Annotated in this window: 86 protein-coding genes (1 of these 86 cut by a window edge); 69 read left to right on the top strand and 17 right to left on the bottom strand. The window is 47.6% G+C overall.

The window, feature by feature from the left end:
- The 15 genes from ACJJI4_RS15085 to ACJJI4_RS15015 all read left to right on the top strand — a co-directional run.
- Positions 1 to 1,066, top strand: the 3' portion of a protein-coding gene (locus ACJJI4_RS15085) for an efflux RND transporter periplasmic adaptor subunit (protein ID WP_444901108.1). 284 nt of this gene lie to the left of the window's left edge; only the last 1,066 of its 1,350 coding nucleotides appear in the window; the start codon falls outside the window, past its left edge; the stop codon is at positions 1,064 to 1,066.
- 13 nt (positions 1,067 to 1,079) lie between these two features.
- Complete coding sequence (locus tag ACJJI4_RS15080; protein ID WP_444925674.1) at positions 1,080 to 4,217, top strand: efflux RND transporter permease subunit; 3,138 nt, start codon at positions 1,080 to 1,082, stop codon at positions 4,215 to 4,217.
- Positions 4,218 to 4,674: 457 nt separating this feature from the next.
- The gene (locus ACJJI4_RS15075; RefSeq protein WP_444902624.1) at positions 4,675 to 5,286 is read left to right on the top strand and encodes a cation efflux transmembrane domain-containing protein; all 612 of its coding nucleotides are present in this window, start codon (positions 4,675 to 4,677) and stop codon (positions 5,284 to 5,286) included.
- A gap of 2,449 nt (positions 5,287 to 7,735) precedes the next feature.
- Positions 7,736 to 8,923 carry a LuxE/PaaK family acyltransferase gene (locus ACJJI4_RS15070; protein WP_152454489.1) on the top strand — a complete coding sequence of 396 codons (1,188 nt, stop codon included), beginning with the start codon at positions 7,736 to 7,738 and terminating at the stop codon, positions 8,921 to 8,923.
- Positions 8,924 to 8,951: 28 nt separating this feature from the next.
- Positions 8,952 to 9,332 (top strand): iron-sulfur cluster assembly scaffold protein, encoded by a 381-nt coding sequence (locus ACJJI4_RS15065; RefSeq protein WP_152454488.1) that lies wholly within the window; start codon positions 8,952 to 8,954, stop codon positions 9,330 to 9,332.
- A complete protein-coding gene (locus tag ACJJI4_RS15060; protein ID WP_152454487.1) occupies positions 9,329 to 10,510 on the top strand; it encodes a cysteine desulfurase family protein in 1,182 nt (393 codons plus the stop codon). Before ACJJI4_RS15065 ends, ACJJI4_RS15060 begins: the two co-directional genes overlap by 4 nt.
- Before the next feature lie 12 nt (positions 10,511 to 10,522).
- On the top strand, positions 10,523 to 12,232 hold the full coding sequence (locus tag ACJJI4_RS15055) for a fatty acyl-AMP ligase (protein WP_444925673.1): 1,710 nt from the start codon (positions 10,523 to 10,525) through the stop codon (positions 12,230 to 12,232).
- A gap of 21 nt (positions 12,233 to 12,253) precedes the next feature.
- Positions 12,254 to 12,526 carry an acyl carrier protein gene (locus tag ACJJI4_RS15050; protein ID WP_216646255.1) on the top strand — a complete coding sequence of 91 codons (273 nt, stop codon included), beginning with the start codon at positions 12,254 to 12,256 and terminating at the stop codon, positions 12,524 to 12,526.
- A complete protein-coding gene (locus ACJJI4_RS15045) occupies positions 12,526 to 13,593 on the top strand; it encodes a flavin-containing monooxygenase (RefSeq protein WP_152454485.1) in 1,068 nt (355 codons plus the stop codon). The genes ACJJI4_RS15050 and ACJJI4_RS15045 overlap by 1 nt, the downstream gene beginning before the upstream one ends.
- Positions 13,590 to 15,935, top strand: coding sequence for an efflux RND transporter permease subunit (locus tag ACJJI4_RS15040; RefSeq protein ID WP_444925672.1), 2,346 nt, complete (start codon positions 13,590 to 13,592; stop codon positions 15,933 to 15,935). Before ACJJI4_RS15045 ends, ACJJI4_RS15040 begins: the two co-directional genes overlap by 4 nt.
- Positions 15,925 to 16,722, top strand: a complete 798-nt coding sequence (locus ACJJI4_RS15035; RefSeq protein WP_152454483.1) for an outer membrane lipoprotein-sorting protein — start codon at positions 15,925 to 15,927, stop codon at positions 16,720 to 16,722. Before ACJJI4_RS15040 ends, ACJJI4_RS15035 begins: the two co-directional genes overlap by 11 nt.
- Before the next feature lie 4 nt (positions 16,723 to 16,726).
- Positions 16,727 to 17,914 carry a hypothetical protein gene (locus ACJJI4_RS15030; RefSeq protein ID WP_444901113.1) on the top strand — a complete coding sequence of 396 codons (1,188 nt, stop codon included), beginning with the start codon at positions 16,727 to 16,729 and terminating at the stop codon, positions 17,912 to 17,914.
- Between the two features lie 9 nt (positions 17,915 to 17,923).
- Positions 17,924 to 18,682, top strand: coding sequence for a 4'-phosphopantetheinyl transferase family protein (locus ACJJI4_RS15025; protein WP_444925671.1), 759 nt, complete (start codon positions 17,924 to 17,926; stop codon positions 18,680 to 18,682).
- Between the two features lie 67 nt (positions 18,683 to 18,749).
- A complete protein-coding gene (locus ACJJI4_RS15020; RefSeq protein WP_444901115.1) occupies positions 18,750 to 19,442 on the top strand; it encodes a MaoC family dehydratase in 693 nt (230 codons plus the stop codon).
- Between the two features lie 660 nt (positions 19,443 to 20,102).
- The gene (locus ACJJI4_RS15015; RefSeq protein WP_444896388.1) at positions 20,103 to 20,288 is read left to right on the top strand and encodes a hypothetical protein; all 186 of its coding nucleotides are present in this window, start codon (positions 20,103 to 20,105) and stop codon (positions 20,286 to 20,288) included.
- Positions 20,289 to 20,609: 321 nt separating this feature from the next.
- On the opposite strand, the gene ACJJI4_RS15010 is transcribed toward ACJJI4_RS15015, so the two are convergent.
- Together ACJJI4_RS15010 and ACJJI4_RS15005 are read right to left on the bottom strand one after the other, a co-directional pair.
- Complete coding sequence (locus tag ACJJI4_RS15010; protein ID WP_444925670.1) at positions 20,610 to 20,966, bottom strand: hypothetical protein; 357 nt, start codon at positions 20,964 to 20,966, stop codon at positions 20,610 to 20,612.
- Between the two features lie 5 nt (positions 20,967 to 20,971).
- Positions 20,972 to 21,541, bottom strand: coding sequence for a tetratricopeptide repeat protein (locus ACJJI4_RS15005; protein WP_444925669.1), 570 nt, complete (start codon positions 21,539 to 21,541; stop codon positions 20,972 to 20,974).
- A gap of 325 nt (positions 21,542 to 21,866) precedes the next feature.
- Between ACJJI4_RS15005 and ACJJI4_RS15000 the strand changes: the two genes are divergently transcribed.
- The 27 genes from ACJJI4_RS15000 (at position 21,867) to ACJJI4_RS14870 (ending at position 64,699) form a co-directional block, all read left to right on the top strand.
- Positions 21,867 to 43,688: a hypothetical protein gene (locus tag ACJJI4_RS15000; protein ID WP_444925668.1), complete on the top strand. Its 21,822-nt coding sequence runs from the start codon at positions 21,867 to 21,869 to the stop codon at positions 43,686 to 43,688.
- A 651-nt stretch (positions 43,689 to 44,339) separates the two neighbouring features.
- Positions 44,340 to 45,464 carry a tetratricopeptide repeat protein gene (locus ACJJI4_RS14995; RefSeq protein WP_444925667.1) on the top strand — a complete coding sequence of 375 codons (1,125 nt, stop codon included), beginning with the start codon at positions 44,340 to 44,342 and terminating at the stop codon, positions 45,462 to 45,464.
- Between the two features lie 56 nt (positions 45,465 to 45,520).
- Positions 45,521 to 45,787: a flagellar biosynthesis protein FliQ gene (fliQ, locus tag ACJJI4_RS14990; RefSeq protein WP_444925666.1), complete on the top strand. Its 267-nt coding sequence runs from the start codon at positions 45,521 to 45,523 to the stop codon at positions 45,785 to 45,787.
- Positions 45,787 to 46,548: a flagellar biosynthetic protein FliR gene (locus tag ACJJI4_RS14985; protein WP_444925665.1), complete on the top strand. Its 762-nt coding sequence runs from the start codon at positions 45,787 to 45,789 to the stop codon at positions 46,546 to 46,548. The genes fliQ and ACJJI4_RS14985 overlap by 1 nt, the downstream gene beginning before the upstream one ends.
- Entirely contained in the window at positions 46,548 to 47,618 is a 1,071-nt protein-coding gene (locus ACJJI4_RS14980; protein WP_444925664.1) for an EscU/YscU/HrcU family type III secretion system export apparatus switch protein, read from the top strand. Before ACJJI4_RS14985 ends, ACJJI4_RS14980 begins: the two co-directional genes overlap by 1 nt.
- A 14-nt stretch (positions 47,619 to 47,632) precedes the next feature.
- Positions 47,633 to 49,717 (top strand): flagellar biosynthesis protein FlhA, encoded by a 2,085-nt coding sequence (locus ACJJI4_RS14975; RefSeq protein WP_444925663.1) that lies wholly within the window; start codon positions 47,633 to 47,635, stop codon positions 49,715 to 49,717.
- Positions 49,714 to 50,421 (top strand): flagellar hook-basal body complex protein, encoded by a 708-nt coding sequence (locus ACJJI4_RS14970; protein ID WP_444925662.1) that lies wholly within the window; start codon positions 49,714 to 49,716, stop codon positions 50,419 to 50,421. The genes ACJJI4_RS14975 and ACJJI4_RS14970 overlap by 4 nt, the downstream gene beginning before the upstream one ends.
- A gap of 27 nt (positions 50,422 to 50,448) precedes the next feature.
- Positions 50,449 to 51,207, top strand: coding sequence for a flagellar hook-basal body protein (locus ACJJI4_RS14965; protein WP_444925661.1), 759 nt, complete (start codon positions 50,449 to 50,451; stop codon positions 51,205 to 51,207).
- 3 nt (positions 51,208 to 51,210) lie between these two features.
- Positions 51,211 to 52,167, top strand: coding sequence for a flagellar basal body P-ring formation chaperone FlgA (gene flgA / locus ACJJI4_RS14960; RefSeq protein ID WP_444925660.1), 957 nt, complete (start codon positions 51,211 to 51,213; stop codon positions 52,165 to 52,167).
- Positions 52,164 to 52,841 carry a flagellar basal body L-ring protein FlgH gene (locus tag ACJJI4_RS14955; RefSeq protein ID WP_444925659.1) on the top strand — a complete coding sequence of 226 codons (678 nt, stop codon included), beginning with the start codon at positions 52,164 to 52,166 and terminating at the stop codon, positions 52,839 to 52,841. Before flgA ends, ACJJI4_RS14955 begins: the two co-directional genes overlap by 4 nt.
- Before the next feature lie 21 nt (positions 52,842 to 52,862).
- Complete coding sequence (locus tag ACJJI4_RS14950; RefSeq protein ID WP_444925658.1) at positions 52,863 to 54,011, top strand: flagellar basal body P-ring protein FlgI; 1,149 nt, start codon at positions 52,863 to 52,865, stop codon at positions 54,009 to 54,011.
- 11 nt (positions 54,012 to 54,022) lie between these two features.
- The gene (locus ACJJI4_RS14945) at positions 54,023 to 54,391 is read left to right on the top strand and encodes a hypothetical protein (protein ID WP_444925657.1); all 369 of its coding nucleotides are present in this window, start codon (positions 54,023 to 54,025) and stop codon (positions 54,389 to 54,391) included.
- Complete coding sequence (gene flgC, locus ACJJI4_RS14940; protein ID WP_444925656.1) at positions 54,391 to 54,789, top strand: flagellar basal body rod protein FlgC; 399 nt, start codon at positions 54,391 to 54,393, stop codon at positions 54,787 to 54,789. The genes ACJJI4_RS14945 and flgC overlap by 1 nt, the downstream gene beginning before the upstream one ends.
- A complete protein-coding gene (gene fliE / locus ACJJI4_RS14935; protein WP_444925655.1) occupies positions 54,789 to 55,088 on the top strand; it encodes a flagellar hook-basal body complex protein FliE in 300 nt (99 codons plus the stop codon). Before flgC ends, fliE begins: the two co-directional genes overlap by 1 nt.
- Positions 55,089 to 55,100: 12 nt before the next feature.
- A complete protein-coding gene (gene fliF, locus ACJJI4_RS14930) occupies positions 55,101 to 56,534 on the top strand; it encodes a flagellar basal-body MS-ring/collar protein FliF (RefSeq protein WP_444925654.1) in 1,434 nt (477 codons plus the stop codon).
- A complete protein-coding gene (locus ACJJI4_RS14925) occupies positions 56,524 to 56,901 on the top strand; it encodes a hypothetical protein (protein ID WP_444925653.1) in 378 nt (125 codons plus the stop codon). Before fliF ends, ACJJI4_RS14925 begins: the two co-directional genes overlap by 11 nt.
- Complete coding sequence (locus ACJJI4_RS14920) at positions 56,894 to 57,685, top strand: FliH/SctL family protein (RefSeq protein ID WP_444925652.1); 792 nt, start codon at positions 56,894 to 56,896, stop codon at positions 57,683 to 57,685. The genes ACJJI4_RS14925 and ACJJI4_RS14920 overlap by 8 nt, the downstream gene beginning before the upstream one ends.
- A complete protein-coding gene (locus ACJJI4_RS14915) occupies positions 57,685 to 59,004 on the top strand; it encodes a FliI/YscN family ATPase (RefSeq protein ID WP_444896408.1) in 1,320 nt (439 codons plus the stop codon). Before ACJJI4_RS14920 ends, ACJJI4_RS14915 begins: the two co-directional genes overlap by 1 nt.
- A 25-nt stretch (positions 59,005 to 59,029) precedes the next feature.
- On the top strand, positions 59,030 to 59,497 hold the full coding sequence (locus tag ACJJI4_RS14910) for a hypothetical protein (protein ID WP_444896409.1): 468 nt from the start codon (positions 59,030 to 59,032) through the stop codon (positions 59,495 to 59,497).
- 1 nt (position 59,498) lies between these two features.
- The gene (locus tag ACJJI4_RS14905; protein ID WP_444925651.1) at positions 59,499 to 60,122 is read left to right on the top strand and encodes a hypothetical protein; all 624 of its coding nucleotides are present in this window, start codon (positions 59,499 to 59,501) and stop codon (positions 60,120 to 60,122) included.
- A gap of 3 nt (positions 60,123 to 60,125) precedes the next feature.
- Complete coding sequence (locus ACJJI4_RS14900) at positions 60,126 to 60,536, top strand: flagellar hook assembly protein FlgD (RefSeq protein ID WP_444896411.1); 411 nt, start codon at positions 60,126 to 60,128, stop codon at positions 60,534 to 60,536.
- Between the two features lie 4 nt (positions 60,537 to 60,540).
- The gene (locus ACJJI4_RS14895) at positions 60,541 to 61,719 is read left to right on the top strand and encodes a flagellar hook-basal body complex protein (protein WP_444925650.1); all 1,179 of its coding nucleotides are present in this window, start codon (positions 60,541 to 60,543) and stop codon (positions 61,717 to 61,719) included.
- Positions 61,720 to 62,469: a FliM/FliN family flagellar motor C-terminal domain-containing protein gene (locus tag ACJJI4_RS14890; RefSeq protein WP_444896413.1), complete on the top strand. Its 750-nt coding sequence runs from the start codon at positions 61,720 to 61,722 to the stop codon at positions 62,467 to 62,469.
- Positions 62,470 to 62,485: 16 nt separating this feature from the next.
- The gene (locus tag ACJJI4_RS14885) at positions 62,486 to 62,797 is read left to right on the top strand and encodes a FliM/FliN family flagellar motor switch protein (RefSeq protein WP_444896414.1); all 312 of its coding nucleotides are present in this window, start codon (positions 62,486 to 62,488) and stop codon (positions 62,795 to 62,797) included.
- 118 nt (positions 62,798 to 62,915) lie between these two features.
- Positions 62,916 to 63,209, top strand: coding sequence for a hypothetical protein (locus ACJJI4_RS14880; RefSeq protein ID WP_444896415.1), 294 nt, complete (start codon positions 62,916 to 62,918; stop codon positions 63,207 to 63,209).
- Positions 63,193 to 63,972, top strand: coding sequence for a flagellar type III secretion system pore protein FliP (gene fliP, locus ACJJI4_RS14875; RefSeq protein WP_444896416.1), 780 nt, complete (start codon positions 63,193 to 63,195; stop codon positions 63,970 to 63,972). The genes ACJJI4_RS14880 and fliP overlap by 17 nt, the downstream gene beginning before the upstream one ends.
- A 22-nt stretch (positions 63,973 to 63,994) precedes the next feature.
- Positions 63,995 to 64,699 (top strand): sigma-70 family RNA polymerase sigma factor, encoded by a 705-nt coding sequence (locus ACJJI4_RS14870; RefSeq protein WP_444925649.1) that lies wholly within the window; start codon positions 63,995 to 63,997, stop codon positions 64,697 to 64,699.
- Between the two features lie 91 nt (positions 64,700 to 64,790).
- On the opposite strand, the gene ACJJI4_RS14865 is transcribed toward ACJJI4_RS14870, so the two are convergent.
- Positions 64,791 to 65,060, bottom strand: a complete 270-nt coding sequence (locus tag ACJJI4_RS14865) for a YMGG-like glycine zipper-containing protein (protein WP_108734168.1) — start codon at positions 65,058 to 65,060, stop codon at positions 64,791 to 64,793.
- Positions 65,061 to 65,208: 148 nt separating this feature from the next.
- Here ACJJI4_RS14865 and ACJJI4_RS14860 point away from each other — a divergent pair, with 148 nt between their 5' ends.
- Positions 65,209 to 65,418, top strand: coding sequence for a DUF3820 family protein (locus ACJJI4_RS14860; RefSeq protein WP_282933831.1), 210 nt, complete (start codon positions 65,209 to 65,211; stop codon positions 65,416 to 65,418).
- Between the two features lie 368 nt (positions 65,419 to 65,786).
- Here ACJJI4_RS14860 and ACJJI4_RS14855 read toward each other — a convergent pair whose 3' ends face one another.
- The 5 genes from ACJJI4_RS14855 to gltA all read right to left on the bottom strand — a co-directional run bounded on the left by ACJJI4_RS14855 (position 65,787) and on the right by gltA (position 72,357).
- The gene (locus ACJJI4_RS14855; RefSeq protein ID WP_282933830.1) at positions 65,787 to 66,335 is read right to left on the bottom strand and encodes a Tll0287-like domain-containing protein; all 549 of its coding nucleotides are present in this window, start codon (positions 66,333 to 66,335) and stop codon (positions 65,787 to 65,789) included.
- A gap of 11 nt (positions 66,336 to 66,346) precedes the next feature.
- On the bottom strand, positions 66,347 to 67,699 hold the full coding sequence (locus tag ACJJI4_RS14850; RefSeq protein ID WP_444925648.1) for a cytochrome c3 family protein: 1,353 nt from the start codon (positions 67,697 to 67,699) through the stop codon (positions 66,347 to 66,349).
- Positions 67,700 to 69,727 carry an FAD-dependent oxidoreductase gene (locus ACJJI4_RS14845; protein WP_444925647.1) on the bottom strand — a complete coding sequence of 676 codons (2,028 nt, stop codon included), beginning with the start codon at positions 69,725 to 69,727 and terminating at the stop codon, positions 67,700 to 67,702.
- 487 nt (positions 69,728 to 70,214) lie between these two features.
- On the bottom strand, positions 70,215 to 70,751 hold the full coding sequence (locus ACJJI4_RS14840) for a hemerythrin domain-containing protein (RefSeq protein WP_444896420.1): 537 nt from the start codon (positions 70,749 to 70,751) through the stop codon (positions 70,215 to 70,217).
- Between the two features lie 316 nt (positions 70,752 to 71,067).
- Positions 71,068 to 72,357 (bottom strand): citrate synthase, encoded by a 1,290-nt coding sequence (gene gltA, locus ACJJI4_RS14835; RefSeq protein WP_413662987.1) that lies wholly within the window; start codon positions 72,355 to 72,357, stop codon positions 71,068 to 71,070.
- A gap of 439 nt (positions 72,358 to 72,796) precedes the next feature.
- Between gltA and sdhC the strand changes: the two genes are divergently transcribed.
- The 16 genes from sdhC to ACJJI4_RS14755 all read left to right on the top strand — a co-directional run bounded on the left by sdhC (position 72,797) and on the right by ACJJI4_RS14755 (position 91,040).
- Positions 72,797 to 73,171, top strand: a complete 375-nt coding sequence (gene sdhC, locus ACJJI4_RS14830; RefSeq protein ID WP_282933825.1) for a succinate dehydrogenase, cytochrome b556 subunit — start codon at positions 72,797 to 72,799, stop codon at positions 73,169 to 73,171.
- Positions 73,165 to 73,533 (top strand): succinate dehydrogenase, hydrophobic membrane anchor protein, encoded by a 369-nt coding sequence (gene sdhD, locus ACJJI4_RS14825; protein ID WP_282933824.1) that lies wholly within the window; start codon positions 73,165 to 73,167, stop codon positions 73,531 to 73,533. The genes sdhC and sdhD overlap by 7 nt, the downstream gene beginning before the upstream one ends.
- A 3-nt stretch (positions 73,534 to 73,536) precedes the next feature.
- A complete protein-coding gene (sdhA, locus tag ACJJI4_RS14820; protein WP_444925646.1) occupies positions 73,537 to 75,309 on the top strand; it encodes a succinate dehydrogenase flavoprotein subunit in 1,773 nt (590 codons plus the stop codon).
- A gap of 19 nt (positions 75,310 to 75,328) precedes the next feature.
- Complete coding sequence (locus ACJJI4_RS14815; RefSeq protein WP_282933822.1) at positions 75,329 to 76,033, top strand: succinate dehydrogenase iron-sulfur subunit; 705 nt, start codon at positions 75,329 to 75,331, stop codon at positions 76,031 to 76,033.
- Between the two features lie 211 nt (positions 76,034 to 76,244).
- Positions 76,245 to 79,076 carry a 2-oxoglutarate dehydrogenase E1 component gene (locus tag ACJJI4_RS14810; RefSeq protein WP_282933821.1) on the top strand — a complete coding sequence of 944 codons (2,832 nt, stop codon included), beginning with the start codon at positions 76,245 to 76,247 and terminating at the stop codon, positions 79,074 to 79,076.
- 46 nt (positions 79,077 to 79,122) lie between these two features.
- A complete protein-coding gene (odhB, locus tag ACJJI4_RS14805) occupies positions 79,123 to 80,322 on the top strand; it encodes a 2-oxoglutarate dehydrogenase complex dihydrolipoyllysine-residue succinyltransferase (RefSeq protein ID WP_282933820.1) in 1,200 nt (399 codons plus the stop codon).
- 65 nt (positions 80,323 to 80,387) lie between these two features.
- The gene (gene lpdA / locus ACJJI4_RS14800) at positions 80,388 to 81,830 is read left to right on the top strand and encodes a dihydrolipoyl dehydrogenase (protein WP_444925645.1); all 1,443 of its coding nucleotides are present in this window, start codon (positions 80,388 to 80,390) and stop codon (positions 81,828 to 81,830) included.
- A 161-nt stretch (positions 81,831 to 81,991) separates the two neighbouring features.
- On the top strand, positions 81,992 to 83,158 hold the full coding sequence (sucC, locus tag ACJJI4_RS14795) for an ADP-forming succinate--CoA ligase subunit beta (RefSeq protein WP_282933818.1): 1,167 nt from the start codon (positions 81,992 to 81,994) through the stop codon (positions 83,156 to 83,158).
- Between the two features lie 2 nt (positions 83,159 to 83,160).
- Positions 83,161 to 84,033, top strand: coding sequence for a succinate--CoA ligase subunit alpha (gene sucD / locus ACJJI4_RS14790; protein ID WP_108734154.1), 873 nt, complete (start codon positions 83,161 to 83,163; stop codon positions 84,031 to 84,033).
- A gap of 479 nt (positions 84,034 to 84,512) precedes the next feature.
- A complete protein-coding gene (locus tag ACJJI4_RS14785; RefSeq protein WP_444917962.1) occupies positions 84,513 to 85,232 on the top strand; it encodes a M12 family metallopeptidase in 720 nt (239 codons plus the stop codon).
- Between the two features lie 436 nt (positions 85,233 to 85,668).
- The gene (mtnP, locus tag ACJJI4_RS14780) at positions 85,669 to 86,568 is read left to right on the top strand and encodes an S-methyl-5'-thioadenosine phosphorylase (RefSeq protein ID WP_444925644.1); all 900 of its coding nucleotides are present in this window, start codon (positions 85,669 to 85,671) and stop codon (positions 86,566 to 86,568) included.
- A 5-nt stretch (positions 86,569 to 86,573) separates the two neighbouring features.
- Entirely contained in the window at positions 86,574 to 87,521 is a 948-nt protein-coding gene (gene arsS, locus ACJJI4_RS14775; RefSeq protein WP_444925643.1) for an arsenosugar biosynthesis radical SAM (seleno)protein ArsS, read from the top strand.
- 32 nt (positions 87,522 to 87,553) lie between these two features.
- On the top strand, positions 87,554 to 88,237 hold the full coding sequence (locus tag ACJJI4_RS14770; RefSeq protein WP_413662980.1) for a TVP38/TMEM64 family protein: 684 nt from the start codon (positions 87,554 to 87,556) through the stop codon (positions 88,235 to 88,237).
- Positions 88,238 to 88,244: 7 nt separating this feature from the next.
- Positions 88,245 to 89,720: a dihydrolipoyl dehydrogenase family protein gene (locus ACJJI4_RS14765; protein WP_444925642.1), complete on the top strand. Its 1,476-nt coding sequence runs from the start codon at positions 88,245 to 88,247 to the stop codon at positions 89,718 to 89,720.
- Positions 89,720 to 90,394: a TIGR04283 family arsenosugar biosynthesis glycosyltransferase gene (locus tag ACJJI4_RS14760; protein WP_444925641.1), complete on the top strand. Its 675-nt coding sequence runs from the start codon at positions 89,720 to 89,722 to the stop codon at positions 90,392 to 90,394. The genes ACJJI4_RS14765 and ACJJI4_RS14760 overlap by 1 nt, the downstream gene beginning before the upstream one ends.
- A complete protein-coding gene (locus ACJJI4_RS14755) occupies positions 90,387 to 91,040 on the top strand; it encodes a TIGR04282 family arsenosugar biosynthesis glycosyltransferase (protein ID WP_444925640.1) in 654 nt (217 codons plus the stop codon). The genes ACJJI4_RS14760 and ACJJI4_RS14755 overlap by 8 nt, the downstream gene beginning before the upstream one ends.
- Positions 91,041 to 91,065: 25 nt before the next feature.
- On the opposite strand, the gene ACJJI4_RS14750 is transcribed toward ACJJI4_RS14755, so the two are convergent.
- Complete coding sequence (locus ACJJI4_RS14750) at positions 91,066 to 91,470, bottom strand: hypothetical protein (RefSeq protein WP_444925639.1); 405 nt, start codon at positions 91,468 to 91,470, stop codon at positions 91,066 to 91,068.
- 94 nt (positions 91,471 to 91,564) lie between these two features.
- Positions 91,565 to 93,043 (bottom strand): membrane-bound lytic murein transglycosylase MltF, encoded by a 1,479-nt coding sequence (gene mltF, locus ACJJI4_RS14745; RefSeq protein ID WP_444911352.1) that lies wholly within the window; start codon positions 93,041 to 93,043, stop codon positions 91,565 to 91,567.
- A 413-nt stretch (positions 93,044 to 93,456) separates the two neighbouring features.
- Here mltF and purL point away from each other — a divergent pair, with 413 nt between their 5' ends.
- The 3 genes from purL to ACJJI4_RS14730 all read left to right on the top strand — a co-directional run bounded on the left by purL (position 93,457) and on the right by ACJJI4_RS14730 (position 99,129).
- Complete coding sequence (purL, locus tag ACJJI4_RS14740; RefSeq protein ID WP_444925638.1) at positions 93,457 to 97,323, top strand: phosphoribosylformylglycinamidine synthase; 3,867 nt, start codon at positions 93,457 to 93,459, stop codon at positions 97,321 to 97,323.
- Between the two features lie 394 nt (positions 97,324 to 97,717).
- A complete protein-coding gene (locus tag ACJJI4_RS14735; protein WP_282933807.1) occupies positions 97,718 to 98,041 on the top strand; it encodes a TfoX/Sxy family protein in 324 nt (107 codons plus the stop codon).
- Between the two features lie 203 nt (positions 98,042 to 98,244).
- Complete coding sequence (locus ACJJI4_RS14730; RefSeq protein WP_282933806.1) at positions 98,245 to 99,129, top strand: aldo/keto reductase; 885 nt, start codon at positions 98,245 to 98,247, stop codon at positions 99,127 to 99,129.
- On the opposite strand, the gene ACJJI4_RS14725 is transcribed toward ACJJI4_RS14730, so the two are convergent.
- The 3 genes from ACJJI4_RS14725 to ACJJI4_RS14715 form a co-directional block, all read right to left on the bottom strand.
- Positions 99,126 to 99,626, bottom strand: a complete 501-nt coding sequence (locus ACJJI4_RS14725) for a TrmH family RNA methyltransferase (RefSeq protein ID WP_444893068.1) — start codon at positions 99,624 to 99,626, stop codon at positions 99,126 to 99,128. The genes ACJJI4_RS14730 and ACJJI4_RS14725 overlap by 4 nt on opposite strands.
- Before the next feature lie 74 nt (positions 99,627 to 99,700).
- Positions 99,701 to 100,297 (bottom strand): SLATT domain-containing protein, encoded by a 597-nt coding sequence (locus ACJJI4_RS14720; protein WP_444925637.1) that lies wholly within the window; start codon positions 100,295 to 100,297, stop codon positions 99,701 to 99,703.
- A gap of 191 nt (positions 100,298 to 100,488) precedes the next feature.
- Positions 100,489 to 101,205 carry an outer membrane beta-barrel protein gene (locus tag ACJJI4_RS14715; RefSeq protein WP_444925636.1) on the bottom strand — a complete coding sequence of 239 codons (717 nt, stop codon included), beginning with the start codon at positions 101,203 to 101,205 and terminating at the stop codon, positions 100,489 to 100,491.
- Positions 101,206 to 101,628: 423 nt separating this feature from the next.
- On the opposite strand from ACJJI4_RS14715, the gene ACJJI4_RS14710 reads away from it, so the two are divergent.
- From ACJJI4_RS14710 to ACJJI4_RS14700, 3 genes are all read left to right on the top strand, one after another.
- Entirely contained in the window at positions 101,629 to 103,008 is a 1,380-nt protein-coding gene (locus ACJJI4_RS14710) for an SLC13 family permease (protein WP_413662969.1), read from the top strand.
- Positions 103,009 to 103,092: 84 nt separating this feature from the next.
- Positions 103,093 to 105,276, top strand: coding sequence for a S9 family peptidase (locus ACJJI4_RS14705; RefSeq protein WP_444925635.1), 2,184 nt, complete (start codon positions 103,093 to 103,095; stop codon positions 105,274 to 105,276).
- Positions 105,277 to 105,581: 305 nt separating this feature from the next.
- A complete protein-coding gene (locus ACJJI4_RS14700; protein WP_444925634.1) occupies positions 105,582 to 106,250 on the top strand; it encodes a DNA-3-methyladenine glycosylase I in 669 nt (222 codons plus the stop codon).
- A 68-nt stretch (positions 106,251 to 106,318) separates the two neighbouring features.
- On the opposite strand, the gene ACJJI4_RS14695 is transcribed toward ACJJI4_RS14700, so the two are convergent.
- A complete protein-coding gene (locus ACJJI4_RS14695) occupies positions 106,319 to 107,107 on the bottom strand; it encodes an SIMPL domain-containing protein (RefSeq protein WP_444925633.1) in 789 nt (262 codons plus the stop codon).
- A 373-nt stretch (positions 107,108 to 107,480) separates the two neighbouring features.
- Between ACJJI4_RS14695 and ACJJI4_RS14690 the strand changes: the two genes are divergently transcribed.
- A complete protein-coding gene (locus ACJJI4_RS14690; RefSeq protein WP_444925632.1) occupies positions 107,481 to 109,685 on the top strand; it encodes a hypothetical protein in 2,205 nt (734 codons plus the stop codon).
- A 138-nt stretch (positions 109,686 to 109,823) separates the two neighbouring features.
- Here ACJJI4_RS14690 and ACJJI4_RS14685 read toward each other — a convergent pair whose 3' ends face one another.
- Positions 109,824 to 110,432 carry a class I SAM-dependent methyltransferase gene (locus ACJJI4_RS14685; RefSeq protein ID WP_444925631.1) on the bottom strand — a complete coding sequence of 203 codons (609 nt, stop codon included), beginning with the start codon at positions 110,430 to 110,432 and terminating at the stop codon, positions 109,824 to 109,826.
- 640 nt (positions 110,433 to 111,072) lie between these two features.
- On the opposite strand from ACJJI4_RS14685, the gene ACJJI4_RS14680 reads away from it, so the two are divergent.
- The gene (locus tag ACJJI4_RS14680) at positions 111,073 to 112,290 is read left to right on the top strand and encodes a hypothetical protein (protein WP_444907544.1); all 1,218 of its coding nucleotides are present in this window, start codon (positions 111,073 to 111,075) and stop codon (positions 112,288 to 112,290) included.
- An 86-nt stretch (positions 112,291 to 112,376) separates the two neighbouring features.
- Here ACJJI4_RS14680 and ACJJI4_RS14675 read toward each other — a convergent pair whose 3' ends face one another.
- The gene (locus ACJJI4_RS14675) at positions 112,377 to 113,321 is read right to left on the bottom strand and encodes an alpha/beta hydrolase (protein WP_444925630.1); all 945 of its coding nucleotides are present in this window, start codon (positions 113,319 to 113,321) and stop codon (positions 112,377 to 112,379) included.
- Between the two features lie 72 nt (positions 113,322 to 113,393).
- On the opposite strand from ACJJI4_RS14675, the gene ACJJI4_RS14670 reads away from it, so the two are divergent.
- Both ACJJI4_RS14670 and ACJJI4_RS14665 read left to right on the top strand, forming a co-directional pair.
- The gene (locus ACJJI4_RS14670; RefSeq protein ID WP_444925629.1) at positions 113,394 to 113,924 is read left to right on the top strand and encodes a redoxin domain-containing protein; all 531 of its coding nucleotides are present in this window, start codon (positions 113,394 to 113,396) and stop codon (positions 113,922 to 113,924) included.
- A gap of 93 nt (positions 113,925 to 114,017) precedes the next feature.
- Positions 114,018 to 114,464 carry a hypothetical protein gene (locus ACJJI4_RS14665; RefSeq protein ID WP_444925628.1) on the top strand — a complete coding sequence of 149 codons (447 nt, stop codon included), beginning with the start codon at positions 114,018 to 114,020 and terminating at the stop codon, positions 114,462 to 114,464.
- A gap of 148 nt (positions 114,465 to 114,612) precedes the next feature.
- Here the strand turns inward: ACJJI4_RS14665 and ACJJI4_RS14660 are convergent, their stop codons facing one another.
- Positions 114,613 to 114,999, bottom strand: a complete 387-nt coding sequence (locus ACJJI4_RS14660) for a DUF2750 domain-containing protein (protein WP_444925627.1) — start codon at positions 114,997 to 114,999, stop codon at positions 114,613 to 114,615.
- Positions 115,000 to 115,343 lie beyond the last annotated feature (344 nt).

Here is a 115,343-nt window from a genome sequence, read left to right as displayed (position 1 = left end):
TGAGTTGCTTATTTATGAAAGTGGTGTAAAGCCAGAGTTTCGAGCCTGGATTTCTCTGAATGGTAAACCTTTAGAGAATGCTCGTGTTTCCGTAGAGCTTGAAAGACTTGGCGGAAAAGTGGATCAAATACCCTTTGCCTGGGAGGATAGTGTTGGGTATTACCGCGGTGAAGGCGTAGTAAAGGAACCTCACTCCTTTGATGTTGCCGTTTCTGTTTTTTACAACGGGGAGCGCACAAGTTGGGATTATGAGTCCCATGAAGGTCGAGTGCAGATCTCTGAACAAATGGCAAAAAAGGCAGGCATTAAAACTGCAATTGCTGCTCCAGGTATAATTAAAGAAAGCGTTACCTTATATGGTAAAACTGCGATAGATCATCGTAACCTCAGTCATGTGCGTGCACGTTACCCAGGAACCGTAATCACTGTTAATAAAACGCTTGGCGATTTGGTAGCGAAAGGGGAAGAGCTTGCTACTATCGAATCCAATGACAGCTTGCAAATTTATCCACTGGTCGCTCCTATTAGCGGTCAGATAATTGATAAGCAAGCCAGCCAAGGTGAATTCAGTGGCGAACGGGTACTGTTTACCATAGCTAACTACGACCAGCTGTGGGCTGAGTTGCAAGTATTTCCGATGCGTCGCGATCAGATCAAATTAGGCCAACAGGTTTCAATTACAGCTGGTGACCGTTCTTTTGACTCAACTATCACCAGCCTTGCTCCGAGCAGTAATGGTCAGCCCTTCGCGATTGCAAGAGCGGTGATTGAAAACCCCAATGAACTCTGGACTACCGATCTAATGGTCCAAGGCCAAGTAGTAACCAATGAAAAATCTGTGCCTTTAGTGGTCGAGAATCGTGCGCTACAACCTTTCCGCGATTGGACGGTGGTATTTATCAAAGTGGGAGAAACCTATGAAATTCGTCCACTTAAACTGGGCCGTAGCGACGGCACTGTTACCGAAGTGTTGAGTGGTCTCAATGTGGGTGATCGCTATGTCACCGAGAACAGCTACCTGATCAAAGCGGATATTGAAAAGTCCGGCGCTGAACATAGCCATTAAATGAGGCCAGAAGATGATTGAAAGTATACTGCGCTTTTCAATTGAGCGGCGCTACTTTGTACTGTCCCTGATCTTTGTATTGGTGGGCCTGGGGGTTTGGAGTTATCAGAGACTTCCAATTGATGCGGTTCCAGATATCACCAATGTTCAGGTACAGATTAATACCGAGGCTCCTGGTTATTCACCTTTAGAGGCGGAGCAGCGGATTACTTACATTGTGGAGGCGGCACTCGCGGGCTTGCCTAATTTAGAATATACCCGTTCGCTCTCTCGCTACGGTTTGTCCCAAGTCACTGTTGTTTTTAAAGAGGGTACAGATCTCTATTTTGCTCGGAACTTAATTAATAGCCGTCTCAGTAGTATTAAAAGTCATTTGCCTCCGGAGTTAGAGCCTGAAATGGGTCCTATTGCTACCGGACTCGGTGAGATTTTTATGTATACCGTGGAGGCTCTGCCTGGCGCCACCCAGCCCAATGGGCAGCCTTACGACGCTACTTCACTGAGGGAAATTCAAGATTGGATTATAAAACCGCAATTATCCTTAGTCCCCGGAGTTACTGAAGTTAATACCATCGGTGGCTATAACAAGCAGTATCACGTAACACCTGAACCCCGGCAGATGCTTAACTTTGGCGTATCCATGGAAGATATCGCCCTAGCGCTGCGTCGCAATAACGAAAGTCGCGGCGCTGGTTATTTGGAGGAGAATGGACGGCAACTTCTAGTGCGCTCACCTGGGCAGTTGCGAAATATTGCCGAAATTGAGGATGTGGTAATTACCAGTCGCGCCGGGGTGCCGGTTAAAATTTCGGATGTGGCCGAAGTGGCTATTGGAAAAGAGCTTCGCACCGGTGCAGCCACTCGCGATGGTGAAGAGACCGTATTGGGTACAGCCATGATGCTGGTCGGGGAAAACTCCCGGGAGGTAGCTCGAAGTGTGGCGGAAGCCTTAGAGCGAATAAAATCAACCGTGCCAGAAGGTATTAAGGTAGAGGCGGTTTACGATCGGACCACTCTGGTAGATAAAGCTATCGCTACAGTGCAAAAAAACCTTGTTGAGGGTGCGCTGCTGGTTATCGTGGTATTGTTCTTGTTGCTGGGAAATATTCGAGCTGCCTTTATTACTGCAGCAGTAATCCCGCTTTCCATGCTTGCGACCATTTTCGGCATGGTGCAAACGGGTGTTTCCGCCAACCTGATGAGTCTCGGAGCTCTTGACTTTGGCCTGATTGTCGATGGGGCCGTGATAATTGTGGAGAACGCGATTCGCCGACTTGCAGAAGCCCAGCATCGCAAGGGAGGCAAGCTGCCCCTACAAGAGCGTTTGGAGCTAGTATTCCAAGCTACCAACGAAGTGATTCGCCCAAGTTTGTTTGGTGTTTTGATCATTACCGTGGTGTATATCCCCCTATTTTCGCTTACAGGTGTGGAAGGGAAGATGTTCCACCCCATGGCTGCCACTGTAGTGATGGCATTACTCGCTGCATTGGTGCTTTCTTTAACCGTTGTGCCTGCAGCAGTTGCCGTTTTCCTGACAGGTAAAATCAGTGAAAAAGAAAACAAAGTTATTGTTGCGACCAAATCTTTATATAAACCATTGTTGATTGCTGCAATGAAAGTGCGGTGGTTAGTACTTTCTGGGGCTCTTGCATTAGTACTGTTCTGCAGCTGGCTTGCAACAACACTGGGCTCTGAATTTATTCCTCAGCTCAATGAGGGTGATATCGCACTACACGCCCTGCGTATTCCTGGTACTGGTTTAGAGCAATCTGTAGAAATGCAAAGCTTGTTGGAGCAGCGTATTAAGGAGTTTCCCCAGGTAGATAAAGTATTCGCAAAAATTGGTACACCAGAAGTAGCAACAGACCCAATGCCGCCAAATGTAGCCGACAACTTTGTGATTCTGAAACCACGTGACCAATGGCCTGATCCGAAATTGCCCCAGGAACAATTGGTTGCTGAAATCGAAAAAGCTGTGCGTCAGTTACCGGGAAATAACTACGAGTTCACCCAACCAATCCAAATGCGTTTTAATGAACTAATTTCCGGTGTACGTGCAGACCTAGGTATTAAAGTATTCGGTGATGATCTGGATCAGCTGGTGGCTTCTTCAAATGAAATTCTCGGTGTGTTAAATGGAATTGAGGGTGTTGCTGATGCTCGTGTAGAACAAGTGGAAGGTCTACCGATTCTATCAATAGTGCCAAAGAGAGTCGCACTCGCCCGCTATGGAATAGATCTGCAAACCTTGCAAAATTTGGTTTCAACGGCTATTGGAGGGGAAGAGGCTGGACTGATTTACGAAGGCGATCGCCGTTTTCATCTGGTAGTGCGTCTGCCGGAAGGCTTACGACGAGACTATGAGAACCTTGGGGATTTACCTGTTCCGTTACCCACTGATAGCCAATTAGGTAGCTATGTGCCCTTGTCAGAAGTTGCTAACTTGGAAATGACCCCTGCCCCCAACCAGATTAGCCGGGAAAATGGTAAGCGCCGTGTTGTGGTAACGGCCAACGTCCGTGACCGTGATTTGGGTTCCTTTGTTGAAGAGGCGAAGGGTCGTATTGATCAGCAGGTCTCTTTGCCTGCAGGTTATTGGCTAGTATACGGCGGCACTTTCGAGCAATTGGAGTCCGCCAGTACTCGCCTCTCGATAGTGGTTCCACTGACACTATTGGTAATTCTGGGGCTTCTGGTGATGGCCTTTGGTTCATTCAAGGATGCCTTAATTATTTTCAGTGGAGTACCCCTCGCGCTTACTGGAGGTGTCTTGTTCCTATGGTTGCGCGATATGCCTTTATCTATTTCTGCCGGAGTAGGATTTATTGCACTATCTGGTGTGGCGGTGTTAAACGGTTTGGTAATGCTCTCCTTCATTCGACAACTTCGACAGCAAGGTGGTGAGTTGCTCACATCTATTATCGATGGCGCTATGATCCGCCTGCGTCCAGTATTGATGACTGCGTTGGTTGCGAGTCTCGGTTTTGTTCCTATGGCTTTGAATGTAGGCACTGGAGCAGAGGTTCAAAGACCACTAGCTACGGTGGTGATTGGAGGCATAATTTCTTCTACTCTCCTAACCTTGTTTGTACTGCCATTGCTTTATCGGATAGTGCATGGAAGAGAGGGTATATCAAAAATAAAAACATAATTTACGATGCTCACCTTTGCCTATATTTAGGTAGGGGTGGGCAAAATTTTAATAAAAATATTTAAGTGTGCGCTGGTTCATTTTTGAGTATGAAAGAGATGGATACGTTTGATATTTACATTAGATAAGTAGAAAATAATAGATGTTTCTATTGTCTCAATAGAGTGACGGGGTTTTAGTGTGTAGGTTTAGTATGGGTTTACTGCTTGCAGATTTTTATTCTGGTTCAAAGGCAGCCTTTATAGATCCTAAATAGAGTGGACAGAAGTGCTGGTGCCCTTGATTTCTGATTTTAGTGAATTATAATTTTACTTCTCATGAAGTTGACTTATAAATATGATCTGAGTTTTTTAAAAAAGACAGGAACTAGCCTTGAGCGAGACTTTGAAGTAAGTAATTGTTGATATTTAAAGCATAAATATCCCTAAGTGGAGTTCTGTTTAGAGAGGGCGTGAATATGTCTGAATGTGGTTGCGGTTTAGAGCAAGCAGATAAATTAGAGAGAAGCACTTTAATGGTGCTGCTAGTGATCAACGCAATTATGTTTGTGCTTGAATTAACTCTTGGATGGTTTGCTCAGTCAACAGGATTGATTGCAGACTCTCTGGATATGTTAGCTGATGCTGCTGTGTATGGGATTTCTTTATTTGTTGTAGGTAGAGGGGTTATATATCAAGCAAAGGCAGCTAATGTCAGTGGAATAATTCAAATTATATTGGGGTTGTGGGTGTTGTATGAGATTTGTAGGAGATCGCTTTTTGGCAGTGAGCCAGAAAGTATACTGATGATATCAATAGGGGCCTCTGCCTTGTTAGCAAATGTTGTTTGCCTCCTAATAATATCTAAGTATAGGGAAGGAGGGGTACATATGAGAGCTGCTTGGATTTTTTCAGCCAATGATGTTGTAGCAAATTTAGGAGTGATTATGTCAGGTCTACTAGTCGCGGTAATCGATAGTCGTTTCCCTGATCTTGCTATAGGCTTAATAATTTCAGCTGTTGTTATTCGAGGTGGTTTTTTGATTCTTAAAGAGGCGAGAGAGTCCACTCGAAAAGCCAAAATATCCTAAGTGACCTTAAGGTTTTAATAGTAATGAGTGATATCAGCTTCTTAGTGGCTTGTCTAAAATAGTTTGTAGATCAATGGAAGTCTTACCTGAAGATGCTTGTCACTAATTTATGAGAGCAAAAGATGCAGTGATCCCTTAAGGCTTGAGTTGGCGAACTTATGAGTGCTTTTCTCTCATAGAGCAGTTTTGTGTATCCATTTTAGTGCGTTATGACATGACGCACTTTTTTCACTTTTGACCTAGATGGTCTAGGCAGAAATTTTATTATTATATACTGCCGAATATTCCCTTACAGCCTCCAAAGGACCTAGTCAAAGTATTGTTGGTGTTGAATATCTTTCATTTGGGTATAGAAGCCTAAGAAATCCTCAAGTGTTTTTTCATAGCTCTAAATCTTTAGTCGACTATAACTAAAAATTGATACGTACCTTCTGTTGAAAAGAATATTGAGCCGCGGCATTAATGTCTACTAAGTGAGCTTCCTCGCAAAGTATGGTGCAATGCTTTAGATCGGTGATTTGATCTATATCTCTTCAGTCTTAAAGCAGTATGACAAATAGTTGTCGAGCAGCTGTTTCATCGAGTTAGATGTTTCAGAAAGTTCTCTGTCGCTCATATTCTATAGGTAATATTGGTAATGATAACGATTTTCAATTAAGTGTGTGGTTCTGTGCCTGTAAAAATTTATACTCTTCATAACTTCCGGCCTAGTGGATACTTTTGGTGGGAAAGTTGAGTTTAATAATTTAACCCTAAGTTAGGGCGAAGTATGGGGCTTAAATGGGGGGCTCGGAGCTGCTAGAAAGGTGCTCTGTTTCTATAGATACTAAATATCGCCATTGTTAGATGAAATAAGAGAATGTTACGTAGGTTGCGTGTGCCGTATGCTCTCTCATTTTGCAAAGTGCTCCTAAAGTTAGCTAGAAATCAGCTCTTATCCTCAGTCATATCTGCGAGATTTGGTATGCGCTTTATATGTGAAGCCGATTTTGTAGTGCTTCTGTAAACTGGCCAGCAAAGATAATGCTTTTCAGTTCATCTACGAATGTAGATAAATCTATCCCCGGTGCTCAGCTTTCAGCATTTTTAGTTTGGTGGATGCTTCTAAAGTGCCAGCTAAATAGCTATTTCCCTACGGTAATAAAATGTGTAAGCACGATTGGGTATTTCTGAGGGATGTCTAAAGCGGTATTCTGGTTTTTTGTGTGTTGAAAATGGCCATTGCTTCTGTGGTTTTAATTGTGCAATAGGGAATCTCGCAATGATAATGCGGATGATTTTTTGTTAATAGTTAAAAAATAAAGAGTAATAAATAGATTATCATGGACGAATTTCATAAATTAGACTGAGTTTTGTATTTTAGTCATGAGAATTAATGGCGTTTAGTTGGTGCAGGTAAAAGAAAAGGAGGTGGAAGTACAGTTGCGCCTTACTTGGTACTATTCTCCTTAAAGTGGATTGTTGTAATAAAAAAATATCCAATAAATTACTTTGGGTTGCGGGGCGTATTGTTAATTGTGGTGTGGTTTATGTGAATGTGATGTGTCAATCTTTACTTAAAAATACGAATTTTCTGCTGAAAAATAGCAGGGAGATTAAAGATTGAGGAAAAACGACAGTGTACGCTTGAATGTTTGTGCGAATTTACGCTACCCCTAAGATGGAATTAATTCCAGTAAGCTTGTCATCAAATAGTTTATATTTGTTAATTGACTGGTCACAATATGTTACCAAAATATAAGCTGTGATTTGCTGTAATTGGCGGCAAGGAGCTTTCTTGGGTTTCCCGTTGGGAGTCGGAGTTAGGTGTGAGTGCAAGCTTCAATAGTAAAAAAAATACGCATAAAACCTGTTCGTTTTGTTGTGAGCTCATGATCGCAGGATGATTTTCATGTGATTGGCGGACCGATTGTTCTGGCTAATTTTTAGAGGTAATTTGAAGGGGTAAGATTGTAAGCGGGTGTAAGTGAGATGGGCTGGTCATGTAGCAAAAAAAAACCATACTGCGCGGCAAGAAAAATAAAAAAATAAAGAAAATTACTTTGAAGTGATTGTTAAAATTTCTAATGTGTTTAATATTTCTCTCGGAAAATAATAAATAGAATCGATGAGTAGAGACTCTTGATGGTGGTCAAAGATTTACCCGGCAGATTTACCCGGCAGATTTACCCGGCAGGTTTACTCGGCAGGTTTACCCGGCAGGTTTACCCGGCAGGTTTACCCGGCAGGTTTACCCGGCAGGTTTACCCGGCATGATTCCCGGACGGGTGGTCTTTCAGTCGAGTTCTAAATTCTCTGATGTTTAAACCATTCTTAATTCAAGCTTTGAGGTTTTTGTTAAGTTTTTTGATATATATCAGCTTGATTAAAACAGTAAAAAAATAGCCTAAATGCCTCCGCATAGACGATTGAGGCCGTGTCTTATTTGACTTTAAAAACGGAGATTGAAATGTCGATACAGTTACAAAACATACTCAAGGAAAACGGGTTAGACCCTTTAAAGGTGGCACTGTCATCTGTGGCGGAACTCTATTCGATGACAGAGGATAACTTACTGGATTTCAAGACAGGCTTGATCCATGAGGCATTCGCTTATCACTATGAGAACAATGCTTTTTTCCGCTCCGCTTGCGATAGCAAAGGAGTGACACCGGATATGATCTCAACTCCAGCTGACCTGATCAAAATACCTCTGATTCCCATTGAGCTTTTTAAATCAAACGATAGCCATAAGTTACTTTCAGTCAGCCTACGTGATGTAGAGCTAGAAATGCGAAGCACAGGTACCTCTGGTATTCCCAGCGTTTCGCGCCGCTGCGCAGACACCGTTGACAATGCGGTGCTGGGGATTTACTCGATGTATCGCGAATTCCTAAAGATCTCCAAAGGTGCCGGCCTTTATCTTTGCCCCTCAACCGAGGAAATTCCTGAAATGGGCATGATCAAGGCGCTCAATATGCTCGCAGGTCTGCTGGACACTCATAGATTCATGGTTCGGCAAGAATCTTTTAAGCCCGAAGAGGCCTTAGAACAGCTTGAGGATTGGAATGATAAATTCAGTCGCCATTTGATTGGTCCTCCATTCCTGATCAATCGTTTTATCAGCTACCTCAAAGCTACCAACACCCGAATTAAACTCGATAAGAGTAGTTACATCATCACTCTTGGGGGGTGGAAGCGCTTCTCAGGCCAGATGTTGTCACGTGCAGAATTCAACAGTGAATGTATCGAGTACTTGGGCGTTGAAGAGAGCCAGATCCGTGATATCTACGCCTTGGTTGAATCCAATGTCATTGCTATTGACGATGAGTATGGAATCAAGCATGTCTCCCCCTTCGTTCATTTCTCGGTAAGAGACCCCAAACAACTAGATCGAGAGGTCGAACCGGGCCAGACCGGCCAATTGGCAATTCTTGACCCTCTCGCACGTTCGACGCCTGGTTTCATGCTTACTGAGGACTTGGTGCGACTGTTGCCTGAAGCGAGTCGTTCGGGAAGAAGTGGTCAACGCATGCAGTATGTAATGCGCCTACCTGAGTCAAAAGAATTTGGTTGCTGTGCGGTTAATTTAGATAAGCGGCTTGAAGATTTGGACGCAGAGCAGGCTGCTAGCGGCAGTTGTCCAGTCGTCGCCTAATTACAGCTGTCCAAGATGGAGCTACAACATGTACAACGACATCATCATTGACAACTTTTCCGACCCGGCTCATGTCGGTGATATCAACGAACCCAATTACGAATATGAAATTGGCAATCCAGTATGTGGAGATCGGATTCGCGTTCAGATCAACATCACCAATGGACTGATTGACAGTGCTCGCTTTAGAGCTTGGGGTTGCGCTACTTCGGTGGCGACGGCCAACATTTTCTGTGCCTCGCTTGAGGGGTTGGCACCGGAACAGCTTGCCGGGAGAACAAGTAGCGAAATAGAAGGCATGCTTGGTGAACTAGAGCCATCACAACACCATTGTGTTGAGATTTTGCAGCAGCTTCATCATAGGTTGCTGAGCTTAGTTGGCAAAGATTGTCGGGAGGTGATGCCATGACAAATGCTCACTCGATTGAGGGTTACTTCGACTACAACGCCACAACCCCGGTGTCGGAGGCTGTAGCTACGGCTATGTCCTCTGCGCTTCGGCTCTTTGCTAATCCATCTGGGCGTACGCTTCCTTCGACCAGTAATCGTGAGCTAATCCAGCGAGCAAAGACCCATGTCGCTAGCCTACTGGGTACCGCGCCGGAAAAAGTTTTCTTTACCTCCGGCGGTTCTGAAGCCAATAACTGGGCTATTAAAGGAAGCCTGATGAACGACCTGGGTAGGGCCGGCCATATCCTAACCACGGCGATTGAGCACCCTTCAGTTCTAGAAACTATCCGATACTGCGCCCACCAATTCGGATTCGAAGTCACCTGCTTGAAGCCGGGACCGAGCGGCGCCGTCAGTTTTGAGGCTGTCGCTGAAGCTATCCGGCCTGACACCAGGTTGATTTCCATGATGTATGCGAACAATGAAACCGGCGTTATTCAACCTGTGGATCAGGTGGCAAGGCTGACCCGCTCCCGAGGCATTCCGTTCCATGTCGACGCAGTGCAAGCAGTAGGTAAGCGGCCTCTTGATGTCGAGGCATTAGGTGCTGATTTTGTTTCTTTTTCCGCACACAAATTCTATGGTCCCAAGGGTATTGGCGGCCTATATATCCAGAATATAGATCGCATATCTCCCTTGATTCATGGTGGTGGACAAGAGATGGCAATGCGCTCTGGTACCGAGAATTTGGTCGCTATCGCCGGACTCGGTGAGGCTGCTGACGAATGTCGCAGGGAGCTTGAGTACTGGGACCATCACTGTCTGAAGTGCAAACAGCACTTGATCGAACAGCTTGGCAAATCCTCTATCGAAACACATATCAATGGTGCTAGTCATTATGAGGGGGCGATTTCCAATACCTTAAACCTATCGATTCCAGGCATTCGGGGTGAGGCGCTTGCTCTGTTAATGGAAAAGAAAGATGGGATTGTGGTGTCGATTGGCTCTGCATGCAGTAACAACAAGACCCGTCAACTATCGCCTGTATTACAAGGAATGGGGCTAAGTGATGAAGAAATACAAAGTGCGATCAGGATTAGCTTCGGCCGCTTTACCAGCCTTGATGATATAGATCGTTTTGTTGATTCATTGCAGCGGTGCGTGGCACAGCTCAAAAGCATGAGCTTTAAAGGGTGAGGAGTTGGGCTCATGACGGATAAGATTTTTCCAGCTCAGCGCTTCATGGATCAGTTCGCCCGACACGTGGTTAATGAGCCTAGCCGTACCGCCTGCGTATTCCAGCCTCATGGGCCTGATAGTGCTCTATCGCTGAGTTACGGTGAACTGAATCAGCAGGTACTGGAACGGGCCCGACTGTTAGTCGAGCGCGGATATAGAGGCCAGCCGCTTGCTCTGCTTTTCCCTGCTGGTCTTGATTTTGTGGTCAACTTCCTCGCCTGCCTCGCGGCTGGCGTCATTGCTGTACCCCTGAACCTGAGTCGCAATGCTCAGCAATTAGAGCGCACTGTTCGTATTCTTGGTGATGCAAAGACCAAAGCCATTCTGACGACCGCTGAGACTCGTGAACAGCTATTTGAGCAATTAGCAGAATTACCGGCGATTAATTTGGGCGACCAGGCCTGGATTGATGAGCAGCAGGTTGGTGCTGCTAAAGATGTAGAGTTACCTCTTCCGGCTCCAGATGAGTTGGCGTTTGTTCAGTACACCTCAGGCTCTACTGATCTACCCAAAGGTGTAATGGTAAGTCACGCCAACATTATCGATAACCAATTGGCTATCCAGCAGGCGTGTGGCCACAGCGAAGGTGTAATTGCTGGCGGCTGGCTGCCACAGTTCCACGATATGGGACTGATAGGCCATATGCTGCAGCCATTGTTCCTTGGTGGTACCTACGTCTTCATGCCACCGATGAAGTTCGTTCAGCGTCCACGCCGGTGGTTAGAATTGATATCTCACTATCGAATTCATAGCTCTGCTGCACCTAATTTTGGCTATGAGCACTGCATCAAGTTCATAGGTGAGCGAGAGGACTTATCGGGATTAGACCTGAGTTGCTGGAAGGTGGCTTTGAATGGCTCTGAGCCTGTCAGCGCCGACACTATGAGGATATTTGCTGAACGTTTCCAGCCTTACGGTTTTTCCTCTACTGCTTTCTTTCCCTGCTACGGCATGGCTGAAACCACTTTGTTTGTCTCTGGAGGACCGAAAGGCGTAGGCATTGAAACCCTGGCTTTCGATCCCGCAGCATTTGACTCTGGTCGACTGCAATCTACTGGTGAGGGGCGTCAAGTGGTTAGCTGCGGTCGTATCACGCCAAGGATGATTTTGAAGGTTGTTGATCCGGAGAGTGGCCGGCTAGCAGATGAGGGTTGTATTGGTGAGATATGGATTAGTGGTGCCTCAATAGCACAAGGTTATCTTAACAACCTTGAGATTAGTAAGCAGCAATTCGGTGCTCGTATATCGCCCTGCGACGGTCATTATTACCTCAAAACCGGGGACATGGGCTTCGTCCGTGACAATAAGTTGTATATCACCGGGCGGATTAAGGAAATGTTAATCCTGCGCGGCCGCAACCTTTATCCATACGATATTGAACGTACCTGTAGTGACCATCCTGATGCGGCAGGCAATAACGGAGCCTCGGTTTTCACTGTGGATAGCAATGGCCAAAACCGACTGGCAGCCATTGTTGAGATTCGCCGCCACGCCTTTCTTAACCGAAACCACGATGAACTCCGACAGGAGCTGCGTGAGGCAGTGATGTTGGCACATGATGTCGCCCTCGACCAGCTTTTGCTGGTCAAGCCTGGCGGTATTCCGAAAACCACCAGCGGCAAAGTTCGTAGGACTGCCTGCAGGGATCTGATTGCAGCCGAAGAGGCGCAGCTCGCATGAACCGTTGATAGGAAATATAAGATGACGAATGAATTTAGAATGAAAAACCTGGTGGAACAGATCACAGATTTTATCGCTGCTAAGACACCAGAATTTTCGATTGATAAGCACAGTGACACCTCTTTCTCAAGTCTAGGTCTAGACTCGGCAGACCATGTCCAGCTATCGACTATGGTGGAGGACCACCTCTCTGTTGACATCGATCCGACGCTAGCCTTCGACTACCCAACGATTAACGCTCTTGTGGCACATCTCGAAAAGAATTTTTCAAGAACAGCTTTGGAGCGCAGTTGATGTCGCGACTTGATTGCATAGTTATCGGTGGAGGCCAGTTCGGTCTTCACACCGCACGAATGCTGCAGCAGGCTGATCTCAACTACCTTCTGCTTGAACGGGATAGTATTGGCGACGTTTGGCGTAACCGGCTCGAAGGTATGAAGCTATTCACTTCACGTCAATTCTGTGCCCTGCCAGGACTAGCCTTTCCGGGCGATCCTGAGGGCTTCCCGACTACAGTAGAAATAGCTGATTATTTGGTCAGCTATGCAGGCCACTTTGATCTTCAGGTTCGAGAAGGCTGTGAAGTTGTTGGTCTCGATCGCCTTTCGAACGGCAGTTTTCAGGTCGACCTTGCCGACGGCACGTCTCTGCTCGCCACCAGTATCGTCAATGCAACTGGTGCTAATCAGATACCCCAGGTGCCGGCGATAAGTTCCCAACTTGCTGGAGAGGTGCAGCAACTAGACGGTAGTCTCGCCTCAACCGATGTCATTTCTGATGGCCACACTGTTGCCGTTATTGGGGATGGTGCTACTGGGCGTCAGATCGTGGACCGGCTAGCGGGACGTTGCAATGTGTTTTTGGCCACGGGTTCCCCACGTGGCCTGCCTCCCAACCGTTTGTTCGGACGTGATATTTTTTGGTGGCTTGATCGCTTGCGTATCCTTTCCGCCGATAAGAACAGCCTCATCGCGAAGATATTAAAAAAGCGTAACCCTGTCCCCTGTGGTGAATACAACAATAGACGGCTGAAGGCTAAAGGCGTAAAGATTGTTGGCCGTGCTTTGGAGTGCTCTGGCCGTCAAATCCGTTTCGACTCCGTCGGTTGGCATGACATAGATACAGTGATTTGGGCAACAGGCTATTGCGACCGAACGAGCTGGCTAAAGTTGCCGCACTGTGTCGATGAGAGGGGCTTCATTGAAAACTATGGAAGGACTCCAGAGCCTGGGCTTTTCTTAGTGGGACGTAAATGGCTTAGTTGTCGAGCGTCGGAGCTGGTAATGGGGGTTGAGAAGGATGTAGAGCGAGTAATGGTGCCGCTGCGAGCCTTTTTATCCGAAAGGAAAGAAATACCTTGAACAAAAATATAAAGACCGATTGGATCATTCGCTCTGGCGCCAGTAAGTGGCTATTAGCGCTGGTGCTGTTGCTCACATTGATGTCGGCTGTTGGCCTAAAACGGATGGGGCTGGCCAGTGATTATCGCGTTTTCTTCGATGATAACGATCGTGACCTACTGCGCTTGGAGCAGATGCAAGATACTTATAGCACGACTGATAACGTGTTCATCATGATTGAACCGGTGGATGACAGCATCTACAACCAGCGTACTCTGAGCCTTATACATGAAATGACACGCGCGTTGTGGCGGACGGCCCATGTCTCTCGAGTAGATTCGCTAACGAACTTCCCCTATAGCTCTGCTGAAGACGATGATATTTTGATTGAGGAGTTCGTCTACGAGCTTGACGAATTGACGCCGCAAAGGATCGCCTTTATTGAAACTGCCGCTAGTAGTGAGAGGGACTTGGTTGGCAATTTGGTTAGTAAGAACGGACGATTTACCGCGATCAATGCGACCATTCGGTTGCCAGGGTTAGACCATAAGGCCGAAGTGCTAGCCGTTACCGGTGCTGTCGATGAATTGATTAAGTCATTCAAGATGGAATATCCGGATCATCGTTTTTTTGTCACCGGTGTGGTGGAGATGAACGGTGCCTTTTTCCAGGCGGCAAAAAAAGACTTCATCACGCTGATACCGTTGATGATCCTTTTTGTGCTGGTCAGCGCTGCTCTAATTCTCGGATCACCTGCTGCAGGTGGCGCTATTTTGACGGTAGTAGTGTTGGCACTGCTAGGGTCTTTGGGTCTAGCTGGTTGGCTCGGTATTCAATTGTCTGCGCCATCAGTATCGGCTCCAATCATCATGTTCACGGTGATAGTAGCGTCGGCCATCCACATCCTCAGCTATATTCAGCGCCAGATACGCAGTGGTGTTTCTCGTGAAGAAGCAGTCTTGCAATCCTACCGGCGCAATCTCAAGCCGATTGCGGTGAGCCATGTCACTACTATTATCGGTTTTCTGGCGATGAATTTCAGTGACTCACCGCCGTTTCGAGATCTTGGCAATATAGTTGCCTTAGGTGTGCTCTTCTCGCTACTTTTGTCGTTGACGGTTCTACCACAGCTTCTGCTGCGTATTCGTTTTTCAACGCGGGAAACAGGTGCCAACCGACTGATTAATCGCATGGCTTTGTTGTCAGGCTGGGTTATCGCTTACCGCCAGCGGATATTGTGGCTAATGCTACCTTTGTCCCTATGCGTCGCTGCACTCAGTCCATTGAATCAATTAAACGATGATTTAATCCGCTATTTTGATGAGTCGCAGCCCTTCCGTGCTGATTCTGAACGTATCGATCGCCACTTTTCTGGTATTTATACAATCGATTACTCGCTCTCGGTACCAGAGCAGAACGGTATGTTTCAGCCAGAGTTTTTACAGTTTCTTGATACATTCGATGACTGGCTACATGAGCAGCCAGAAGTTTTTACAACTGCAAGCCCCCTGCACCGAATCAAGGATCTTAACCGTTTGATGAATGGTGGTGATGAGGACTCTTACCGGTTACCTGGCGATACAATTACCGCTGCACAGCAGTTCCTGCTATACGAGATGTCGTTGCCGTTTGGTCGTGATGTGACCCATCAGGTGAATTTGAATAAATCCTCGGTGAAACTGACTGCACGATTAAAGAATCTAAGCTCGGTGGGCTTAATTGCTTTTGAAAAACGGGTCGAAGAGTGGTTATTGCAAAACCAACCTCGCTCCATTGATATCTATCACAGCAGTCCCGCAGTGATTTTTTCCCACATTGGTCAATCAAATATTGTAAGTCTCCTTGAAGGTGCCTCGCTAGCGTTTGTGGTGATTTCATTGACGTTGATGCTGGTATTCCGCTCACTCGATATTGGTCTATTGAGCTTGGTTCCAAACCTGCTTCCAGTCGCGGCAGCATTTGGATTTTGGTATCTCGTTAATGGTCAAATCTCAATGGGGCTGGCTGGGGTGTCGGCAATGGCGATCGGCATAATCGTCGATGATACAGTTCACTTCCTCTATCAGTATGTCAACGGTCTAAAGCGGGGGCTCAGTCCTGAAGATAGCGTAAGCGAAACCATTAGTAAGACTATGGGTGGGATCGTGATTAGCTCAATGCTGCTAGTGATAGGCTTCCTTCTATTGTCGACCTCGGCGTTCGAGAAAAATGCCCAGATGGGTATGCTCACGGGGATGTCTATTGTGTTGGCATTGGTGTTTGACTTGATATTACTACCGGCCTTGGTTCTAACCTTTATGCGCAGGACACGTACGTCGAACCTGCAATTTCGTACCGACAAGGAACTAAATAATGCGAACTGATTACCGTCTCCTCCTTCCAGTGACAATACTTTGTGGCCTAATCGGTTTGCCGGTTCAAGGCGCTGCTAGCGATGTTAGAAAGGGGCGGGAGGTCGCAGTGGCAGTGGATAACCGTGACCTTGGTTACGGCGACAGTGTTGCCGAATTGACGATGATTCTACGCAACAGGGCCGGAGATGAAACTCGACGTGAACTGCAGATCAGCTCACTTGAGAGTCACGAGGGTGGAGACAAATCGTTAATCCGCTTCAATTTTCCTGCCGATATCCGGGGCACGGCGCTTCTAACGCATCCGCAGTTAGAGGATACCGATAAGCAGTGGTTATATTTGCCTGCCTATTCCCGTATTAAGAGGATCTCATCTCGCAATAAGAGTGGTGCGTTCGTCGGTAGTGAGTTTTCGTTCGAGGACTTGTCTGATAAGGCGGTCGACGATTTCCGCTATACCTACGTGAGAGAGGAATCATGCGAAGATGGTGCCCTGGTTTGTGACGTAATTGACCGAGTGCCAGAAGACTCTCACTCTGCATATAGCCGGCAGCGGGTCTGGGTTGATCAGAGTGCTCGACGTATCTTCCGTATAGACTATTTCGACCGTAAGGAAACGCTGCTCAAGACTTTTTCCGCAAGGGATTTTCGCCTCTACGACGATCGTTATTGGAGGCCCATGGAGGTGGTTATGCATAATCAGCAGAGTGGAAACGTAACGATCTTAAGCTATAGCCGCATCGAGTTTGGTACCGGTCTCTCAGTTGCGAATTTCCATCGCAATACACTCCGGGATTAAGGGTATGGGGGTCTTGCGTTTAGCGTTTTGGGTGCAGCTGTGTCTAAGCCTTACCATTATGCCGGTCCTCGCAGAGGTCAAGGTTGACAAGTATTCTGTTGATATCGCGGCCACGGCTCGTATATTTGCAGAAGAGGAGTCGCTGGCCATTGATGATAGCTACCGCTTCGGACCGGGGCTTGAAATTGAAGCAAATGCTGAGGGGGATATTGGTGATACTGGCTATAAGTTGCGGTTGTTTGGTAGCTGGGATGAGCAGGATGGGGAGCGTCGTTATGCCGATATCCGCCAAGCCAGCCTTCACTGGCGCCGTGATCAGTTATCGCTGAATCTCGGTGTTAGTACTTTCTTTTGGGGCGTTTCTGAATCTCTGAATATAGTCAATGTACTTAATCAGGCTGACTTGCGCCAAGCTATCGACGGAAAGGAAAAGATGGGGCAGACCTTCGCATCTTTAGGTCTGCGTTTTGATAACGGCGAACTATCGATATTCTATCTGCCAACTTTTCGTGAGCGAGAATTTCCAGAGCGCCCGTCATTCGGACTACCGATTTCGGACCGGGCACTTTTTGAAAGCTCGAATAGAGGTGGAGATGTTGCTCTGCGAGGCCATTTTTACGCTGGTGATTTAGAAACAGGGATCGGTTACTTCAGAGGCACTAGGCGGGCGCCACTACTGGTAAGGCCTAGCCCTTCAGCGACGATGTTGACTCCCTTTTACATCGAAACCGAGAATTTTTTACTGGACACACTTTATCTCCTCGGCGACACGACCTTTAAGTTGGAAGCGAAAACTGGTCGCGAACTGGAGCAAGGTTTCTTTGCTGCAAACGTTGGCCTTGAGCACCCGATTTATTCGCTACCGGATAGTATGCAAGATCTGTCCTTGATCGCCGAATATCTAATCGACGATAGGGATGAGCAAGCTGAAACATTAGGTCAGAACGATCTCTTTGTCGGCCTTAGAGCTAGCTTCGGTGATACCGGTGACAGCGAATTTCGAGGAGTCATAAGTTATGACTTCGATAGTCATGGCAACTACCTCGACTTAGGCTTAGAACACCGTCTGAGTGATTATTTTAGAATCGAAACTCGGGCGTTTTTATTCCTCAATGTGGGCCGCAGTGATACTTGGCTGTATCCAGTACGGGATGAGGATTTTATCGAGTTTAAGTTGCATTATTCTTTTTGAGCGGACCCTATGAAGACCGGAGTTAACAGGGATATAGGTCTTTGGATTGCTACCGTGAAGGAGTTTGAAACTCTAATTAAGCATGATCCGCAAACTGTCTTCACCACAGTTAGCGAGGCTGAGCAGAAAAGATATAGTGGGATTGTTAATCGAGCGGCGGGCCTACATTTTCTGCTTGGTCGTTACCTATTGCGTTATGTTTTATCCACTAAAAGAGGCGTAAGTATTTTGCCGGCAGATTGGGAAATTTTCCCTGATGAGCAAGGCAGGCCTAGAGTTTTAAACCAAAGTGTGGCCCCAATAAAATTTAGTATTTCTCATGCTAGTGGTGTGGTCGCGATTGCGCTTAGCTCTACCGTTGATCCAGGTATAGATCTGGAGCCCCTTGCTCGTGAACTGGGCTCAGGTCTAAATTTCAGGCATTTACTTAGTCCAGAGCAATATGACCAGGTAATGACTATCCCAAGCGCTGCTCACTGTGAATTGTTAACAAGGGTTTGGTGCATTAAAGAGTCTGTGTCCAAAGCGTGTGGTTTGGGGCTTCGACTGCCTTTTTCTACGATCGAGTTTGATCTTGTATCTTTGCTTAACTCGCAACCAGCCACGTGGCTTGAGTGTAAGGTAAGAGAAAGGGGGAGCTTTTGGTTTAACCTTTGCACGTTGGCGCAACGTTATTGGCTTTGTGTAGCGATGGAGTCGCCGGCGTTGTCGCCTTTGGGTCGATTGGAACCAAACCATTTTAACCTACTCAGCCGCAAGGCGTTTTAGAAACAAGACGTGGAGTTGGAAGTAGCTGCCGCACAAAATTAATTTTAGGTCCAGTTACGCTGCTTCAATGTCATTAATACAGGATGAGATGATGGACGTGCTTGAGTACATCAGGGAAAAGGAAAGGTTGCTTAGGGCTCGGATTAACAATTTGGACCTCAAAAGCACCCATGATAATCACCTGCATCAGTTGTCCTATTACATCAGTAACTTGCTTAAAAATTCCTGGACTTCGAAAGCTGGGCCGGTTGTTGATCCTGCTAGCAATCGTGAATTACAAGTCATTAAGAACCCTAAGGCCATCGCTTTCTACCAAGACTGGCAAGCACGTATTGGTCAGCAGATATATATTGGGCGCTGGATTGTAGTTGACCAGTCGCGCATTGACAGTTTTGCCGAAGTAACTGGGGACCGCCAGTGGATTCATATTGATCCAGAACGAGCAAGGGCTGAATCGCCGTTTGGAGGCACAATTGCCCACGGCTTTTTGGTCCTATCGCTAATTCCCGAGCTCACCGATACTGTCAATCCGGAAAAACCGCCTTACCCTGAAGCTAGAATGATTATAAACTGCGGCCTTGAACAGGTGCGTTTTCCTTATCCAGTTAAGACTGGCAATCGTATCCGAGCTCGTACGACTTTAAAGTCCCTGGTGCCATCGAAGCGTAGTGTGGAAATGATCAATCATATTGAGGTAGAGGTTGAAGGTTCAGGTCGCATGGTTTGTGTTGCGGATAGTGTGCTGAAACTTTACTTCTGAATTCAAAATGCACGCGCACCCTCCCGGCACTTATAATTATCATAGGCAAACTGGGAGGAGAGTAATTCTCGATTGATCGCTCTTGCAAGAGCGCAGAATTAGCCATCTCTGGATAGAGATATGAACCTTGAGTATCTGTGATTATCGAAAGGTGTATTCCTGCTATCTGATAGGGAATTTCAGAGGCTATGGGGGCTGGGGTTTATTAATTTCCCTGGTTAAGTAGGGAAATACAGCTGGGGGCGGCGTTAGACGTGTCTTTACCACCTAGATAACTCTTCTATTTCTGACCTTTCTGACTGAGCGCTCCATTGCCGAGGATTAGTGGCTGCGTTGCTACAAATCTAGATGGATTCCATCAAAGATCGAGTGGTTCACTTGTAATGATGAGGTATGAGCGCTAGATGTGTAACCAACCAATAAGCAAATAACTAGAAAAAATTTTTTGAATAAAGATTTTTTTTGGTATGCTATATCTAATTTTTTCTTTTTTTAGGATAAAATTGTCGGTATGTATGTGTAATTTGAAGCAACTTACCTCTTCATTTATCTCACCTGTTTGATACCCCAAAGGTACAGTTAGGCTCTTGAAGTGATTAGTGTTCAAACTTTATTGTTCCAAAATAAAATTAGTGTTCAAACTTTATTGTGCGAGAACAAATGGGAGATGTTATTCCTTTCAAAAGAAAAACCGCTTGGCAAAAGCACAAGGGCAGCACCCTATGCAGGGAAGGTTTTCATAAATGGAAAGTGGTTACCGAACGCAAGTTTGATGTAAAGCTGGGAAAGTTGGTTACTGAATATCGCTGTGAGCGCTGTGGTAAAACCAAAACCAAACTTCTTTAAGTAGTCTTCCTACGTGACCGTTTGCCGTAATTGGTGTTCTGCGTTTTTAATGTGGCGCCCAGGCTCTATAATTCCCACCTTGAAAGAGCTGCGGGTCTTTAATTGAGATGGTTCTCATTTTTATTGCGAGGCATTTATTACTTTATTGGCTGTTAGGCTGCGAAGGGTATAAATGTGAGGTGTGTAGTCTAATTCAGAGTAGGTGAATTTTTGTTTTTCCTGTGGGGTTCAGCTTACAATCTTTTTTATTTTTGCGTAGATAAAATAAATGATGGTTTTGATAAAGGTTGAAACGTGGGGCTTTGTTATTTTGTTTTTCTGTTAGCATTTCTGTTGATTTATTTCGTTTAATAGCTGTTCTACCTTCTGTTTATAAGCGTTATTTGTTTCTGCGTTTTCTAATGCGGATTCAATTATAGTTTTTAACATGCCTCCTGGAACTCTATGTGAAAACTCTTCATTTAAAATGATCCTGATTAATTCCTCGCGTTGTCTTTTGATGTCGGCCCCTTCTCTTTGAAGTTCTTGGATTCTTTCGGTCACTAATGACTTGAGATCGGAGGCTCTGCCGGTAGAGAGGGGGGGGGCTTCCTTTTTGGCTGTCTCTGTCTCTGTCTCTGTCGCAGTTGATTTTGAAGGGGGGGCTGCGAAGGGGATGGGTTGATTTTCTATTTTCATGGTGGCTAGTTTGATCCGTATTTGGAAAGTAACATTTCATTCATGACTATATTGCTTGAGGCTTCAGTCGTATTGCCCTCTGTATCGGATGGGGAGGTTAGTTGAATTATCTTGTCTATATCAGAGTTTAAAGCTGGGTTTTCATTATTCTTTTCTTTTCCCTTTTCGAGTAACTGTATTCCCTCTGGATATTTTTCCTCTGTTATTAATAGAAGGCCGCTGGAGAATAGTTGAAAATAATCTGGAGCTTCCGGGCTGCTAGCTAAATATTGCCAAACCTCTCTGGCCTCTGCGATTTTTTGACTTACTAAGTAAACTTGGCTTAGCTGAAAATGAGCTACCCATAAAAGGGGTTCCATTTCTATTGCCTTTTTCATTCCCTGTATGGCACGGTCAAACAGCTTAACTTGTGCATACTCCGCAGCAAGCATTAAGTGTTTTGCAGGATGTGCTTCACCTTCGATACTGCGCTTAAATAAGTCAATTGCCCTGTCATGTTGCATTGCAGCGCTTGCTGCCATTGCGCAATGAAGTAGTTCTTCGGGGTCCAGGTTGGAATTTTCTTGTGACATCATCAATCTCCTTTGTGCTTATTCTCATTGTACATACCTACTTATACTCTATCTATAACAATTCTAACTATTAGGAATAGGTTGCAACTTTGCCAAGCGATGTTGAATGTTTGCTTGGTTGTTACTTTAAATTTTTATGGCAGTTCTTTTTCTCAGTAGTGGCTTGTGGGTCAATTCCCTTTTTTAGATAAAAAATGAAATTTTTTCTGCACGTTTTGGGTAAAACGTTGGATATATATTTAAAGCGTTGGTGTTTATTGGCATTTGTATGGGGCTAATACACTGCGCGCTATATAAGCAGAATAATGAAATTTTTTCGGGGAAATGCATGGTCGCCATTATAAGTGGAGATACGCTGGGTCTTTTCAATAGCACAAAGACCGGTATCGGTTCAGCGAGTTTTGGTCAAGGGCGTGAGTCTGTTTATGTGAACGCCTCAACCGGTAACCTGGTTTTGCGCCAACAGGATGAATTTGTAGCGGCAGCTGGCCTCGACTTGTCCATGTTGCGCACCTACAACAGCCAAGGGCAGATGGATGGTGATAACAACGACGGTTTTCGCTTCAATTTTTCCAACCAGCTGATCAACCTGATTGGCAGTCCCGGGCAGACGGGCAGCCAGGTTACCCGTATCGGTGGTGATGGCTCAGAAACAATTTACCAGTTTGATGCCCATCAACAGGCCTATGTTTCAAGTGACGGCGCCGGTGCCCACGACCAAATCATTTATGACAGTGGCAGCAATCAATGGGTCTGGCGTGAGGGCTCAAGTCGCAGTGAAGAAGTATACGGTCAGGTTAATGGCGAATGGAAAATGGTGGCCCGCGTGGATGCCGAGGGCCGGCAACTGGTTTTTGGTCATAACAGCAGCGGCTTGGTCGATAGCATCACCGATGCGGCTGGGCAGAGTTTCACCATTAGCTACAGCGGCAGTAAAGTTACCGGTGTTAGTGTTAGCACCGATGGCGCTGCTCAGCAGCGGCTGTATTACAGCTACGACAGTCAGGGGCGGCTGGACTCAGTAACCGTTGACTTAACCCCACAAGATAACAGCATTGCCGATGGCAATGTATACCGTACCGAATACACCTATGACGGCAGCAGTAATCGCGTTCACACGATTGAGCAAAGCGATGGCAACTACATGGTGTTTATGTACGTCGATGTCGACGGCCTGGGAGATTATCGGGTCAGTGAAGTGCGCAGTGGTCGCCACTCTAATTCCGGTCTTGCAGAAGAGTTGGATGGCAGCGATCGGCGTATCACCACCTATAGCTATGACCTGGAAAATAACACCACCAAAATTACTCAAGTGGTTAACCCCGAATCCGATGCCAGCAGCTGGATCGGGCCGCAAACGGAATTGGTTTTTGATGGCGCCGGACGGGTTATCGAATTAAAAGCCCCCGCAGACCAAAATGGCGTGCGCGAGAGTACCCAGTACAGTTATGACGATGAAGGTAATTTAACCTCAAAAACTGATCACAGCGGCAATACCACGGTTTACGAATATGACAGTCGCGGCAATCAAATCCTGCTGCGCGACGGGCAGGGCAATACGCTCGAGCGGGAATACGACAGTTATAACCAGCTGATTAAGGAAACGGTCTACTTGCAACCGGACCCCGATGGCGATGGCGAGGAAATGCCAGCAGACCCCCGGGTAACCCACTATGTTTACGACGACATGCAGCGCCTGCGCTATGTGGTAGGCCACGACGGCACGGTACAAGAGACCCGCTACGACGACGCAACCGCTACCGCGCGCACTATCAGCAGTATCACCTACTTGCACCACGGCTACTTTGATCAGTTCTTGGTGGATACCTACACCCAGGCAAGCGTCAGTTACGATATTGATTTTAGTCTCAGTGCCCTGAATACCTGGGCGCAGGAAACCCAGGCGGACATACTCAGTAGCGAACTAGAAAATGCCACGCGCAGAAGTGATACCCGTTTGGACTTCCGCGGTCAGGTCTATAGCGTTACTGATTACAGTACCGTGGATGTGAATGGGGACGGCGTTCTCGATGGTACTGAATCCACCAGCTATACCGTTTATGATGCCCGTGGCCAACTGCTGCACACCGTGGACCCCCGCGGCACAGGTGCAGATTCCTCCAGTTATAAAACCAGCTATGTCTATGACGGGCTCGGTCGTTTGCTCAGTAGTACCGATGCCAAGGGTTACACCAGCACCAGTATTTACAATGACGCTCAGTCGCAGATTATCAGTACCGATGCCAATGGTTTACAGGTAACCCGCACCTACGCCACCAACGGCAGTCTGATTAGTGAGGTCTATCACGATACCCGCGACGGCCTCAGTGCTCGCGGGCAGGTCCAGTATTTCTACGATCACCTCGGGCGCATTCGGGCCACTCAGGATGCCGCCGGAGCCGTCAGCCACAGCCTTTACGATGATAAAGGACAGATGGTGGCGGTGATCAGTGCCTCGGGCGCAATTACGGAATTCCACTACGATGCCGAGGGGCGGCAAATACAAACCACGCACTATAGCACCCCGGTGAGTGGCACCCAGTTGCAGAGCCTGCTGATTAAAGACGGCGATGCCCTGGTCGGTATTGAGGAGAGTGTCAGCCTGGAGGATTTGCGTCCGGCGGCCAATAGCAGCGCCGACCGCGCCACTTATCAATACTATGATGATGCCGACCGGGTGCGCTTCTTTGTCGATGCAGAGGGCTACCTGAGTGAAACCCTGTACACCGCCCAGGGCGAGGTGCTGAGCAGCACCCGATATAATCTTTATATTGAAGATCCCGCCGCAGAAACGACGGATTCGTTAGAGGCAAAATATGCCTCCAACGATGCCAGTCTCACGGTTGCCAGCCGCAGTGCCACTCACTGGGTGGAGCCGGTGCAGAGCTATGCCCAGGCAGATAGCCCAGGGTTTAACCAGCGCGACACCGCCAGTTATATAGGCAGTGTCGATCTGGATAGCAGTCCCAGCACACGCACGGCCCGTAACGATTACACGTTGTACGGCACTGTTTACCAGCGAGTGGAAAATACCCAGACAGAATCGGTCAGTGGCAGCGCAATTACCACCGCCTATACCCGTGCACCGGTACAGCCCTATACCTATGCCAGCAGTACCATTGTTGCCGAGGAATATACGGCTACTGAAAATCGCACTATTTATGTGGGAAATAACCATACAAGCCGCGCGGCTGAACCCCCGACCGGGATGGCTTTTTCCAGCACTGCGGTGCGCAATGTCGACGGCGCAGTGACTCAAAGCAAAAATGTGACGGTCTATCCTCAGAGCAGTGCAGTTGACTCTACATCGGGCAGTCCTAAGCTGAGCGAAGATGCTTTCACTAGATCTCCAACTGCGAGCTGGTGGACAACTAAGTCTAACGGATTAAAGTCCAAACACTCTGGCTGGTCTCTCACGGTAACTGTGACACCTCTCTCCGGTAGTAGCCTACCCTCAGGCTACAGCAGTACTTTTAACTATTTTTATTCTGACAGTACTTATGCTCGCTGGGATGGTAGTGTCGATCTTACCAAAGGGGGCGGCGATCTACCTGCAGGTAGCTACAAGGTTACAGTTACTGCTCAAGAAAAACGGTATCTGTATTTTGAGACTCCAGGAGGAGGGCTGGAGCCTGTTGGCCCAGAAGATGGAATACTACATAGTGCTGGTACTAACACATTTGATATCGGCACCCGCATCAAATGGGATGACCCCGATACAGGAATAGAGGCAACTACTAAATTCTATTATCGGAACGGCAGTGGCTCCTGGGTAAGCCAAAATATCTCCATGAGTGGCAACAGCAATACCGTTGCAATTGATAATCCCCCCAGTAGCAGTCTCACATATAAAGTACAGTATTTCTCGGAGAGTACACTTAAACAGGAAGGGACTAATACCTTTACTGCGATCGGTGGCACCAGTCAGGAAATATCGACCAATTTTAAGGCGAAGACGGAATCTGTATCCAATTCTTCAGCGTTAACGGGCTATTCGACCAGGACAGACATTAAGCAAATAAAAGCAGTGTCTGTGAACGATGTAACGGGTGTTGAGTATACGACCTATACCTACCCACAGGATATGTCGTCGTGGAACGGCAGGGTAAATTTGCGTATTGGTAATAAACTCCCCGATGGGGTTTATACGGTGACGTTAACAATTACTAAAACAGATAATACACCTGATGATGACCCTTATATATTTACCTACGAACAGGGCACACAACACTCTTATGACCCCACAACTATAAAATGGAGTCAGGATACTCAGCCCGAAGGCGCCGCAGTATTGTTTAAGTACCGCCCTAAAGGAAGCAGTGAAGACGTAGACTGGACAGATGAATCTCCAGTTGGTAGTGATGGATATCATAAAGCGACTCTGGGTGCGCTGGTAAATGGTTACTATGACTTTATTATTGAGTATCGCAATAACGGGCAGGTCATTAAATCTACCGATGGCACTTTCAGAGTTAATAAGAGTGGTACCTCCGATGATAATACTAGCTTTAGTACCTCGTTTGAATCTGATGCCGTTCGCTATATAAGCGTAGCGAATTCCTCAAGTATTACTGGTTATTTTAGTCGTACCCAGGCTGCCGCAGTTTCCCGTGCTGATGTTAAAGTACTGGATAAAGTCACCGGCAGTCTTGTGGCAACAAGCATGATTGATCCCGCTGGCTACCTGAAATACTTGGATGAAAACGGCAGCAGTTATAGCGGTAATCTTAATTTAGCCGATGGAGGTGAACTGGCCAATGGCCGCTATGAAGTGGAGGTGACTACCTATGATTTGAGTGGCCGCTCCTCGGGTACCAATCGCTTTGACTATGAAGTAGGTAACCAAACCGAGTATCACCCCACCGAATTCCGCTGGCCTGCCAGCTCGCGCCCCGCGGGTACCAGTGTTATTTTTGAGTATGAACATAGCCCCGGCGACTGGCGCAGTGTCTTGGTCAATGACGAAGGGAGCGATTTAAAAGTCGTACTCGGCGATGTGGATGAGGGCAGTATCACTGAGGGGAGCTACCATTTCCGAATTCGCTACGAGAAAGATGGGCAAACAGTAAAGCAAACGATTGGCGATCCGACACTCACCGTAGATAAAGGGGTCGCGAAAACCAGTAATTTTGATTTCCAGTACAGCACCGTCTCTCTACAGGAAGACACTGGAGTGGGGATTATTGGTTACCCGGTGACAATCGGTTCCAGCCCGGCCCTGCAAAAAATTGTGGCCGAAGTGCGCGATCAAAATAACCAGTTGATCTCCAGCGCAGAGACCTGGCCGCAGTTATACGGCAGTTATAATGGCGAAGTAAATTTATCGGTCGGCAGTGACTTGCCCCCGGGCCAGGCTTATCGTGTTACCTTAACTCTGTATTACGACGATGACAGCACCGTCGACAAAGAGCCCTTTACCGTCGAGATCGGTGAGCAACCAGCCGAAGACCGGGTGATACACTGGTCTGATCCCAACCTGAGTTCCCACAGTTACTCCCGTCATACCTTTAACAGTGAAGATAGTTTTAATATCAATCACTGGAGTGTCTATGACACTATTCCCGCAGGGGCGACTGTTACACAAGTTTATGATTCGCAGTTACAGCGTTCGGTGGTGGAGGCATCCGGCACTGGTACAGATAATGGATTTAAACTGGGAATAAATGAAGCCGGGGATTCCTGGAATATCACTGACGGTCGCGTGGTTCGCACTGAAATTCAATTTTCCAGTGAAGAGCATACGCGGCTCTATTATACAGTGACCAGTAGTAAGGCAAGTAACGGGGTTGCCTATGTCTCCTATTCCTCAAGCGTTAGCAGTCCCTCTATATCCATAAGCGCTACCAGCGGCTCGATCTATTATAAATTCCCTTTGGAGGCCCAGTACCGGGATGGCAACTGGCATGTCTTTGAGCGGGATATTATTGCGGATGTGGCCTCTCTGGACCCCGATGAACAAATACAGAGTATTAATAATCTTCTTGTGCGCGGTAGTGGTCGCATCGGCCGGGTGGATATTGTCAACTGGTCCGATGCGGGCCTGAGTGCACAGGATTTTTCCCGCTATCGTTATAACACGGCTGATAATTTGGATTCTGAGCACTGGAAAATTTCCAGCTCCGGTCCTGCCGGGGCAACGCTTGCGGAAGTCTATGACCCTCAACTACAGCGCGCTGTAATAGAAGTCTCGGGTAGCGGCACGGATAATGCTTTTACCCTGAGGCAGGAAGGTTTTGCCTCCTGGAATATTACTGATGGCAGTATTGCCCGAGTTCAGGTTCAGTTTTCCGCTGATGATCCGGTTAACTTGTATTACAAGCTGGCCAGTAGCAATGCATCTACGGGGACAGCTTATGTTAAATACAGCTCCAGTCCGTCAGTTACAGAGCCTTATATTCAGGTTTTGTCCAGTGGCAATATTTATTACACCTTCCCTATGGAGTCTCGCTATCGGGACGGTAACTGGCATACCTTTGAGCGGGATATTCTTGCAGATGTCGCCTCCCTTGACCCCAGTGAAAAAATACAGAGCATTAGAGAGCTGGTTGTGCGCGGCAGTGGCCGTATCGGCACTGTAGAAATTGACTCGGTTTTTTCCGCTCAGTCAGGTGGGCTCAATATTCCTCGCCATGTATTGAATAGCGGTGAAAACCTGGATGTTAATAGCTGGGAGATTTACGACAGCACTCCAGCCGGTGCAACCATTGATCGGGTTTACGATGAGTTCTTGCAGCGGGATGTCGTCGCTTTCTCCGGTACGGGGACAAGTAATGGGTTTAAGTTACATAAAAATGCCGCGCATGAAGCATGGAATATTAGTGACAGCGCTCAGGCCCGTATTGAAGTTAACTTGCAGGGGGATACTTACTTATATTTTTGGGTTGAGACTTCGGAGGGGGGCGCCTACTTAAAATATAACCCCTTTATCTCCAGTCCTTTTATTGAAGTTTCTGAATCGGGGACTATTTATTATAACCTCCCTCTAGACAGCCAATACCTGGATGGCAACTGGCATGCTTTCGAGCGTGACTTGCGCCAGGATCTCGCTACTCTGGCCCCGGATGTTGAGTTGTTAGAGATCGATCGTTTCCTGGTGCGCGGCAGTGGCCGTATCGGTGCGATTACCCTCGGTGAAGCCGATGAAGTCACCTATCTGGAGTACCGCCGGGTTGGGGGGAGTGATGTTGTACGTCACTCTTATAACAACGGCGATAACCTAGATATGAAGCAGTGGCGGGTTTCTGACTCTAGCCCGGCGGGAGCCACCGTGACGGAGGTGTACGACACCCAGTTACAGCGCAAGGTGGTGGAGACTTCCGGTGATAGTGCCAATAATGCCTTTACGCTCAGTAAAAATGCCGATAGGGATTCTTGGGATATTGCCGATGGGGTCAAGGCCAGCGTTGAGATGCAATATGCTGGTGAAGGTGAATATCGAATTTACTACCAGTTGGACAGCAGTAAGGCCGCCAGCGGTATCGCCTATGCCAAGTACGATTCAGAGGCCACAGAGCCCTATATTCTAGTGGCTTCCGGCCATATTTATTATACCTTCCCCCTTGATGATAAATACCTGGATGGCAACTGGCATACCTTCGAGCGGGATATCCTCGCCGATATTGCCTATTTGGACCCCACTGAAGAAATACAGGCTTTCCGCAAATTTATTCTGCGTGGCAGCGGCCGTATCGGCACCGTAGAAATTACGACCGATACCCCTGTCAGTGGCGAGAATCCCTGGCAGCGGGTTGCGGTGCAGCAAAACGGCGACCACTTCAGCGCTAATTTGGGGAATGACCTCAACGGCGATTACGAATATCGGGTTGTCACTTACCGGGACGGTGTTACCGACTATGCCGGTTATACCTATAACAGCGCCGACAACTTCAATCTGGATCACTGGAAAATTTATAAAGACGATTCTGATAATGCGTCTTTAGGGAAAGTCTATGACACCATTTTGCAGAGGGAAGTCATCGAGTTTTCCGGGGAGGGGATTGATGCCGGCGTTAGAATCTATAACGACAGTGACCATGATTACTTGAATATCGGTGATGGGGTGGTCGCGCGCGCGCAGATTAATCTAACCGGCCCTATTAAACTCTATTACCACATAGAGACCTCTATTGGGTGGGCTTATGTGGAGTATGGTTCAGAGATTTCCGCTCCGGGAGTTTACCTTGCCCCTGATGGTGTCACTCGCTATTACAAGTTTCCTCTAGAAGCAAAGTATCTAGACGGTAACTGGCATACTTTCGAGCGGAACATTCTTGCCGATGTAGCCCTGCTGGATTCCGATGTTCAGGTAGAAAAAATACATGGATTCCTGGTGCGCGGCAGCGGCCGTATCGGCACCATTGAGATTGGCACCCATCGCCTGGACAGCAATCGCTACGGAGACAACGATCGCCTGCTGCGCAGTTTGTCTGGGGCTTTCGCCGCCAACGACAGCGGTATTACCCCGGCCACCTGGGAAATGCCCACCTATCACCGCAGCACTGCGGAGGGCTATGCCGTTGAGGGCTACCTGAGTGCCGAGGAGGCGGCGGCGATCGCCTATATGGAGGCGGTGGTGATCGACAATGCCACCGGCACGGCCATCGGCGCCCCCGTGCAGACCTGGATCGATCCCGCCACCCTGCGCGATGGCTCCTTTGCCGGCCGCCTCAACCTGCTGATGGGCGCCACGCTGCCCGACGGCGATTACACCGTGCAGGTGACCCGCCACTACAACGATGGCACCAGTCTGGTGGATGACCCCTTCCAACATCAGGTGGGGCGGCAGCTGCAAATGGTGGAAAACCCCCGTTTAACCCTGGCCCTGGACCCGTCCTACAGCGCCAGTGGGGTGGAGCTATCCATTCGCTCACTGCCCGAGGGTGAGTGGGTTACTCTGCCGGTGGATGCAGAAAATGGCACGGTGGAGCTGGACAAGGACTTCTATGGCAGCGGTGTCTATGAATACCGCCTGTCTTATACCCTGGATGTGGATGGTGTCGCTGTGAGCAAGAGCGGCGAGGGCCGCTTTACCCTCGCCCCCGGCGACAGCTATACCCAATATCTCAGCGCCACGGCCAGCGGAGTGGACCTGGCCGATGCCCGTATCAGCCGCACTTTTTACGATGAGGCGGGACGGGTCAGCGGCACACTGGACCAGGAGGGTTATCTCACTGAGTATCGCTACAATCGCGCCGGCCAACTGGTGGCAACCACCCGCTATGCCAACCGGGTGGCCAGCTATAGCGAGAGCGCACACAGGCTGAACAGCGGTACCCTGAAGACCCTGCGCCCGGTGGTGGACGCGCAGAACGACCGCACCAGTTACTGGATTTACGACGCCCAGGGTCGCGAAGTCGCCGAGATTGATGCAGAGGGTTACCTCTCCGAGCACCAGTACGATGTCGCCGGCAACCGGGTGAAAACCATTCGTTACGCCAGCGCACTCAACGGCCTCGACAACGCACTCGATGTGGTGAACGGCGACGCTTCGCGCCTCACCCTCAAGGGCCTCAATTTTATCCAGCACCGCTTTAACGAAGAAGATCAGGGACTGGACAGCTGGAGTATCTACGCCCAGATCTCCGGCAGTGCCACGATAGAGAAGGTATACGATGTTCGTATGCAGCGGGAAGTGGTTGAGCTTTCCGGCTCGGGCACCAGAGACGGCTTCAAGCTGAAAAAGAGTGCGGGCCAGAGCTGGTGGGGAATTGAGGACACGGCTGAAGTTCGCGTTGAAATGAACCTCAGTGCCCCCAGCCGGATTTTCTTCTGGGTGGAGACTACTGAGGGCAGAGCCTATATCGAATACAGCTCTACAGAGCCCAGTCCAAGAAAATATACTTCTTCTGGTGGGACCACCTACTACAAGTTCCCCCTGGATGCCAGTTATCTGGATGGTAACTGGCACGCCTTCGAGCGGGACTTACAGGCGGACCTGGCCTCCCTGGACCCGGATGTGGAACTGCTCAATATCGGCATGTTCCTGGTACGCGGCAGCGGTCGTATCGGCACCCTGGAGGTCACTACAGAGACCACCGGGCAGTTGCTGAGCAGTGATGATGATCAGGTGACTGAGTGGCGCTACGACAGCCGCAACCAGGTGACCTACAGCACCGATGCCTACGGCAATACCAGTCACTTCACCTATACCGCCGACGGCCAGCTGCAGAGCAGCCGCAGTGGTCTCGCGATAACTTCCGGCTCGATCCTGGATAATTACCTGGACAACTACCAGGGCGATGCGACCTTTAGCGCCAATGACAGCGCCACTCGCGACGCCCACTGGGAGTACGATGTACACGGGCGGGTGACCGGTGAGTGGGATCACCTGGGGCGGCAGGTCAAAGGGTACCGCTACGATGCCGCCGGGCGGCGTTTGTCCAGCACCGATGCCAACGGTTACACCACCTATTATGCCTACACCGAAGACGGGCAACTGAAATATACCATTGCGCCGGTGTTCAAACCGGGCTCGGAGACCCTGGAGTGGCAGGTCAGCCAGCTGGCCTACAGCGTGTTCGGCGAACTGATCCGCAGCCGCCAGTACGCCAATCGCCTCAGCGACAGCCTGCTGCACAGCTTGAACCTGAATGGCAATGCGGCGCAGTTGGACAGCTTGGTCGAGGGTATCGCCAGCGATGGGGACACCGTCACCAGCAGCGAGTACAACCAGCGCGGTCTGCTGATGAGCAGCACAGACGGCGAGGGTTTTACCAGCACCTCTACCTACAACGCCTTCGGCGAGCGCACCCACCTCAGCCAGGCCATCGACCGGGCCAACAGCCGCTTTGCGCAGACGGACTTCAGTTATAGCCGCCGCGGTGAAGTGCTGACCAGTAGTACGCACCTGAGTTACGGCGCCTATACAGCGGTGACCACGAGCAGTGAGTACAACGCCTTCGGCCAAGTACAGGCGACTGCGGATGCGCGGGGCAACCAGCGCGCGTATTTCTATGATCGCCTGGGGCAGGTGGTCGAGGAGCGCGATGCGCTGGGGCAGAGCATCCAGCTGAGCTATGACGCCTACGGCCGCGTCCTGACCCGCACCGACGCGCTCAATCGCACCACTATCTATAGCTATGACGATGTGCGTCGTTCACAGAAAATGACCACCCCACAGGGGGTGCACACCGAAACCCTGTTTACCATTCACGGTGAGACCTTCGAGGTCTCCCTTTACGCCAATGGCAGCTGGCACCGCCAGGCGCGCTATGAGTACGACACCCAGGGCAACCTGGTCAGTACCGAGGATGGACTGGGTGAGATGCGTCGCAGTGAATACAACGCCGCAGGTCAGCTCACCGCCACTTTGGATGAGCGCGGTGTGCGCACCGAGATGCGTTACGACCCCCAGGGGCGGGTATTGACCCGCACCGAGGATGTGGGTGGACTCAACCTCACCACGACCCAACGCTACGGCCACCGCTTTGAAGAGACGGTGGATGCCAGTGGCAGCGTGACTCGCACGGAATTCGATCACAACGGCCGCGTGGTGCGGGTGATCGTGGATGCCAGCAGCGATAACTCGGGCCTCAACCTGCTCACTGAGTTTGACTACGACGGCCAGGGCAACCTGCTGCAGATGCGCGAGGGTTATCTCAGTGGCGGCGTGGCGGGCACCGCCAGTTACACCCGCACCCGAGTGTACAGTTACGACGAACTGGGACGGGTGCAAAGTGAAACGGTCGACCCGGATGGGCTGGCCATCGCAACTCACTACCAGTACGACCGGGATGGCAATCGCACCGCCGTGACCAATGCCCTCGGCCATACCAGCTATACGGTATACGACGCCGAAGGCCGCGCGGTATACACCCTCTCCGCCAGTGGCAACCCAGACAACCCGCAGTACACCCTGGTGCAGAGCCAGTACAACGCGGCCAGCGAATTGGTTGGCAAGGTGCAGTACGGTGCGTTCCTAGACAGCGCAGACCTGCCGGCGAACATCGCCAGTGGCGCCGCCCCCGAGGCGATTGCCGCACTGCTCGACAGTGGCGTGGCCCAGCGCAGCACCCGCTATATCTACAATGGCGACGGCCAGCTCACCTACACCATTGACTCACTGGGTCAGGTGAGCGAGACCCGTTACGATGTTGCCGGGCGCGTCAGTGCGGAGATCCGCTATGCGCACAAAATCAATCCGTCTACCGAGAGTGTCGACGACCTGGTGCGCGATACCAGCCTGGATCGGGAGACCCGCTACCAATACGACGCCGCCGGTCGCCAGACCCACCGCTTGCAGGTCTTTGAGCGGGATGGGGCCCAGTACGCTTATGTGACCGAGACCCTGTACACCGCCCGTGGCGAAGTGGCCGGAGAGATCACCTACGCCCGGGCCATTGCCCTGGCCAGTGAGACCACCGCAGACCTGGACCCCAATGCCGCCAACAATCGCCGCAGCCTCTTTATTTACGATGCCAGCGGGCGCCGCACCCACAGTGTCGACAGCCTCGGTTATGTGACCGAGACTCGCTATAGCGACAGCGATAACCGCGAGACGGTTATCCGCTATGCCAACCGAATTAGCGTACCCGCTGTCGCCGATTGGGGTAGCTTGCGCGCTGGAGACCTGTCTATTGGCAGCAGCAGCGCCACCGACCAAGTGTTCGTTACCCAGTACGACAGCGCTGGACGCAAAACCAGCATCACTGAGCAAGTTTGGAATGGCAGCGGACTCAGCAGCTTTACCGAGTACTACGGCTACGACGCTCTGGGCAACCGCACTGAGATCACCGATCAGCTCGGCTACAAGTCCTATCTCAGCTACGATGCCGCCGGTCGACTGACCCATCAGCTGGTACCGCGCAATAGCTCTCAGGGCTACCTGTCCACCTGGAACTACGACGCCCTGGGCCAGGTGCTGACCGAGACCCATTACAGCCAGGCGATCCCGCTGAATAGCGAACCCAGTAGTATCGATACCGGTGCCCTGGCACACGCCCAGGATCGCTCGACCCGCTACACCTATTCGGCCCGTGGTGAAGTGGTCCTCACCATTGACAGCGCCGGAGTGATTACTGAACAGCGCTACACCGCCTTCGGTGAAACCTGGCTCACGATCGAGGCCAAGGGGCTGCCCGAGCAGCGGGTGACCTACCGTGGCTTCGACGCCCTGGGGCGGTTGGTAGAGGAGACTGCGGGTCTGCCAGACGCCGAGAGTGACACCATTGCCAATCGCGCCGCCCTCGGTGAAGCTGACCTCGGTCGGCACGAGCGCATCGCCACGACCTACTTCAGCTACAACCACTTCGATGAGCTGGCGACCCTGGTCAGCCCGAGAGGTGAGATCTATGTCAGCGCCCAGGAGCACGACCAACTGGGGCGCAAAGTGGCTGAGGTGGATGCCCGCGGTGGCAGCACCCACTCGGTGCTCGATGCCTTTGGCAATATCGTCGCCACCACCGACCCCAACGGCAATACCGGCATCTTTATCTACGATGCCAACAATCGTCTCACCCACCAGGTATTGCCCAATGGCGCTGTAACGACCTATGAATACGACGCCTTTGGCCAGGCCGCGGCGGTGCGCAGCTACGCCGAGAAGCTTGCTGACGATGTGGATATTGCCGCACTGGATGCCGCCGCACTCGACGCACTGCTCAGTGGCAAACAGGATGTGGTGCGCGACCGCTACACCACCAACAGTTATGACAACCGGGGTCAGCTACTCTCGACGACGCAATACGGTTACGACTTGATTGCGTCCCAGGCAATCGCCAGTGAGACCCGCTATGAATACGACGCCGCCGGCAACCGCACTGCGGCCATCGACGCCCTCGGCGCCCGCACCGACTACCAGTTTGATGCCCAGGGGCGCATTACCCAGGAAACTGGACCGCAGTTTGCCGCAGCGCTGAGCGCCCACAGCACCGCGACAAGAGAAGTGCGCGCCATTACCGAATATGTCTACAACGCCTTTGACCGGGTGGAGATGACTCAGGGGCGCTACTGGGATGTGAGTGCCGCCAGTGAGAAAACCGATTCCCAGGGCCTGCGCACCACCGAGATGGCTTACGACCACCGCGGCCGGATGATCACCTCTATCGGACCGGAGTTTGCCGCCGCCAGCAACAGTGCATTGAACACGCCGGACTTTGATGGCGCGATCGGCCAGGTCACCCTGCGCCAGGTTACCGAAGTGCGCTACGACGCCCTGGGCCGCCAGGTCTACGAAGGCCAGCGCGGCCTGAGTGGAGCCGCACTCAACAGCGACGGCAGTGTCTCCGGCACCCAGCACGGCCAGATCCAAGCTGTCGCCTCGGTTTACAATCGCCTGGATCAGCAGGTACTGGTTTTGGATGCCGATGGCGGCCTCACGTTTAACGTGTATACCGCCGCCGGGAACCTCACCACGGAAGTCCGCTACGACCAGCGCCTGCACATCGACGGCAGCACCTGGGACGGCAGCGCAGCCGCACTGGATCTCGACAGTGCCTCCGGGCACTGGCGCCACGATGCCCTGGCGCTACAGGATCGCGAACTTACCACCGGGCGCAGCACGCACTTCTACTACAACGCCAACAACCTGTTGGTGAGAACGGAAAGCGACGAGGGCATCTTCTTTGACCTCAACAACCTGGTCGACCCGGATTCCACCAGCGGCGACCAGGGCGAGCTGCAAGAGGGCTTCAGCCACGGCAGCACCCAGGGGTATCAGGTAAGTTACGATGCCAATGGCAACAGCATTATCCAGATCGACGGCAAAGACCAACCCAGCTTTGCCCTCTTTGATGCCGCCGGCAACCAAGTGCTGATGGTAGACCGCCTCGGCTATGTCACTGAATCTGTTTACGATGGTCTCGGCCAAGTAATCGCGCAAACCCGCTATGCCATGGCCCTCAACTTTGATGGCCTCGGGGCCCCCGCCGACAATGAGGCGCGCCACGCCTGGCTGGAGTCTCTTTACAATGACAATCGCGATGGTTTGATTGCCAACCTCACTTCTGAGGAATATGACGAAGAGCTGCGCACCACCGAGTATGTCTACAGCGGCCGCGGCTTGCTATTGGAGGAGCGCCTCAAAGGCGAATCCTTCTCCCGTATCAGCAACTCGGGCACCGCCCTGAGTCGCAGCCAGGTAAGCAGCGATTTGGTGACCCGCTACGGCTATAGCGAAACCGGCCTGCAAGACACCGCGGTGCGCTACGACGGGGATGAAAATGCCAGCGACAGCCGCACGGAGAGCGTGTCTTACAACGCCCTCGGCCAGCAGGCACAAACCCAGGGCGCGGAGTACACCGACTACAGCGGCGACCGCGTGCGCGCCACGGTGAGTTATCACTACGACCTGTATGGCAACCGCACCGCAGAGACAGTGCACAACGACAGCGACCAGGTGACCAGCCACCGCTACAACGCCCTGGGCGTGCGCACCGAGACTCGCGATGCGCGGGAGAATCGCGGCGATGCCAACTACCAAGGCACCACGGAATTTGTCTTCGATGCCTTCGGCAATGCGGTCTACCAGACCAGCTACCAAACCGATATCGACAACCAGCAGACCCAGGTGGTGACCTGGCTGCAATACGACGCCCAGGGCCGCGAGACCGCCCGCGTCAGCAGTGCCGATCAGACCGATAGTGGTGACCGGGTGCAGCACGATATCGCCTACAACACCCACGGGCAGATTGTTGGCAAGGGCATCAACACCGCCAGCCGCACGGGCCTCGCAGAGCACCAGTACCAGGAGTACTTTGTCTACGACGAGCTGGGTCGCCTGTTTAAAACCAACAGCGGCAATGGCACCCCGCGCATCTACTTGTATGACCAAAACGGCAACACCACGCTGGAAATCTCCGCCATCAATAACGATGGCCTGGAAGATGTCACCACCGTGCAGCAGGCGCTGAACGAGACCACCCAGAGTGAGACCCAGTGGAAATACAGCCTTTACGACCAGGAAGATCAACTGATCACCGTGGTGGAAGCCCCACTGGCGACACCGGATGACAATCCAGATTTGGATGTGGGGTGGAATGTCGACAACGACGACAGCGAAACCCAAAACGAGGTTAGCTATGGCGAGAGCAGTGGCAGTGTACCGACCGTAGGTGCCCGCAATCGGGAGACCACCCACTCCAGTAGTAGCTCCGTGTGGGTGGACCTGGGCAGCGGGGACATGCCGGCAAGCACTAGTGTGGCTGCCAGTCATGTACTCACTTTACCTGCGGCGCGCAGTAAAACAACCGAGCGCAGCAGTATTTACTTTGTCGACGATGAGGGGCGCGGTTATACCAGCAACCCCGGCGATGCCGAGGCGGTGGACAGTGCCAACTCCTGGTTGGACAACAGTGATGAGCTTCTTTACCTGGATGAAAATGATGACAGGCTTCGTTTTGAGGAGCTGGGCCTTACTGCCGAGCAGCGGCAGGGACTTGATGAGTTACTCGGTAACGATGAGTGGCTTTTAGAGGGCAGTAGTACACAGTCCCGCCGCGGTTATATCGAGCGGGATACTCTGGAGTACGTTACCAGCCGCCAGGTGACCCTGGATAGCGGCCGTACGATCACCGTGGAAACGGACCATATAGCGGTTATTGAACAGTTACATGTTTTTGTACCCTTGTCCCACGACGGCGTTGAGTACGGCTGGCGCGAAGTAGTAGTGACCACCCAGAGTTATAACTACGACGTCACCAGTAATTTCCTTCAGGCCGGCGATGATGAGGCCGCTGATATCCTGGATGACGCCCAGAATAACCCCCTGGCGCTGATGCCCAGCCTGGATTGGGCCCTGGCAGATAACATCCTCAGTCTCACCAGTGCGGATGTGGCCGATGTTTTTGGCAGCACCGCCAAGGTGCAGGTGCTGGCAAAGAATGCCGAGGGCGCAGTGGTAATGGACAACACCCAGTACGACTGGAGCGACGGCATGGAAATTGCCCTCGCGCCCGGGGTGCACTCGCTGTCGCTGACCTTCCTGTCCCCAGATGGCCTGGTGCTGCATGCCGTTGACCTCTACAACAGCAGCGCGACCACCCAGGACGGCAGTGTCGGCCTGCCGGGCGAAGGGGTAGGCCTGGAGCACCTGCCGGAGGTGAATACCTTCTGGCTTTCAGCGGGTTATAAAGCGTCCAAGCAGGGCAGCGGTCAGAGTATCGATTTGAGTTATTCCGATTCGTTAGCTACCAATGAGACAACCTATGGACTGCCTCCGGGCAGCGTCGCTGCCAGCTACCCAGGGCAAGTGGAAGCCTACGGGGATGTATCGGTTACCTATGACTCGGTGCAAAGTGTTGTTCTGAGTGCTGAGCCGACTGGCAACGGTGATCAGATGTACGAAATGCAGGCCAGGATCACTTTTACGGTCTCGGGGTTGCGGGATGCGACAGGCGCTGAGCTGAATCTATCCATAGGTGGCAATTCGGCAACGGTTATCGTCACCGGCAATGGCACTTTTACGATCACTGCTGGTTTCTATCACGTAGTTTCAGAGAGCCGGCCAAATCCTGCCATCTCCGTGTCTATGAAGACTAACGGCCAGAGCTGGGGGCATTACGCCGGCGGCGGTGGTGCGACTTATACCTCGCCTGAGCGCGTCAAGGTCTACGCTTTACCGCCGGGCACTGAGTCCATCACGTTTGCGGCCGATGGTGAGACGAAGAAGGTCGATGTGCCTACCGGGCAGGATTGGGTTTATGTCGACACTTCAGATATGGACAACAGTGCCACCGCTCTCGATTTCGAGCTCTGGGCCTACAGCGGCAACAACCAGACCGGGGCCTTGCTCAATCATGCCAAAGGCCAATTTAATAACGACAGTGGCGGCTCGGTGAGCAATATCACCAACGAGGTGCTGAAAACTGTTGACACGAATACTTATACCCGCAGTGCCAGTTCCGATGGTGACGCGAATAGCTCGGTGTTCTACTCCCAGGTGGGCATGTATAACCGCCAGGCAGTCCGCAATATTGCCTTGCAACTGACTGGTGCCGCCAATGACGAGACACTGATTGCCCACCACGCCAGTTATAACGCCTTTGGCGAAACCGTGGCCTCTATCGACAACAATGGCAATGCCACCCTGTACCAGTACGACAAGCGCGGCAATGTGGTGCAGGAGTTGAAACCAGAGGCGGATGTCTACACGGAGCAGATGACCCATTTCCGCGCCCACACCGCCACTGTGTACGGCGTTAACGCTTACGGCGAGACGGTGATGGAAAAAGTGGCCGCGCAAGCCGCCGCAGGCGCCAGCAGCGCCACTCGCACCGCTGTCGACAACTACAACATCAAGCACGAGCAGGTGAGCTTGCAGGACTATGCTGCGGGCTTGTTGGTTGCCAGCCAGGACGCGGTGGGAGACTACGATACCCAGGCCTTCGACCAGGCCGGCAATCTCAAGGGGACCAGCCAACTGGCCTACCGGGCCGGCGAGCGCGGCAGCGGTACCGGTGCGCTCTACTATCAGGTGGCCTACCACTACGACGCCAATAACCAGCTGGTGCGGATGAACCGCTTCCAGGACAGCAGCCGGGCGATCGACTACAACTACGGCGCCTCCGCCTACTACGATGAGTGGGACTACGACGAGTTCGGCAACCGGATCCGTCACCGCAATGCGCTCTACGGCGATACCCGCTATGTGCTCAGTTCCAGCTTTGACAATACGGGCGATGCCAGTGCCAGCGGCACAGTTGGACAGGAAACCTATCGCTACGATGGCCTCGGCCGGGTGTTGGAGTACAAAAGCTATAACGGCCAGATCACCGATTACGCCTACGCCTGGAGTGACTATGTCACGCGCAGTGTGCTCGCCGCTACCAGCGATCACGAGCAGGGGCTGGCTGAGCATGTCCTGCTGGGAGGCTATATCACCTCGGTGGCCAAATCGGCTATGGGGGGCAGTGTTGAGGTCGACCTGACACAGGCATCCCGCGAAGACGTGATTACCGATGTCAGCGACTACTTTGGTAAAGCGGTCTGGCACGACGACTTAGGTGGCCACCGCATTGAATACTCCTATAACTATGCCGGCTGGTTGTCGCGCCAGAGTGGCAATACCGGTATGAGCGGCGATGCCCTGTGGGAGGACCGCAACAACCAGGATATTCGCTACACCTATTACCATAACGGCAATCTGTTCCGCACCTTCGATTATGGCAACAACGGTCTGGCCGATGGGGACCAGGCCGCAGTCGGGGATACGGTGGCGCCGGCGGTGACCGAATACCGCTATGACAAGGCGGGCAACCGCACCGGTGAGCTCTATTACCGCTCTAACGACTTGTATAACAACAACGGGCGCGTGGTATATCAGCACAGCAATGCTGAATACGATGAGCAGGGCCGTATTGTCAGCATTGAAGGCTACGACGAATACGGTAATGCCTACCAGATCGACTACACCTTCGATGCCTTCAGTAACCGCCGCAGTGTCAGCAGTGTTTACAACGGCCGCTATGTGGATAACTTAGACGGCACTATCGAAGGGGAAACCCAATCGTTCTACTACACCTACGACAAGAACAACCGCTTTACCCTGACCCTGGGCGAATTCCAGGACGGCCAGATAGTGATGGGAGAGAGTGGAACCGCGATCAGTTACAACGGCCTGGATCAGCGTTATCAAGCTGTGCGCGCCAGTGATGGCAGCATTCGCGAGCAGTACGCCTACGATGCCAATGGCCGTGTCACCACCGTACATATCGACCAGGGCAGCGGCTTTGTCTTGCGCGCCCAACGAGTCAATAACCATGCAGGGCAGGTGACCGCCTCTTACGAGTACGACTCGGATGGCACCCTGTTTAGTGTGACCGAGAATCATCACAATGCCGATGGCACCCTGCTGGGTTACCAGACAACCCGCTATGACGACAGCGGTCGGGCGACCGATGAGGTTACGCGGATGCGCAACACCTTCCTCGGTGATGGCGCAACAGTGGATACCTCGATTACCAGGGCATATCCCGAAGGCGGTGCGGCGCCCACGGTCACCACCTTGCACAACAGTTACGAGAAGTGGGATACCTACAAAACTAAGTCGGTAGTGATCAACGCCGATAACGCTGATCTCACCCCGGAGCAGCGCGCCCAGTGGGAGAGCGGTGAGGCCTACTATACCTATGACAGCAACGGCCATATACGCCGGGTCTACGATGTGGCCAATGAAAGTGCCAGGGCTTACGTAACCGATAAAGAGGGCCGCACTCTGGTGCGCGAAGAGATTCGCGATAGCGGGGAAACTACACTCGGTCGCGAGATGCGTCACTTCTATTACTTCAATGGCCACGCCGTGGGGGATGTGGGTAATGACCGGGTACCGAGCCGCTATGACTATGTGAAAGCGCTGGCGGAAACTGACGGTAGCGGCAACCGCCACCTAAACGACAACGGCGATCATGTACAGGCGGTGCAATCGGCAGACTTTGACCAGAACTTCCAGCCGATCAACCCCAGCTACCCGGCTGCCAGCTATACCAGTTACGAGGCCCAGGGCGGTGAAAGCCTGCAAACCATTGCGGCCACGATCTGGGGAGACTCCAGCCTGTGGTACCTGCTTGCCGATGCCAACGGTCTGCGCGGAGATGAGGTTCTGACCCGAGGGCAGCGCCTGGAACTGCCCAATGTAGTCACCAATATCCATAACAATGCCGACACCTTCCGTCCTGTAGACGGCAGCCTACAGCTGGGCGATATCAGTCCAACCCTGCCCGATGTACCGCCACCACCACCGGTTGATTCCGATGGCTGTGGCTTGGCCCAGGTGATTGTGCTGGCGGTTGCTGTGGTGGCCTCGATGTATTTGGGGCCTTGGGTGTATGGTGCGGTATCGGGCGCACTTGCCGGTGCAGGTGCTGTCGCTGCCGGTGCGGCGGGTGCCTTTGCCGCTGGAGCCGCCGTTGCCACTACCAACCAATTGGCCAACATGGCTGTTGGTTTACAGAGTGGCTTCGATTGGAGTGGGGTTGCTCAGGCCGGCGTCACAGAAATGGCTACATATGGAGCGATGAAAGGGCTGGAAACATTAGCAAAAAACAGCCAAACAATTGGAAAAACGGCAGCATATCTAAACAATAACCCTGCAGGAGAAACATTAACAATCAACACCATTGAGCAAGGCATAAACATCACTTTTGGAAACCAAAATACATTTGACTGGGGATTACTGGCCAAGAACTACCTAACTGCCGGGCTTACACAGCGATATACATATCAAGAGACATATGAGCAGCGTACATACTCACTTCCAAAATCGAGTAGTGACGGCAATACCGGTAAGCGCTTATTTAATCTCAAGCAAATTTTTAATAAGACATATGATGCAACCATCAACGAAGCAATCGAGAGCCTGATCTGGGAGAGGGATTTTGAGTTTGCCAATGTTGCCACTAAGGCCCTAATGACGCATGTTCAGACGGCATTCACCACTCAAGGTGAACCTAGTAGAGAGGTAGAAAACCTGCAGCTAATGGAAGAACATATGATAGCTGTGGAATTGGCTGCAGGCTCCTATGAGGATAATGATAAACCATTTACTGGTGCGCGAGGAGCAGAGGTATGGGGCGAAAAAGAACAAAAAGAATTCCTTGCTAAGTTTAGTGAAGAAGAGCTGGATGGGATTGTTGCAGGAACGGGTGGACCCAATACCCTTGGTCCCACTTTAACCAGTGAAAAAACGCCTCAACTGGCAGTCGATGTCTATTACCACAAAGAACGAAATCAATACTATGTCAACTATCAAGGGTCAAATGACTTTGTAGACTGGCTTATTGATAATCCATTGCAAGGCTTCGGGTTTAAGAGCCCGCAGTACGAAACGGCAATGAATTTAGTAGGCCTGCTGGATAAGGGCATTGATGGCGAAATTATTTATATAGGACATTCACTGGGGGGCGGCCTAATAACATCGGGGTTAATAGCTAATCAAAGTAAAAATAAAGGAATTATGTTTAACGCTGCTGGGGTACACCCAAATACAGTTGATCGACGCACTCCTCGCGAAGGGCAGATCACCCACTTCACAAGCTCTTGGGATGTTTTACAACCAGTTAATAAATTCCTTATACCAGTGGATGTATTTGGGGATCAAATTTCAATCGGCAAAGCTGGTATTCACTCCGCAAAAGATATGATGATAAAGATGAAAACTTTGTGGGGCGAACAGTGGAAAAAATATGAATTAATGTTGCAAAACTATAATCGACAGTAGGTAGATAAGAGGTGAGTGTAACAGTGACGACATAGTTGAAAGTAAAAACCCTAAAAATAACAGATAGAAAGTCAGTAAAGTAAATGGCCGATCCAAATTTGGTAGGCGAGATCGGATAGGGGGCTCGCTTACCAAATGGGCAGTACTAATGACTATAAAGAAGGAGGTTGAATCGTTTTGTTAGTTGACGACGGGTTGCTATAGAGTGCGTGCTGAGCAAGATAAATATATGGCTGGTGTGTAAGAAGCGTAGTTTGGTGCACGGTATTAGCTATTAAATAAGAGCCCTTGAATAGAGGGTGGATTATTTTTGTGTGTTAGGTTGGGGTTGAAAATCTCTGCCGAAGGCATGTTGTGTGGTAATTACATTTAAGAATCGGCGGGTGTCAGCAATTAAGGACTGTCTTCATTTGCGCCCTAATAGTCGGTCATTGCTCTATTTTGAGGACGGGTTAAGTATTTTTAAAAAAATATTTTCTTTTTACTTTACACGGAGATTAGGAGTGGTACATTTATAAAAATCTTAAATGCCCAAATAAATTGAAAATTTATAAAATTATAAGTTATTAGGGGTGGTGACTTAGTACGGAATTCTGAAGTTACAAATAATAAATTAAGTTTTTGATCTGACAGATTTGGCATTGAAGGTTTATGGAAAATTTATTGAATAAAATAGAAAGGTATGAAGCCTTCTTTGCAGCTGATTCTGCCAATAAAAAATTAGCCGCTAACCTTATAGATTTATATATGAGGGCGGGTCAGTTAGATAAGGCCAAATCCCAATTGGAGAGTGCCGTAGAGCATTGGCCCGAGGAGAGTGAATTTATATTTCAGCAGGGAATGTTGTGTTTGTATTTGAATCAGTATTTAGCTGCGATTGATAGTTTCTCTCAATTGTATAGTGCGAGTATTCCGCAGGATGTGGTTAGGTACAATGTAGCTTGGGCTCAAATGGGGTTAGGTCAAGCAGATGAAGCTCTAGGTACCTTAGAGGAAATGAGCGGACTTACCTCTAGGGCGCAATTACTAAAAGGGCGAGCTCTACACTCTCTTGGACGATTCTCTGAAGCTGAAGCACTTGTCCTTCCACTGTTGAATGAGGATGAGCTCTCAGTTGAAGTGGAATCAATGTTAATAACGATCGCCTTAGATTCTGAGAATACAGAGTTAGCACAGGAGAGAGCAGAGAAGCTGATTGAAAGGTGCCCAGATAATCTTGAAGCAAACGTCACATTAGGTGTTGTAGAGTTAGAAACAGGCAAATTAAGCAAGGCCGACAGTTACTTTGAGGTTGCACTTTCAACAAAGCCTGATAGTGGTAGGGCCCATTTAGGTTGTGGTCTTGCTGCAATGTTGCGGCAGGATTTGAATAAAGCAATTTATCACCTCAAGAAAGCCGTTAGTGAGATGCCAAGCCACCTAGGTACTTATAATGCTCTTTCTTGGTGCTACATATTTCAACAAGATTTGAAACAGGCAAAGACAATAGCCTTGGAAGTGAAAAACTTAAACCCTAAGTTTGCGGAGAGTCAAGGGACTCTCGCAATTATTAGTGTTTTACAGGGGGATAAGCAGGAAGCCAAAAGATTTACAAAATTGGCAAATCGATTAAACCCTGCCTCATTTTCTGGACAGTTTGCAGCCTCTCTTTTGGCTCACGATGCTGGTGATGAAGAGACTTCAAAGAAAATTGTTAGAAACTTACTGGATACCAATATGAAAAAAGATGGAGGTTCGTTGTCTGATGCCTTAAAGCGATTTAACCTACCTAATTAAATAGTTAGTTTAAGTTAAAGTATAAAGTTGTATAGGTTTGTGCGTGTGACTTTAGTATGAATCCAGAGGTAGCTTTAGACCTTGTTCGGGAAATGCTAAAAACTGCTGCAATGGTATCCTCACCAATTTTAGGCGTTGCTTTATTTGTAGGCTTAATAGTTAGCATTTTTCAGGTTGTGACTCAAATACAGGAGATGACATTAACTTTTGTCCCCAAAATGTTGAGTATAGTCGCGGTAATATTTGCTTTTGGAGCATGGATGCTCGGAACAATTGTAATCTACACGGAGGATATTTTTAGAAAAATAGCTGAGTTCATGTAATGTTAGTTAAGGCTGGAAGTGATTTTGCTATTGTAGTTTTGCTTGTTGCAGCCAGGTTGGCTCCAATTTTTTTTAGTTTTCCGCTGCAAGCCATAATTAATATACCGCTACGCATACGATTTTTTTTGACCATTTCTTTTTCTTTAGTGATTTCCAGTGCCCTGGATTTGTCCTCTATTGGCTTAGCTAACGATTTCAATCTAGCGCTTATGCTGATAAAAGAAATTGTTATTGGTGTTGCATTTTCAGCAGCGATTACAGCCGCCACAGCCACTTTTCTGATAGCCGGTAGGTTAATTGACTTTCAGATGGGAGTTGGAGCTGCGACGCAGTTTAATGCGAGTACAAGTTCCCAAAATTCATTAGTTGGAACAATGTTGGCTCTAGCTGGAACCGCGATTCTATTTGCTAGTGATACACACCATATTCTTCTTAAGGGGATTTACCAGTCATTTATAGTCGTCCCAATTGGAACAGGTATTGATAAAGTTGGAATTTTAAACTCAGCTGTATCTATGGGGAAAATGTTCCTGTATGGAGCGGTAATAGCTGCGCCAGTTATATTTGGCCTGATGATGGCTGATCTCGTGGTCGTTATATTCGCAAGAACAATGCCACAAATGAACCCTTACTTCGTTGGAATGCCGGCCAAAATTCTTATAGGAATTATTTTGCTAATAGTGTCAGTACACTACATGCCAGAACCTATAAGTGCAATCTTCCAAGGAATTACGGATAGCTGGCAAAAGGTAGCAGTCTGATGTCATCTAACGAAAGTTCAGAAAAAACGGAGCCAGCATCCCAGTTTAAACTGCAAGAAGCCCGAAAAAAAGGGCAGGCAGCGAAGAGTATTGAAGTTGTATCCTTAATAACTTTGTTAGGTTTTCTAATGATGTTATTAGCTTTCGGGAAGAAGCTAATCAATAGGGTTTTACACAATACATCATCTATGATGGGTTCTATAAATGATGTAAATAGCAGCACTCAGAATGTATTAGCGTGGATCTCAAGTTCAATTAGTGATTGGGTATCAATACTCGCACCAATAATGCTTGCTGCAGCAATTTTTGCAATTCTTGGAAATGTTCTACAAACGGGACTGATTTTTTCGACAGCTACATTAAAGCCAGATTTTAAGAAGCTAAACCCTATATCAGGGTTTAAAAAAATTTTCTCGATAAAGAGTATATTTGACTTATTTAAGTCAGTTTTAAAGATTTCCATTTTAATCGCTTTCCTGACCTGGTATGTGGCTGGAGCTATGGAGTCTTGGGTCGGGCTTTTAGGTAGAAACCCAGCGAGTACGGCTGATATCTTTATTGATTTTGTCGTAGAAATATTTTTCATGACAGCTCCAATCGTTGCATTGTTTGCACTAATTGATTTTCTTTTTTCGAAGAAAAAGTTTCTAAAAGATATGAGAATGACTAAGCATGAGGTAAAAGAAGAACACAAGAGAAGAGATGGAGACCCAACCCTAAAGCGTAAGAGGAAAGAACTACAGAAAGAGCTTAGAGATAAGCAGTCGGGTTTAAATAATGTACCTACTGCAACTGTAGTTATTACAAATCCAACACATTTTTCTGTGGCATTAAAATATGATGCCCAAGTAATGATGGCGCCAAAAGTTGTTGCCAAGGGCCGAGGAAACTTGGCGTTAAAGATACGTGATATAGCGCGATCAAAAAGAGTAAAAATCATACAAAGCCCTGCGCTAACACGAAGTATATACAAACAATCCAATATTGATGATTACATTCCATCAGACACATATTTAGCTGTTGCAAAACTGCTTAGCAAGCTAGAGCAAAGCAAGTCGGTTGTAAGATAGTGGAAAATAATAGATTGAAATTTTCATTTGAAAGATTGCTTGGTTCAAAAAGTGAACTGGCGCTGGTGCTGGGGGTCTTTGGAATTCTGGTTGTATTGTTTACGCCAGTCCCCTCAGCAGTTCTAGATTTCTTACTCCTTTTCAACTTGTCTATGGCAATTCTTATTTTGCTATTAACATTTTATATGGACAAACCTGTTGAATTTTCAACATTTCCAGCCATTCTTCTTATCGCAACACTCTTAAGGTTGTCGTTAAATATAGCAGCGACAAGGCTAATTCTGAGTAATGCTGATGCAGGACAAGTTATTGAAGCAGTAGGCGACTATGTGGTTGCGGGAAACTACATCGTAGGTCTTGTTATTTTCTTTATCCTAATTATCGTTCAGTTCATAGTTGTAACCAGCGGTGCTCAACGTGTGGCAGAAGTTGCGGCACGATTTACTCTTGACAGTATGCCTGGCAAGCAAATGAGCATTGATGCTGATCTAAATATGGGACTGATCGATGAGACTGAAGCTCAAAAAAGAAGAAAAGAAATAGAAAAAGAAGCGAATTTTTATGGATCTATGGATGGCGCTAGTAAATTTGTAAAGGGTGATGCTATTGCCGGAATCATTATTATTCTCATTGATATTGTAGGCGGATTAGCGGTTGGAATTGCGCAACTAGGTATGAACTGGGGAGATGCTCTTCATACCTACACCCTTATGACTGTAGGTGATGGTATTGTCACCCAAATTCCCGCTCTAATAATATCCACAGCAACAGGTATTATCATTACAAGAGCTTCAAGTGATTCTTTCTTAGGAAAAGAAATTGGAAGTCAGCTAGGTAAGCACCCAAAAAGTTTAGTGTTAGTGAGCCTGGCGTTAATTTTCTTTTCAATATTGCCTGGAATTCCAATTTGGCCAGTAGCAGTACTGTTGTGTATTTTCATTCCAATCATAATTTTGATAGCGAAATCCAGCGATACTAGTGAGGGAGAAGAAGCAGCAATTCCTCTGGCAGAGTCAACAGATGTAGCAGTTCAAGTTGCCAATTATAATGATATCACTGTAGAACCTATTGAGATCGTATTTGGTGAAGAGCTGGGGGAATTTGTTTCGAAAGATACGATTTTTGTAGAAAAAGTTAAAGCTTTTAGGCGCCAGTTTGTTGAAGAAATGGGTATTGTTATACCTAACTTGAAGCTGTCCACCTCGATTAATAAGGAAAAAAATAGTTACGATTTAAAATTGTTTAACTCTGTGGTGGCAAGTTCTAGTTGTTTTCCAGACAAGACTCTTGCGATTTCAACAGGAAGTAAAATATCGATTTTAGGTCTGGAAACCAAAGACCCGTCTTATGGATTGCCTGCTGTTTGGATAGATAATTCACAAAAAGAGTTAGCCGTACAGCAAGGGCTAACTGTAGTTGATCCAGTTACTGTGTTATTTACTCATTTCAGTGAAATTATCAAAAGAAACTCAGAAGAACTTTTAACTAGAAAAGAAACTGAGCTACTGCTTGGAAGAGTAAAGGAGACACAACCAACTCTTTATGATGAGTTGATTCCAGAACAGCTCTCATTAAGTGATGTACAAAAAGTTTTGAAATTACTAGTAAAAGAAAAAATACCCATTTCAAATATAGAGCTAATTGCAGAATCTCTAGTCGATAAAGCGAGAATCACTAAAGATCCAGCAACTTTAGTCGAATCAATAAGGCAACAACTGTCAAGAGTTATCTGCGAGCCCTTATTAAATAAAGATAATACCTTGGAAGTTATAACGATAGATCCGAGTCTAGAGCGGAAATTGTTTGAATCAATTAATTATGATGAAACACCAGCTAGCATAAGGCTTGATCCAGCCATAGTAGAGAAATTCATAAAGAATATATCAAAATCAGTAGAGCAAATGATAAAGGGTGGGAATAAGCCTGTACTACTGTGCACAGGAAATTTACGAATGCATATAAAGAAGCTAACGGAGAGATACCTTCCGCATTTAGTCGTTATTTCTTTAAATGAAATTCCCAGCAATACAAATGTTAGATCTCAAGAAATAGTTAGTTTAAAAGGCAATGGCTTCTCGGCAAAGGATAAAATAGCATGAAAATTGATGGTATCTCACAAATATTAGCGAGCCTACACGGTGACATAAATCAATTGAGTAATGTTAGTCAAAACCTAGCCAATGTTAGCACGAATGCTTACAAAAAAGGATTTGCAGTAACCTCAGTTGCCATGAGCGAGGATAGGGCTCAAGCAGTCAACCAAGATTTGACTACTACGATCAGAGAGAGTGATTTCTCACAAGGAGTATTGAAAAGTACCGGAAGAAATTTACATTTGGCAATCGAAGGTAGTGGTTTTTTTTTAGTAAACGATGGAACCGATTACTGGTTGACGAGAAAAGGGGAGCTAAGTATCGATAACCAGGGATATTTAACCCTTTTGAGTGGAGCTCGCCTTCAAGGCTTACAAGGTGATATTGCGTTGGAGCCAGGTGAGTTTGATATCGATGAGACCGGTAATATCTACCAAGGAGAAAAAGAGTTCGTGGAGCAACTTTCTATGTTCAACGCACCTTTAAATAGCTTAGTAGAGGGTAAACCCGGAATGTATAAAAGTTCGTTAATGGCATCCACTGACCAAATTCATGTTCGGCAAGGATTCCTAGAAACATCAAATGTAGATCAATTACAAGAAATGGTTAAATTAATGGAGTTAGTTAGACATTATGAGGGAGGGTACCAAGTGATACAGAGCTATAGCACGATCATGGATGAAGCTATATCTAAAATAGGAAAAGTGTAGTCAGTAAGAAAAACCTGGGAGAAGCACATGATAGATGCTCTATATATTGCGGCAACAGGAATGAGAGCGGAAGCATCTCAAATTGATGTCATCTCTAATAATATGGCGAATTTGAATACACCGGCGTATAAGCGCCAAAGTGTTAGTTTCGAAACTTTAGTGCAGCAAACAGCAAGTCTACAGTCAAACATCCTACGTTCGAAAGGCATGGGATCAGTGGCAGATAGAGTTATTACCTCTTATGAACCTGGCAATATCCAGCCATCCCAAAGCAATCTGGACATCGCTATATCGGGTAAGGGGTTCTATGAGGTAGAGCTTCCGAATGGAACTTTTGCATATACCAGAAATGGACAATTCCAACTGGATGAACATGGGTATATAACAACCTCAGATGGTTATCGCCTAGCTGATAGAATTCAAGTCCCGCTCGATGCATCTGATATTTCTATTGATATCTCTGGTGAAGTGACAGTTACCTATTCTGATTCCTCAACCGACTACATTGGACAGATCACCTTGGCTGGTTTTTCAGCTGAACAAGATTTAGATGCAATTACCGGAGGCCTATACGTATCAACAGATAAGTCAGGAAATGCATATTATTCATCTCCAGGAGAGGATGGATTGGGTGTAGTTCGGCAGAATGCTATAGAAAAGTCAAATGTAGATTTAGTTGAGGAAATGCTGAGCCTAACTATGGCCCAACGTGCATATGAAGGAGGCTCACAAATTATACGAGCAGCTGATGAAATCATGAAAATAAACAATTCATTGAGAGTGTAAAAAGTGAGAGCTTGGACAGTTTACATACCTATTTTTATAGTTCTTTTATTTGTGCACTCTGCGCACAGTGAACAGAAATACTTAAGGTTGTATCCGTCTGCCGTACTTGGAAAAAATGGTATAGCTTTAGAAGATTTAGGGAAGACCAACACGAGTTTGCTTAAGAATCAAGTGCTATTTATTCCACAGTATCTGAAACTAAATCAGTCAATTAGTGGCTTTTGGTTAAGAAAGAGTGATATTTCCGAGCTCCTTGTACAACAATATCCCGAACATTCATTTTCGATATTGGGTCCTGACGTAATTAAAGTTAAATGCCAAATGACTGTTTTTAACGAAAAAGAACTACAGGAAAAAATAAAGAGTGTTTATAAAGAAGAGCTCTTAGAATCAAAAGAATTTTCTGTAAAGATCTTACAAAGAGCTGAAAATTTAAATGTTTGTAATTCCTTTGACAAGTACCATCTGAGTAGATCAGTCAAGGGCGAATTACGAAAGATAGAAGCAATAACAATTTCTTCTTTAGGACATCTTAAGCAACCAAGTATCACGACAGTTTGGGTTGAAGTAGAAGATTACCGAGATGTATTAACAGCAGCAGAAAATATAGAACAGGGAACTCACTCTTCAAGTATTAGAGTAAAAAATAGTCTGGTAGATGTCACAAAAGTTAAGGGCGTAACTATAAAAGAAGTTCCCGCGGATACACGTTTGCAAAGAAATATCGGCATTGGTCAAGTGCTTGTGAAGGATAATTTTGAATCCATACCGGACATAGAATCCGGCGACACAGTTCGAGTAATTTCAATTGTCAACCAAGTCAAGGTATTCACTACCGGAACGGCTATGTCTGATGCAAACCTGGGTGAATATGTATCAATTAAAGTTGATTATGGGCAAAGTTACTTAGAAGGAAAGGTTGAAAATAATAAAACTGTAATAATTATGGAAGAGACATGAAGTTTTTGAAGAAAATATCAATTTTGTGTGTGACTTACTTAGCGTTAATAGCTGATTTTGCAAACAGCGAATCACTGTTTAATGAGGTTACATTTGAACCTTTGATGTCCGATTATAGAAGTGTAAATATTGGAGACACCGTGACAGTGGTTGTTGTGGAGTCTTCCCTTGCAGCTTCTAGCGAAGCAAACAGCACGAGTGCAGATGCAGGATTATTTGGTGCCATTAATAGTGGTTATAACTTCAAAATTAAGAATAAAGTATTTGATGCTGAAGCAGATGTTGCTTTAGGCTATGGAGCCAATAAAGGATCAAGTAATAATAAAGACGGTTTACTTCAAGCGGTTATTACTGCAGAAATTGTAGAAATCCTGCCTACCGGTAACTTAGTTATTGAAGGAAGACAGCACCTCGTGGTTAATGGAGAGGACCAATATATATCAATATCCGGCATTGTTAGCCCTTTATATATAGATGCAGATAATACGGTCAGTTCAAATAGAATTAGTAGAGCTAGAATAATTTACTCTGGTGAGGACCCACAGGCTATCACTGTTTGGCAAAAATTTACCCGTATTTTCTGTTGTTCTTCTGGGTCCCTTTTAGGTAGTGCAGAGGATAAATATCAAGCAAATCATCAGTTTGATAATGCCCTCTATGAGAAAAGTAAGTAAGAATTTTAGAGATTTTTAGCTATGTTCAGATATAAGTATATATATCCAAGAACGTTATTATTTATATTTATAGCTTTACTATCACAACCCTTGTTTGCCTCTGTCAGGCTTAAAGAAATTGCTCGAATAGAGGGGGTTCGAGAAAATGCGTTGGTTGGTTATGGATTGATAGCTGGCTTAGCAGGTACAGGAGATACAAGGAGGTCCAGTTCTACAATACAGTCAATAACAAATACTTTAGCTAGATTTGGAATATCTGTTAATGAGGACGATATCAGCAGTCGAAATGTTGCTGCGGTTATAGTGACCGCAACGCTACCTCCATTTAATCAGCCGGGCGATACGATAGATGTCAATATATCATCTATAGGTGATTCACGGAGCTTAATTGGTGGAACACTTTTAATGACACCTCTTACTGGAGCGAATGGCGAAATTTATGCACTGGCTCAAGGGCCAATTTCAGTGGGTGGATACTCGTATGGATTAAACGGTAATGTCGTTCAAAAGAATCATCCAACGGTAGGTATTATCGCAAACGGGGCTACCGTTGAGAGGGAAGTTACCACTAGATTAGTTAAAGATGGGTACTTAAGTGTAGTTTTATCACAGCCTGATTTCACCACAGCAGATAGAGTTACGAAAGCGATACAATTAAATTTTCCAAGTTTACATACCGTAACTCGCCATGCCGGAAAAATAGATGTTTCAGTACCCGATAACAGTAATCTAGTTGAACTTTTGTCGAAGATAGAGAATATATCAATTAATCCAGATATTACGGCAAAAATTATTATAAATGAAAGAACAGGAACTGTTGTATCTGGCGGTTTTGTAACTATAGAAGCAGTATCAATATCGCATGGTAACTTGGAATTAAGTATCGCTACAGAATATACGGTTTCACAACCGAATATACTGGCTTTATCAACAAAAAATACCTCTTTTAATGGTGATAATTCTTCGCCCATATCCACAGTAGTTGCTCCAAAAACAAACTTACAAGTTCGAGAACAGGGATTGTCGGCAGTTTCATTACCTCGAGGTAGTACCGTTAATGATTTAGTTAGAGCACTGAAACAAATTAACGTTAGTACGAGGGATATGATTGCTATATTGCAAGGCATAAAAGCAGCTGGTGCACTGCATGCAAAACTTGAGATTCAATAAAGGTAAATAATATGGCAGATCTAATAGGAAGTGTAACTTCAGAGATCTTGACAAAGTCTATAAATAGAACAGTCATGGAGAATAAGTTAATCGGAAATGATATAGCAAATATTGATACAGTCGGTTATGTAGGAAAAACTACATCCAAAGGAGTACTTTATCGTGAACTAGCAGAGCTCATTGAAAATCAAAGTACCGATGAACTTGAGTGGTTGGCGACTAATTGGGAGCCAAGAAGTGAAATAAGCTCACTAGAGGTTGTAACTTTAGAGCGACAGATGACAAGATTGGCTGAGAATACTCTTTTATTTGAGTCATTAATCACCGCGAAATCAAAATTGTCAGAAATACTAAAAGCAGCAGTTAGAGAGGGGCGCTGATGAGTTTAGATAGCTTTTCAATTAATTTAAGTGGTCTAAATTACCACAGACAAAAAATCGACTCAGTAGCGAGTAACATAGCTAATGCAAATGTCGTTGCAAAGAATAAATCCGAAGCCTACAAAGCGATAGATGTTGTAGCCTATTCCTCTCCAGAAAGTATAACAAAAGGTGTAGAAAATATATCAGTTATCGAGAAGAATTTGGAAGCTGGCAAGGTTTACTCGCCCTCTCATCCATTTGCAGACGCTGATGGCTATATTTATCGGGCCAATGTAGATATTGCAGAAGAGATGGTTGAACTTATGACTTCTATCCGCTCATATCAGGCCAATATTCAAGCTTTGGAAGCTTCGAAGAAACTTATACAGCTGTCTATAGATATGGGTAAACGATAATGAGCGTAAACGAAATTGATTCAATATCCTATTTGGGATATTTAGGTCCACAAAAAATAAATAATAACGATGACAATAAGGAAAGTTTTATTGATGTTATGAGCGCTATTGTGCGAACTGCTGATGACAAATATCGTAAGGCAGAAGAGTTGTCTCTTGATCTAGCTGCGGGAAACTTAGATAACGTACATGAAGTTATTGCAAGTATAAGTAAAGCAAAGCTAAATTTTGACTTGGTTGCCCAAGTAAGAAATAAACTTCTTGAAGGATATCAAGAAGTAATGAAAATGCAGATATAAGGGATTCATCTCATGCCTTTTGATTTTAAAAGCAACCAGATGAGAATTATTTTATTTTTCATTATTGTTTCTGTGTTGATTGCCTTAATCTTAATTTTTCTTTTTAATAAAGGAAAACCCGCTTTAGCATACGACCTCACAAATGACGAACTTGTCAGGGTGGCTGATGAGTTAGCTAGGGAGAATATTGCTTTTGATATAGAGCGAGGTACTGGTTCAATCTATGTTGATCAAAATGATCTATCCAAGTCAAGGATGATTGTTGCTGGAAGTGGAGCGTTAGGACAGCAAAATATAGGGTTTGAAATTTTTGACAGTTCGACCTACGGCCTTACTAATTTCTCCCAACGGGTTTTTTATCAAAGAGCTCTCCAGGGTGAGTTAGAGAAATCAATTAAGACACTGGCAATCGTTCGTAGTGCTAGAGTACACCTTGTAATACCTGAATATAAGGCTTTTCGTAAAAATAGCGAAGATGCGAAAGCTTCAGTAATACTTGACTTAAAAGATGGAAATACACTAGAAGCTAAAGAAATTATAGGAATACAGTTTCTATTGTCTTCCGCAGTTCCCAATTTAAACTCAGAAAATGTAACCATTATGGATGTAATGGGGCGCCTCTTATCGGGTCAGGATGATGGGATGTTTGGGGGATCGCAATACATGGATCTGAAACTGGAAGTGGAGCGCCACTATCACGAAAAGATTTCTAGATTGTTTTCTGGAATCATGAAACCTAATAAATTTGAAATTGTAGTTGATGTTACGCTTGACAATACAAAAAGAGAAAGCACAAAGAATGGAGTTGTTCCGTTATCGGATTCTGAAGCAGGTTTGTTAATTAACAGTAAATCGGATAGAAAGTTCAGAGAAAAGAAAGCTACGCCTTCAACAATAGGGTCCCTGGATGGACAGGACGATTCTATTCTTTCAGAAAGTATTGAAAATAGTTATCAATATACAACCGAGCTGGTAAAAACCAAAGAAGTACCTGGGGCGATACAAAAAATTAGCATTTCAGTAATTCTATCTAAGGATATTGAGGACTCAATAGTAGGTAAGCTAGAAAATCTAATTATAAATAGCGCTGGACTGGACTTGAAACGTGGAGACAGAGTTTCAGTTGAGAAAATTATACCGGTCGAGATTGTGGCTCCACTGCATACAGAGATAACACAGGTTAACAATGTACATTTGCGCAATCAAGTCAAGCTTAAACAGCCTGATGTTACAGACAAAGCTTACTTCAAACTGTCTCAGGAAGAAATATTGAGATTATTACAGCAGTACTGGTTGTATATTTTGCTGATTGTAATAGTTTTTTCTGTTTGGTTTTTAAATTATAGGAAAAATAGAATATCAAAGCCTGAAAGGGAAGCGCTGTTAGAAGACATCAGATTGTTTCTGGTTGGTGATATTAAAGAGGGAAGAAAAAATGTTATGTAGTGGAGGAAAGATACTTTTACTTAAATATTTATCACTCTCCAATTTTGATAAGCTATGGATTCAGTTTAAGTTAAGCATGGAGGAGAGAAAGTTATTTGCCAGGAGTTTGAAGACTGTTGATGGCGATAATATTAAGAATATCAGTTATAAAGAAATGCAAGGATTGGTTGATGAAGTTATGAAACCAACCAATACGCATTTTTCTAAAAAAAAATATTTTGATAATAGACTCCCTGCTTGTGTTTCGAAAATTATTGTCGGTAATGGTAACGATATTGCAATTGTCGATGATGAACTTTCTAGTCACCTAAAGGTGGTTTTGGAAGAGCTCGTTCGCCAGGAATTAAAGGGGACCACTAATGCCTAAGGTAATGCGTGGATCTGCAATATCAGTATCAGGCGTATATAGGCCAACTACGGATGTGAGTAACACACTGGAGATTGAGGAGTATTCTGTTACAGAAAGAACCACTGAAATTTATCCTGATTTTACAAAAAAAATTGAAATCCTGGAAACAGAAATAGGCGAGTTAACTTCAGATATCTCTAGAAAAGAAGCCAAAATTCAGGAGTTGGAGTCTCAGCTGACTACAATAAGAATAGAGACGCAAGGAATCTTGTCGTACTGTGATAAAAATGTAGCTTTGCAACAGTCCTCAGGGTATAGAGACGGGTATCAGAAGGCACAACTAGAAGTAAACGCAGAAAAGCTTGCGTTAGAAAAGAAGTACGGTCAAAAGGTTGAAGAAGAAATTGACTTTATTAAGAAATTATCGACTGAAATTCATTCAGATGTGGACAAGCTGTTCGTACTTCTAGCCTTTGAATCGTGCTGTAAAATTTTAGGAAGAGAATATTGCAAAAACGAAGGAATTATAGCTGTCATTAATTCAGCTTTAGATAACCTTAGAGCCTCAAACGAGGTGAGAATTTATCTTCATGAAGCAGATTATCTAAGATTGTCGGAGAATTTGGATCTTGTACGGGAGATTGCTGGAAGCCAAGTAAAGCTCATGATGAAAAATAGCCTCCCAGTAGGGGGGATTCAGGTAGAACATGATCAAGGCTTATGGGACATTGGCTTAGGGATACAGATGTCGGAGATTAATAAACTAATATCCGAAGCTATAAATAATGAGTTGAGCTACTGATGATTTGCACAGATCTCCTGATACAATCTATTCAATCGTCATTAACAATATCAAAATACGGAAAAATTGTTGGCTTCCATGGGAGCACATTTTCTGCTGTGGGATTGGATTCTTGTGTTGGGGATATTTGCTTAGTCAGCAAAGCTACTGGAGGTGAGAAAGTTCAAGCAGAAGTCATTGGTTTCGAAGATGATAGATTATTGTTGATGCCTCTAGGTTCAATTGTAGGACTTAGAGCTGGGGATAAAATAGAAAAGGGAGATAGGGTAAGCACGGTTAATTGTGGTGAGCATCTCATAGGGCGTGTGATAGATCCTTTCGGTTCTCCTTTGGATGGCCGAGGGGAGGTTAGAGGCTCGGCAATAAATATTGCTAACTTTGCTACTCCGGTAAACCCATTTTCTAGAGAGAAAACCTCTGAGATTGTGCATACGCAAGTACCAGTAATTGACTCCCTGTTGACAGTAGGATTTGGACAGAGAATAGGTATATTTTCAGGCAGCGGAGTTGGGAAAACTACATTACTGGGAGCTTTACTAAAAGGGGATAATTTTGAGATTAATGTTATAGCCCTAATAGGGGAGCGAGGTAGGGAAGTTACAGAGTTTGTTGAAGACGTTCTCGGAAGTGAAGGACTTTCAAAGTCAATTATTGTTGTTGCAACACCTGATCAATCGCCACTGGTAAGAGTTTATGCAGCAATTACTGCTTCAAAAATTGCAGAATTTTACTGCAAGCAAGGGAATAATGTTCTGCTAACTATGGACTCAATAACACGTCTAGCCATGGCGCAAAGAGAAATTGGTCTATCTCGAGGAGAGCCGCCATCATTTAAGGGATATACGCCATCCTGCTATTCAATGCTTCCCGATCTTATTGAGAGGGCTGGAAATTTTAAAGAGCGTGGATCGATAACTGCTTATTACACGGTTCTTGTGGAAGGGGATGATATGAGTGATCCAATAGCTGACTATATGCGTGGAATCTTAGACGGTCACTTCATATTGAATAGAGAAATTGCCGCACAAGGCAAGTACCCAGCCATAGACCTGCTAAATAGTGTAAGTCGTTTACTTACTGTTTTGGCCACCAAAGAAGAGCTTAATGTAATTAGAAAAATAAAGAATAGTCTTTCCTTGTTTGATGAGGCTAAAACTATGATAAAAATAGGAGCTTATAAAAAGGGTGATGAGCCGGACTTGGATAAATCAATTGTGGTAAGCTCTAAAGTTGATCAACTTTTATATTCCGGAGAGAGAAATTATCGGGATGTAATTCTAAAAGAGTTCGAGAAATTAATTCTAGAGCTATCCCTTTAGGCTTGATCTCAGTAGAGTATTGCAAGTGCTTAAAAATATAAAATATTTAAGGGAAGAAGTTCAATCACTAAGTGTTTACGCTAAGATGATTGAATATAAGATTTTTGAACTGAGTAGAACCAAAAAAGAAATTAAGCAAAAAATTCACAGTCTCTCTAATAAAATCCAGGTTGACACAGCGTCTTTAGCTGAACTTGAAGTCCAATATTTAGCTTTGTTGGAAAGTAGAGGCGCTAGCCCACACGAGATAGGAGTTCTTCATGGATACATTTCTATACTTGGAAAACGCATCAAGGTGAATAATGAAGAACTGGTGGATAAAGAGAGAAAACTAAAATCACTTAAAAATGATATTTTTGATAAAAGTATAGCTCTTGATGAACTTGGCTTTATATGCAAGGGAAAAAAAATAGCTTTAAAACTTAAAGAGGAGGCTGAATCTATTAATTATTTAAATAATATTTCGTCTCTTTCTTGCATACAGGAAAAATAGCATGCACCTGTCTAAAGACTTTCCCGACTATAACGTAAGTGTAACTAGAGACTCTTCAACCCAAGGCTTTTCAGCAGAAACGTCTAGGCTAGTTGAATGGGAAAAGGCTGTTATTTCTGCATCAGATCCAAGCCGGCAACTAGACAAGGTGCCTAGGGAGGTAGGTAGTGCTTCCAATTCTGAACCAAAAAATAGCTTTCTGAATAGTGCAGTCCAAGAGAATGAGTACCAAAAATCGATCTTTACACTAGAACATTGTTTGGTCTCCAGTCATTCAATCCAAAAGAAAAGTAACACGTTAGCTAAACTTTCAGAGTCTACCGTTTTACCATCTAGGGATAGAATCAATGAATTACAATTCTTAGATGGTAAGTTAAAAGATATTATTACAAAACCCCAAAGTAGAGTTGAAAAAGCTGTCACGCAGCAATTGTTAAGGGTTTTGCCAGAGAAAAGCCTGTTAAATTTTTGTTTTAAAGGTGATTTTGTTGAACTAAGGCTTCGTAATTATTTTGCAGATCTTAACGAGCTACTTGAAGTTGTTGATAAAATTCTAGACAAGTACGGCATTAGAGTAGATAAGTATTTAATTAATGGTTCATATATTACTAAAAATAGGCGATGACTTATGGCAATTGAATCTGTAGGGCGAGTAATGGAATCTCAGGGGGCAGATCAACAGGCCTCTGTAGAACTTGATGAATTCATGGAGATATTTATCACCCAGCTAAATTACCAAGACCCGCTCGATCCGGTTGATAATAGAGAGTTTCTGACGCAGCTAGCGGAATTTTCTAACCTAGAGTTGGCGCGTGCAACAGAGGCCGGAATTACTGAATTGCTAGAAGTTAATGCAGTAAGTCAATCTTTAAGTTTGCTTGGAAAGTTAGTAGAAGTAAATGGTGAAAATGGAACTACTATTGGAAATGTTGAATCTATTCGATTCGAACAGGGGGTACCCTATATTTCATTATCAACCTCCGACGGAATCTTGATACCTGATTTATCCCTTAATGATATCCGTATTGTAAAGGAATAGTTTTATGAGTCTTTCTAATGTTGTATCAAATAGTCTTTCTGGATTTAGTGCATTTACAAGAAAATTGGATGATTTAAGCCATAACGTTGCAAATATGAACTCCGTAGGGTTTAAGAAAAAGGAGACATTCTTTCAGGAAGTTAATGACAATGGTGGGAATGGAGTACACCTCTCCAATGAGAGGGTTTCATTCTCTAATGGAGATATTTACTCAACTGGAGAGAATACTGATCTGGCCATAGAGGGAGAGGGGTTTTTTATTGTTAGGAGCGAGACTGGAACATCTTATACTAGAGCGGGTCAGTTTGTATTTGACTCCGGAGTGCTTGTGGACTCAAATACAGGTGGAGAGGTACTAAGCATTACTGATAGTGGCGAGTTAGTAAATATAGATATCTCTGATATGCAGTTTTCTTCATATGAGCCAACATCAGAAGTTAGCCTGACAGGTAATTTAAGTTCGTTGTCGGCAGATGACATAGAATTTCCATCAGAAGATGAAAGTCCAATATCAGTAGATGTTGTAGATTTTTCGGGGCGAAATCAGAAATTATCTATAACCTATACAAAGCAGTCGACCGATGATTGGTTGGCTGAGGTAACGAACGAATCCGGTGAAATTGTCGGATCGGACACATTAAAATTCACCGCTGCCGGATCTCCGGTCTCTGGATTTAATACAATAAATGTGGCACTTGAATTGGATAATGGTAAAACACAAAATATTGTGTTTTCTGCTGGCAAAGCCGGGGAATTCACAGGTCTCACTAGTTTCCCATCCCAAACAAATGCTTTACAGTTACAATCTATAGACGGTAGAAGTTTTGGAACTTTGCAGGATATTAGCTTCGATAGCTCTGGTTCTATAATACTCACCTATACAAATGGAGATATTAAAAAACCTTACTCGCTTGGACTTGCATTGTTTGTAGATAAGAGTGTATTGAGCAGTATTAATAACAGTCATTTTTATAGTGATTCAGATCCTAGCGCCATAGCATCTGCAGATGAGAAAATGGTCGGGTATATAAAGGCTCAATCTTTGGAGCGCTCAAATGTTGATGTTACTGATGAGTTTTCAGAAATTGTTATTATACAGAGAGGTTATCAAGCCTGCTCACAAGTTCTAACCATATCTAATCAGATGATTGAAGAGCTATATAATAGTGCAAAAGGTGGCTAAATGCGAGCTAACTATTTCTATACTTATTCACCGAAACAGATTCAGCGAGTAGAAAATTTTATTATAGATAAGTGTAAAGAGTGGGGGCTACGTTGGTTCAAAAAAGAAGATATTAAGCCAACCGTCAAAAACTTATCTAATCTAAGTCTTGATACGAAGGCGATAAAAACTAGGAAATATTTTGGTGGCTGCTTACATATTGAAGCATGGGAGTTACAATCAAGCCAGATTGTTGGTGCATTATTAGGTAGACAAGTTTCATTGAAAGATACTGAGCACAATATATGTATAGAGCTTCTTAATAAGTTGTTTTCAGATTTAGCTTGCCAGTTTCCTAATGTAACCTTCGATAGTGAGCCTTCCTGCTTGAAGGAGAGTGTTTTTTGCTATGGCAGTGGATGGTGTGTCGTAGAGATACAAATATCTGAAGAACTTTATACTAAAATTTATTTGGGTCAAGAAATTGTATTTTCTTTGCTGGATATTGATCATAGCTCTATCTCAGATGACATTTCGATTTGCTCAATGGATTCGATTTTAAAAGATCAATCAGTCAAGTTTATTGCAAATGTGTCAAACTTGAAATTGTCCATTGAAGACCTATTGGAGATTGAGGTCGGAGATATCGTACTACTTGATAAAAAAATAGAAAGTAAAATAACTCTTAAATCTGAGAACGATGAGATTGATATTGTAGGTGAGATGTGCTCGAAAAAAACCAATAGCGCTGTGCGCCTTGCCTCTAATTAATTATTTAAGGAATATTATGACTGATAGAACTGTTGAGATCGTTGAGTTGCCGGAAGTTAAAGAATTCTCTGGAGAGAAAATATTTGAAACAATAAGTCCCCGCTTCTTTAAGGGAATCACTCTAGAGGTAAAGGTTGAATTAGGTAGTACAATCATCGCCCTTGATAGGTTAATGTCGTTGACTGTTGGTAGTGTTTTAGAATTAGACACTCCTTCTAACCAAAATGTATGCTTGAAAGTTGGAGAGGAAATTTTTGCAAAAGGTAGGCTTGTTGTAGTGGATGGGTTTTACGGTGTAGAAGTTGAGGAGAAATTTTCGATTTCGTAAAAATATTAGCGTCGACATGTTAAATTTAGTGATGCAGGTATTTTTTTCTGCTTTGTGTTTTTCTATTCTGGAATTATTCATTGATTCATGTTTTATGTGATTTTAGGTTTTTGATGCCATGAGAAGTTATCTTGCGTCTGCTCAGATTGGTTTTAAAGAGGAGTACTTTATTTGGGGTGGTGATTTAGGGCTGTACTGGTTAGTGGTACTTGTGGTTTTCGTGATTGTTGTTTTTTTTATACGTGCTAAGCAAAAAAAATCGTCGCAGGGTGTTAGTTCTAGGGTTTCTCTTAAAGAAAAGTTGCCTTTGTCTCAAACTTTAACTGTTTATTTGCTTGAAGTTGATGATGAAAATATCTTGCTTGTTTGTGGCCCTGGTGGATTGAGTATATCTAATGTCTCTAAAGCTTAAAAATAAAAATACTTTATTTGTTGTTGCTTTTTTAGTATTTATTTTTAATTTTCCATTAAATGGTTACTCTCAATCATTACTTCCAAATATTGCTGCTGAGCAACTTTCCCTAGCTGATGAGAATTCCACTGGAGTTGGTTTGTCAGCACCTTTTCAAATTTTACTAACTCTTACACTGTTAAGTGTTGCGCCTGCATTGCTGATGCTAATGACGGCTTTCACCCGGATAGTTATAGTTTTGTCTATGCTTCGCCAGGCATTGGCTATGCCTAGTACTCCCCCTAATAGTGTATTAATTAGTTTTGCATTTTTGCTGACCATATTCGTAATGACTCCGGTTTTTGAGAAAGTTAATGAGGATGCGATACAGCCATACCTTAATAAAGATCTTAGTTTTGAGGCGGCATTAGTAGGTGCACAGCCGCCACTAAAAGAATTCATGGTCGAACAAACTCGCGAGAAGGATATATCTCTTGTATATGAGATGTCTGGTAAGAGTGTGCCAGAGAGTATTGATGAAGTAGGGCTCTTCACACTTGTCCCTGCATTTCTAATTAGCGAATTACAATCTGCATTTTTAATAGGGTTTATGATTTTTCTGCCATTTTTAATGATAGATTTAATTGTAGCAAGCGTTTTAATGTCTATGGGAATGATCATGTTGCCACCAACTACAGTATCATTGCCCATTAAAGTGCTTGTTTTTGTGTTGATCGATGGATGGTCTCTATTGGCGTATTCGCTGCTTGGAAGTTTTTCTTAGAATTTAAATTTTCATTAAAAGTATGGAAGAAGATCTTACAGAGAAGTGGGTTTCTCTAGAAACATCAGGGTTAATGTCTGCACGAAATTATTTATTCGAATATTATCGAAGTTATAGCCATACTATTGCAGGCTTGATTTATAGGAAGTGTCAACATCTGGGGGTAGATTTACAAGATCTACTACAGCTAGCTGAGCTGGGCCTATTGGATGCGATAAGCAAATATGATAGGAAGAAAAAAGTATTTTTTAAAACGTATGCTTCTTTCAGAATAAAAGGCAGCGTTATGAATGGTGTAAGCTCCTACTCCGAAAGAGCAAGCTTACATAGCTACTTCTCAGGAGAAAATATGATGGAATTTAACATCGATTTTTCCACAAGAAGCAGCGACAGTCTGTTTGACTCAATTGTAGGTGCGACTTTAGACTTTGGCTACTCCTACCTTTTAGAGTCAAGTTGGCTCAATAGCGAAACCTCATTATCGGATTTCCCTTATGATTCATTGGAGGGACAAGCATTCTTTCAGCAAATATTGGATTACATAGAAAAACTACCAACAATTAACCAGAATCTAATTAGGATGAGGTATATTGAGGACAAGAGTTATTCGGATATAGCTAAAGCAATGAAGCTTAGTAAATCTAGAGTGGCGCAACTTCATAGTGATCTTCTAGCATCGATTAGAGAGCATGTTAACAAGCAAACGTGTTGGAACAAGGTTATTTAAATTTCCACCAATATTATATCGATTCTAGTGACACAGGTGTGACTTATGTCTTCACCTGTGTCTTTCCTTTATGCTGGCCCCGTAAATTGATTTAGTAACGATAGTAACGGCCTCGGTAGCGATAGTAGTCTCTACGTTTTCTCTCCCTATCATAAAGGTAGCCTGCACCGGCACCAATAACCGCACCTGCGGCAGTGCCACCGGGGCGCCCGCCACTGATCAAGGCACCTGTTACTGCGCCTATACCGACACCGGTGCCGATTCGGCGGTCGGTATCACTCATATTGGCGCAGCCCGTACCTCCAAGGCTTGCAGTCAATACTGCGGCCAAGCTGAGATATTTGATAGCTTTGATACGCATAGACACCTCTGTTACTGGAAGGTTGAGGTATAAAGAATCGGCGCAGGCCGACTATTTCGGAGCCAGTGTAGAGTCCGCATGCACTGGCAACAAATCCAAATTGGGAGTTTCATTCCCTTTTTTTGTCGATATTTAGGTGGTTGTTAAGGTGTTCGAAAAACAAGACTTGGTAGAACTGGCTCGACTCAAAATGCCATTTGGAAAATACTCGGGCCGGGTTTTAATAGATTTGCCTGAGGAGTACCTGCTTTGGTTCGCAAAAAAGGGGTTTCCAGAGGGGCGTCTAGGACAGTTAATGGCATTAGCCTTGGAGATAAAAGTAGAGGGATTGCAGGGGCTTATTGATCCTCTGCGCTGACCTTTTAGCAGGTTTTCCCAGTATTGCAATCACCTTGGTCGGTTTGCTCTGCGGGACTTTGACATTAATATAGTAATGCCTAGGTGTGCTTTGCGGAGCGAAGCCCAAGAAAAAGCGGGCCGTAATGGAGACTGGACTGACCCGGAAATAGGCCCACAGCGGGTAACCACTGGTCTGAATGATTTCAGCGAGGTAGTAGCGGGAGTAGAGCCAGTCAGCTTAAAAGAGGGAGCGGTCGAAACGAATTCGGCCGCCACTCTTTTAAATTATTCTAAACTCAGTTCTCACCGACTAATATCCGCCGGCAATATTTTGTGAGAGAGTTGCCCGACTCGAAAGTCGGGCGCAGCTATCTACTAACTAACTGATCAGAGTGGGATTCGGATAACAACACCACCCATAGTGTGGCCCAGCTCAAAGTCAGTGCGCGGGCTGTCTACGTGATCGTTGTGACAGCTCACACAAGCAGGTGAAACACCTACATCCGCATATACTGCAGTGAAGTACTCGGTATCACCTAGTTTTTCGCGGCCGTAAAAGTTTTTCCCTGGGTTGTCGATTACGTACTGCAAGCCCTCTTTTTCCATCTCAGTGCGCGGTTTGTTTTGCTTGTTGATTGGCCACAGAGAGAGCAGGGCATAGTTAAAGCCAGACTCATTTTCGGCAACACGCTCAGCTCCCATACGCATCATCTGCGCGGGGAGTGGTAGCAATTTCTTATCTTGCCAGTGCTCATCAGCGTCAAGGATTTTCTCCTCGTTCTGCAGGCGGTTTACAACCTTGTTGGTGTAGTTGGCCCTGTCTGCCTCGATAACGGCAAAGATGGCATCCGCCATTCGCTCCGGAGCAACTCCCTGGTTTTTCTCACAGCCGGTGAGCAGTGCCAGTCCAGCGATAATACAAGCGGCAATACGCATATTTTCCCCTCCTATTGGGATTGATTTTGCTTGTTTTTGCTTTTGGTAATCCTTGCAATACGCTCGCGGATCAGCTCGAATGTTTCATGCTTCTCTGCGGGTTTATGCTTGAAATTATTGTTAATCAGAGTTTTGTCAGCCAGGGCAGCAAGGGAGAATTCGGCTCCATGACAGCTCAGGCAAACGGGCATCATTTTTTCATTGGGGCGAAGGTTATGATTTTGATTATGGTTAACTACAACCTGTTCGCCATGGGTTTCCCGTGGCAAATGGCAGCTGGCACAGCTTACGCCACCTTCTGGGTTTGAATTCCAGGTATCGAAGTGAGGGGACTCTTTGTAAGAGAGGCTGTGCTCATCACTGTGGCAACCCAGGCAAGCCTCTACAGCAGCAAATTGCAGATTTACTTCATGGGGCCCGTGACAACTGACACAGCTCAATTCATCCGTTGCGCTGGTATTCATGGGAAGGCGGGCCTGTTGCGGGGAGATGGCGCCGACCTGCTGGATAAAGCCCTCTTCCAGCTTGTTGGACATGCGCATTCCATGTTTTCCTTGAGTGAAGGATTCTTTTTGATCGCTGTGGCAACTAGCACATTGCTCGACAATCTCAACACTACTGAATTGCATTTGCCCATCGACGTGACAGCTGCTGCAGTTCACCTCTGTTTGTGCGTGAATACTCTGTGCCCAGACCGTTGCGATTTCTGCAGTCTGGCTAGAGCTGCTAATGTCTGCTTCGCTAACTTTTAAAGGAGCTTGATCTGAATGCTCATTTAGCCAGGACTGAACTGCTGTACGAGTAGGTAGCTTGGCAGTTTCCAATAGATCAGGTTGATCAACATGGGCGATAAGGAAGTCTTCATAGAGGGAGCCATTATCGTGATAGTTGTGGCAGCCCGCACTCGCGCAGGTTTCAAATCCCAGGTCTTTGTGACTACTGCGCTCTTCGGCAATATCGCTATGGCAGTGAAAGCAAAAGTCGCCCGCCAGGGTTACGCCCATCTCTCCTGTGATCTGTGGTTTGTGTTCAGTGTGACAACTTACACATAGCCGTGCGTCAAGAGTTTCCAGAAGTACAGCATTGCGCGGATCTAAAAATTTCTGCCGGGGGTGTGAGTCGTCTACAAGCTCCAGTTCTTCCGCATGGCAATTCAGGCAAGCTTGCTGAACAGCATCCTCACCGGCAAAGCCATCGGTATGGCAGGAAGTACAAGCCAGCTCAATTTGATGGTGACCGTGCGTGGCATCTCCACTGATAAATAGAGATTTATCGTCAACGTTAAGGTTGTATGCCACCGCAGAGCCGATAGCCAGCGTTAGCAATACACCGTAATGCCAGAATTTAAATTGATATGATTTCATCTAGAAGTAATAAACCGCAAAAATATGGTAGGCGAGAAGGACCGGTAAGGCCCAGAGCAGGGCATAGTGAACTCGGGACCACCATTTTCGGTGTTCGCGAAGTTTCAGGTCAGTCCAATGGTGGTTGCGCGCCATAAAAACGCCGACGAGAGAACCAGTTGCGGTTGCAGTTAGAAATACCAGCATCAATGCTAAATTCAGGTTTTCACCAAGGCGGAAGCCTGAATGTATAGCGAGTGCAAGTAGAGCGATTAAACCTGTAACGCTGTGTGCATAGCGCCAGTGATCGACATGCCCAAGGCTAAGTTTATTCCAACGTTTCCTGATACTGAGAGCGGCAGTAAACAGGCACATAGCGAGAATGGTATAGCCCGTAACCTGCTTCCAAAAATTGTCGTACCAGAGCTTTTCCCAAAAAAGTGCAGTCTGTACTGAGGGGGAAACTGGAGCTGGCGGCATCAGGAAAGCCAGGGCTATCAGGATTAATGACAGAACAGAAGTTATCAATATCCCCTTGGAGTGTCGCATTACCAAGTTGGGAGCTGGCACATCCAGAAGCTCAGCCATTAGCGGGCGGCAACTACCGCAAACAGACCCGGCTGTTGTCGCTTGTTGCAATTCGTTTAAATTGCGCTTCCCAGCGGAAATAGCCCTGCATAATTCCCCTTTGGTGACAGAGTTGCACTGGCAGACCAGATAACTATCGGGAAAATCTTTAATGCTATTGCCGCTTTTTTTGGCAAACACTCGCCCTTCGCTTTCAAAGTCTTTCAGTGTGCGCAGAGAGATTTTTTGCTCCTGTGCTACGGTCTGGCGCAATTCATTGGCTTCATCCCAGCTGCCAATATAAATGGCCCCAACGATGTATTCACCTTTGATAAATAAGCGTCTATAGATCCCCTTAAAACGATTGCGATAGACATGGCTCTCAACGCCCTCTTGCTGATTGAGGTTTTCCGGGGTTACCTCTCCCATTATTCCGCAGGGAATATGGGCAATTTTCAGCTGAATATCGGTATAAGTGCCGGAGTAGGGCTGCGAGAGAGATTTAGCGCTATGGTTGCGACGAATATGTGAGCAGCAGCTTTCAGCTTGTTCGTAGCCCGGTCGGACCAATTGGTAGACTTTCTTGTCAAACTCAGCGCACTCGCCTACGGCGTAAATATCCGGGTCGGAAGTTTGCATCCATTCATTGACTACGATTCCGCGTTTAGTTGAAAGTCCGCTCTGTTCGGCCAGGCTAATTTCCGGCTTAATTCCTGTGCACAACACGATAGCGTCGACGGGAATTTTTTCGCCACTTTCAAAAGTGAGTAGGCGCTTGCTATCGCTCTCTTCAATGGATGTTAGGGAGTCCGAAATTTTTAACTCTACCCCCAGTGCAGTGAGTGCGGACTTTAGGAACTCCTCTCCTTCTTCACCCAGGAGCCCGCTGAGTAAGTGTCCTCTGGATTGTAAAGTGATGTTGTTTTTAGGTGTTTTTAACGCGGTTGCAGCTTCAAGGCCCAGAGCACCAGCACCGATAACACAGATGTCTGCATTCTGCTCCCTTAACTCAAGTAAATCATTGGTGTTACGCAGACTTCGAAAAGGGTAAACACCAGGCAGATCCGCACCCGGAATCTTCGGAATAATAGGATTTGATCCAGTCGCTATTATTAGCTTGGAATAAGGTTGTATATTCCCTGCAGCATCGGTGACTGTTTTTTTGGAGCGATCAATAGAGACTATTTTACGGTCAATATATTCTGCCAGGCGGTGGTCACTTTGACTGAGAATAGGGTTATCAAGCTCCTCCAACTCTACATGGCTTGATAGATATTGAGAAAGTTTAACCCGGTTGTAGGGAGACTCTGTTTCTGCTCCATAGATAACAATTTGAGCTTCATCACAGAATTCTAATAATTTTTGTGCGCAACGCACACCCACCGGACCAGTACCGATAATTACATAAATTGGGTAACTGTTATCATTAGTATGGATGCCGCTTGGTAATTGCTCGACAAGTGTGTCGTCTAGCTCAGTCATACCTCCCCCCGACTGCTTTGATTTTCTATTAGTCTTTGTATTTTTAATTTGTCTGCCAGATGGCCTGCTAATTTTCTTAGACTAATATCCCACTCTTTAGTGTTTTTTTGAATTCTAGTCCCTATATGTTTAAACAAAATTAAATAAAGGTCTAGTACCAAATAAACGATGACGATAGAGAATTGGGTGTAAAGTAAGGTCAGGTCGGAAAATAAGACTGGATTTAACTGATGCGCACAGTTTTTTGGAGAGCTAAATGTAACTTGCCCAAATTCGGTGCTTATATTTAATTTGACTGTGAAAATTGGCGGGGAGAGGGGAGTGCTTTCCAGTTACTTTGTGACAGCTGAGCGGCCAAAAAATATGCGGCCCCGTCCTTGTGGGCTGCGGACTGTAAAATAGTATGCCTATTGTAAAGATTTGTTTTTTATCGGCATTCCTAGGTTAAATATCTCACTACTCCTGATAAAAAAACTAAACGTTGCTTTTAGGAGGGCTGATAAAGGACGTAGAGTTCTTTTTCTTCTAGGGCAGTACGGCGAGTTAGCGCTTCACCGATTTTCTGATAATCCATTTTGAAATCGCGAACCATTTCAGGGGTAAAGGCTTCGTGGTTGTAGCGTTTGCAAAATTGCACAACGGCATTTGCAATTTCATTCATATCGGTGCGGAAATCTTTAACTACTTGCAGTGTGTGGGTATCGCCAGCCAGTGCTTGCTCTAGGTATACGTAAAAACGTACATTTTCTTTGATTAGATGGGCCTGGAAGCCAGATTTAAATTGGGTCAGTAGCTGCGATAGCTGGCGGTAGTTCTGCTTCTCATAACCCTCTGACCACATGCGCTGAAAAATACTGATCAGGGTGCGGTGATCGTCTTCAAGGGCTTTGATTAGAGTGGGGTCGTAAGAGATTGTGCGGGCACCTTTAGCTCCTGCATAAGAGCTGCGAGTATATTTTTCCTCAAGGTCCGCCGCGTCTTCTGTTTTGTTACTTCGGAACATTCCAGAAATAAAACTAAGCATGAATTTAGTCTCAGTAAATTTAAAGGTTTGTTATTAGGTCTGATAGCGCCGCGAAGTTGGGGGTAACTTAAAGAAAGCAAAGCTGCTTGGGTCCCGGCGGGCGTGGCGGATTTTACATTGGATGACAGTTGGTTTAACTGTTATGGAAGGGGCGAGTAAAGCAAAATTTCCAAATTGGGACTTGTGTCACACTTCAGGTGTTTGCTTTTTAATTTTTATCGAAATGTAGTTGATTATCGCCGGTAGAATCAAAATAAATTCAAATATCTAATTAATAAAAAACCCGGCATAGCCGGGTTTTTTTGATTGCTTGAGCTTAGCGCTGCTCGAGCGGTACATAATCGCGCTGTGGGTAGCCGGTATACAGCTGGCGAGGACGACCAATTTTGTACGGATTGGAAATCATTTCATTCCAGTGTGCAATCCAGCCTGAAGTACGGCCTGTGGCAAAAATTACGGTGAACATATCGGTGGGGATACCGATAGCTTTCATAATAATGCCGGAGTAGAAATCTACGTTCGGGTAGAGTTTCTTCTCTACGAAGTAATCGTCCTCAAGGGCGATTTTCTCCAGCTTCTTGGCGATCTTCAGCAGAGGATCATTTTCTGCACCCATGGCACCCAGAACTTCATCACAGATGCCTTGCATTACGCGGGAGCGTGGATCGAAGTTCTTGTAGACGCGGTGACCAAAGCCCATCAGGCGGAAGGGGTCATTCTTATCTTTGGCGCGCTTCACGAATTCGTCGATACGGCTTTCGTCGCCAATTTCCTGCAGCATGTTCAATACCGCTTCGTTGGCGCCGCCGTGAGCGGGGCCCCACAAAGTGGCAATGCCGGAAGAAATACAGGCGAACGGATTGGCACCAGAAGAGCCGGCCAGGCGAACAGTGGAGGTGGATGCATTCTGCTCGTGGTCTGCGTGCAGCAGGAAGATGATGTCCATTGCCTTGGCGACAACCGGGTCTATCTTGCTGGGCTCGCAGGGGTTGCCAAACATCATGTGCAAGAAGTTCTCGGAATAGCTGCGGCTATTGTCCGGGTACATGAAGGGCATGCCCTGGGAGTGCTTGTAGCACATGGCTGCCAGGGTTGGCATCTTGGCAATCAGGCGGTGGGCGGAAATCTCGCGGTGCTCCGGATTGGTGATATCCAGGGAGTCGTGATAGAAGGAAGCGAGGGCACCAACTACGCCACACATCATCGCCATTGGGTGGGCATCGTAACGGAAGCCTTTAAAGAAGCTCACCAGGGATTCGTGAACCATGGTGTGAGACATAATGGTGTCTACATACTTCTTTTTTTCTTCTGCGTTGGGCAGTTCGCCATTCATCAGCAGGTAGCAGGTTTCCAGGTAATCGGATTTTTCTGCCAGTTGCTCGATGGGGTAGCCGCGGTGCAGCAGTTGGCCCTTGCCGCCATCAATAAAGGTGATCTTGGAATCACATGAGGCGGTAGATACGAAGCCCGGGTCGTAAGTAAATAAGCCTTTACTGGTCAGACCGCCGACATCAATAACATCGGGGCCGAGGGTGCCGGAGCGAACTGGCATCTCAAGGGCGCCGTCGATACCATCGACTGTGAGGTGCGCTTTTTTATCGGACATTGCGGACTCCTAAAAATGTTCTTATGCCGGCCTTTTCCCGCTGTTTTCGGGAGCTAGCGGCCTTTTGAGCGGGGCCAAACTTAAGTGCCGCGCCGCAAATTGTCAAACCAAAAGGAATGGACGACCAGTCTATTGGCGACAGGATATCCGGTTCCGCTCCATACTCGTAGAGTATTTGTCTAGATAATGCACAGGAAAGTCTGAGGAAATCCCGCGATTCCCGATTTACTACGCGATACTGGTGGGAACCCGGCGTAATCGCAGGCGTTCGTTGTGTTTTGACTAGTGAATGCCTATAATCCGCGCGGCTTGCGCCATGGTACGGCTACTTTGTATAAGGCTTCATCAGGTCGAGTGCAAAGTAATCAGCAAGCAGCTCGTCCCTCCATTGAAAAGCTAACGGGCGCCCGGTCGTTCAGGGCAACAAGGTGTTTTTCCTGTGAACAAAAACAGACCTGTCAATTTAGACATTTCCACTATAAAGCTTCCCGCTACCGCTGTGGTTTCCATTTTGCATCGTATTTCCGGTGTAGTGCTCTTCGTTGTTGTTGCACTACTACTGTGGATGCTCGATGTCAGTTTGGAATCCGAGCAGGGATTCGCCGAAATTGCAGCGGTATTTAACAGTATCCCTGCCAAGCTCATTCTCTGGGCATCGCTGGCGGCACTTATTTACCACATTCTGGCAGGTGTTCGTCATCTGTTTATGGATATGGGAGTAGGTGAAAGTCTCGAAGGCGGCCGTCGCAGCGCTGTGTCAGTGCTGGTGCTGGCTGTAATCCTTATTCTTCTGGCGGGAGTATGGTTGTGGTAAAAACAGTAACAAGCTTTGGCCGTAGCGGTACTTTCGATTGGCTCTACCAGAGAGTCACTGCGGTAATATTGCTCGCCTATACCCTCTTTATAGTGGGTTTTATCTTTTTTAGTAAAGACTTCGGCTACCAAGCCTGGTCCGAACTGTTCGCCCAGCGCTGGATGCGTGTTTTCAGCCTGGTTGCCTTGCTGTCCACCATTATTCACGCCTGGATTGGCCTCTGGTCCGTGGTAACTGACTACATCACCAACCGGATGATGGGCGGTAAAGCCACTGTTCTGCGCTTGTTCGTAGAAGTGATTCTGGCTGCCGTTGCCGTGTTGTACGCGGTGTGGGGCATTGAAATTCTTTGGGGTGTATAAGCAATGGCGAACATGCGTACTATTTCATTTGACGGGATTGTAATTGGTGGAGGCGGTGCCGGTATGCGCGCTGCCCTGCAGATGGCCCAGTCCGGCTATAAAACTGCGGTTATTACCAAGGTATTCCCGACTCGTTCTCACACAGTATCTGCCCAGGGTGGCATTACCTGTGCAATTGCCAGTTCAGATCCCAACGATGATTGGCGCTGGCATATGTACGATACCGTTAAGGGTTCCGACTATATCGGTGACCAGGACGCTATTGAATATATGTGTTCCGTAGGTCCAGAAGCGGTATTTGAGCTGGAGCACATGGGCCTGCCTTTCTCCCGTACTGAGGAAGGTCGTATTTATCAGCGCCCCTTCGGCGGTCAGTCTAAAGATTTCGGCCGCGGTGGCCAGGCTGCACGTACTTGTGCTGCTGCTGACCGTACCGGCCATGCACTGCTGCACACCCTCTATCAAAACAACGTTAAGCACAAAACCGAATTCCTGAATGAATGGTTTGCGATTGACCTGGTGAAGAACCAGGACGGTGCTGTTGTGGGTGTGATCGCCATGTGCATCGAAGATGGCGAAGTGGTTTATATCAAATCCAAAGCGACTGTATTCGCAACCGGCGGTGCCGGTCGTATTTTCGCTTCCACCACCAACGCACACATCAATACCGGTGACGGTGTCGGTATGGCCCTGCGTGCCGGTATGCCGGTCCAGGATATTGAGATGTGGCAGTTCCACCCCACTGGTATTTACGGTGCCGGTGTACTCGTGACCGAAGGTTGTCGCGGTGAGGGTGGCTACCTGATCAATAAAGATGGTGAGCGTTTTATGGAGCGCTATGCGCCCAACGCCAAAGACCTCGCTTCCCGCGACGTTGTGGCTCGCTCTATGGTTCTCGAGATTCTCGACGGCCGCGGCTGTGGCCCGGAAGGCGATCACGTATTTCTGAAGCTTGATCACCTGGGTGAAGAGCTGCTCAACAGCCGTCTGCCCGGTATCTGTGAGCTGTCCAAGACCTTCGCCCACGCCGACCCGGTTAAGGTGCCGATCCCGGTAGTACCTACCTGTCACTATATGATGGGTGGTATTCCCACCAACGTTCACGGTCAGGCTCTGACCCAGGACGCTGCGGGTAACGATCAGATTGTTGATGGCTTCTACGCCTGTGGCGAAGTTGCCTGTGTGTCCGTACACGGAGCCAACCGCTTAGGCGGTAACTCCCTGCTGGACCTGGTGGTATTCGGTCGCGCTTCCGGCCTGTTTATTGAGAAGTCCCTGCGCGAAGGTATCGAGCACCGCGAAGCTTCCGAGTCTGATCTCGAAGCCGCTATGGCTCGCTTGAATCACCTGGAAACCAATGAGAAGGGTGAGAAGGCTGCCGACCTGCGCAAAGAGCTGCAGGGCGTGATGCAGAACCACTTCGGCGTATTCCGTCGCGGCGACTTTATGGCCGAAGGTGTGAAGAAGCTTGCAGATCTGCGCGAGCGTATTGAAAATGTGCGCCTCGAAGACAAGAGCCGCGCGTTTAACACCGCCCGTGTTGAAGCGCTGGAGCTGCAAAACTTACTGGAAGTTGCCGAGGCCACTGCAGTTGCTGCAGAGACCCGTACTGAGAGCCGCGGTGCTCACGCCCGTGAGGACTTCCAGGAGCGCGATGATGAAAACTGGCTGTGCCACTCTATGTATTTCCCCGCGGAAAAACGTGTTGGCAAGCGTGCAGTAAACTTCGCGCCTAACACTATGGAAGCCTTTGAACCGAAAGCTCGGACTTACTGATTCGGGAGCGGAATAGAGTATGTTGAAAGTAAGCATTTACCGTTACAACCCGGAAACCGACAAAGCGCCTTATATGCAGGACTATGAACTGGACACCAAGGGCAAGGACCTGATGGTGTTGGACGTTCTGGAACTGCTGAAAGCCGAAGACCAGACCTTGTCTTTCCGTCGTTCCTGCCGTGAGGGCGTTTGTGGCTCCGACGGTATGAACATTTCCGGTCGCAATGGTCTGGCGTGCACTACGCCACTGTCTGAAGCTGCCCCCAAGGGTAAACTGGTTCTGCGTCCGCTGCCGGGCCTGCCTGTTATCCGCGACCTGGTTGTGGATATGGAGCAGTTCTACGAGCAGTACAAGAAGATTGAACCGTACCTGCAAAACGATACCCCGGCTCCGGCCATCGAGCGTCTGCAGTCTCCGGAAGATCGCGAAAAGCTCGACGGTCTGTATGAGTGTATCCTGTGCGCCTGCTGTTCCACTTCCTGTCCGTCTTTCTGGTGGAATCCGGACAAGTTTATCGGCCCAGCTGGTTTGTTGCAGGCTTACCGCTTCCTGGCAGATAGCCGCGACCTGGCTACTGATGAGCGCCTGTCAAATCTGGATGACCCCTTCAGCGTATTCCGTTGTCACGGTATTCAAAACTGTGTCAATGTTTGCCCGAAAGGACTGAATCCGACGCGCGCGATCGGCCATATCCGCAATATGCTGCTGACCCGCGCCGTGTAGGGGATGCTGCGGCCGGTTATCGGCCCGCTGGGGTTCGCGCTCTGCGAACCCGGTGCCAGGTAGGGCGCCAAGCAAACGACAAAAAGCCGGTTCTAACCGGTAAAAAACTGAAAAGGGGAGGTGGCTTTGTGCGCCTCCCCTTTTGTGAGTGAAAGGAAAGCGCAGTGGCTCAAGAGAAGATAAGCACACTGCAATTGAGGTAGGCATCAACATGCACGAAAGTACCATGGAGCAGCTGTGGCGTAGCTCCCATATCTCCGGGGGCAATGCTGCCTACGTGGAGGAGCTTTACGAGACCTATCTGCACGACCCCAACGGTGTCCCCGAGGAGTGGCGCAATTATTTCGATAGCCTCCCCCGCGTTGAGGGCAGCAGCGATGTTTCCCACGCCGCTGTTCGCCAGCACTTTGAGCTGCTCAGCAAACACCGCGCGCGTCCGGTGGCCGCTCCCGGTGCGGCCGGCTCTGCCAATATTGAGCACGAGCGCAAGCAGATTAAAGTTCTGCAACTGATCGATTCCTACCGCCATCGCGGCCATAAAAAAGCGACCCTCGACCCCCTGGGCTTGATGGCTCGCGAACAAGTGCCCGACCTGCAACTGAGCTACCACGGCCTGACTGAGGGTGATTTCGATACCACCTTCAATACCGGTAGCCTGTTCCTCGGTAAAGAAGAGGCGACCCTGCGTGAAATCGTCGAGGGTTTGGAGAATACCTACTGTGGCAATCTGGGTGCGGAGATCATGCATCTCTCCAACCTGGAAGAGCAGCAGTGGTTCCAGCAGCGCCTTGAGCGCAGCCAGTCTAAAGCCAACTTCGGCACCGACATCCAGATTGAAATCCTGCAGCGCCTTTCCGCCGCTGAAGGCCTGGAGCGCCACCTGGACTCCAAGTACCCCGGCACCAAGCGCTTCGGTGTAGAGGGTGGTGAGAGCCTGATCCCGATGATGGACGCTCTGATCCGTCGCTCCGGCACCTACGGGGTGAAGGAAGTGGTGATCGGTATGGCCCACCGCGGCCGCCTGAATACCCTGGTCAATATCCTCGGTAAAAACCCTGCGGATCTGTTCCAGGAGTTTGAAGGCAAGAAGACCCTCGATACTTCCGGTGACGTGAAATACCACCAGGGCTTCTCCTCTAACGTGATGACTCCCGGTGGTGAAGTGCATCTGGCCCTGGCCTTTAACCCGTCGCACCTGGAAATCAGTGCGCCCGTGGTAGTGGGTTCCGTGCGCGCCCGCCAGGATCGCCGCAAAGATGCGACCGGTGAGAAAGTAATGCCGATCAACATCCATGGTGACGCGGCTTTTGCCGGCCAGGGTGTGGTGCAGGAAACCCTGCAGATGTCCCAGACCCGCGGTTACTACACCGGCGGTACTGTGCACATCGTACTGAACAACCAGGTGGGCTTTACCACCAGCAAGCGTGAAGATGCCCGCTCCACCGAGTACTCCACCGATCCCGCTAAGATGATCGATGCGCCGGTGCTGCACGTGAATGGCGACGATCCGGAAATGGTCGTATTGGCCGCGCTGCTGGCGGTGGACTACCGCTACGAATTTAAGAAAGATATCGTTATCGACCTGGTCTGCTACCGTCGTCGCGGCCATAACGAGACCGATGACCCCTCTGGTACCCAGCCGCTGATGTACCAGACTATCCGCAAGCACAAGACTACCCGCACGCTCTATTCCGAGAAGCTGGTGGGCGAGGGCATCCTGGACAAGGTTGCCGCAGACAAGCTGGCCAACGACTACCGCGACAAACTGGATGCCGGTGAAGACGTTGCTACCGGTCTTGTGAAGAAGCCGGACTCCTCCATGTTTGTTGACTGGAGCCCCTACCTGGGCCACGACTGGCAGGTGCCTGCAGATACCGGCTATGCGCTGCCGAAGCTGCAGGATGTCGCTACTCGCATGACCAACGTGCCCGATGGCGTGGTAATGCAGCGCCAGGTCTCCAAAATTTATGAAGACCGCCGCAAAATGGCCGGTGGCGCCCTGCCTCTGAACTGGGGCATGGCGGAAACTTTGGCTTACGGCACTCTGCTGGAAGAGGGCTTTATGGTCCGCTTTACCGGTGAAGACGTGGGTCGCGGTACCTTCTCCCACCGTCACGCGGTGGTTCACAGCCAGAAAGACGGTCAGAGCTATGTGCCTTTGCAGCATATGTTTGAAGACCAGCCGCCTTTCTATATCTACGACTCGCTGCTGTCCGAAGAGGCGGTGTTGGCGTTTGAATACGGCTACGCCACCACAACACCAAAGTCCCTGGTGGTGTGGGAAGCCCAGTTTGGTGACTTCGCCAACGGTGCCCAGGTTGTGATCGACCAGTTCATCACTTCCGGTGAGCATAAGTGGGGCCGTATGTGCGGCCTGGTAATGCTGTTGCCGCACGGCTATGAAGGCCAGGGCCCAGAGCACTCCTCTGCACGCCTTGAGCGCTTTATGCAGCTGTGTGCGGAGCACAATATCCAGGTGTGTAACGCCACTACCCCGGCACAGATCTTCCATCTGCTGCGTCGCCAGGCGGTGCGCCCCATGCGCCGTCCTCTGGTGATTATGAGTCCAAAGTGGATTCTGCGTCACAAGCTGGCCACTTCCAGCCTGGAAGAGCTGGCAGAAGGTCGCTTCCACAACGTGATCCAGGACCAGGGCGTAGATCCAGACAAAGTGAAGCGTGTGGTTCTGTGTTCCGGCAAGGTTTACTACCACCTGCTGGAAGCCCGTATGGAGCGCGAACAGGAAGATGTGGCGTTCGTGCGAATCGAGCAGCTGTACCCATTCCCGGACGAAGAGTTTGTGGAAGCGGTTTCCGCATTCAAGAAGATCAAGAGTGTTGCCTGGTGTCAGGAGGAGCCCATGAACCAGGGCGCCTGGTACTCCAGCCAGCACCACTTGCGTCGCCTGTTGTCGGAAACCCATCCGAAGCTGGATCTGGAATATGTGGGCCGCGCCCCATCCGCAGCACCTGCGGCGGGCTATATGTCCACGCACCTTGAAGAACAGAATAAGTTCATCAACGAGGCGCTGACCGTCAAATAACCGGCGGCAGTAATAAGTGAAGAGTCAATCTCAGGAAACAGAAAAAATGACGATCGAGATTAAAGCGCCAACTTTCCCTGAATCAGTTCAGGACGGAACTGTCGCCACCTGGCATAAACAACCTGGTGAAGCTGTGTCCCGCGATGAACTGATCGTGGATATCGAAACCGATAAAGTTGTGCTGGAAGTTGTTGCACCTGCCGATGGTGCCCTGACTGAAATCATCAAGGGTGAGGGCGATACCGTTCTCTCCAATGAAGTGATTGCCAAGTTTGAAGCGGGCGCTGGCGCAGCTGCTGCCCCGGCGGAAGAAAAAGCAGAAGCTCCGGCTGCCGAAGCCGCAGCTCCTGCGGCTGGCGACAAAATTGCTATGCCATCTGCCAAGAAAATGGCTGCTGAGAAGGGCGTAGACCTGGCCGGTGTTGAAGGCACTGGCAAGGGTGGCCGCGTTCTTAAGGAAGACGTAATGAAAGCGGGCACTGCGCCGGCTGCCGCTGCTGCACCTGCCGCCGCTGTTGCTGAAGTTGCGGTTGCTCCGGGTGAGCGCGTAGAGAAGCGTGTTCCCATGACCCGTATGCGCAAGCGTATCGCTGAGCGCCTGCTGGATGCTTCCCAGTCCACCGCCATGCTCACCACCTTTAACGAGGTGAACATGAAGCCGATTATGGACCTGCGCAAGAACTATAAAGACCTGTTCGAGAAGACCCACAACGGCACTCGCCTGGGCTTTATGGGCTTCTTCGTAAAAGCTGCAGTAGAAGCGCTGAAGCGCTACACCGCAGTGAATGCGTCTATCGACGGCAACGATATCGTTTACCACGGTTACCAGGATATCGGTGTAGCGGTTTCCTCGCCGAAAGGCCTGGTTGTGCCGATTCTGCGCAATGCGGAGAACATGGGCCTGGCGGATATGGAAAACAATATCCGCGATCTGGGTGTTCGCGCCCGCGATGGCAAACTGTCTATCGAAGAGATGACTGGCGGTACCTTCACCATCACCAACGGTGGTGTATTCGGTTCCCTGCTGTCCACTCCGATTTTGAACCCACCGCAAACTGCAATTCTGGGTATGCACAAAATCCAGGAGCGCCCGATGGCGGTAAATGGCAAGGTGGAAATCCTGCCGATGATGTACCTGGCGCTGTCCTATGACCACCGTCTGATCGACGGTAAGGAAGCAGTTGGCTTCCTGGTAGCGATCAAGGAAATGATCGAAGATCCAGCGCGTATCTTGCTCGAAGTTTAAACAATAAATCTTGGGGCCTGCGGGCCCCCTCGATCACACTGCATTAGAAATATCTGGAACTGATCATGTCCGAAAAATTTGACGTAATCGTAATTGGCTCCGGTCCTGGTGGTTATGTCGCTGCCATCCGTGCCGCTCAGTTGGGCTTGAAAACGGCTTGTATCGAAAAGTGGAAAAACAAGGAAGGTAAATACGTAAATGGCGGTACCTGCCTGAACGTTGGCTGTATTCCTTCCAAGGCACTGCTGGACAGCTCCTGGAAATACCACGAAGCCAAAGATGCTCTCGACGTGCACGGCATTGAAGTCGGCAAGGTCAAAATGGATGTGAGCAAGATGATCGAGCGCAAAGGCGAGATCGTTAAGAAGCTGACCGGTGGTGTAGCAGGTCTGTTCACCGCCAATAAAGTAACCTCCATTTTCGGCACCGGCAAATTGCTGGCGAACAAGAAAGTGGAAGTAACCGACGACGAAGGCAACAGCACCGTCTACGAAGCTGAAAACGTCATTCTGGCTTCCGGTTCTGTACCGGTAAATATTCCGCCCGCTCCGGTAGACAACAAAATTATTGTCGATTCCACTGGTGCTCTGGAATTCACTGAAACTCCAAAGCGTTTGGGTGTTATCGGTGCCGGTGTTATCGGTCTGGAGCTGGGTTCTGTATGGAACCGCCTGGGCTCCGAAGTGGTTGTTCTTGAAGCGATGGACAAGTTCCTGGCGATCATGGACCAACAGGCTGCCAAAGAGTCCCAGAAGATCTTCAAGAAGCAGGGCCTGGATATCCGCCTCGCTTGCCGCGTAACCGGCTCCGAAGTGAAAGGCGAAGAAGTGGTTGTTACTTACCAGGACAAAGATGGTAAAGAGCACCAGGAAACTTTCGACAAGCTGATCGTTTGCGTTGGTCGTCGCCCTTACACCGAAGGCCTTCTGTCTGAAGATGCCGGTGTGAAGATGGACGAGCGTGGATTCATCTATGTCAACGACCTGTGCATGACTTCTGCACCGGGCGTATGGGCGATTGGTGACGTGGTACGCGGCCCAATGCTGGCACACAAGGCCTCAGAAGAAGGTGTTGTGGTTGCCGAGCGCATTGCTGGCCAGAAGCCGATGATGAACTACGACGTGATCCCCAACGTTATTTACACTCACCCGGAAATCGCTGCGGTTGGTCGCACCGAAGAGCAGGTGAAGGCCGATGGCGAGCCCTACAACGTAGGCAGCTTCCCGTTTGCTATCAACGGCCGCGCTATGGCCGCCAACGATACCCAGGGCTTTGTGAAAATCATTGCTCACGCGGAAACTGACCGCGTACTGGGTGCCCATATTGTTGGCCCGTCTGCCGCAGACTTGGTTCAGCAAGTGGCGATCGCGATGGAATTCGGCTCCAGTGCTGAAGACATCGGTATGACGGTATTTGCGCACCCGACTCTTTCCGAAACTGTGAAAGAAGCGGCGCTGGGCGTGAACGGCCATGCGATTCACACCGTAAATCGCAAGAAGCGCAAGTAAGAATATTTTTCGATTTCGGGGCACTAATTATTGATTAATTAGCGCCCCGGTTTCATTTGTGGAATTTGAAATTTGCAACGACGGAAATTTTAAATTTCTCTTTCAGGTGCAGAGTGATCTGCAATTAGTAAACACATTTTATATGTGAATTGGTATTGACTATGAACTTGCATGAGTATCAGGGCAAACAACTGTTTGCGGAATACGGATTGCCGGTTTCCAAAGGCATTGCAGCGGAAACCCCGGCAGCGGCAGCAGCAGCGGCTGACGAAATTGGCGGTGATAAGTGGGTAGTAAAGGCCCAGGTACACGCTGGTGGCCGCGGTAAGGCTGGCGGTGTAAAGCTGGTAGATTCCAAGGCAGAGATTGAAGAGTTTGCCAAGAAGTGGCTGGGCGAGCGTCTGGTAACTTATCAAACAGACGAAAATGGCCAGCCGGTTTCCCGTATCCTGGTTGAAAGCTGCACTGACATCGACCAAGAACTGTACCTTGGCGCCGTTGTTGACCGCTCCACCCGTCGTATCGTTTTCATGGCTTCCACCGAAGGCGGCGTTGAGATCGAGAAAGTAGCGGAAGAGACCCCAGAAAAAATCCTGAAAGCCACCATCGATCCACTGGTAGGCGCTCAGCCTTACCAAGCGCGCGAGCTGGCTTTCAAACTGGGCCTGAACCCGACTCAGGTTAAGCAGTTCACCAAGATCTTCCTCGGCCTGGCAAAAATGTTCCAGGAAAAAGATCTGGCCCTGCTGGAAATCAACCCGCTGGTAATCACCACCGAAGGCAACCTGCACTGCCTGGACGCCAAAGTGGTAATCGACAGCAACGCGCTGTACCGCCACGCTGACCTGCGCGAAATGCACGATCCTTCCCAGGAAGATTCCCGTGAAGCGCACGCTGCCAAGTTCGACCTGAACTACGTAGCTCTCGACGGCAACATCGGCTGCATGGTAAACGGTGCTGGTCTGGCCATGGGTACCATGGACATCGTAAACCTGCACGGCGGCAAGCCAGCTAACTTCCTGGACGTTGGCGGCGGCGCGACCAAAGAGCGCGTTGTTGAAGCGTTCAAGATCATCCTGTCTGACGAGAACGTAAAAGCCGTACTGATCAACATCTTCGGTGGTATCGTTCGCTGTGACATGATCGCCGAAGGCGTTGTGGGCGCAGTAAAAGAAGTTGGCGTTAAAGTACCGGTTGTTGTACGCCTGGAAGGTAACAACGCAGATCTGGGCGCCAAGGTTCTGAGCGACAGTGGCCTGAACATTATCGCGGCTACCAGTCTGACCGATGCGGCTCAGCAAGTGGTTAAAGCTGCGGAGGGTAAATAATCATGTCAGTATTGATTAACAAAGACACTAAAGTAATCTGCCAGGGCTTCACCGGCTCCCAGGGTACTTTCCACTCCGAGCAAGCGATTGCTTACGGCACCAAGATGGTTGGTGGTGTAACTCCGGGTAAAGGCGGCCAGACTCACCTGGGCCTGCCAGTATTCGACACCGTTAAAGAAGCGGTAGAGAAGACCGGCGCTGAAGCTTCCGTAATCTACGTACCTGCGCCTTTCTGTAAGGATTCCATCCTGGAAGCGGCCAACGCTGGTATCAAGCTGATTGTTTGTATCACCGAAGGTATTCCGACTCTGGATATGCTCGACGCTAAAGTGAAGTGCGACGAGCTGGGCGTGCGCCTGATCGGCCCGAACTGCCCGGGTGTTATCACTCCGGGTGAGTGCAAGATCGGTATTATGCCAGGTCACATCCACAAGCCGGGTAAAGTGGGCATCGTTTCCCGTTCCGGTACCCTGACCTATGAAGCGGTTAAGCAAACCACCGACTACGGCTTCGGCCAGTCCACCTGTGTGGGCATCGGTGGCGACCCCATCCCGGGTTCCAACTTCATCGATATCCTGGAAATGTTCCAGAACGATCCGCAGACCGAAGCAATCGTTATGATCGGTGAGATCGGTGGCACTGCTGAAGAAGAAGCAGCTGCTTACATCAAGGAAAATGTTACCAAGCCTGTAGTTTCCTACATCGCTGGTGTAACTGCTCCTCCCGGCAAGCGTATGGGTCACGCGGGCGCGATCATCTCTGGTGGTAAAGGCACCGCCGATGAGAAATTTGCTGCTCTGGAAGACGCTGGTGTTAAAACCGTGCGCTCCCTGGCTCAGATCGGCGACGCTCTGAAGGAAATTACTGGCTGGTAAGTAATTGCCAACTTTTAGTTTTCAAAAAAGCCACCCATTGGGTGGCTTTTTTTATGGTTGTATAAAGTCGGGTCAGATTAGGCAGAGTTGCGCTGGGCTCCCCCAGTAAATAGTTTTACCTATCTTTACATTTTCATGGTGTTTACAGTTTTATCTGTTGTTAAGTTTTCTTTTTATCGCTGAAAGTTGATTTTCATTCTCTCTTCATTTTTGTACTTCTATCTATAGGTCACGTAAGTCTGCGTTTTGTAAGGCTTTTCTTGTGGTTCCTAGTTCTTTTGGTTGCTTGCTGAAAATATTTGAATATTTTTTATTACAGGAATCGATTTTGGTTTTGGTGTTTGGGAAAGGTTTTTTGTGATCTCTTCCCTCTTTTTGTTTTCTATTTCTGTCGGGTGAATTTTGACTTGCCGAATTTGGTGCGGCAGTGTTGGTTCTCGTTATGGCAGCGAAAATAACTTTTCAGGAGGTGCGTCAGCATGGGGCTAGCTATAGATAAAAATATTCGAAAAATATCCTATAAGATAGACTTTGGTGGATTTTCTTTGGATAGGAATGAAGAGGTAGGTGGGGTTTGGCCGAATGGTGTGGTGAAATATTATGTGCCCTCCAATTTAGATTCCGGTTATGTTAATTCGGTAAAAAAGGCTATGTCTCATTGGGAAATTTGCATTTATCGAAAGTTCAGATTTGCAGCGATTAAGTTCCTGCAGGTTGGAGCGGCAGGCCGTGGAGTGGTTACAATTAAGGACGACCGCAGTAGTGCGACGGTAGGGTTTACCAATAAAACCGATCAATATTGTGGTGTAGATTGGAAAACTAATAGAGCAGCGATTGCCTCCCTTCCCCATGAAATCGGTCATACACTGGGTTTGGCCCACGAACACATGCGTGCCGACGCCCCTCTGTCAGTGAAGAACACACTGGACTCCCTGCAGCAGCAAACTCGGGTGCAAACCCTCACCAGGTTTTTAACACACAATTCTGCTTTTGATGGAAACTCCATCATGATGTATGACGACCAGGCAAGGGCACTGGGGATTGTTAAAAACACTCGTGAGGGAGGCTGTAAAATATCGGCCAATCAGGTGAATAGTTCTACCTGGAATCCCAGTGCTGGGGATCTGGATATGCTTTCATATCTCTATGATGGCAATCGTCAGACGCTGCCGAGATCTTTTGCTGGGCCTTTGATGTAGCCAAAAGAACTAGGGTGCGATGCGGTTATTTTTATTGGAGTAAAAATAAGGGAGTTTTTTACTCCCTTATTTATGTTGCTACATAGTGTCGGGCTGAGCTGTAGTGGCCTCTTTAAAATTCAATTTCATATCTATCAATTAAGAAAAGGATTTTCTGGGTTTTGCTAGGAGAATATTGCCTTTTCTGTGTCGATGATTATTAACTGTCAGCTCTTAATGTGGCGAATAAAAATTCATTATCGTAAGCTGTAAATCGTGGCGTCCTATTGATCTAAATTCTGAAGAGTAACTCTAGCTTACCTGTCAAATTTTAGCGGCCAGGGGTATAGGTAATATAGATGCCACTGCTTTTCTAATTTTCCTTTCTCGTAGCTGGTGATATACACGACTTGCCCCCACTCCTATACTGCCGAAAACCAATTGTTTAGGAGCGAATATGACCAGGGCATTGATTGGGGTGATTGGAGGAAGTGGCCTTTACGATATGCCGGGGCTGACTGAGGTGGAGGAGGTCCATATCGACACTCCCTTTGGCAGGACTTCGGACGCCATTGTCTGCGGTAAGCTCGCAGGTGTACCAGTAGCTTTCCTGGCCCGTCATGGTCGCAATCATCACCTGATCCCCTCCCAAGTGCCTTATCGGGCAAATATCCATGCCCTGCGCCAGCTCGGCGTGCGCTACATCCTGTCTCTCTCGGCTGTGGGCTCCCTACAGGAAGAGGTACGGCCGCTGGATATGTTAATCCCCGATCAGTTCATTGATATGACTCGCCGGCGGCAGAGTACCTTTTTTGGAGATGGCGCGGTTGCCCATGTGTCCATGGCCGATCCAGTATGCTCTGCTGTCGCTGATAGTTTGGCGCGTGCTTTCACGCTGACCCAGGCAGAGCAGCCAATTGAGTTACACCGAGGCGGCAGTTATATCTGTATCGAGGGCCCACAGTTTTCCACCCGTGCCGAGTCCCACTGGTATCGCAGTATGGGGGCGTCGGTTATCGGCATGACCAATATGCCTGAGGCCAAGTTGGCCCGGGAGGCACAAATTGCCTACGCCACGCTGGCTATGGCTACTGACTATGATTGTTGGCACCCTCGTGAGGAGGCGGTAACCGCAGAGGTAGCAATTGCGAATCTTCAACAAAATGCTACGCGCGCGCAGCAGATTGCGATGGAAGCCATACGTATTTTAGGCGCTGAGCAACCGGAGTCCTCCGCTCATACAGCACTGTTGAGCGGTCTGGTGACTCCCCTCGAAGCTATGCCTGAGGAAACACAAGCTGTAATAAAACCACTGCTTGCTCCGACAGAACCAGAGCTTGAAGAAATGGAGCAGTGATATCGATGCGTGAGACCTTACCCCTGCTGGAGCTATCGGATTTCCCCTCCCTGCACCGAGGGGCCATTGAGACCTTGCAGGTCAATATTGGCTACCGTTGTAATCAGCGCTGTTTACACTGCCACGTCAATGCTGGGCCTAATCGAACCGAGATGATGTCGGACGACAATTTGGCGCTGTTATTGGAAGTTCTTACGGTCCGTAAACCCCGTATGCTGGATGTGACTGGTGGGGCCCCGGAATTGCACTGGGGTTTTCGATCCCTTGTAAGAGGGGCGCGAGAGCGCGGAGTACATGTAATAGATCGCTGTAACCTGACAGTTCTTTTTGAGCCGGGCCAGGAAGATACTGCTGAATTCCTCGCTGAAAACCAGGTTGAGGTCGTTGCCTCCCTGCCGTGTTACTCAATCGATAATGTCGATAAGCAACGAGGTAAAGGGGTATTCGATAAGAGCATTGCGGCGTTACAAAAATTAAATGCATTGGGCTATGGCAAGCCCGGCAGTGGCTTAGAGCTCAACTTGGTCTATAACCCCCAGGGACCCTTTTTACCCCCGGAGCAAAGTGCTTTGGAGGCGGACTACCGAAGAGAGTTGGCGAACCACTTCTCCATTAAATTTAATCATTTGTTCGCTCTCACCAATATGCCAATCAAGCGTTTTGGTTCGATGCTGATTTCTAAGGGGCAGTTTCACGATTATATGGCGCTACTCAAAGACAGTTACAGTGCGGATAATCTCGCTGATGTTATGTGTCGTAGCTTGGTTAGCGTCGATTGGCAGGGAAATCTATTTGATTGCGATTTTAACCAACAACTCAACATGCCTATTCCCGGTCGATTACATTTGCGAGATTTAATCGAGATAGATCTGAAGGGGGCGGCAATTTGCGTTGCAGATCACTGTTACGGTTGTACAGCCGGGCAGGGAAGTAGTTGTGGTGGGGCTCTCTAGCTTTCTGTTAAGGCAGATGGAACCTGAAAACGATGAGTAAAAAAATCCTGCTGGTAGCCGCTATTGTCGTATTGGTGGTGGCTTTCTACTTGCTTGACCTACACCATTGGTTGAGCCTGGAAAAGTTAAAGGATGGAGCGGAGGACTTTAAACGCTGGCAGATGTCGTCGCCGCTTTTAGTCGGGTTTTTGTTTCTGGTCTTCTATATTTTGGTGACTGGCTTATCACTTCCCGGGGCAGCAATTCTAACTATTGCAGCCGGCGCATTGTTCGGTCTTTTCTGGGGTACTGTAATCGTTTCTTTTGCTTCCAGTATCGGTGCTACCCTGGCCTTTTTAATGGCTCGATATTTATTCCGGGACTATATTCAGGGGCGTTTCTCAGAGCGGCTTCAAGTCGTCAATAAGGGGATTGAGCGGGAGGGGGCATTTTACCTTTTTGCGCTGCGATTGGTGCCGGCTTTCCCTTTTTTTCTAATTAATATCCTGATGGGGCTCACCCATATTAAAGCCTGGACTTTCTACTGGGTTAGTCAGCTCGGAATGTTGGCGGGTACGATAGTTTACGTAAATGCCGGCACCCAGTTGATGAGAGTGGAAAATCTCAAGGATATTTTATCTTTGCCACTATTATTGTCTTTTGTTCTATTGGGTGTGTTTCCCTTAATTGCAAAATATGCGCTCAACTGGCTTAAGCGCAGGCGTCAGGCCGGGTGATCGATTTATGCAGAAACCTAAGAAATTTGATCGTAACTTAATTGTTATTGGTGGTGGTGCGGCGGGCTTGGTCACGGCTTATATCTCTGCGGCGGTCAAAGCAAAAGTTACTCTGATCGAAGCGGGTAAAATGGGTGGTGATTGTCTCAATACCGGTTGTGTACCCAGCAAAGCATTGATTATGTGCGCGCGGCAGGCCCATAGGGCGCGATGTGCAAGTGAGTTTGGCGTTATTCTTCAAGAGCCCGTAATTGATTTTCCCCGGGTTATGCAGCATGTCAGAGAATCTATTCAAGCAATCGAACCCAACGACAGTGTTGAGCGCTATACCGAGCTTGGGGTTGAAGTACTACAGGGAACCGCAGAGTTGGTAGACCCCTGGACGGTGAAGACCTGTCTAAACGATGGGGGAGAGCAAATACTGACGGCGAGAGCTATTGTATTGGCTACCGGCGCTGAGCCGAGTGCCCCGCCGTTTCCCGGGCTCGATCAAGTGAATTACCTCACAAGCGATACCTTGTGGGATCGCTTTACCCAGCTACAAGCTCCGCCCCGCCGACTGGTGTTATTAGGTGGCGGGGCAATAGGTTGTGAGCTGGCACAAGCATTGGTCCGGCTCGGTTCGCAAGTCGTCTTGGTAGAGAGATCCGATACTATATTACCGGAGCTTGATACGGAAGTAACCGCAGCCGTAACTGAGGCGCTCACCCGCGATGGTGTAGAAATATTAACAGATCATGAAGCCGTTGAATTTGAGGGTAGTCCTGAACGAAACGGTGGAACCCTAATTGTTCAGAATAAGGGCAATAAGGTTAGGTTGGAGTTTGATGAAGTAATTCTGGCGCTGGGTAGAAAAGCGAAATTGGCAGGTCTTGGGCTTGAAAACTTGGGCTTGCAGGAAAGTGGCAGGCTTCAATTGGATGGATGCCTGCGTACAACCTATCCCCATATTCTTGCTGCTGGAGATGTTGCTGGACCTTATCAATTTACCCATATGGCCTCCCACCAGGCCTGGTATGCGGCGGTGAATGCACTTTTTGGTGATCTCAAAAAATTTGCCGTAGATTATTCATTAGTTCCCAGTGCTGTATTTGTTGATCCTGAGGTGGCCAGTGTTGGCCTTTCTGGGGAGGCTGCTCGTAAACAGAATGTTAAGTACGAGATAACCCGCTACGATCTCGAACATTTAGATCGAGCGATTGTCGATGGCGCGCGTCGAGGTTTTGTGAAAGTACTTACGGTGCCGGGGAAAGATAAAATACTCGGTGTTTCCATTGTCGGTGAGAATGCAGCGGAATTAATTACGGAGTTTATTTTGGCTATGAAATATGGGCTGGGATTGAATAAGATTCTCTCAACGATTCATATCTATCCCACTATGAGTGAAGCCAATAAATTTGTTGCGGGCAATTGGAAACGTGCTCACGCACCAACAGCTATTTTACGTTTCTTAGAGGTTTTTAACCGCTGGAGGCGCAACTAATGCAATTCAGTGTGATAGTCCCTCTATTAAATGAAAAGGAGCAAATATCCTCTTTACTGGAGCACTTGCAGCATTTGAAAGTGCAGGAAGGTTGTGAAGTTATTGTCGTAGACGGCGGTAGTACCGATGGTAGTGTTGAGATTCTAGAGCAGTCTGGTTTGCGGCTGGTCCACGCCACTCGGGGTAGGGCGGTTCAGATGAATGCCGGTGCGTTAATGGCTAAAGGTCAGTGGTTAGTGTTTTTGCATGCCGATAGCCGTCTACCCGCAGATGCCCTCAAGTCCATCGCAAACCTCGAAAAGGAGAATGCCCACTGGGGGCGTTTTAATATTCAAATTGTCGGACACAGTTTTTGGTTTCCTTTGATTGCGACTCTAGTTAATTTACGCTCTCGTTTTAGTGGTATTGCTACAGGGGATCAGGCCATTTTTGTGCGCCGTGGTTTGTTCGAAGCTATCGGTGGATTCCCTGCGCAGCCGTTGATGGAAGATATTGAGCTGAGTCGTCGTTTGCGCAGTTATTACTGGCCCTATTGTTCTCGGGAAAAAGTAGAAACCTCAGGGCGTCGCTGGGAAAAGTACGGCGTATTGAGAACTATTTTATTGATGTGGCGATTGCGTTTTGATTACTGGCGGGGCGTATCAGCAGAGAGTTTGGCAAAGCGCTATGAGTAGTTTTCTATTGCCGCCCATGCGTCTTGTAGTGATGGCTAAGGCTCCGTTGCCAGGGTATGCAAAAACTCGGCTAATTCCTACTTTGGGAGAGAAGGGCGCAGCCGCTCTCGCATTACAGTTATTACAGGATACATTGGCAGAAGCGGTGAAGGCGGATCTGGGCCCTGTCGAGCTGCATGCTGCGCCCAACTCCCGGCACCTTTTTTGGCAGGAGTTCAAATTGCCTCGGGGAGTAAAGCTTTACAGCCAGTCAGAAGGTGATCTCGGTCGGCGCTTGTGGCAGGCTGCGAAAAGTTCTTACGCCGCTGGCCAGGGGTTCTTTTTGATGGGGACAGATTGCCCGGCATTAAATGCAGAAAGACTCCGAGCCGCGGCTGTGGCGCTAGTGCATACGGACTCCGTTATGTATCCCGCAAAAGATGGTGGCTACACCCTGTTGGGATTGAAGTATCTGCATTCTCGCTTGTTTGAAGATATATGTTGGAGTACTGAAGTCGTTGCCCAGCAAACCCTGGAGCGATTACAGGAATGTGATATGCAGTGTCAGCAATTGGATGTGCTTGCGGATATTGATGATCCTGAGGATTTGCAGTTTTTACCTAGAAATCTTTCGAGGCGTCTGGCAGATTTTCGGGAAGCAGATTAAAGGTAATCGAGAGTAAGAAGTATTTCTAGCTTGAACCAGGAAGTGCTGGCTTTAGGAATATAACTTCCCGCGTGACCTGCCAGCGCCCATTTTCATACACCAAATCTATCGCCAGTTTTAACAGTTGCTCCTGGCCAGCCAAATTATTTTTCCGCGAGAAGATTACTAAAGCACTGTTTTCATTTGCCACTATGTGGTGAATTTTTTTCCAGTCGTTGAGAGGTAGTTCACCCGCGTCACGCTTGGCTTTAAACATATTGATGAAGGCCGTTTTGTCTGCCACTGTGACCCGGTCCGAAGGGTCTAGTATGAAGACCTGCATTTCCCGATGGTAGACACTTTCCAGTTCGTCTTCTCTGCAGTACACCCCGGCCTGCACGAGGTAGTCAATAAACTGCTCGATCTCTCTTACCGTATCTGGATTATCCATCGCTCAGGCACTCCAATCGGGACCAGATGAATATAGATTAAGGTGGAGATATTAGGGGCTTTCTTCGGCCAGGTTAAGCTGGCCTAGAGGGGGATTAGAGAGCGGGGGCGGCGCTGGCTTCGGAATTCACTGCACTGTTCTCAGCAAGGATCCCACCGTTTTCATCATTGGCTGCGGCCAGTCGTTGTTCCTCGATGCGGCTACTCCAGCTCAGAAGGGCTTGATAGTGGCGAATATTCTGTACATAAGTCACCGGCTCCCAGCCTCGGGCATAGCCGTGTTTGGTGGTCTTGTAATACTGACGCTTGGCCAGAAGGGGCAGGTGTTCGCGCACATCGGGCCAAAGATCTGGATTGCCGCCCATTCGTTCTGTCAGTACCCGGGCATCCTCAAGGTGGCCATAGCCTACGTTGTAGGCAGCCAGGGCCATCCAGGTTCTGTCGGGCTCGCGAATGCGATCCGGCAGTTTGTTGCGGATTTGTACGATATAGCGGGCACCACCCTCAATGCTCTCTTCGGGGTTTAGGCGGTTTACACCGAGATCTTTTGCGGTGTTCAGAGTCAGCATCATCAGGCCGCGTACACCGGTGCGAGAGCGGGCACGCGGATTCCAATAGGATTCCTGGTAGCTGAGGGCCGCGAGTAAGTGCCAGTCGAGGTCATATTGGTCGGCAACCTTTTGCATGGTGCCGCGCCACTGGGGCAGGCGCTCGCGGCTGCGCTTGGCAAAGGCCTTGGCGCCGCCCACATTTAGGTCGCTGACGTGGCCGAAAAATTCTTCCCGCAACTGGGCAATCATGCCATTGGTATTGGCGCGCAACATAAAGCGGCGTGCACTGCGATAGAGGCTGTCGTCATCACTTTGTGGGAAGGCCCAGGAAACCGGCTGAAACTGGGTGAGGTTGAACGCAACCGCAGTGTTTGGGTAAAGGCCGCGGTGAACTGCATAGGCGTTGGAATCGACAATTGCATAATTGTATTTTCCTTCCTGCACCATCTCTACCAATTCCATGGCGTCCACGTCGGAAACTTCCTCCCAATCCAACTCGGTATAGCGGGCGGAGAGTTTCTTCATTTCTTCTGCGTGAGCACTGCCGGCAATGACGGCGACCTTTTTTCCTTCGAGATCGCTAGTTTTGCGCGGCCGCTGTTCGCCAACTCGGTAGATAACCTGTTGGCGAATCTCAAAATAGGATGGGGTAAAGCGGACTTGTTCGCGACGCTCTGGAGTTACCGTGAGGCCGGCAGCTGCGAAGTGCGCGCCACCCTCCGGGTCGCGCAGCTGATCGAACATTTCGTCCAGATCGTGCACGTCGCGAATTACCAATTTCACCCCCAGCTCTTCAGCAAATGCACGCAGCATGCCGTATTCAAAGCCGGTCGGGTTGCCGGAGGCGTCTTCGTAATAAGTGGTGGGGCCGTTTTGTGACAGGACAACCAATTCACCGGTGGCTTTGACACGCTCGAGCGTATTTGGTGCTTTACTGGCAACCAGCAGGGAGGCGCAGCAGGACAAGGCGATCCCTTTGCACACACGGCGGACGTAGCGCAGCATACGGCTTTTCATCATCATAGGCTGTCCTCTCTAGCTAGTCCGTTGGTTTATTTGCTGTTGTGCCTAAGGCCCTGTATGTCGATTTCGCTCTCAAATACGAAGGCAAAATTTGACGCAGTCCGCCAATTTTACATTATTTGACGACAATCTGCCCAGTTTGTCTTTTGAACACTGTGATCTGCGCGCTTGCAAAGCATTACAGACTTAGGTAAGCGAGCCTGGCTTTGATACAAAGTTGGTTTATTTACAGCCAAGCTTGCTGGTCTTTTGAACATTCAGGTTACTAATTAGTTCATGTGTACCCAAGTGTCGGGCGGGTGTGTTGGAGTAGCGATGCTTCAGGTACAATTGCGCCTCTCAAATTTCCGGGGCCTTGTGCGAAATCCCATTCGCGCAATCTTTCTCATTTAGACAAGAGGCTATCTCCCGCAATGTTAGTTCTGCGTGGTGCTCCTGCACTGTCGAAATTCCGCCATAAAAACCTGCTCAATCAACTGCGCGCGCTGCAACCGACCATCGACGATCTCTACGCTGAGTTCGTTCACTTTGCAGACAGCGACTCACTGGATAACCAGGAGATGGCCCTGCTGGAGCGACTGCTCCAATACGGCCCAACCGAGGAAAAGCACGAGCCGAAAGGCGAGTTGATCCTGGTAGTGCCGCGTCCGGGCACAATTTCTCCCTGGTCTTCCAAGGCTACTGACATTGCTCATAACACTGGCCTGAACAAAGTTCATCGCTTGGAGCGTGGCATCGCCTACTACGTTACCGGTGTCGAGTTAACTGAAGCTGAACGCCTTGTGCTGGCCTCCCGCTTACACGATCGTATGGTTGAAGCGGTATTCACCGATTTTGCTCAAGCTGAGCAATTATTTGTGGAAGAAGCGCCGCGCCCGTTGCGCGGTGTGGATATTCTCGAGGGCGGTCGCGAAGCTCTGGAAGATGCCAATGTTACCTTGGGCTTGGCCTTGGCCGAAGATGAGATTGATTACCTGCTCACCAGCTTCCAAGAGCTGGAGCGCAATCCCACAGATGTAGAGCTAATGATGTTTGCCCAGGCAAACTCCGAGCACTGCCGCCACAAGATCTTCAATGCCTCCTGGACCATCGACGGCGAAGAAATGCCGCACTCCCTGTTCGGCATGATTAAGAATACGTACCAGAAGGGGGGGGACAATGTGTTGTCCGCCTATGCGGATAATGCAGCCGTCGTTACTGGTAGCGAAGCGGGGCGTTTCTACCCGGATCCTGACAGCAAGGAATACGGTTTCAGCACTGAAGCCATTCATCTGCTGATGAAAGTGGAAACCCACAATCATCCTACCGCGATTGCTCCTTTCTCCGGTGCTGGTACCGGGGCCGGTGGTGAAATTCGTGACGAAGGTGCAGTTGGCCGTGGCTCCAAACCGAAAGTGGGCCTGACCGGTTTTACGGTTTCCAATTTGCGCATTCCCGGCTGGGAGCAGCCTTGGGAAGCCAACTATGGCAAGCCTGAGCGTATTGTTACCGCTCTGGATATTATGATCGAAGGCCCGATCGGTGGTGCAGCATTTAACAATGAGTTTGGCCGCCCGAATATCTGCGGTTACTTCCGTACCTTTGAAGAAAATTTCGATGGCGAGCGTCGTGGCTATCACAAGCCGATCATGTTGGCTGGTGGTTACGGCAATATCCGCGAAGAGCATGTAGACAAGCCCGAGTTTTCCCCTGGCGCCAAACTGGTAGTGCTGGGTGGCCCGGCCATGTTGATTGGCCTCGGTGGCGGTGCAGCCTCCAGTATGGCCAGCGGCTCCAGTTCTGAAGATCTGGATTTCGCTTCAGTACAGCGCCAGAATCCGGAAATCGAGCGTCGCTGCCAAGAGGTGATCGACCAGTGCTGGCAGCTGGGTGAGAGCAATCCCATTGCCTTTATCCACGATGTGGGTGCGGGCGGTTTGTCCAATGCTTTCCCCGAGCTGGTAAAAGATGGCGGTACCGGCGGTAATTTTGAACTGCGCAATGTGCCCTGTGATGAGCCGGGTATGAGCCCGCTGGAAATCTGGTGTAACGAATCCCAGGAGCGCTATGTACTGGCGGTTATGCCGGAAGACCTGGAGCGCTTCGAGCAAATCTGTGAGCGTGAGCGCGCGCCTTACGCCGTTGTGGGTGAAGCTACCGAAGACAAGCACTTGCTGTTAAATGACAAGAAGTTTGAATCCAAGCCTGTAGACCTGCCGATGTCGGTGTTGTTCGGCAAGCCGCCGCGCATGCACCGTGAAGCAGAAACTCGCCAGGTGGAAAGTAAGGTATTTTCCACAGTAGATATCGACCTGAATGAAGCGGCTGAGCGGGTGCTGCGCCTGCCCACAGTTGCTAGCAAGAGCTTCCTGATCACCATCGGTGACCGCACTGTAACCGGTCAGGTTTCCCGCGATCAGATGGTCGGTCCCTGGCAGGTGCCGGTGGCCGATTGCGCGGTAACTACCGTTGCCTATGACAGCTACGCCGGCGAAGCCATGTCTATGGGTGAGCGCACCCCGGTGGCATTGCTGGATGCACCGGCCTCGGGCCGCCTGGCAGTGGGTGAGGCAATTACCAATATCGCCTGTACCCCAGTGAAGCAACTGTCCGATATCAAACTCTCCGCCAACTGGATGTGTGCAGCGGGCCATCCGGGTGAAGAGGAAAAACTTTATCGAACCGTAGAAGCGGTGGGTATGGAGTTGTGTCCTGAATTGGGCATTACCATCCCGGTGGGCAAAGACTCCATGTCTATGCGCACTGCCTGGGAGGAAGAGGGCGAGCAGAAATCGGTTACTGCACCGCTGTCTCTGGTAATTTCTGCCTTTACTCCGGTAACTGATGTCCGCAAGACAGTGACACCGCAGCTGCGCACCGATAAAGGTGAGAGTGAGTTACTGTTTATCGATCTGGGTGCCGGCAAAAATCGCTTGGGCGGCTCCTGTCTGGCGCAGGTCTACAACGAGCTGGGTGACAAGCCCGCAGACCTGGACGATGCCAAGAAGCTGAAAGGTTTCTTCGAGGTGGTACAGCAGGCTCTGAATGAAGACCTGATCATGGCCTACCACGACCGCGCTGACGGCGGTCTGTTTACAACCCTGGCGGAAATGGGCTTTGCCGGCCGCGTGGGTATGGATGTGGAAATCTACGAATTGGGTGAAGACCCGATTGCGGCGCTGTTCAGTGAAGAGCTGGGTGCGGTATTGCAGGTTCCCGCCTGTGAAGCGGATATGCTGGTACAGCGCTTTGCCGCTGTGGGTGTACCCACCCACAAGATCGGTTACCTGAACAATAACGAACACCTGTGCATCACCAATAACGGTGTTGAAATCTTCAAGCGCTCCCGTGCTGAATTGCAGCAGATCTGGTCAGAAACCAGCTACCGTATCCAGTCCCTGCGTGATAACGCCGAGTGCGCCGAGCAGGAATTCGCTGTAATTGCCAAAGAAGACCCGGGCCTGACAGTAAACCTCACTTTCGATATCAACGACGATATCAGCGCACCCTATATCGCTAAAGGTGTTCGCCCGAAAGTTGCTGTACTGCGAGAGCAGGGTGTGAATAGCCAAGTGGAAATGGCGCACTCTTTCCACCGCGCTGGCTTTAACGCTGTCGACGTACATATGAGTGACATTCTGTCTGGCCGTGTAGCGTTGGATGAGTTCAAAGGCTTGGTGGGCTGTGGTGGCTTCTCTTACGGCGACGTACTGGGTGCCGGTGAGGGGTGGGCTAAAACCATCCTGTTTAACGATCGTGCCCGCGATCAGTTTGAGGGCTTCTTCAATCGCAACGATACCTTCGGCTTGGGGGTGTGTAACGGTTGCCAGATGTTCTCAGTGATCAAAGAGCTGATTCCAGGTGCGGATCACTGGCCGCGCTTTGTGCGCAACCTCTCTGAGCAGTATGAAGCGCGCTTCGCACTGGTAGGCATTGAAGACTCACCTTCCGTGTTGTTTAAAGGTATGGCGGGTACTTACATGCCGGTTGCCGTTGCTCACGGTGAGGGGCGAGTGGAGTTTGCTGACCAGCAGGCGCTGAAGAAGTGTGAAGCTTCCGGCACTATCGCGATGCGCTACCTGAATAACAAAGGGGAAATTACCCAAACTTATCCGGCCAACCCCAACGGCTCGGTAAATGGTATTACCTCCCTGAGTTCTGAGGATGGCCGCGTGACTATTATGATGCCGCATCCTGAGCGTGTTGCTCGAGCTGTCAGCAATAGCTGGCATCCAGATGAGTGGAAAGAAGATTCCGGCTGGATGCGCTTGTTCCGCAACGCGCGGGTGTTTGTCGACTAAGACAAGTCATTCCCTCGGTTTTTGCCTGCCGAGGTACGCGTAAAGACTGTGGTGGCCGTTTCAGGTCACCACAATCTTTAGTAAAAATAGAAATATTTCTGTAATATTTTTCAGCCCTTTCATTTCCTGGCGTATTTTTTCCCTTCCTTAAAGTAGAAACTTCAGCTACTGCTATACTTAAACGATTATTCGAAATAACGTTTTTGCTATGGTGCAGTTATCTGTTGTATTTGCAGTTTACTTGCTCATTGCTCCATCCAATGTCTTGCTGGGATTAGGGTTCACATTTAATTCCGCTCGATTCTTTTCAAATTTCATCGTTTTTAACCTTTTCAGAAAAAAGCGGTTTCTGAGGGGGTATTCCTGCCTGGTAAAAGTGATTAAGGAGAAAACTATGGCGTACAGCGAAACTCTGGCTGAAAAAGTGCGCAAATTACTTCAGGGAAATGAAGGCCTCAGTGAAAAGCAGATGTTTGGAGGTCTCGCTTTTATGTTGAATGGCAATATGGCCTGTGGGGTTGTTGGAGAGGAGTTGATGGTCCGGGTTGGGCCTGATGAGTATCAAACTGCGTTGGCCGAACGCTATACACGGCCTATGGATTACACTGGGCGCCCCTTAAAAGGCATGGTATATGTGGAAGAAGATGCTGTCGCAGAGGATTTGGATAACTGGGTCAGTCGTGGAGCGGTATTTGCGGGTTCACTTCCTCCAAAATAATCGCTTATATTCACTGAACTTAGAAAATTAGTTTCTTTTTATTGCGTGGTGAGTGATTAGCAGTCAGGAGTTGGCGTGTGTTCGCTGTTTTCTACGCGTTGACTTCTGTTCGGCCTACACTCAGCGAAATAAATGTGACCCCGGTTATATTCCCTCTTGGTCCTTGCTGATTTACCGCTCAGTAGTCTGAAAGGATATTGATTATGTATTTTCTCGAATTGAATAACGGTGTAGAGATACCTCAGCTCGGCATGGGAATGGCTGCGATTGGCAGCTGGCAGCAGGATGATGAGTATGTAACAGAAGTTATTTTGAAAGCCATGTCTGTGGGATATCGTCATTTTGACACAGGATCGGTCTACGGAAATGAGCGAGCTCTGGGAAGAGCGATCAAAGAATCCGGCCTAGCGAGGGAAGAGCTTTTTATTACCAGTAAAGTTTGGGATACGGAGCAGGGAACTAATAAAACTCACGATGCATTTGCCCGTAGCCTGGAGCGATTGCAGCTGGAATACTTGGATCTATATCTGATCCACTGGCCTATGCCGGCCTATACCCGGGAAACCTGGGGAGCAATGGAGGCGCTTTACCAGCAGAAAAAAGTGCGGGCCCTGGGGGTGTCAAACTTTCGTAAATCTGATATTGAACAACTGGCGACTTTCTCGGAAGTGCGCCCTGTTTGTAATCAAATTGAACTGCATCCCTACTTCACACAGCAGCCTTTAGTCGATTATTGTCAGTTCCATAAAATTGCGATTTGTAGCTGGTCTCCTTTGGGGTCGGGATCTACATGGAGCGGTGTTGAGGCTCATGAAAAACCTCTCATAGATCCAGTAATTGTGGATATTGCGCAAAATCATGGGGTGACTTCGGGGCAGGTTATCCTTAAGTGGAATATCCAGCAGCATCGCATAGTTATTCCCAAGGCGGAAAGCCTGGATCACATACGCAATAACTTCTTATTGTCTGATTTTAATTTAAGCAATGCAGAGATTCAGGCAATTAATGGATTGAACTGCAATAAAAGGTTGGGCGGTGATCCCGATTATGTTAATCAGAAAAACATAATGGTCAAAGTGCCCGATTAAATTTTTTCCAGTAAAGCATAGGTCGCTATAGCGCAGGCAGAAGTAACATTCATTGAGGAATTGATACCCTGCATAGGTATGTGTACCACAGCATCTGCCAGTTCAAGGAGTTCAGGGTTAACCCCATCCTTTTCAGAACCCAATACCAAACATATTTTATTCCCTTTGGAAACGGGGGTATCTTTGAGTTCGACGCTATTTGAGGCAATCTCCAGGCAAATTAATCGATAGCCCTTATTTTTTAAGGTTTGCGCGATATTGACTGCAGATGAGTGATATTCGTAGGGAACGTACTTTTCTGTAGACCGGGAAACTTTCCGAATTTTGGAATTAGGTGGAACCAGGCTTTCACCAGTTAAATAAATTTTCTCTACGCCGAGTGCATCGGCGATACGAAATAGGCCGCCGATATTACTCGGTGTGCCGATATCGGTGGCTAAATAGCATAATGGGTAAGTGTCTGTGCTGGGTTGATGACTACTGTGATCTGTCTGCATTTTTCGGTTTGTTACTATAGGAAGTGGGGAAGTTACCACTTCCCCAGGAAAGTACTGCGGTATTGATGGGGGAGTTAGCGGCTGCTCTCTGCGATTTCGAGAGCCTCCTCGGCGACTCTTTGTGCAGCGGCCTGGCGATTACGCATCTGTTCTACCAGGGAGGGCTCCCGGTTGGCCTTTTGATTCTGGATATGTACCGCTTGCCTGTATACCTTATCTGACACAATAAACTCTTCCGCTCGCTGGTTGATTTCGCTGTAGCGTGTATTCAGTTCTGAGATCTTCTTGGATAGATGTTCAAGATCCAGGATATTGTCGAAGTAAAGGGCGATCAGCCGCTCGCACTCCCTGGCGATTGCCAGGTACTCGTTGCCTACCTGCCGGTGTCCCTCATAGTTCTTTTTAAAATTGAAGAAAGTTTGCACACCGCCCAATAGCGCGGCCAGCAGGGCCAGCGCCGCACCACTCCACTTGGTCCAATCAGGCAGCTCAGCATTGATCAAGGAGAAGAAAAGCGAACCGAGGAATAAGTTGACGACAACGATGGGCACCCCGCAAAGCACATGCAAATTGCGCCCCTTCATAGAGGCTCGAAAGTGGCTGTGTTTGCACAGGTGAGCATTCCAGCGGAGCTTCTCCAGGACTTCCACGGTATTGGGTATAGTGCTCATGATTCCTTTCCGCCCTCATTCTACTTCTAGCTATTGTGGGCGATAGTTTGACGGATGTCAGCGAGATGTACAGGGGAGATGACCAGATTCGAAAGTTTGGACTACGGGGTGGTTCTAGATGTTCCGTTTTAAGCTCTAGGAGAAGGTAAGTGGGCACTTACTTCCTCCCGGGGAGAATTGCTTTACATAGATTAGAAGCTGTAAATGATTCCCAGTGCAGTGAAGTTAGCTTTTTCATCTTCTATTTCAAAGATGGTGTGTTCAAGGCCAATATCCCAAGTGCCAATAGACCAGGATATTTCTGCACCATAGTAGGGATTACTGCTGCTCTCTTTCTCAGCATCCCAATCTACAGACGACCAGAAGTCATCTGCCCCCTCGAGTTCTCCACTTGGGTTGTACCCGCGAGAGACCCAGACGTAACTAGCTGTGCCGCTAGAGGTTTTACGCCATTGGTGAACTCCAATTCTGGCGCTTGCGCTTAAGTGCCTGTGCAATTGTGCAGTAAAGGCTGTGCCGAGACTGTACGATTTATACTTGGTTTTATCATAGCCAGTAGAAAGACTATATTCGGTATGTCTATAGCCATCATTGTCAGAATGGTCTTCATCGATCAGTTTATATGCAGATTGCTCTTTCCTACCCAGATCAGTCATCCCTGCTTCAATAGCAATATACTTATTGATGCGATAACCAAGAGTAAATCCATAACCAGTAGAGTCTAAGTCTTCCTTGGTCACATAGGCGCTATCGGAGGTGTCAAGGTTTGTGTAACCTAGAGAAGCCTTCAGGTAGGAGGTGTCAAACTGTGTGAAACCCAGAGAAGCCTTTAGGTAGAAAGGCTGCTCTTCTGCGTAAATACTAGAGCTGAATAGTGCGATAACAGCGGCGAGAGTGGTGTGCTTCAAGGGGGCCTCATATACTAACTGGTCGTTTTTTATATTAGCACCTCACTTTAGGGTGGCGAGGCACCTATTTAGTGTGGGCTAAAAATAATGGAATGTTACTACTATATATTTTTCCCTGTTCTCCTAAAAGTGCCCTTAAAAGGATTTTCTTACTTGATGGGCTCAACTCAATTAGTGGCTACTTGCTTACATCACAAAGTGAAGGTTAGTACTGCGAGTGAAAGTCAAGCAGTTGTGTACACTCCATGCTGCTCTTAAACGCTTGTAGAACTTCTTCCTCTGAGGTACTGCGCAGACCACCTACTTTATTGTATTTTGTATGCCTGCCTGAGATATGCTAACAGATGCCTTTACTGGCCTGAATCCAGAATCTCAGGAAATATAAACTTATAAAAATCAACCCTTGAGTTGTTGGGGGCAGGTATGTCGATTGCGCGGCAGCGCTTTATAGTTTTGGGGCCTCTTTTTGCTGTGGCCTTCTATTTCTTTTTATCAGCGTTGGGGATGCAATATCTACCGGCAGTAACTGCTGCAATTACCTTGTTAACAGTGATCTGGTGGATAACGGAGGCACTGCCAATCCCCGCAACGTCACTGGTGCCTTTTGTCCTCTTGCCTCTATTTGGAGTGGCGGATCATCGGGAGGTGGCAGCTTCCTTGGGAAGTCATGTCATTCTGTTACTGATGGGGGCCTTTATTTTGTCCAAGGCCCTGGAGAAAAGTGGGGCTCACGAGCGCCTTGCCCTGTATATGTTGCGTATTGTGGGGGTCTCCAGCGGCCGCAGGCTGGTGCTCGGATTTATGCTGGCAGCAGGCTTCCTGAGCATGTGGATTTCCAACACTGCTACCACATTGATGATGCTGCCTATAGCCCTGGCAATTCTCAGTAAGATCGACAACGAACGCTTAAGTATTGCCCTGATCCTGGGTATTGCCTATGCCGCAAGTCTGGGTGGGGTAGGTACTCCTCTGGGCACGCCGCCCAATGTTATTTTTATGGGAATATACGAAGAAGTAACCGGACGAGAGTTTAGCTTCCTGGGTTGGATGAAAATAGGAGTCCCAGTTGCTTTGGTGACGCTGCCTATAATGGCCCTCTGGCTGACTCGTCATGTGCATCTGAAAAATGACATTGAGCCCCCTCAAGTGGGAGAGTGGAGGCAAGAGGAAAAGCGAACCTTAATGGTTTTCGGTGTGGCAATTCTCCTATGGGTTACTCGCAATGCACCGTTTGGTGGTTGGAGCGAATTGATAGGTATTGATGCTGCCGGTGATGGAACCGTGGCTCTAGCAGCCGTTGTCGCTATGTTTCTAGTGCCTAACGGTAAGGGAGGGCGCCTGCTCGATTGGCAGACGGCAGAGACGATCCCCTGGGGAATGCTATTACTGTTTGCCGGTGGTATAGCGCTAGCAAAAGGTTTCTCCAGTTCCGGCCTGAGCGATATGCTCGGCAACGGTCTTTCTTTCCTGACGGCGATGCCACTGTGGTTGTTGTTGGTCATTCTATGCCTTAGTGTGACCTTCTTGACAGAGATAACCAGCAATACAGCTACGGCAACTCTACTTATGCCAATTTTAGCTGTAGCCGCCACTTCAGCGGGTTTTGAGCCCATGGTGCTGATGATACCTGCGGCGATGAGTGCCAGCTGCGCATTTATGCTGCCTGTAGCTACAGCGCCTAATGCGATTGCTTATGGAACCGGTAAAGTACGTATACAGGATATGGTTCGAGAGGGCGCGATACTTAGTGTGACGGCATCGCTGATAATAGCGGGGATGAGCTGGTTGATCCTGGCTGGTTAGTGTTTGTCTATATCATAGCCAGCGTGAGATGTGCATAAGCAGGCGAATGGATAAAAGAAAAATAGATAGGGGAGATAGAGTTCGATGAATAAAACCACAGCAACACTGTTGCTCACCCTTGGTTTAGTAGGGTGTGGCGAGACAGAAAATAACCAAGTAGCAGAAGACAAAACCTTGTTTAGCGAACAGGCTTCCGCTCCTGTAGCCAAGAAGGTGCCCCATAAAATGGTTATGCATGGCCACGAGCGCATCGATAATTACTACTGGATGCGCGACGATGAACGTAAGGCGCCAGATGTTATTGCTCATCTGGAAGCAGAAAATGCTTATACCGATTCGGTAATGCACCACACCAAAGAGTTACAGGAATTACTCTTTGAGGAAATGACTGGTCGTCTGGAGAAAGATAAATCAACGGTCCCCGTTTACTATAATGGTTATTGGTATTACAGCCGCTATCTTCCCGAGAAAGAATACGCGATCCACGCGCGACGTAAAGGGACCCAGGAAGCACCTGAAGAGGTTATGCTGGATGTGAATGTGCTGGCTGAAGGCCACGGCTACTTTAGTGTAGGGCGCTTGGCGGTTTCTCCCAATAATCAATTGGTAGCATATCCTGAAGATAGTGTTGGGCGCCGTGTTTACACGATTCGCTTCAAGGACTTAAAGACTGGTGAAATGCTGCCAGATAAATTGGAGAATGCTTCACCAGTTGCGGTTTGGGCAAACGATAACCAAACTGTCTTCTATATCAATAAAGACCATCAAACTCTGCTCGGCTATCAGGTAATGCGCCATAAGTTGGGCACGCCGCCAAGTGAAGATGTTGTTGTTTACGAAGAAATGGATAAGGCTTTCTATACGTGGATTTCCAAATCCCGGGATGGAGAGCTGATACGCATTCACCACAGTTCTACAACTAGCAGTGGCCAGTCAATCCTGGATGCGAACACCCCTCTTGCTGATTTTACTCCCTTATATCCCCGGGAAGAGGACCATGAGTATTCAGCGCTAAAGTTAGGGAATGATTTTTATATCATGACTAACTGGCAAGCTGAAAACTTCCGCCTTATGAAGGTTGCCATCGGGGATGCAGCAGATAAGTCTAATTGGCAGGAAGTCATACCTCATAGTAGTAAGGTTTTGTTGGAAGATTTCACTTTATTTGATCATCATCTGGCAGTAATAGAACGAAAAGCGGGGCAAACAGGTCTCCGAATTATCAATTTAGAGAATAATAAGGACCTTCAAGTCGGGTTTAATGATCCAGTATACAGACTGGGCTTGAGTTCAAACCCAAACTTGGATTCAGAGAGTGTTCGAGTATCTTATTCGAGTTTAACGACACCAAATAGTGTTTATGAAGCCAAGCTGGATAGTGGCGATTTGGAATTGCTTAAGCAAGACAAGGTTCTGGGTGGTTTTGACCCAGAGCACTATCAGAGCGAGGGTATCCTGGTAGCGGCACGAGATGGTGTTAAGGTGCCGGTATCTTTGGTTTATCGTAAAGATAAGTTTAAGAAAGATGGCTCTAATCCATTACTGCAATATGCCTATGGCTCATACGGTAGTACCGTTGACCCCTGGTTCCGCTCTTCAGTGGTATCCTTGCTTGATCGAGGTTTTGTATTTGCTATTGCCCATATTCGTGGCGGCCAAAAGTTGGGGCGTGGCTGGTACGAAGATGGAAAGATGTTCAATAAAAAGAATACTTTCACTGATTTTATCGACGTTACCAAGGCGTTGGGGAAATTAAAATATGGCGCCCCTGATAAGATCTTTGCTTCAGGTGGCAGTGCCGGGGGGCTGTTGATGGGGGCGGTAGTCAATATGGAGCCGGATTTGTACCGGGGAGTTACTGCGGCGGTGCCATTTGTTGATGTGGTAACTACCATGCTGGATGAGTCAATTCCCCTGACCGTTAATGAGTATGACGAGTGGGGCAACCCTAATAATAAGGATAGTTATGAATATATGCTTTCCTATTCTCCCTATGACCAGGTGAAAGCTCAGGATTACCCCAATATGTTGATAACCACTGGGCTACATGATTCCCAGGTGCAATACTTTGAGCCAATGAAATGGGTGGCAAAGTTACGCGAGTTGAAGACTGATGAAAATCAGTTGTTATTTAATACCAATATGGAAGCAGGTCACGGTGGCTCTTCGGGTCGTTTCCGTCGCTATAAGGAGACCGCTTTACAGTATGCATTTTACCTCGATTTGCTCGGGTACAAAAATGGAGAGACTGATAAGAAGGTTAAGTAATAAATAGGTTATGCTTATTTTAGAGATATGGGTCTGATTATGGGTGGTTAATTATTCTTTATACCTCTGCTTAAGTATCATGTAAATAAAGGGGAGCTAGCTCCCCTTTATTTATTGGGGAAATTGAAGTGTCCTTTTCTTTTTCAGCCTCCTGAAATATTAACTTCTAGAGCCAGCTGGCTTTTCGTGTTGTTTGGGCAGGATAAACGCGCACCACCTTTTTAGTATTCCGCTAAAACTCCAAATGCTTTGAATTTCTACTTATAGGCGTAGAATGGAGGTAGATTTACTGGAAGGTCTGAATTATGCGTGAGTTCGCTGCCATTGAGGCACCTGTGATTGATCGATTTGGAGGGGTAGATGGACTTCAGTCGAAGCTGGTGAAGCCAAAGCCTGCGCAGCTCTTGAGAGAGATACATGATAGTCAGTGGTTGTCATCGGCATCTCGGGCTGTTTTTCAAGCCGGTTTTAGTTGGAAGGTTGTTGAAAAAAAGTGGCCGGATATAGAGAAGATCTTTTATGGCTTTGATGTTTCGTTCTGTCGTTACTTACCGGAAGAGGCGTTAGATGACCTAATGCGGCAGGAAGGTATGATCAAGCACTGGACTAAAACTCGCTCCATTCAGAGAAATGCAGACTTCTTTTGGCATTTATCTAATGAGCATGGAAGTTTGGGAGCGTATTTCTCTAGCTGGAATACAGGCAACTATATCGAGAATCTTCTGTACTTGCGTAAAGGTGGTGATCGACTCGGCGGTAAGACTGCCCAAGTATTTCTAAGACGAATGGGAGTTGATACTTTGGTTTTTGCAAGTGATACCATTCGAGCCTTAATCCGAGAAGGGGTTGTCGACAAGTCTCCCTCCTCCAAGAAAGACTGGGCTGCACTAAAAGCAGCCATCGAAACTTGGCAGTCCCAGTCAAATCGTAGTTTGAATGAGATTAGTCAGATATTATCACTTTCGGTAGGTTAAACAACTGGGGTATTTAGTTGGTAGAAGTATCTATTTCACTCCTGCCAACCTGAATGCTTAATCGAAAGTTAATCGGTTGTAGCTGACGGCACAACCTGAAAGTCCACGGACAACGAAGCTTCATACTGAACTTCGTCGAAGGAACTAACCTCTGTTTCTATATATGCTTCTGAAAAGCTATCTTTAAGTTTACTGTTTCTAGCTCTGGAAGCAGTAACGATAACCTCTTCTATTGCTCCAGCTCCCGCTGTCCCATGATAGCCGATATTATTTGTACGGACATTAACTGGTGTTAACTGAATGCTCAGGGTTCTCTCATAGTCAGCTTTTTGTTCCATGATTTTGGCTAGTGCCTTAGATCGGACCTTTTTTGTATATTCAGATACTTCTGAATGCTCAAAAGAAGTACTCACTATTTCTATTTCTTTATTTTCATCGGTTAGCCTTGCGATAGACTGTAAATGTCCCTCCTTGTTAATAGTTATTGCAACCCTGTTAATAACTTTATAGCTGGAAGGATTTTTGCCTAGCCAACCAAATTGTGGGGAAGATGAAAATTTTGAATTTTTAATCTTAGCTCGGTCTATGCCAGCCTTTATTAAGCTCTCGGTTAATTGTTCACGCAAAGAACTATTGTTAGCAATGGCGTCTGATAGGAGGGGCTCTTCAGTGGTGACAATAATATTGACTATAGCCTGGTCTGAATAAGCCGTTTCTTTTGCACTGCCGTGGAGAGTCACAACTCTTGATGTTGGGTAAATTAGGTCGCGTAAGTCCTGGGGGGAGCCTTTAATCTCTGGGGTTGCCATTGAAAGGCTGGGAATGAGTAGCGAAGCTAAAAGAGCAAGTCTTTTCATATTGACACTTCCAAACTGTGAATAAATGACAATCTATCAGGAAACAGGCTTATTGCCGATCAATAGCACTATATCGGCTTTCCTAGTTTCTATCCAATTGTTGCAGCTGAAACCGTTCGTTGTAGTTGTATATTCGCAAAGTATCGCCCAATTACCATTCATGATACGACTACTACTGCTTTGGTATTTTAGTACCGTTTATCGCTGCAAAATTACCACTTATCGGTCTCAGCCAGGTTCTAAAACCAGTTCACAGACAATCGATTGCATCACTTTAAAGTGCGCACTTGGTCATCAATTGAGGATAAAAATTCAATGGATGACAGCAAGCAATAACAAATTATCTTAGTGACATACGAGTTGGGCAGAGCTGATGGGTTTACTGGTAAATAAGAAGTTAATAGCGCTTTCTTTGACGGCATTGCTGGCCGCGTGTGGAGGTGGTGGAGGGAGCTCCTCTTCGGATTCGGATAACCCCTCTTCAGATAGTAACGGTAGTGGTAATAATAGTGGCGGTAGCGGTAGCGATCAGGGTTCGTCCGGCAGCGATGATAATCCGATCTCGGATAATGTGGGCACTACAGTTGTAGTGGGGGACGTAGAGCATACAGATTTAGGCTTCGCCTCTTTGACTGCCATTGACGTAACGTTGCCAGAAGGTATGAACAGTGCCCGTGAGGTTTACCAAATGGCGCACTATATAGCGCGCACTGACGGGGAGCAGGATGAAGAGGATATTGATATCCCGATTCGTAGTTATACTGCGACCTGTGCAACAGATACCGATACTCCGAGAATGTTTGTTTCCACTACTTTGTCAGAGGGGGACACTGCTGCGGATACAACTCACGGTTCTATTTATGAGCTACAGTATGATCCGGATACTTCCAGTTTTGAGCCAACAGGTAATGCAACGCTGTTAAATCAGTGTTATGAATCCCACGGTGTGGCTGTAAGCTCTGATTGCTCCACAGTAGCAGTTCTATGCAATACAGATTATCAAGCCAATGAGCGTTATGAGGTTGAAGCTGACCTTGTTGAGCAATACGGTTCAACGTGGATGAAAATGGAAGATAACATTGACACTATTGAATCCCGTATTGCGAATGAAATTGGTCTTCTGGTTGCGACCAATCACGGTAAATATATCGACTTCTTTACTGAACACCCTACGCTGACGTTTGACGATTTCCTTGCCGGTTTGGAGGCAAACTTCCCGGATACTGATTTTGGGGATTCGCCATCCTTTACCACTATTAAAGGGTCCGATATGCAAGAGGAGATGGAGTATATTATTTCCAGTCTTTCCTCTGGCGACTATGACGATTTACTGCAGCACATTCGAGATGCCAGTTACAGCTATAACGAGCAAATTTGGCTGCTAGAGTGGGAAAATCAGCCTTTAAGTGAAGTTCCTGATGCTTACGTAGTAAATAAAATGCACGGTGGAACTCATCTTGGCGCACAAGAGCTGATTTATGTTGAGGATGACAGCCAGGGTCGTAGTAGCTATGGTTTCTCAGTTTCTGCACGGGTATTTGATGGAAATGGGAGTTCTCACTATTCGGCAGGCTTAACGGTTATTGACCGTAATAATTGGTCCCTGGATATGAGCAGCTCAGATAATCGCGGTTGGTATTGGGCCTGCGGCGACGGTCACGTAGTAAATATTCGCTCATTCTATAATCCAGACAATGAGATGTTTGGTGCAATTTGCACCAGTGATTGGAACGACTGGATAGGTAGCACTCATGGGCAACTAGGTACTATTGCAGTGAAAATGGAAACTTCCAGTTCGTCTACAGAAGGGCGCTTTAATCACTTCGTACCATCAACGTCTGCGATGGTATCTAATGGTGGCGGTCATACTGTTGTACCAGTGGATGCCAATACGAACCTTTCTTTGATCGTCTCGCCTAAATATATTGAAGATGCGAATATGGATCGCTTTCTCCAGGATGAAGTTGGGGTTGATCTATCTGGGGAAGGTCCGTTTGATGAAGATTGTGCAGATTACGACACCACAAACTGTTTCCTGTCCTATATGAGTTATAACTATTGGGAAGATGATGATAGTTTCTCCACAATAACAAGGCAGGGACTTTATTCCGGTGATGCACTAGATTCCAGCTCTTTAACCCGTATTGGCATCGCCAAAGTCAGCTCTACCGGTAGTATGGAAGGCCAGGGTTTTAATTGGTTGGTTGAGGATGATGATTGCCAAATTAGTGATCCACAACTTATTGATTTAAAAAATGGACGTTACTTATTTGGGTATGCAAAGTTCCAGTGTATTTCTGATAACCTGGCCTATAACCGTATTTATGCCGACAGCGGCTCTAAAAGATTATTAGTGCCAAAAGCCTATTATGTAATGGAAGTCGATGCAGATCTAAACGTACTTGAAGGGCCAATCGAGTTACCTAATTATGGATGGGGTGGTTTGGATGAGCCTATGTACTTAGGTGATGGAAAAGTAGCTTGGACTTATATTAAAAACCCCACCTACGATAACTATGTGAGTGGTCAGCAAAATGTTTGGCAGGCGATGATTTACCACTCAAATAGCGTTAATTAATTTTTTCTCCTGAACTGTTGTAATGATACTGGGAGATAAATTTGGTAAGGGGGCTCCCCCTTACCGCTCTCCTGCTTTTTTTTAATGGAATTCGTCCTGGTTTCTGAAATGTGGCCGCGTATATGGGGAATGAAGAACTTACTTTTTTGCTATCAAAAAAATTGATTCCTTACTAGGCTGCCACTCCTTATTGATAAGAAAACCAACTCGTGTAAGCTTGTCTAAAAGCTCCTGTCTGTCAATTTTGTGGACATAAGGGGCCAGGTTTATGCGTTGCATCACTGGGATCAGGAATCGCCAATTGCTTTTCTTAATTAATGCAGTACTTGATACAAATATGCCCCCCGGTTTTAATAAATTGTAAACCCGCGCGATAGCACCATCTATATCCTCCAGAAGATGTAATATATTTAGCCCTAAGATAGCGTTAAAACTATCTGGTTCGAATTTTAGTGAACCTAAGGTGCCTTGTTGAAAACTTATATTTTTAATAGCGGCACTTTTTACTTTTTGCTTAGCAATATCCAGCATCTTCTCGGAAATATCAATAGCAGTTATACTGTTTACATAGGGAGAATGATGAATAGCGGTGCTGCCGGTGCCGCATCCAAATTCCAGTACGGACCAGTCTGCCTGAAAATATTCTTGTGTTATAGCCAGTTTTCTCTTGTAACTTTTTAAATCTTTTATAGGGCTTTTGGCATAGCGCGCTGCAGTTTTATCCCAAAACTTTTTTGGCTCTATCATTTTTTCCTTCCTACTGTAGATGTTCAATAAGTATGCATTCGGTCGGTGGATAACCTACTACTAGATGATTACCTTTTGATTTTAAGTATATGTAGTATATTTCCCGAGTCGTTAGCCCCTAAAAATTATCTCCGTAGAGGTGCTCATATATTTATACCTTGTAATTCTTGCTGCATGTTTTAATTTAGTGCCACAATTTTTTATGGAAAGGGTGCATAACGTGTCATAGGTATATCGATAGAAAAGTGGCTACGATACTTGTGTGCTACGATAGGGGCTGATCAAAATTTAAACGATTTCAACCTTTTCTTTACGTAAGTTATTTCTTCGAAAAGATAGCTTGCGCCAAAAGTTTTTTTGGAAGTGCTCACTCACCTTTAGCTTTATCAATACTGTGACCTAGAGCGAAGTCGCGGTTCTTAGTTTTTGCGAACTTTGTCACATTCAGCTAAACCTCCTTCTCTTTATGACTATAAGGTCATACTGCTTGTCGCCCTAAGATTCTGTTTGGCGCTATTAGTCATATTCTTGGCACTTATTAACCGGATACCTTTCGCAAGCCATAAAACAGTCTCGGCAACATAAAAAGACAATTTAAAAAATTGGGACCAAGCCCGAGCAAAAATAAAAGGACATCACAATGACACTTTATCAACGATTGGGTGCGAGCTTCTCCTTACTATTAGCGGGGCTTTTGGGATCAGCCTCTGCAAGTGCGGATAACTGCTACATCCTGGTTCATGGCCATGGTACTGAGGGCCATATCAAGCAGCGTACTAACTCCCAGGGTAATCTTGAGCAGCCGGCTTTAGATTATTGGAGTGAGGCCTACTTCGATGAATACGCGGGTAGTGACTTTATTGAACAGTTGCGTGTAAATGGCGGCAATTACGGTGTGGTTGGTTACAACTCCACCGATGAGGGCGAGATGCCCTACTGGCATGACGGCACAGCAGGTGAAATCGCTCGGCAGATAATCGCTATTCGCAATGGCGAAGGCGATGATTATGAGCATGAAAACCAGTGTGCTGCCGATGATACTTTCTACGTGATTGCCCACAGTCAGGGCGCTACCCAGATGATGTACCTCGCGGGCAATGCCGTACCGGGGTCCCCTTACTATAACCGTGCTTACAACCAGCTGGATTCCAATACTGTGACCGAAACCTCGAAGGTTTGTACTGGCTCCTGGTTCTGGAAAAGCTGTAAGACGAAAACCGAAACCGTTAATGTCGCAGGTCTGAATGATAGCTACGCAGTTGAAGTGGACTTTGATACTGCCATTAGCGGTATCGCGGCAATCTTTACTACTGGTGGTGCAATCACCGGTACAGAAGGGGTTGATCGACTGTGTAACGGTAGCTGGATCGAAGATTTGATCAACGATTGGTTTATCGGTCGTGAGTGCGCAGCAGTACGTTACCTGCAAACCAATGATGTCTATGCTGTACGCAACTATGTCGGCACCAACCTGGCTGCACCGGTTTATACCATTGGAGGCTACGCCGGTTTCCCAGGTATTGAGAGTGCTAGCTCTTTGCTGTTGGGCGGTGAGGACGATGGTTATATCAATCTGGCCTCCCAGATGAACTGCTCTGGTTCTGCTAAGCGCAACTTGTGGTCAAATCTGAAGGAATACAAGACCTTCTTGGGTATTGCTTACGGAAGCGCTATCTTCTCCTGTGATAATGACAATAAGGGGACAGCGCGTTCCTATAACCTGGCGAGCATTTATACCGATCATGACGCTCAGCGTAACGGCGGTATTATGGCCCCAGACTACACCGGTATCCCCGATGGCCTGAACTGTGGTGCCGGTAAAAATACGGCTGGTCGTATTGCTGCCTGTACAGAGTAATTAATTCATCGTTTTAAAAAAGCCCGCTTAAAAGCGGGCTTTTTAGTTTGCGGGAATCATATATTTACTTCTATTAATTTTTAGCTCTAGTGATCCTCTACCTCTTGCAAATTGTTCTCTGCCTTCATACGAGATATTTCGATCTCTTCCGCAAAAATCTCATGGATTCCGAAACGGTAACTGTCAGTACTATTTGCCGCATGCGTACCGCCTGGAATCGTTGTAAATGCAATGTGCCAGGGAGTGTTTCCTCGTTCTTTCCAGTGCTTATGCCAGGAGAGTGCATCATTGCGTAGGTTTGGCATGTCTTTAGAGCCACTGGTTACTGCCAGAGTCAGATCTTCTCTTGTTGCTTGTACAGGTTCCCTATGGAAAAACTCCTGTTGTGGAAGAAAGGTGGCGTTACTAGCTATCAAGCCTCGAAATAAGTCGGGCTTAGTAAAGGCCGTGTACAGCACAAAATATCCCCCTCGACTTTGGCCGAAGAGAACCCGTTGTCGAGGGTTTACCGCGTAGCGGCTTTCAACTGCTGGCAAGAGCTCCTGCTCTAGAAAGTTGAGAAACTGCGGTGCACCGCCATACTTAAGTGTGTCAGTGTCAGTGTCAGTGTCAGTGTCAGTGTCAGTGTCACTGGGTAGTGAAAAGTCAAAACTGCGATGATTGATCTCAGGTTTAAATGAGCCGTAAGCAATACCAACGATAATCGCCTCGGGGGCGTAATCATCGTAATGCATAAACAGGTGATTAGTAGCCAAAATTGGGAACAGGGAATCCCCATCGAGGAGATAGATGACCGGGTAAGTTGTATCCTCGTTTGGATTATAGCCCTCAGGCAGGCGAGTATAGATATGGTAGGGGCGCCCAATAATCGCTGAATCCAGCTTAAAGTAGCCCCCTTTCAGGGCAGGCAAAAACTCAAGAGGCTGGGAATGACTTTCAGGAGAAGAGTTACTTTGGTGGTTAGCAGGGCAGCCACTTAGCAGTCCGGCTGCTAATAGCGTTGATAGAAAACGAATAAGGGGCTTTTTCATCGAGTCTCCTATACTAACGGTGGGATTCATTGGTTGACTAAGTCCCTTCTTATATTCTCAAGTGGGGTGCTAATGAGCAATATAAAGCTTGCTGCTGGTATCAATTTTCCTGCAATAGAAGTAAAGCGACTTGGTGGAGGTGAGTTGGTACTGGGGAAGCCCGAAGGTAGTTTCCTTTGGCAGATGGTAGTCGTTTACCGAGGTAAGCACTGCCCTCTTTGTACCAAGTATTTGCGTGTATTGAGTGTGCTACTACCCCGCTATCGCGCGGAGGGTATTGATGTGGTCGCTGTCTCTGCCGATACAGAGGAAAAAGCTTCTCTGCATATGGAAACAATTCAGCCGGGATTTACTGTCGGTTACGGTTTATCAATACCCCAAATGCAGCAGCTTGGGCTCTATATTTCAAAACCCCGCTCCCCTGAAGAAACAGATAGGCCCTTTACTGAACCGGGTGTTTTTGTTATCAACGAATCTGGAAGGCTGCAAATAGTCGACATTTCCAATGCACCTTTTGCGAGGCCTGACTTGCAAACACTATTGGTGGGTATCGAGTTTATCCGAAATCCTGATAACCATTACCCAATTAGGGGAACATATTAAGATTTTTTAAATACCCTGTTAATTCAGAGAGCCATATTTTGGATTAAAAGTTTGTAGTAAAGTTAGAGGTCTGGAATTTAAGGGGGTAGGGTAGTGACGAACGCTTTTCTCTCTGAGGTGAATAACTTCAAGCTTAATCTAATTGATAATAGTAAAGTCGTATTAATTGATGGCCCCAACCAAAGAACTATACCCGTTTATGGTAGAGAGATTGTTGCTCAATACCAATTTCTCGATAAAGTGTTAGTTATCCTACATGATTGGTGGTCTCTGGATCAGGGAGTTAATATCTACCTACTCTCTAGAGGAAGAGTTTTGGATTTTGCTTTGAGTTCGGATATCGACTTATGGGGAGATTTAGATGACGTGAAAGTTATCCAACCGGATACTATTTGCTTTTCTTTTCCGAATGCTTTGCACTGGCGACTGCGCTGCTATAAGCGGGCAAGGCCGGCTTTATATCTTTCTCTTCTTATAGCTTTTGGTGGCGTCGAAACTTATTTTATTCCTGGTTTTCATTGCAACGCCTCAAGTGAATAGTATATATAAATATCAGGCGGCGAATCTGTAATTGTATATTACCCAAGTAAGATAACAGGTGTTTACCCTGTTATCTCACTTTTATTCAATAGAGCTGAACTTTCTTTGTCGGATTTTTGAAGCGGTAGCGTCAACGTGAATAGCCTATTTAGAAGTTGTTCAGCTCTTCCCGTAGATCGATCTCTAGTTCCTCTGAGCTAGTAATCCATACGCTTTTATCCGGCGCAGGAAACACACCTATTTCAATGCCGTCACCTTTTAAGCCAGAAAGCCACTTCTTTAAAAACTGTGGTAAGGGAATGCTTTTAGGGGTGAGGCCCGTTTCATTCTCAGCATAGGCTTGGGCAAATTCAGCGCTTGGCCATACTGGCAGATATTCAAAGCCACCGTCTTCATCGGTGTGTATTTTAAGAAAGCAATTTTGGCTATCGATCAGTATCCAGATCTCCCGCTCTTCTCCGGCTATGCTCAGAAAATACTCGTAGCGATCTTCACAGCTCAAGGTGGCAATATCATTCAAATCAAGGGTACTCATAGAGAATTCACAATCATAAATTTAAGACGGGCGGCTACAACAGGCAACGCCTTCTTGGGGGCGAGTGTAGCTAATATGAGTTATTATGCGCCAATTCTGAATCTTGTCCAAACTGTTTGACTTATTGATAGGCGTCAATGGTGATCTATAAGGGCTTTAGTGGAACATAAGTCTAGTTTGAGGGAGGTAGCAAGAATAGGGGCTCATTAAATGCAGTACTCCCAAAGTCACTATCTAAAACGATAATTGCTATTGTTATCTGACTGTACATATCTCAAAAACAATCCTCTCGATGTTGCATAAGGATCTCGTGCGCATATCTTATTTGGCTTTTCCCCCTGTTT

The organism is Microbulbifer maximicatervae (SeqCode), from assembly GCF_052467305.1.
The sequence above is the reverse complement of the archived record's forward strand: the minus strand, read 5'-3'. Positions and strand labels throughout refer to the sequence as shown.

Bases quoted from the DNA above. Each gene is read 5' to 3' on its own strand.
- mtnP (WP_444925644.1), top strand. From the start codon at position 85,669: ATGACCAGGGCATTGATTGGGGTGATTGGAGGAAGTGGCCTTTACGAT.
- ACJJI4_RS15045 (WP_152454485.1), top strand. From the start codon at position 12,526: ATGTCGCGACTTGATTGCATAGTTATCGGTGGAGGCCAGTTCGGTCTT.
- ACJJI4_RS14925 (WP_444925653.1), top strand. From the start codon at position 56,524: ATGTTATGTAGTGGAGGAAAGATACTTTTACTTAAATATTTATCACTC.
- ACJJI4_RS15055 (WP_444925673.1), top strand. From the start codon at position 10,523: ATGACGGATAAGATTTTTCCAGCTCAGCGCTTCATGGATCAGTTCGCC.
- ACJJI4_RS14730 (WP_282933806.1), top strand. From the start codon at position 98,245: ATGTATTTTCTCGAATTGAATAACGGTGTAGAGATACCTCAGCTCGGC.
- ACJJI4_RS14950 (WP_444925658.1), top strand. From the start codon at position 52,863: ATGTTCAGATATAAGTATATATATCCAAGAACGTTATTATTTATATTT.
- sdhA (WP_444925646.1), top strand. From the start codon at position 73,537: ATGGCGAACATGCGTACTATTTCATTTGACGGGATTGTAATTGGTGGA.
- ACJJI4_RS14920 (WP_444925652.1), top strand. From the start codon at position 56,894: ATGCCTAAGGTAATGCGTGGATCTGCAATATCAGTATCAGGCGTATAT.
- arsS (WP_444925643.1), top strand. From the start codon at position 86,574: ATGCGTGAGACCTTACCCCTGCTGGAGCTATCGGATTTCCCCTCCCTG.
- ACJJI4_RS14870 (WP_444925649.1), top strand. From the start codon at position 63,995: ATGGAAGAAGATCTTACAGAGAAGTGGGTTTCTCTAGAAACATCAGGG.
- ACJJI4_RS15060 (WP_152454487.1), top strand. From the start codon at position 9,329: ATGACAAATGCTCACTCGATTGAGGGTTACTTCGACTACAACGCCACA.
- ACJJI4_RS15020 (WP_444901115.1), top strand. From the start codon at position 18,750: ATGTCATTAATACAGGATGAGATGATGGACGTGCTTGAGTACATCAGG.
- ACJJI4_RS14725 (WP_444893068.1), bottom strand. From the start codon at position 99,626: ATGCAGACAGATCACAGTAGTCATCAACCCAGCACAGACACTTACCCA.
- ACJJI4_RS14815 (WP_282933822.1), top strand. From the start codon at position 75,329: ATGTTGAAAGTAAGCATTTACCGTTACAACCCGGAAACCGACAAAGCG.
- ACJJI4_RS14660 (WP_444925627.1), bottom strand. From the start codon at position 114,999: ATGAGTACCCTTGATTTGAATGATATTGCCACCTTGAGCTGTGAAGAT.
- ACJJI4_RS14890 (WP_444896413.1), top strand. From the start codon at position 61,720: ATGCGAGCTAACTATTTCTATACTTATTCACCGAAACAGATTCAGCGA.
- ACJJI4_RS15050 (WP_216646255.1), top strand. From the start codon at position 12,254: ATGACGAATGAATTTAGAATGAAAAACCTGGTGGAACAGATCACAGAT.
- ACJJI4_RS14675 (WP_444925630.1), bottom strand. From the start codon at position 113,321: ATGAAAAAGCCCCTTATTCGTTTTCTATCAACGCTATTAGCAGCCGGA.
- ACJJI4_RS14845 (WP_444925647.1), bottom strand. From the start codon at position 69,727: ATGACTGAGCTAGACGACACACTTGTCGAGCAATTACCAAGCGGCATC.
- ACJJI4_RS15010 (WP_444925670.1), bottom strand. From the start codon at position 20,966: ATGAAAATAGAAAATCAACCCATCCCCTTCGCAGCCCCCCCTTCAAAA.
- ACJJI4_RS15080 (WP_444925674.1), top strand. From the start codon at position 1,080: ATGATTGAAAGTATACTGCGCTTTTCAATTGAGCGGCGCTACTTTGTA.
- ACJJI4_RS15000 (WP_444925668.1), top strand. From the start codon at position 21,867: ATGGTCGCCATTATAAGTGGAGATACGCTGGGTCTTTTCAATAGCACA.
- ACJJI4_RS14785 (WP_444917962.1), top strand. From the start codon at position 84,513: ATGGGGCTAGCTATAGATAAAAATATTCGAAAAATATCCTATAAGATA.
- ACJJI4_RS14760 (WP_444925641.1), top strand. From the start codon at position 89,720: ATGCAATTCAGTGTGATAGTCCCTCTATTAAATGAAAAGGAGCAAATA.
- mltF (WP_444911352.1), bottom strand. From the start codon at position 93,043: ATGATGATGAAAAGCCGTATGCTGCGCTACGTCCGCCGTGTGTGCAAA.
- odhB (WP_282933820.1), top strand. From the start codon at position 79,123: ATGACGATCGAGATTAAAGCGCCAACTTTCCCTGAATCAGTTCAGGAC.
- ACJJI4_RS14995 (WP_444925667.1), top strand. From the start codon at position 44,340: ATGGAAAATTTATTGAATAAAATAGAAAGGTATGAAGCCTTCTTTGCA.
- sucC (WP_282933818.1), top strand. From the start codon at position 81,992: ATGAACTTGCATGAGTATCAGGGCAAACAACTGTTTGCGGAATACGGA.
- fliP (WP_444896416.1), top strand. From the start codon at position 63,193: ATGTCTCTAAAGCTTAAAAATAAAAATACTTTATTTGTTGTTGCTTTT.
- ACJJI4_RS14985 (WP_444925665.1), top strand. From the start codon at position 45,787: ATGTTAGTTAAGGCTGGAAGTGATTTTGCTATTGTAGTTTTGCTTGTT.
- ACJJI4_RS14915 (WP_444896408.1), top strand. From the start codon at position 57,685: ATGATTTGCACAGATCTCCTGATACAATCTATTCAATCGTCATTAACA.
- ACJJI4_RS14720 (WP_444925637.1), bottom strand. From the start codon at position 100,297: ATGAGCACTATACCCAATACCGTGGAAGTCCTGGAGAAGCTCCGCTGG.
- ACJJI4_RS15035 (WP_152454483.1), top strand. From the start codon at position 15,925: ATGCGAACTGATTACCGTCTCCTCCTTCCAGTGACAATACTTTGTGGC.
- ACJJI4_RS14970 (WP_444925662.1), top strand. From the start codon at position 49,714: ATGAAAATTGATGGTATCTCACAAATATTAGCGAGCCTACACGGTGAC.
- ACJJI4_RS14700 (WP_444925634.1), top strand. From the start codon at position 105,582: ATGCGTGAGTTCGCTGCCATTGAGGCACCTGTGATTGATCGATTTGGA.
- fliE (WP_444925655.1), top strand. From the start codon at position 54,789: ATGAGCGTAAACGAAATTGATTCAATATCCTATTTGGGATATTTAGGT.
- ACJJI4_RS14765 (WP_444925642.1), top strand. From the start codon at position 88,245: ATGCAGAAACCTAAGAAATTTGATCGTAACTTAATTGTTATTGGTGGT.
- ACJJI4_RS15005 (WP_444925669.1), bottom strand. From the start codon at position 21,541: ATGATGTCACAAGAAAATTCCAACCTGGACCCCGAAGAACTACTTCAT.
- ACJJI4_RS14855 (WP_282933830.1), bottom strand. From the start codon at position 66,335: ATGCGTATTGCCGCTTGTATTATCGCTGGACTGGCACTGCTCACCGGC.
- ACJJI4_RS14705 (WP_444925635.1), top strand. From the start codon at position 103,093: ATGAATAAAACCACAGCAACACTGTTGCTCACCCTTGGTTTAGTAGGG.
- ACJJI4_RS14945 (WP_444925657.1), top strand. From the start codon at position 54,023: ATGGCAGATCTAATAGGAAGTGTAACTTCAGAGATCTTGACAAAGTCT.
- ACJJI4_RS15075 (WP_444902624.1), top strand. From the start codon at position 4,675: ATGTCTGAATGTGGTTGCGGTTTAGAGCAAGCAGATAAATTAGAGAGA.
- ACJJI4_RS14810 (WP_282933821.1), top strand. From the start codon at position 76,245: ATGCACGAAAGTACCATGGAGCAGCTGTGGCGTAGCTCCCATATCTCC.
- sucD (WP_108734154.1), top strand. From the start codon at position 83,161: ATGTCAGTATTGATTAACAAAGACACTAAAGTAATCTGCCAGGGCTTC.
- ACJJI4_RS15015 (WP_444896388.1), top strand. From the start codon at position 20,103: ATGGGAGATGTTATTCCTTTCAAAAGAAAAACCGCTTGGCAAAAGCAC.
- ACJJI4_RS14690 (WP_444925632.1), top strand. From the start codon at position 107,481: ATGGGTTTACTGGTAAATAAGAAGTTAATAGCGCTTTCTTTGACGGCA.
- purL (WP_444925638.1), top strand. From the start codon at position 93,457: ATGTTAGTTCTGCGTGGTGCTCCTGCACTGTCGAAATTCCGCCATAAA.
- ACJJI4_RS14885 (WP_444896414.1), top strand. From the start codon at position 62,486: ATGACTGATAGAACTGTTGAGATCGTTGAGTTGCCGGAAGTTAAAGAA.
- fliF (WP_444925654.1), top strand. From the start codon at position 55,101: ATGCCTTTTGATTTTAAAAGCAACCAGATGAGAATTATTTTATTTTTC.
- ACJJI4_RS14735 (WP_282933807.1), top strand. From the start codon at position 97,718: ATGGCGTACAGCGAAACTCTGGCTGAAAAAGTGCGCAAATTACTTCAG.
- ACJJI4_RS14680 (WP_444907544.1), top strand. From the start codon at position 111,073: ATGACACTTTATCAACGATTGGGTGCGAGCTTCTCCTTACTATTAGCG.
- gltA (WP_413662987.1), bottom strand. From the start codon at position 72,357: ATGTCCGATAAAAAAGCGCACCTCACAGTCGATGGTATCGACGGCGCC.
- ACJJI4_RS14980 (WP_444925664.1), top strand. From the start codon at position 46,548: ATGTCATCTAACGAAAGTTCAGAAAAAACGGAGCCAGCATCCCAGTTT.
- ACJJI4_RS14695 (WP_444925633.1), bottom strand. From the start codon at position 107,107: ATGAAAAGACTTGCTCTTTTAGCTTCGCTACTCATTCCCAGCCTTTCA.
- ACJJI4_RS14840 (WP_444896420.1), bottom strand. From the start codon at position 70,751: ATGCTTAGTTTTATTTCTGGAATGTTCCGAAGTAACAAAACAGAAGAC.
- lpdA (WP_444925645.1), top strand. From the start codon at position 80,388: ATGTCCGAAAAATTTGACGTAATCGTAATTGGCTCCGGTCCTGGTGGT.
- ACJJI4_RS15070 (WP_152454489.1), top strand. From the start codon at position 7,736: ATGTCGATACAGTTACAAAACATACTCAAGGAAAACGGGTTAGACCCT.
- ACJJI4_RS14770 (WP_413662980.1), top strand. From the start codon at position 87,554: ATGAGTAAAAAAATCCTGCTGGTAGCCGCTATTGTCGTATTGGTGGTG.
- ACJJI4_RS14670 (WP_444925629.1), top strand. From the start codon at position 113,394: ATGAGCAATATAAAGCTTGCTGCTGGTATCAATTTTCCTGCAATAGAA.
- fliQ (WP_444925666.1), top strand. From the start codon at position 45,521: ATGAATCCAGAGGTAGCTTTAGACCTTGTTCGGGAAATGCTAAAAACT.
- ACJJI4_RS14685 (WP_444925631.1), bottom strand. From the start codon at position 110,432: ATGATAGAGCCAAAAAAGTTTTGGGATAAAACTGCAGCGCGCTATGCC.
- ACJJI4_RS14880 (WP_444896415.1), top strand. From the start codon at position 62,916: ATGAGAAGTTATCTTGCGTCTGCTCAGATTGGTTTTAAAGAGGAGTAC.
- ACJJI4_RS14865 (WP_108734168.1), bottom strand. From the start codon at position 65,060: ATGCGTATCAAAGCTATCAAATATCTCAGCTTGGCCGCAGTATTGACT.
- ACJJI4_RS14895 (WP_444925650.1), top strand. From the start codon at position 60,541: ATGAGTCTTTCTAATGTTGTATCAAATAGTCTTTCTGGATTTAGTGCA.
- ACJJI4_RS14750 (WP_444925639.1), bottom strand. From the start codon at position 91,470: ATGGATAATCCAGATACGGTAAGAGAGATCGAGCAGTTTATTGACTAC.
- ACJJI4_RS14850 (WP_444925648.1), bottom strand. From the start codon at position 67,699: ATGAAATCATATCAATTTAAATTCTGGCATTACGGTGTATTGCTAACG.
- ACJJI4_RS14710 (WP_413662969.1), top strand. From the start codon at position 101,629: ATGTCGATTGCGCGGCAGCGCTTTATAGTTTTGGGGCCTCTTTTTGCT.
- ACJJI4_RS14905 (WP_444925651.1), top strand. From the start codon at position 59,499: ATGCACCTGTCTAAAGACTTTCCCGACTATAACGTAAGTGTAACTAGA.
- ACJJI4_RS15065 (WP_152454488.1), top strand. From the start codon at position 8,952: ATGTACAACGACATCATCATTGACAACTTTTCCGACCCGGCTCATGTC.
- ACJJI4_RS14900 (WP_444896411.1), top strand. From the start codon at position 60,126: ATGGCAATTGAATCTGTAGGGCGAGTAATGGAATCTCAGGGGGCAGAT.
- ACJJI4_RS15030 (WP_444901113.1), top strand. From the start codon at position 16,727: ATGGGGGTCTTGCGTTTAGCGTTTTGGGTGCAGCTGTGTCTAAGCCTT.
- flgC (WP_444925656.1), top strand. From the start codon at position 54,391: ATGAGTTTAGATAGCTTTTCAATTAATTTAAGTGGTCTAAATTACCAC.
- ACJJI4_RS15025 (WP_444925671.1), top strand. From the start codon at position 17,924: ATGAAGACCGGAGTTAACAGGGATATAGGTCTTTGGATTGCTACCGTG.
- ACJJI4_RS14965 (WP_444925661.1), top strand. From the start codon at position 50,449: ATGATAGATGCTCTATATATTGCGGCAACAGGAATGAGAGCGGAAGCA.
- ACJJI4_RS14955 (WP_444925659.1), top strand. From the start codon at position 52,164: ATGAAGTTTTTGAAGAAAATATCAATTTTGTGTGTGACTTACTTAGCG.
- ACJJI4_RS14755 (WP_444925640.1), top strand. From the start codon at position 90,387: ATGAGTAGTTTTCTATTGCCGCCCATGCGTCTTGTAGTGATGGCTAAG.